Source organism: Brevundimonas mediterranea (assembly GCF_011064825.1).
Lineage (GTDB): Bacteria > Pseudomonadota > Alphaproteobacteria > Caulobacterales > Caulobacteraceae > Brevundimonas > Brevundimonas mediterranea_A.
Genome location: NZ_CP048751.1, coordinates 1,404,299 through 1,516,298 on the forward strand (window position 1 = coordinate 1,404,299; position 112,000 = coordinate 1,516,298).

102 protein-coding genes and 1 tRNA gene (2 of these 103 cut by a window edge) are annotated in these 112,000 nt (G+C 67.9%); 43 read left to right on the top strand and 60 right to left on the bottom strand.

All coding sequences use genetic code 11. The features are described 5' to 3' along the window. From infB to trmB, 10 genes are all read right to left on the bottom strand, one after another. A protein-coding gene (infB, locus tag GYM46_RS06850; protein ID WP_164952633.1) for a translation initiation factor IF-2 crosses the window boundary here: on the bottom strand, positions 1 to 2,823 show its 5' portion. Its footprint begins 261 nt before the window's first position; only the first 2,823 of its 3,084 coding nucleotides appear in the window; the start codon lies at positions 2,821 to 2,823; the stop codon falls past the left edge of the window. Positions 2,824 to 2,929: 106 nt separating this feature from the next. Further along, positions 2,930 to 3,604: an RNA-binding protein gene (locus GYM46_RS06855; RefSeq protein ID WP_008264043.1), complete on the bottom strand. Its 675-nt coding sequence runs from the start codon at positions 3,602 to 3,604 to the stop codon at positions 2,930 to 2,932. Positions 3,605 to 3,622: 18 nt separating this feature from the next. Beyond that, positions 3,623 to 5,386, bottom strand: a complete 1,764-nt coding sequence (nusA, locus tag GYM46_RS06860) for a transcription termination factor NusA (protein WP_008259982.1) — start codon at positions 5,384 to 5,386, stop codon at positions 3,623 to 3,625. Next, positions 5,386 to 5,985, bottom strand: a complete 600-nt coding sequence (gene rimP, locus GYM46_RS06865; protein WP_008260793.1) for a ribosome maturation factor RimP — start codon at positions 5,983 to 5,985, stop codon at positions 5,386 to 5,388. The genes nusA and rimP overlap by 1 nt, the downstream gene beginning before the upstream one ends. Before the next feature lie 134 nt (positions 5,986 to 6,119). Then, the gene (locus tag GYM46_RS06870) at positions 6,120 to 6,398 is read right to left on the bottom strand and encodes a BrnA antitoxin family protein (protein ID WP_008261343.1); all 279 of its coding nucleotides are present in this window, start codon (positions 6,396 to 6,398) and stop codon (positions 6,120 to 6,122) included. Next, positions 6,349 to 6,630, bottom strand: coding sequence for a BrnT family toxin (locus GYM46_RS06875; protein ID WP_008259291.1), 282 nt, complete (start codon positions 6,628 to 6,630; stop codon positions 6,349 to 6,351). Before GYM46_RS06875 ends, GYM46_RS06870 begins: the two co-directional genes overlap by 50 nt. 100 nt (positions 6,631 to 6,730) lie before the next feature. Then, a complete protein-coding gene (locus GYM46_RS06880; protein WP_008264161.1) occupies positions 6,731 to 7,234 on the bottom strand; it encodes a DUF1993 domain-containing protein in 504 nt (167 codons plus the stop codon). Between the two features lie 87 nt (positions 7,235 to 7,321). Next, positions 7,322 to 9,298 (bottom strand): methyl-accepting chemotaxis protein, encoded by a 1,977-nt coding sequence (locus GYM46_RS06885; RefSeq protein ID WP_008262972.1) that lies wholly within the window; start codon positions 9,296 to 9,298, stop codon positions 7,322 to 7,324. Positions 9,299 to 9,530: 232 nt separating this feature from the next. After that, complete coding sequence (locus GYM46_RS06890; RefSeq protein ID WP_008260615.1) at positions 9,531 to 11,453, bottom strand: methyl-accepting chemotaxis protein; 1,923 nt, start codon at positions 11,451 to 11,453, stop codon at positions 9,531 to 9,533. Positions 11,454 to 11,549: 96 nt separating this feature from the next. Next, a complete protein-coding gene (gene trmB / locus GYM46_RS06895) occupies positions 11,550 to 12,251 on the bottom strand; it encodes a tRNA (guanosine(46)-N7)-methyltransferase TrmB (RefSeq protein WP_008261127.1) in 702 nt (233 codons plus the stop codon). A gap of 341 nt (positions 12,252 to 12,592) precedes the next feature. Between trmB and GYM46_RS06900 the strand changes: the two genes are divergently transcribed. Both GYM46_RS06900 and GYM46_RS06905 read left to right on the top strand, forming a co-directional pair. Next, the gene (locus GYM46_RS06900; RefSeq protein ID WP_008258681.1) at positions 12,593 to 14,065 is read left to right on the top strand and encodes an amidohydrolase; all 1,473 of its coding nucleotides are present in this window, start codon (positions 12,593 to 12,595) and stop codon (positions 14,063 to 14,065) included. Then, the gene (locus GYM46_RS06905; RefSeq protein ID WP_008260969.1) at positions 14,065 to 15,405 is read left to right on the top strand and encodes an amidohydrolase family protein; all 1,341 of its coding nucleotides are present in this window, start codon (positions 14,065 to 14,067) and stop codon (positions 15,403 to 15,405) included. The genes GYM46_RS06900 and GYM46_RS06905 overlap by 1 nt, the downstream gene beginning before the upstream one ends. Before the next feature lie 62 nt (positions 15,406 to 15,467). On the opposite strand, the gene GYM46_RS06910 is transcribed toward GYM46_RS06905, so the two are convergent. Further along, the gene (locus GYM46_RS06910) at positions 15,468 to 16,961 is read right to left on the bottom strand and encodes a coniferyl aldehyde dehydrogenase (RefSeq protein WP_198004260.1); all 1,494 of its coding nucleotides are present in this window, start codon (positions 16,959 to 16,961) and stop codon (positions 15,468 to 15,470) included. A 353-nt stretch (positions 16,962 to 17,314) separates the two neighbouring features. On the opposite strand from GYM46_RS06910, the gene GYM46_RS06915 reads away from it, so the two are divergent. The 4 genes from GYM46_RS06915 to arfB all read left to right on the top strand — a co-directional run bounded on the left by GYM46_RS06915 (position 17,315) and on the right by arfB (position 19,284). After that, positions 17,315 to 17,803, top strand: coding sequence for a hypothetical protein (locus GYM46_RS06915; RefSeq protein ID WP_156796386.1), 489 nt, complete (start codon positions 17,315 to 17,317; stop codon positions 17,801 to 17,803). A 234-nt stretch (positions 17,804 to 18,037) separates the two neighbouring features. Continuing rightward, complete coding sequence (locus GYM46_RS06920; RefSeq protein ID WP_231492563.1) at positions 18,038 to 18,361, top strand: energy transducer TonB; 324 nt, start codon at positions 18,038 to 18,040, stop codon at positions 18,359 to 18,361. A 54-nt stretch (positions 18,362 to 18,415) separates the two neighbouring features. Then, positions 18,416 to 18,886: a YaiI/YqxD family protein gene (locus tag GYM46_RS06925; protein WP_008262614.1), complete on the top strand. Its 471-nt coding sequence runs from the start codon at positions 18,416 to 18,418 to the stop codon at positions 18,884 to 18,886. Then, entirely contained in the window at positions 18,883 to 19,284 is a 402-nt protein-coding gene (gene arfB / locus GYM46_RS06930; protein ID WP_008262497.1) for an alternative ribosome rescue aminoacyl-tRNA hydrolase ArfB, read from the top strand. Before GYM46_RS06925 ends, arfB begins: the two co-directional genes overlap by 4 nt. Positions 19,285 to 19,287: 3 nt before the next feature. Here the strand turns inward: arfB and GYM46_RS06935 are convergent, their stop codons facing one another. Genes GYM46_RS06935 through GYM46_RS06950 form a run of 4 tightly spaced genes read right to left on the bottom strand, consistent with a single transcriptional unit; the run spans position 19,288 to position 22,888 of the window. Continuing rightward, positions 19,288 to 19,755 carry a hypothetical protein gene (locus GYM46_RS06935; protein ID WP_008261199.1) on the bottom strand — a complete coding sequence of 156 codons (468 nt, stop codon included), beginning with the start codon at positions 19,753 to 19,755 and terminating at the stop codon, positions 19,288 to 19,290. A gap of 13 nt (positions 19,756 to 19,768) precedes the next feature. Beyond that, positions 19,769 to 21,346, bottom strand: coding sequence for a 2-polyprenylphenol 6-hydroxylase (gene ubiB / locus GYM46_RS06940; protein ID WP_008260302.1), 1,578 nt, complete (start codon positions 21,344 to 21,346; stop codon positions 19,769 to 19,771). Continuing rightward, positions 21,334 to 22,122, bottom strand: coding sequence for a class I SAM-dependent methyltransferase (locus GYM46_RS06945; RefSeq protein ID WP_008259087.1), 789 nt, complete (start codon positions 22,120 to 22,122; stop codon positions 21,334 to 21,336). Before GYM46_RS06945 ends, ubiB begins: the two co-directional genes overlap by 13 nt. Positions 22,123 to 22,153: 31 nt before the next feature. Continuing rightward, entirely contained in the window at positions 22,154 to 22,888 is a 735-nt protein-coding gene (locus GYM46_RS06950; RefSeq protein ID WP_008260814.1) for a Crp/Fnr family transcriptional regulator, read from the bottom strand. A 150-nt stretch (positions 22,889 to 23,038) separates the two neighbouring features. Here GYM46_RS06950 and GYM46_RS06955 point away from each other — a divergent pair, with 150 nt between their 5' ends. The 3 genes from GYM46_RS06955 to GYM46_RS06965 all read left to right on the top strand — a co-directional run bounded on the left by GYM46_RS06955 (position 23,039) and on the right by GYM46_RS06965 (position 24,471). After that, positions 23,039 to 23,344, top strand: coding sequence for a 4a-hydroxytetrahydrobiopterin dehydratase (locus tag GYM46_RS06955; RefSeq protein ID WP_008261258.1), 306 nt, complete (start codon positions 23,039 to 23,041; stop codon positions 23,342 to 23,344). Then, complete coding sequence (locus tag GYM46_RS06960) at positions 23,341 to 24,144, top strand: SDR family oxidoreductase (RefSeq protein ID WP_008261680.1); 804 nt, start codon at positions 23,341 to 23,343, stop codon at positions 24,142 to 24,144. The genes GYM46_RS06955 and GYM46_RS06960 overlap by 4 nt, the downstream gene beginning before the upstream one ends. A gap of 250 nt (positions 24,145 to 24,394) precedes the next feature. Then, positions 24,395 to 24,471, top strand: a tRNA-Arg gene (locus GYM46_RS06965). 17 nt (positions 24,472 to 24,488) lie between these two features. Here the strand turns inward: GYM46_RS06965 and GYM46_RS06970 are convergent. The 6 genes from GYM46_RS06970 to GYM46_RS06995 form a co-directional block, all read right to left on the bottom strand. Next, positions 24,489 to 25,688 (bottom strand): alkaline phosphatase, encoded by a 1,200-nt coding sequence (locus GYM46_RS06970; protein WP_008260577.1) that lies wholly within the window; start codon positions 25,686 to 25,688, stop codon positions 24,489 to 24,491. Between the two features lie 148 nt (positions 25,689 to 25,836). Further along, complete coding sequence (locus GYM46_RS06975) at positions 25,837 to 26,196, bottom strand: DUF167 domain-containing protein (RefSeq protein WP_164952634.1); 360 nt, start codon at positions 26,194 to 26,196, stop codon at positions 25,837 to 25,839. Further along, entirely contained in the window at positions 26,135 to 26,365 is a 231-nt protein-coding gene (locus GYM46_RS06980) for a DUF4926 domain-containing protein (protein WP_008259680.1), read from the bottom strand. Before GYM46_RS06980 ends, GYM46_RS06975 begins: the two co-directional genes overlap by 62 nt. A 5-nt stretch (positions 26,366 to 26,370) precedes the next feature. Then, on the bottom strand, positions 26,371 to 26,700 hold the full coding sequence (locus GYM46_RS06985; RefSeq protein WP_008260125.1) for a DUF6883 domain-containing protein: 330 nt from the start codon (positions 26,698 to 26,700) through the stop codon (positions 26,371 to 26,373). Between the two features lie 7 nt (positions 26,701 to 26,707). Beyond that, a complete protein-coding gene (locus GYM46_RS06990) occupies positions 26,708 to 27,637 on the bottom strand; it encodes an electron transfer flavoprotein subunit alpha/FixB family protein (RefSeq protein ID WP_008261292.1) in 930 nt (309 codons plus the stop codon). A gap of 1 nt (position 27,638) precedes the next feature. Next, positions 27,639 to 28,403, bottom strand: a complete 765-nt coding sequence (locus tag GYM46_RS06995; protein ID WP_008259580.1) for an electron transfer flavoprotein subunit beta/FixA family protein — start codon at positions 28,401 to 28,403, stop codon at positions 27,639 to 27,641. Positions 28,404 to 28,518: 115 nt separating this feature from the next. Here GYM46_RS06995 and GYM46_RS07000 point away from each other — a divergent pair, with 115 nt between their 5' ends. After that, positions 28,519 to 28,863 (top strand): hypothetical protein, encoded by a 345-nt coding sequence (locus tag GYM46_RS07000; RefSeq protein ID WP_008260333.1) that lies wholly within the window; start codon positions 28,519 to 28,521, stop codon positions 28,861 to 28,863. Between the two features lie 205 nt (positions 28,864 to 29,068). On the opposite strand, the gene GYM46_RS07005 is transcribed toward GYM46_RS07000, so the two are convergent. Together GYM46_RS07005 and GYM46_RS07010 are read right to left on the bottom strand one after the other, a co-directional pair. Then, positions 29,069 to 29,641: a cob(I)yrinic acid a,c-diamide adenosyltransferase gene (locus tag GYM46_RS07005; protein ID WP_008261323.1), complete on the bottom strand. Its 573-nt coding sequence runs from the start codon at positions 29,639 to 29,641 to the stop codon at positions 29,069 to 29,071. A 3-nt stretch (positions 29,642 to 29,644) separates the two neighbouring features. Then, on the bottom strand, positions 29,645 to 29,848 hold the full coding sequence (locus tag GYM46_RS07010; protein ID WP_008261253.1) for a twin transmembrane helix small protein: 204 nt from the start codon (positions 29,846 to 29,848) through the stop codon (positions 29,645 to 29,647). Between the two features lie 147 nt (positions 29,849 to 29,995). On the opposite strand from GYM46_RS07010, the gene GYM46_RS07015 reads away from it, so the two are divergent. Next, positions 29,996 to 31,150 carry a hypothetical protein gene (locus tag GYM46_RS07015; RefSeq protein WP_008264326.1) on the top strand — a complete coding sequence of 385 codons (1,155 nt, stop codon included), beginning with the start codon at positions 29,996 to 29,998 and terminating at the stop codon, positions 31,148 to 31,150. 24 nt (positions 31,151 to 31,174) lie between these two features. Here the strand turns inward: GYM46_RS07015 and GYM46_RS07020 are convergent, their stop codons facing one another. From GYM46_RS07020 to GYM46_RS07055, 8 genes are all read right to left on the bottom strand, one after another. Next, positions 31,175 to 33,259 (bottom strand): terminase large subunit domain-containing protein, encoded by a 2,085-nt coding sequence (locus GYM46_RS07020; RefSeq protein WP_008260656.1) that lies wholly within the window; start codon positions 33,257 to 33,259, stop codon positions 31,175 to 31,177. Between the two features lie 127 nt (positions 33,260 to 33,386). Beyond that, the gene (locus GYM46_RS07025) at positions 33,387 to 34,169 is read right to left on the bottom strand and encodes a hypothetical protein (RefSeq protein WP_008262814.1); all 783 of its coding nucleotides are present in this window, start codon (positions 34,167 to 34,169) and stop codon (positions 33,387 to 33,389) included. A 185-nt stretch (positions 34,170 to 34,354) separates the two neighbouring features. After that, complete coding sequence (locus tag GYM46_RS07030) at positions 34,355 to 35,002, bottom strand: hypothetical protein (protein ID WP_198004259.1); 648 nt, start codon at positions 35,000 to 35,002, stop codon at positions 34,355 to 34,357. Beyond that, on the bottom strand, positions 34,999 to 35,853 hold the full coding sequence (locus GYM46_RS07035; RefSeq protein ID WP_008264072.1) for a hypothetical protein: 855 nt from the start codon (positions 35,851 to 35,853) through the stop codon (positions 34,999 to 35,001). Before GYM46_RS07035 ends, GYM46_RS07030 begins: the two co-directional genes overlap by 4 nt. Positions 35,854 to 36,587: 734 nt before the next feature. Next, positions 36,588 to 39,503, bottom strand: a complete 2,916-nt coding sequence (gene polA, locus GYM46_RS07040) for a DNA polymerase I (protein ID WP_008259128.1) — start codon at positions 39,501 to 39,503, stop codon at positions 36,588 to 36,590. A 38-nt stretch (positions 39,504 to 39,541) separates the two neighbouring features. Further along, positions 39,542 to 40,153, bottom strand: coding sequence for a DUF6655 family protein (locus GYM46_RS07045; RefSeq protein WP_230307713.1), 612 nt, complete (start codon positions 40,151 to 40,153; stop codon positions 39,542 to 39,544). After that, entirely contained in the window at positions 40,153 to 40,593 is a 441-nt protein-coding gene (locus tag GYM46_RS07050) for a VOC family protein (protein WP_008259598.1), read from the bottom strand. Before GYM46_RS07050 ends, GYM46_RS07045 begins: the two co-directional genes overlap by 1 nt. A gap of 99 nt (positions 40,594 to 40,692) precedes the next feature. Then, positions 40,693 to 40,932: a zinc-finger domain-containing protein gene (locus GYM46_RS07055; protein WP_008263386.1), complete on the bottom strand. Its 240-nt coding sequence runs from the start codon at positions 40,930 to 40,932 to the stop codon at positions 40,693 to 40,695. Positions 40,933 to 41,038: 106 nt separating this feature from the next. Between GYM46_RS07055 and GYM46_RS07060 the strand changes: the two genes are divergently transcribed. After that, entirely contained in the window at positions 41,039 to 42,013 is a 975-nt protein-coding gene (locus GYM46_RS07060; RefSeq protein ID WP_008264330.1) for an ABC transporter ATP-binding protein, read from the top strand. Here the strand turns inward: GYM46_RS07060 and GYM46_RS07065 are convergent. Genes GYM46_RS07065 through GYM46_RS07075 form a run of 3 tightly spaced genes read right to left on the bottom strand, consistent with a single transcriptional unit; the run spans position 42,010 to position 44,557 of the window. Beyond that, positions 42,010 to 42,891: an alpha/beta fold hydrolase gene (locus GYM46_RS07065; RefSeq protein ID WP_008264277.1), complete on the bottom strand. Its 882-nt coding sequence runs from the start codon at positions 42,889 to 42,891 to the stop codon at positions 42,010 to 42,012. The genes GYM46_RS07060 and GYM46_RS07065 overlap by 4 nt on opposite strands. Before the next feature lie 59 nt (positions 42,892 to 42,950). Continuing rightward, positions 42,951 to 43,460 carry a D-glycero-alpha-D-manno-heptose-1,7-bisphosphate 7-phosphatase gene (locus GYM46_RS07070; protein WP_008263644.1) on the bottom strand — a complete coding sequence of 170 codons (510 nt, stop codon included), beginning with the start codon at positions 43,458 to 43,460 and terminating at the stop codon, positions 42,951 to 42,953. Then, positions 43,457 to 44,557 (bottom strand): AGE family epimerase/isomerase, encoded by a 1,101-nt coding sequence (locus GYM46_RS07075; RefSeq protein ID WP_008262557.1) that lies wholly within the window; start codon positions 44,555 to 44,557, stop codon positions 43,457 to 43,459. Before GYM46_RS07075 ends, GYM46_RS07070 begins: the two co-directional genes overlap by 4 nt. A 152-nt stretch (positions 44,558 to 44,709) precedes the next feature. Between GYM46_RS07075 and GYM46_RS07080 the strand changes: the two genes are divergently transcribed. The 8 genes from GYM46_RS07080 to pnp all read left to right on the top strand — a co-directional run bounded on the left by GYM46_RS07080 (position 44,710) and on the right by pnp (position 52,479). After that, on the top strand, positions 44,710 to 45,873 hold the full coding sequence (locus GYM46_RS07080; RefSeq protein ID WP_008261952.1) for a DegT/DnrJ/EryC1/StrS family aminotransferase: 1,164 nt from the start codon (positions 44,710 to 44,712) through the stop codon (positions 45,871 to 45,873). Further along, complete coding sequence (locus GYM46_RS07085; RefSeq protein ID WP_008263975.1) at positions 45,873 to 46,805, top strand: Gfo/Idh/MocA family protein; 933 nt, start codon at positions 45,873 to 45,875, stop codon at positions 46,803 to 46,805. The genes GYM46_RS07080 and GYM46_RS07085 overlap by 1 nt, the downstream gene beginning before the upstream one ends. A 30-nt stretch (positions 46,806 to 46,835) precedes the next feature. Beyond that, positions 46,836 to 47,345 carry a hypothetical protein gene (locus tag GYM46_RS07090; RefSeq protein WP_008264340.1) on the top strand — a complete coding sequence of 170 codons (510 nt, stop codon included), beginning with the start codon at positions 46,836 to 46,838 and terminating at the stop codon, positions 47,343 to 47,345. Positions 47,346 to 47,435: 90 nt separating this feature from the next. After that, on the top strand, positions 47,436 to 48,113 hold the full coding sequence (locus tag GYM46_RS07095) for a DUF2459 domain-containing protein (protein ID WP_008260345.1): 678 nt from the start codon (positions 47,436 to 47,438) through the stop codon (positions 48,111 to 48,113). Between the two features lie 65 nt (positions 48,114 to 48,178). Continuing rightward, positions 48,179 to 48,634, top strand: coding sequence for a 30S ribosome-binding factor RbfA (gene rbfA, locus GYM46_RS07100; RefSeq protein WP_008263233.1), 456 nt, complete (start codon positions 48,179 to 48,181; stop codon positions 48,632 to 48,634). A gap of 82 nt (positions 48,635 to 48,716) precedes the next feature. Next, on the top strand, positions 48,717 to 49,646 hold the full coding sequence (gene truB, locus GYM46_RS07105) for a tRNA pseudouridine(55) synthase TruB (protein WP_008260713.1): 930 nt from the start codon (positions 48,717 to 48,719) through the stop codon (positions 49,644 to 49,646). 79 nt (positions 49,647 to 49,725) lie between these two features. Continuing rightward, entirely contained in the window at positions 49,726 to 49,995 is a 270-nt protein-coding gene (gene rpsO, locus GYM46_RS07110) for a 30S ribosomal protein S15 (protein ID WP_008261985.1), read from the top strand. Positions 49,996 to 50,241: 246 nt separating this feature from the next. Further along, entirely contained in the window at positions 50,242 to 52,479 is a 2,238-nt protein-coding gene (gene pnp, locus GYM46_RS07115; protein ID WP_008260258.1) for a polyribonucleotide nucleotidyltransferase, read from the top strand. 69 nt (positions 52,480 to 52,548) lie between these two features. Here pnp and GYM46_RS07120 read toward each other — a convergent pair whose 3' ends face one another. After that, positions 52,549 to 53,013 (bottom strand): hypothetical protein, encoded by a 465-nt coding sequence (locus GYM46_RS07120; protein ID WP_050771582.1) that lies wholly within the window; start codon positions 53,011 to 53,013, stop codon positions 52,549 to 52,551. A gap of 65 nt (positions 53,014 to 53,078) precedes the next feature. Further along, entirely contained in the window at positions 53,079 to 53,804 is a 726-nt protein-coding gene (gene rph, locus GYM46_RS07125; protein WP_008259300.1) for a ribonuclease PH, read from the bottom strand. Positions 53,805 to 53,857: 53 nt separating this feature from the next. Between rph and hrcA the strand changes: the two genes are divergently transcribed. Together hrcA and grpE are read left to right on the top strand one after the other, a co-directional pair. Next, on the top strand, positions 53,858 to 54,952 hold the full coding sequence (hrcA, locus tag GYM46_RS07130; RefSeq protein ID WP_050771681.1) for a heat-inducible transcriptional repressor HrcA: 1,095 nt from the start codon (positions 53,858 to 53,860) through the stop codon (positions 54,950 to 54,952). A 44-nt stretch (positions 54,953 to 54,996) separates the two neighbouring features. Next, positions 54,997 to 55,584, top strand: a complete 588-nt coding sequence (gene grpE / locus GYM46_RS07135) for a nucleotide exchange factor GrpE (RefSeq protein WP_369733886.1) — start codon at positions 54,997 to 54,999, stop codon at positions 55,582 to 55,584. 107 nt (positions 55,585 to 55,691) lie between these two features. Here the strand turns inward: grpE and GYM46_RS07140 are convergent, their stop codons facing one another. The 7 genes from GYM46_RS07140 to rpe form a co-directional block, all read right to left on the bottom strand. Beyond that, entirely contained in the window at positions 55,692 to 57,773 is a 2,082-nt protein-coding gene (locus GYM46_RS07140; protein WP_232216199.1) for a S8 family peptidase, read from the bottom strand. A 237-nt stretch (positions 57,774 to 58,010) separates the two neighbouring features. Continuing rightward, entirely contained in the window at positions 58,011 to 58,910 is a 900-nt protein-coding gene (locus GYM46_RS07145; RefSeq protein ID WP_008264418.1) for a dienelactone hydrolase family protein, read from the bottom strand. 63 nt (positions 58,911 to 58,973) lie between these two features. Next, a complete protein-coding gene (locus GYM46_RS07150; RefSeq protein ID WP_008264417.1) occupies positions 58,974 to 59,438 on the bottom strand; it encodes a GNAT family N-acetyltransferase in 465 nt (154 codons plus the stop codon). A gap of 13 nt (positions 59,439 to 59,451) precedes the next feature. Continuing rightward, complete coding sequence (gene purH, locus GYM46_RS07155) at positions 59,452 to 61,056, bottom strand: bifunctional phosphoribosylaminoimidazolecarboxamide formyltransferase/IMP cyclohydrolase (protein WP_008264416.1); 1,605 nt, start codon at positions 61,054 to 61,056, stop codon at positions 59,452 to 59,454. A gap of 81 nt (positions 61,057 to 61,137) precedes the next feature. Beyond that, complete coding sequence (locus GYM46_RS07160) at positions 61,138 to 61,482, bottom strand: hypothetical protein (protein WP_008264109.1); 345 nt, start codon at positions 61,480 to 61,482, stop codon at positions 61,138 to 61,140. Beyond that, positions 61,479 to 63,326 (bottom strand): heparinase II/III family protein, encoded by a 1,848-nt coding sequence (locus GYM46_RS07165; RefSeq protein WP_008264362.1) that lies wholly within the window; start codon positions 63,324 to 63,326, stop codon positions 61,479 to 61,481. The genes GYM46_RS07160 and GYM46_RS07165 overlap by 4 nt, the downstream gene beginning before the upstream one ends. Continuing rightward, positions 63,323 to 63,988 carry a ribulose-phosphate 3-epimerase gene (rpe, locus tag GYM46_RS07170; RefSeq protein WP_035308238.1) on the bottom strand — a complete coding sequence of 222 codons (666 nt, stop codon included), beginning with the start codon at positions 63,986 to 63,988 and terminating at the stop codon, positions 63,323 to 63,325. The genes GYM46_RS07165 and rpe overlap by 4 nt, the downstream gene beginning before the upstream one ends. Before the next feature lie 102 nt (positions 63,989 to 64,090). On the opposite strand from rpe, the gene rhuM reads away from it, so the two are divergent. Beyond that, a complete protein-coding gene (gene rhuM / locus GYM46_RS07175; protein WP_008260382.1) occupies positions 64,091 to 65,146 on the top strand; it encodes a RhuM family protein in 1,056 nt (351 codons plus the stop codon). Here the strand turns inward: rhuM and GYM46_RS07180 are convergent. Both GYM46_RS07180 and GYM46_RS07185 read right to left on the bottom strand, forming a co-directional pair. After that, the gene (locus GYM46_RS07180; RefSeq protein WP_008263228.1) at positions 65,143 to 66,480 is read right to left on the bottom strand and encodes an RsmB/NOP family class I SAM-dependent RNA methyltransferase; all 1,338 of its coding nucleotides are present in this window, start codon (positions 66,478 to 66,480) and stop codon (positions 65,143 to 65,145) included. The genes rhuM and GYM46_RS07180 overlap by 4 nt on opposite strands. Positions 66,481 to 66,545: 65 nt before the next feature. After that, positions 66,546 to 68,522 (bottom strand): potassium transporter Kup, encoded by a 1,977-nt coding sequence (locus tag GYM46_RS07185; RefSeq protein ID WP_035308235.1) that lies wholly within the window; start codon positions 68,520 to 68,522, stop codon positions 66,546 to 66,548. 168 nt (positions 68,523 to 68,690) lie between these two features. Between GYM46_RS07185 and GYM46_RS07190 the strand changes: the two genes are divergently transcribed. Then, entirely contained in the window at positions 68,691 to 69,161 is a 471-nt protein-coding gene (locus GYM46_RS07190) for an Rrf2 family transcriptional regulator (protein WP_008264287.1), read from the top strand. 31 nt (positions 69,162 to 69,192) lie between these two features. After that, positions 69,193 to 69,990, top strand: coding sequence for an SDR family NAD(P)-dependent oxidoreductase (locus tag GYM46_RS07195; RefSeq protein WP_008262293.1), 798 nt, complete (start codon positions 69,193 to 69,195; stop codon positions 69,988 to 69,990). Between the two features lie 3 nt (positions 69,991 to 69,993). Here the strand turns inward: GYM46_RS07195 and lpdA are convergent, their stop codons facing one another. The 5 genes from lpdA to GYM46_RS07220 all read right to left on the bottom strand — a co-directional run bounded on the left by lpdA (position 69,994) and on the right by GYM46_RS07220 (position 76,423). After that, entirely contained in the window at positions 69,994 to 71,409 is a 1,416-nt protein-coding gene (lpdA, locus tag GYM46_RS07200; RefSeq protein WP_008261242.1) for a dihydrolipoyl dehydrogenase, read from the bottom strand. Continuing rightward, positions 71,406 to 71,915, bottom strand: coding sequence for a hypothetical protein (locus GYM46_RS07205; protein WP_156796384.1), 510 nt, complete (start codon positions 71,913 to 71,915; stop codon positions 71,406 to 71,408). Before GYM46_RS07205 ends, lpdA begins: the two co-directional genes overlap by 4 nt. Before the next feature lie 437 nt (positions 71,916 to 72,352). Then, positions 72,353 to 74,047: a 2-oxo acid dehydrogenase subunit E2 gene (locus tag GYM46_RS07210; protein ID WP_164952635.1), complete on the bottom strand. Its 1,695-nt coding sequence runs from the start codon at positions 74,045 to 74,047 to the stop codon at positions 72,353 to 72,355. Position 74,048: 1 nt separating this feature from the next. Beyond that, positions 74,049 to 75,173 carry an alpha-ketoacid dehydrogenase subunit beta gene (locus GYM46_RS07215; protein WP_008260629.1) on the bottom strand — a complete coding sequence of 375 codons (1,125 nt, stop codon included), beginning with the start codon at positions 75,171 to 75,173 and terminating at the stop codon, positions 74,049 to 74,051. A 2-nt stretch (positions 75,174 to 75,175) separates the two neighbouring features. Beyond that, complete coding sequence (locus GYM46_RS07220; protein WP_232216198.1) at positions 75,176 to 76,423, bottom strand: thiamine pyrophosphate-dependent enzyme; 1,248 nt, start codon at positions 76,421 to 76,423, stop codon at positions 75,176 to 75,178. Positions 76,424 to 76,572: 149 nt separating this feature from the next. On the opposite strand from GYM46_RS07220, the gene GYM46_RS07225 reads away from it, so the two are divergent. The 6 genes from GYM46_RS07225 to GYM46_RS07250 all read left to right on the top strand — a co-directional run bounded on the left by GYM46_RS07225 (position 76,573) and on the right by GYM46_RS07250 (position 83,960). After that, positions 76,573 to 77,061 (top strand): Lrp/AsnC family transcriptional regulator, encoded by a 489-nt coding sequence (locus GYM46_RS07225; RefSeq protein ID WP_008259105.1) that lies wholly within the window; start codon positions 76,573 to 76,575, stop codon positions 77,059 to 77,061. Positions 77,062 to 77,117: 56 nt separating this feature from the next. After that, on the top strand, positions 77,118 to 78,056 hold the full coding sequence (locus tag GYM46_RS07230) for a pirin family protein (RefSeq protein WP_040349868.1): 939 nt from the start codon (positions 77,118 to 77,120) through the stop codon (positions 78,054 to 78,056). A gap of 196 nt (positions 78,057 to 78,252) precedes the next feature. Continuing rightward, positions 78,253 to 79,218, top strand: coding sequence for a WD40 repeat domain-containing protein (locus GYM46_RS07235; RefSeq protein ID WP_008259279.1), 966 nt, complete (start codon positions 78,253 to 78,255; stop codon positions 79,216 to 79,218). Then, positions 79,218 to 79,913, top strand: a complete 696-nt coding sequence (gene mtgA, locus GYM46_RS07240; protein ID WP_008262473.1) for a monofunctional biosynthetic peptidoglycan transglycosylase — start codon at positions 79,218 to 79,220, stop codon at positions 79,911 to 79,913. The genes GYM46_RS07235 and mtgA overlap by 1 nt, the downstream gene beginning before the upstream one ends. 99 nt (positions 79,914 to 80,012) lie before the next feature. Continuing rightward, positions 80,013 to 81,917, top strand: coding sequence for a M2 family metallopeptidase (locus tag GYM46_RS07245; RefSeq protein WP_008260427.1), 1,905 nt, complete (start codon positions 80,013 to 80,015; stop codon positions 81,915 to 81,917). Positions 81,918 to 82,019: 102 nt separating this feature from the next. After that, entirely contained in the window at positions 82,020 to 83,960 is a 1,941-nt protein-coding gene (locus GYM46_RS07250; protein WP_008264170.1) for a TadE/TadG family type IV pilus assembly protein, read from the top strand. An 11-nt stretch (positions 83,961 to 83,971) separates the two neighbouring features. Here GYM46_RS07250 and GYM46_RS07255 read toward each other — a convergent pair whose 3' ends face one another. Further along, the gene (locus tag GYM46_RS07255) at positions 83,972 to 84,883 is read right to left on the bottom strand and encodes an isopenicillin N synthase family dioxygenase (RefSeq protein WP_040349866.1); all 912 of its coding nucleotides are present in this window, start codon (positions 84,881 to 84,883) and stop codon (positions 83,972 to 83,974) included. A gap of 254 nt (positions 84,884 to 85,137) precedes the next feature. Between GYM46_RS07255 and GYM46_RS07260 the strand changes: the two genes are divergently transcribed. Next, positions 85,138 to 85,812: an OmpA family protein gene (locus GYM46_RS07260; protein ID WP_008261238.1), complete on the top strand. Its 675-nt coding sequence runs from the start codon at positions 85,138 to 85,140 to the stop codon at positions 85,810 to 85,812. A 444-nt stretch (positions 85,813 to 86,256) separates the two neighbouring features. On the opposite strand, the gene GYM46_RS07270 is transcribed toward GYM46_RS07260, so the two are convergent. The 3 genes from GYM46_RS07270 to GYM46_RS07280 form a co-directional block, all read right to left on the bottom strand. Continuing rightward, complete coding sequence (locus GYM46_RS07270) at positions 86,257 to 87,414, bottom strand: outer membrane beta-barrel protein (RefSeq protein WP_008260682.1); 1,158 nt, start codon at positions 87,412 to 87,414, stop codon at positions 86,257 to 86,259. Positions 87,415 to 87,649: 235 nt separating this feature from the next. After that, a complete protein-coding gene (locus GYM46_RS07275) occupies positions 87,650 to 88,117 on the bottom strand; it encodes a MaoC family dehydratase (RefSeq protein ID WP_040349167.1) in 468 nt (155 codons plus the stop codon). Between the two features lie 63 nt (positions 88,118 to 88,180). Next, a complete protein-coding gene (locus GYM46_RS07280; RefSeq protein WP_008261339.1) occupies positions 88,181 to 89,161 on the bottom strand; it encodes a threonine ammonia-lyase in 981 nt (326 codons plus the stop codon). Between the two features lie 45 nt (positions 89,162 to 89,206). On the opposite strand from GYM46_RS07280, the gene glpK reads away from it, so the two are divergent. Together glpK and GYM46_RS07290 are read left to right on the top strand one after the other, a co-directional pair. After that, positions 89,207 to 90,718, top strand: coding sequence for a glycerol kinase GlpK (glpK, locus tag GYM46_RS07285; protein WP_008260358.1), 1,512 nt, complete (start codon positions 89,207 to 89,209; stop codon positions 90,716 to 90,718). Between the two features lie 33 nt (positions 90,719 to 90,751). Next, positions 90,752 to 91,825 carry a phosphotransferase family protein gene (locus GYM46_RS07290; RefSeq protein ID WP_008262234.1) on the top strand — a complete coding sequence of 358 codons (1,074 nt, stop codon included), beginning with the start codon at positions 90,752 to 90,754 and terminating at the stop codon, positions 91,823 to 91,825. Positions 91,826 to 91,957: 132 nt separating this feature from the next. Here GYM46_RS07290 and GYM46_RS07295 read toward each other — a convergent pair whose 3' ends face one another. The 4 genes from GYM46_RS07295 to GYM46_RS07310 form a co-directional block, all read right to left on the bottom strand. Then, entirely contained in the window at positions 91,958 to 92,710 is a 753-nt protein-coding gene (locus GYM46_RS07295) for a DUF1223 domain-containing protein (RefSeq protein WP_008261898.1), read from the bottom strand. Between the two features lie 67 nt (positions 92,711 to 92,777). Continuing rightward, complete coding sequence (locus GYM46_RS07300; protein ID WP_008260098.1) at positions 92,778 to 94,997, bottom strand: prolyl oligopeptidase family serine peptidase; 2,220 nt, start codon at positions 94,995 to 94,997, stop codon at positions 92,778 to 92,780. Positions 94,998 to 95,149: 152 nt separating this feature from the next. Beyond that, entirely contained in the window at positions 95,150 to 97,309 is a 2,160-nt protein-coding gene (locus tag GYM46_RS07305) for a prolyl oligopeptidase family serine peptidase (RefSeq protein ID WP_008258906.1), read from the bottom strand. Positions 97,310 to 97,402: 93 nt separating this feature from the next. Next, positions 97,403 to 98,194 (bottom strand): potassium channel family protein, encoded by a 792-nt coding sequence (locus tag GYM46_RS07310; RefSeq protein ID WP_008261921.1) that lies wholly within the window; start codon positions 98,192 to 98,194, stop codon positions 97,403 to 97,405. Positions 98,195 to 98,234: 40 nt separating this feature from the next. On the opposite strand from GYM46_RS07310, the gene dapF reads away from it, so the two are divergent. The 5 genes from dapF to GYM46_RS07335 all read left to right on the top strand — a co-directional run bounded on the left by dapF (position 98,235) and on the right by GYM46_RS07335 (position 103,685). After that, entirely contained in the window at positions 98,235 to 99,065 is an 831-nt protein-coding gene (dapF, locus tag GYM46_RS07315; RefSeq protein WP_040349865.1) for a diaminopimelate epimerase, read from the top strand. A gap of 143 nt (positions 99,066 to 99,208) precedes the next feature. Beyond that, positions 99,209 to 101,566, top strand: a complete 2,358-nt coding sequence (locus tag GYM46_RS07320) for an NADP-dependent malic enzyme (RefSeq protein WP_008262109.1) — start codon at positions 99,209 to 99,211, stop codon at positions 101,564 to 101,566. Between the two features lie 2 nt (positions 101,567 to 101,568). Beyond that, the gene (gene rsmI / locus GYM46_RS07325) at positions 101,569 to 102,441 is read left to right on the top strand and encodes a 16S rRNA (cytidine(1402)-2'-O)-methyltransferase (RefSeq protein WP_008261545.1); all 873 of its coding nucleotides are present in this window, start codon (positions 101,569 to 101,571) and stop codon (positions 102,439 to 102,441) included. Next, positions 102,438 to 102,860, top strand: a complete 423-nt coding sequence (locus GYM46_RS07330; protein WP_008262070.1) for a YraN family protein — start codon at positions 102,438 to 102,440, stop codon at positions 102,858 to 102,860. Before rsmI ends, GYM46_RS07330 begins: the two co-directional genes overlap by 4 nt. Before the next feature lie 9 nt (positions 102,861 to 102,869). After that, positions 102,870 to 103,685 (top strand): transglutaminase family protein, encoded by an 816-nt coding sequence (locus tag GYM46_RS07335; RefSeq protein WP_008264241.1) that lies wholly within the window; start codon positions 102,870 to 102,872, stop codon positions 103,683 to 103,685. Here the strand turns inward: GYM46_RS07335 and GYM46_RS07340 are convergent. Then, positions 103,682 to 104,935, bottom strand: coding sequence for a UbiH/UbiF/VisC/COQ6 family ubiquinone biosynthesis hydroxylase (locus tag GYM46_RS07340; protein WP_008260365.1), 1,254 nt, complete (start codon positions 104,933 to 104,935; stop codon positions 103,682 to 103,684). The genes GYM46_RS07335 and GYM46_RS07340 overlap by 4 nt on opposite strands. A 127-nt stretch (positions 104,936 to 105,062) precedes the next feature. On the opposite strand from GYM46_RS07340, the gene GYM46_RS07345 reads away from it, so the two are divergent. The 4 genes from GYM46_RS07345 (at position 105,063) to GYM46_RS07360 (ending at position 110,561) form a co-directional block, all read left to right on the top strand. Beyond that, on the top strand, positions 105,063 to 106,154 hold the full coding sequence (locus GYM46_RS07345) for an Acg family FMN-binding oxidoreductase (RefSeq protein WP_008264146.1): 1,092 nt from the start codon (positions 105,063 to 105,065) through the stop codon (positions 106,152 to 106,154). An 89-nt stretch (positions 106,155 to 106,243) separates the two neighbouring features. Continuing rightward, positions 106,244 to 108,658: an FtsK/SpoIIIE family DNA translocase gene (locus GYM46_RS07350; protein ID WP_008261373.1), complete on the top strand. Its 2,415-nt coding sequence runs from the start codon at positions 106,244 to 106,246 to the stop codon at positions 108,656 to 108,658. Between the two features lie 185 nt (positions 108,659 to 108,843). After that, on the top strand, positions 108,844 to 109,527 hold the full coding sequence (locus GYM46_RS07355; RefSeq protein WP_008260462.1) for a LolA family protein: 684 nt from the start codon (positions 108,844 to 108,846) through the stop codon (positions 109,525 to 109,527). A 236-nt stretch (positions 109,528 to 109,763) separates the two neighbouring features. Next, positions 109,764 to 110,561, top strand: coding sequence for an exodeoxyribonuclease III (locus GYM46_RS07360; protein ID WP_008263611.1), 798 nt, complete (start codon positions 109,764 to 109,766; stop codon positions 110,559 to 110,561). A 3-nt stretch (positions 110,562 to 110,564) separates the two neighbouring features. Here GYM46_RS07360 and GYM46_RS07365 read toward each other — a convergent pair whose 3' ends face one another. After that, positions 110,565 to 112,000 carry the 3' portion of a PLP-dependent aminotransferase family protein gene (locus GYM46_RS07365; RefSeq protein ID WP_008263786.1) on the bottom strand. Its footprint extends 22 nt past the window's final position, so the window shows 1,436 of its 1,458 coding nt (coding positions 23–1,458); the start codon falls outside the window, past its right edge; its stop codon occupies positions 110,565 to 110,567.

Here is a 112,000-nt window from a genome sequence, read left to right on the forward strand (position 1 = left end):
GTCGAACACCTGCAGCACGGCGGCGTTGCCCAGGAAGGTTTCCCGTTGCAGCGGCGCCAGCATGCCGGACAGCACGCCTTTGATATCGTCCAGCAGGTCGTAGATGATCGAATAGTAGCGGATCTCGACGCCCTCGCGCTCGGCCAGATCACGCGCCTGTTTCGACGCACGGACGTTGAAGCCGAGGATCGGCGCGCCGGCCGACTTGGCCAGGTTGACGTCGCTCTCGGTGATGCCGCCGGCGCCGGAATAGACGGTGCGGGCGCGCACCTCGTCGGTGCTCATCTTGTCCAGCGAGCTGACGATGGCTTCGGCCGAACCCTGCACGTCCGCCTTGATGACGACCGGCAGTTCCGAGACCTTCTTGGACTGCAGGCGGGACATCATGTCGACCAGCGACACGGAACCGCCCGAGACCTGGGCCTTTTCGCGCTTCACCCGCTGACGGTATTCGGTCAGCTCGCGGGCGCGGGCTTCGGATTCCACCACGGCGAAGACGTCGCCCGGAGACGGGGCCTCGTCCAGGCCGAGGATCTCGACCGGGACGGACGGACCGGCTTCGGTCAGTTGCTCGTTGCGTTCGTTCAGCAGGGCGCGAACCTTGCCCCACGATCCGCCGGCCACGACGATGTCGCCGCGCTTCAGCGTGCCGCGCTTGATCAGGACGGTGCCGACGGGGCCGCGGCCCTTGTCCAGCTTGGCCTCGATGACCACGCCCTCGGCCGAGCGATCGGCGTTGGCGCGCAGATCCATGACCTCGGCCTGGACCAGGATGGCTTCCAGCAGGCCGTCGAGGTTCATCCGCTCCTTGGCCGAGACCTCGATGATCTGGGTCTCGCCGCCCAGGTTTTCGGCGATGACTTCGTGCTGCAGCAGCTCGTTGACGACCTTCTGAGACGTCGCCCCCGGCTTGTCCATCTTGTTGACCGCGACGATCAGCGGGGCGCCGGCCGCCTTGGCGTGCTGGATGGCCTCGATGGTCTGCGGCATGACGCCGTCGTCGGCGGCCACGACCAGCACCACGATGTCGGTCACATTGGCGCCGCGCGCCCGCATGGCCGAGAAGGCGGCGTGGCCCGGGGTGTCCAGGAAGGTGACCTTCTGGCCGTCGTCCAGGCGCACCTGATAGGCGCCGATATGCTGGGTAATGCCGCCGGCTTCGCCGCCCGCGACGTCGGTGGTGCGCAGGGCGTCCAGCAGCGAGGTCTTGCCGTGGTCGACGTGGCCCATGATGGCCACGACGGGGGCGCGGACATCGGCCGCTTCCGCGTCGTCGGCGTCGCCCAGGAAGCCGAATTCGATGTCGGATTCAGAGACGCGCTTGACCGCCATGCCGAACTCTTCGGCCACCAGTTCGGCGGTGTCGGAGTCGATCACGTCGTTGATCTTCATCATCAGGCCCTGTTTCATCAGGAACTTGATGATGTCGACGCCGCGCACGGCCATCCGGTTGGACAGCTCCTGCACGGTGATGATGTCAGGGATGACCACTTCGCGCGGACGGTTGGGCGCATCGGTCGATCCGCCCTTGCGCTTTTCCTTCTCGCGTTCGCGGGCGCGGCGGACCGAGGCCAGCGAGCGCATGCGCTCGGCGGCGTCGCCGTCGCCGACCACGGACTGGATGGTCATGCGGCCTTCGCGGCGCTTCGGCTCGCCGCGGGTGCGGCTGACCGCCTTGCCGGCGTCGGAGAAACGCTTCTCCCGATCATCGTCGCGACCGACCGGACGGCCGAAGCCGGCGCCGGGGGCGCGGCTGGGGCGGGCCACTTCGGCCTGGGCCGGAGGGGCGTTGGGGGTCGGACGACCGCCAGGACCGGTGCGCGAGCCGCCGGGACGAGCGGCGCCGGGGGCGGGACGCGGGTTCAGGGCCGAATAGCGGACCGGCTCTGCCGGCTTGGCGCCTTGCGGACGACCTGCGCCGCCGGGACCCGGGCGGGCGCCCTGGGGACGGTCGGCTTGCGGACGGTCGGTCTGCGGGCGATCCGTATAGGACCGTTCGCCGCCGCCCATCGCCTGTTCACGGGCCGAACGACCGCCGAAGGCGGGACGCTCGGGGGCCGCGCGCTGCGGATTGCCGGGCTTGGGCACGCGCTGGCCGAAGTTGACCACCGGACGAGCCGGAGCCGCCGGACGGGCCGGAGCGGCGGGCGCCGGGGTCGCGGCGGCCGTCGGCGCAGGCGTCGTGGCAGGCGTCGGGGCGACCGGAGCCGGCGTCGGTGCTGCGGCGACGGGCGCAGCGGGTTTGGGCGCGGGCTTGGCCGGCTGGGGCGCGGCGGCCGTCAGCTTGGCGGCCTGGGCGCGGGCGGCTTCGGCGGCGGCCTGAGCGGCGGCGGCCTCGTCGCGCGCCGCCTGGGCGGCGCGTTCCGTGGCGGCGGCGCGTTCGCGTTCGGCGGCTTCACGCGCGGCCTTCTCGGCGACGGCGGCGCGTTCACGCTCGGCGTTGGCCTGGGTCGCGACGGCGATGGCGCGACGACGGGCTTCCTGCTCCTCAGGCGACAGGGCGCCGCCGACGGGTTGCGACGTGCGCTGACCCTGCGGGCGGTTCTGCGACGACGACTGCTGCGGACGCGCCACGTCGAAGCCCTGCGGGCGTTGCGGCCCGCCGGCGCCGGGTCGACGCTTGGTCTCGACCACCACCGTCTTGGACCGCCCGTGGCTGAAGCTCTGCTTGACGGTCCCGGTCGGGACCGATCCCACAACGCGCGGCTTCAGGCTCAGCGGGGCGCGCGGCCCCGTCTGGGACGGCGTGCCGCCCTGATTGCCCTGGCTCGCACCTTGGCCCGAACCCTGGCCTTGGTTGGTCTTGTCGTTTTCGTCGCTCATCCGGTCGCTTTACTAGGGGCGGAAAATCCCGCCGTCGTCTCAATGCACATGAACGACCGTGAGCCCGTCTCCGCCCTTGGAGACAGGCCCTCGGCCGCCAAAATCCTCAGCTCGCCCCACCTTTATCAAGGTCAGTCGGGGTTGCTCCCGCCGATCCGTCCCCGTCCCTGGGAATATCCCAGTGAGCGGGGCGAAGCGGCCGAAATCCAGCCAGTCGTTCGACCTCCATGGTCCAACGCTCGGCCCTTCCGCCCGCAAGCAGGACGGCGTGTATCGCATTTTCCAGCCCAAGGGCCAAACTCAAATCGTCCACAGTGAACGCGCCGCAGACTTTCGCGGTCTGATGGCGGGCCAGGGCGAGGATTTTGCCACGCCCGTCGGCCGAGCCGTCGGCGGCCTCGATCACCCAGGCGACCTTGCCGGCCCGCAGATTGGCGGCGGACTTTTCGAAGCCAGAGATAAGCACGCCTTCGCGCCGGGCAAGACCCAGCTGGTCGAGACAGCGCCGGAACAGCAGCCGTTCGACGATATCGGCCAGGTCGGCCGGGGCGGTCAGCTTCATCTTGGCGGCGCGGGTGAAGCCGTTCTTCTTGACCGCCGTCTCGATCGACGTGCGGCTGGCTTCGACCCACAGGCCGCGGCCGGGCAGTTTCCTGCCCAGGTCGGGAACCACCTGGCCATCGGGCCCGGCGACGAAACGGATCAGGCGAGATTCGTCCATGACCTCGTGAGAGACGAGGTCCCGGCGTTCCCGATCAATCGTTGCGTCGCGCAAGCTCATATGTGGCCAGGTCTCCCATCACGCGTTCGACGGTTCGGAGTCGTCCTCGGCGAGGACCTCCGCATCGTCGGAAGCGTCGTCTGAACCGTCGGCGTCGGCTTCGGTTTCAGCCGGCGCGTCGCCGAACACCTGGTCCGGGTCGTATTCGCCGTCGGCGAAGTCTTCCTCGGCCTCTTCCGGCGCAGGCTGCGGCAGTTCCGAGGCGTCGATCCAGCCGGCGGCCACACGGGCCTGCAGGATCAGCATTTCGGCGTCTTCCTGGGCCAGGTTGAAGCTTTCCAGCACGCCGGGGACCTTGACCCGTTCGCCGTTCTTCACTTCGTAGCCGCCGCGGATCTCGTCGGTGGCCAGGTCGGCCAGGTCCTCGACGGTCTTGACCCCGCCTTCGCCCAGGGCGACGGCCATGGCCAGGGTCACGCCCGGCACCTGCAGCACGCCGTCCTCGACGCCCAGTTCGACGCGCTTGGCGTCCAGCTCGGCGGCCTTGCGGTCCAGGAAGTCGCGGGCGCGGGCCTGCAGCTCCTCGGCGGTCTCCTCGTCGAAGCCTTCGATCTCCGAGACTTCATAGGGGTCGACATAGGCCAGGTCTTCGATCGTGGCGAAGCCTTCGGTGACCAGCAGCTGGGCGATGACTTCGTCCACGTCCAGGGCTTCCTGGAACAGGCCGGTGCGCTCGCTGAACTCGCGCTGGCGACGCTCAGAGTCCTGGGACTCGGTGATGATGTCGATCTGCCAGCCGGTCAGCTGGCTGGCCAGGCGCACGTTCTGGCCGCGACGGCCGATGGCCAGCGACAGCTGTTCGTCGGGCACGACCACTTCCACGCGGCCGGCTTCTTCGTCGAGCACGACCTTGGAGACTTCGGCCGGGGCCAGGGCGTTGACGATGAAGGTCGGCTCATCCGGGTTCCACTGGATGATGTCGATCTTCTCGCCTTGCAGTTCGGCGACGACCGCCTGAACGCGCGAGCCGCGCATCCCGACGCAGGCGCCGACCGGATCGATCGAGCTGTCGTTCGACAGGACGGCCATCTTGGCGCGCGAGCCCGAGTCACGGGCCGCGGCGCGGATCTCGATCACGCCGTCATAGACTTCCGGCACTTCCTGGGCGAACAGCTTGGCCATGAAGCCGGGGTGGGCGCGCGACAGCATGACCTGCGGGCCCTTGGCCTCGGGCCGGACGTCGTAGATGTAGGTGCGGATCCGGTCGCCGATGTTGAACACTTCGCGCGGGATGGACTGGTCGCGGCGCATGACGCCCTCGCCCCGGCCCAGGTCGACGATGGTGTTGCCGTATTCGACGCGCTTGACCGTGCCGTTGACGATCTCGCCGACGCGATCCTTGAACTCTTCGTACTGGTTGGCGCGCTCGGCCTCGCGGACCTTTCCGGTCACGACCTGACGGGCCATCTGGGTCTGGACGCGGCCGAACTCGAACGGCGGCAGGGTCTCGACATATTCCTTGCCGACCACGGCTTCCGGGTCGCGCTTCAGGGCGTCCTTCAGGCGCACCATGGCGCTGTCGTTGAACTCTTCCAGCTCGTCTTCCGGCTGCCAGTCGTCCTCGACGATGGTGACGTGACGGGTCAGGGCCAGCTCGCCGGTCTTGTGGTCGATCTTGGCGCGGATGTCGTGGTGGGCGCCGTAACGCGACTTGGCGCCCTTCTGGATCGCCTCCTCGATCGCCTCGATGACGACTTCGCGTTCGATGTTCTTTTCGCGGGCCACGGCCTCGGCGATCTGCAGCAGTTCGAGGCGGTTGGCGGAAATACCGGTGACGGCCATCAGGCGTTGTCCTCAGAAGGGGTCGTGGTGTCGGTTGTCAAATCGGCGGCCTCACCTTCCGGCAGGCCGTCGTCTTCAGGTTCGCCGCGCGCGGCGCGAATGGCGGCGCCCCGTTTCATCAGGGCGTCGGTCAGGACCAGTTTCGCATCGCTCAACCAGTCGAAGGGGATCAGGGCGGTCTCGTCCTCGCCGTCCAGGTCGATCAGGACATTGCCGTCCTCATAGCCGGCCAGCACGCCCTTGAAGCGCTTGCGGCCCTCGATCATCCGGTCCGTCTCCAGCCGCGCCTCCTCGCCCTCGAACAGGTCGAAGTCGAGCGGACGGGTCAGGGGGCGGTCGATGCCGGGCGATGAGACTTCCAGCATATATTCGCCGGCGATGGGGTCGGCGGCGTCGAACACCTCCGACACGGCGCGGCTCAGCTTGGCGCATTGTTCGACCGAGATGTCGTGGTCGGACGGGCGCTCGGCCATGATCTGCAGGCGCTGGCGCTTGGAGCCGGTCATCAGGCGGACGCGCACGACCTCGAGGCCCAGCGACTCCGCAATGGGGTCGATCAGCTCGAGCAGTTGGCGGTCCTGGGCGGTTCTTGCGCGCAAGCGGCGATTATCCAAAACAAAAGCGGCGGTCCGTCCGGGCCGCCGCTTGGAACGACGCCGTTGGACGCCGGTCTAACGATGTGGAGGGCCATATAGGCGTTTCACATTCGCTTGTCAGCCCTTTTCGCAGGGCCTCATGCATCGACGGCCTTTCGTAGCACCTCATTGATCCGCGCCTGCCAGCCGGGACCCGAGGCGCGCCACCGCTCCAGCACGTCGCGATCCAGCCGCAGGGACACATGCGCCTTGGTCACCTCCGACTTGGGACGCCCCCGCGTCAGCGTGCCCGTCGCCGGGCGCACGACCTTGTCGCCCTTGCTAACTTCAGCCCGCGCAAACACCTCGGGCGACCAGGGCGGCGCCTCATCGGGATCGTCCCAATTCGGCGAGGTAGAAATCTCTTTCCGGGCCATTGCACTTCCTCATGGAGATGATGCGCCGCCCCGCGTCTCGGGGCGTCCACACGACCATCACGACGACGCCGTCGAGCAGGCCCATCGTCTGCAACCGTCGCTCGCCATAGTCGCGACGGTCGTCCTCGACGGTGAGACAGTCTCCCGCGAACATCCGACCGGCGTCGCGGAAGTCCAGCTCCCGCGCCTCAAGGGTCTGGAGCCGCTTGGCTTCGTCATAGCTGATCTTCACGACAGCCGACCCATCTTATCCCGTGTGATCGACCGGCCGCCGCCTTGGTTGATTTAATGTAGCACAAAAAATCAGGGCGTCAATTTTGACGGCGAAGCCCTCAGATCAAGGCCAGCCGCCCCAGATAATCCATCTTGCTCAACGGCACGCCTTCCTTGCGCAGGATGGCGTAGGCGGTCGTGACGTGGAAATGGAAGTTCGGCAGGACGAAGCTGGTCAGATAGCCCAGGCCGTCGAAATTCATCTCGCGGCTGGGCGTCTTCAGCGTCACCGGCCGGGTCTCGGCCCCGGCGAAGGCGGCGGGGTCCACGCCCTCGATGAAGGCGATGGTGCGGGCGATCCGGTCCTTCAGTTCCGCGAAACTCGTCTCCGTGTCGGCCATGGCCGGGTTGTCGACGCCGGCCAGCCGCGCCACGGCGCCCTTGGCCGAGTCCGACGCCAGCTGAACCTGGGCGGGCAGAGGCCGCATGTCCTCGTGAAGCCGGGCCTGGATCAGGACGGCTTCGTCAAACCCCTCCGCCAAGGCCTTGTCCAGAAAACCGGACAGGTTGGTCAGGCCGCGCACGAGGATGGGCGAGGCGACGTCGTAGATCGAGAGGGTCATTCCAGGGATCCGGCCAGGGCTTTGGTGAGGAGGCCATAGCTGGGCGGTTCATCGCCGCGGCGCCAGCCCCCCGCTCCACCTCCGGCCCTAGAATTCTTCCCAGCCCTCCGAAGCAGGTGCGGCCTGGGGTGCGGCCTCGACCTTCAGCGCCGCGCCGCCGCGACCGAGAGTCTTCAGGGCGGCGACCATATGGTTCGAACGGGCGGGAGCCGGGGCGCCGGGCCTCGACGCCGCGCGGGGCGCGGGCGCGGGGGCGAGGGCCGACGCGGTTTCGCCGACCTTGAACTGGGCCACCGAGGCCTGCAGGGTCTCGGCCTCCTGGGCCAGCGAATGGCTGGCGGCGGTCGACTGCTCGACCATGGCGGCGTTCTGCTGGGTGACCTGGTCCATCTGGTTCACCGCCGTATTGACCTGGGCCAGGCCGACGGCCTGTTCCTGGGCCGAGGCGGCGATCTCCGACACCAGGCCGTCGATCTCGGCGACCCGGTCCACGATCCGTTGCAGGGCCTCGCCGGTCTGACCGACCAGTTTCACGCCCGAACCGACCTGATGGGTCGAGGCCGAGATCAGGGTCTTGATCTCCTTCGCCGCCTCGGCCGAACGCTGGGCCAGGGCGCGAACCTCGGACGCCACCACCGCAAAGCCACGCCCGGCCTCGCCCGCCCGCGCCGCCTCGACCCCGGCGTTCAGGGCCAGCAGATTGGTCTGGAAGGCGATTTCGTCGATCACGCCGATGATCTGGTTGATCTGCGCCGAAGACCCCTCGATCGCGTGCATGGCCGAGACGGCGTCGCGGACGATGACGCCCGAGGTTTCGGCGTCGCCCTTGGCCGACTGGACCACGTCCGAGGCCTGACGCGCGCCCGAGGCGGTCTTGTTCACCGTGGCGGTGATCTCGTCCAGGGCGGCCGCCGTTTCCTCCAGGCTGGCCGCCTGTTGTTCGGTGCGGCGCGACAGGTCGTCGGCAGCCTGCGAAATCTCGCCGGCGCCCGAGCGGATGCCGGCCACATTGCCCAGGACCACGCCCATGGCCTGCTGCAGCTGGGCGATGGCGGTGTTGAAATCGGTCTTCAGCTTGGCGTAGTCGCCGGGGAAATCATGAGTGATGCTGTAGGTCAGGTCGCCGCGCGTCAGGTGTTCCAGACCCTCGCCCAGGGCCGCGACCACGGTCGCCTGTTCGCGGGCCAGGGCGTCCGCCGCGCGCTGGTTGCGGGCCCGCTCCTCGTCCGACTGGTTGCGCAGGGCCGCGCCCTCGGCCTCCAGCTGCATCTTCTCGATGGCGGCGTCGCGGAAGGCGATCAGGGCGACGCCCATCTTGCCCAGTTCGTCCTTGCGTTGGGCGTGGGGCACGTCGATCGTGGTGTCGCCGGCCGACAGCCGCCCCATCCGGTCGCCCATGCCCGACAGGGCGCCGACGATGGACCGCGCCACGACAAGGCCGGCGGCCAGGGCGGCGATGGTCGCCACCGCGATGGCGATCAGGGTGGTCAGCGCCGCCGCATCGACCTTTTGCGAGGCCTGCGCCGACTCCTCGGCGGTCAGTTCGACCTTGGCGTTGGTGAAGGCGGTCAATTTCGGGATCAGATCCGCCATTCTGGCGTCCATCTCGGTCAGCACGGGGCGCCCCGCCACCGCGTCATTGGCCAGGCCCAGCTCGACGGACCGCGCGGCCAGGGCGCGGACTTCGTTCAAGGGGCCGCGGAAGCCCTCGATCTCGTCCTTCCAGTGCGGCGCGATGGATTCCGCCTCCGCCAGCAAGGTCTCGATCGTCTCGATTTCCACCTTCGTCTGATCGGCCGCCTGGCGCGCCTCGGCCGAGGCCCCGTCATAGACGAAGACCTTGTAGGTGTCGTAGCCCAGGCCCTGAAGGGTCCGGTTGACCCGGATCATCCTCACCAGGGCGACGTTGTCCACATCGACCAGCCGGCTGTAGTCGGCGTCGATCTTCTTCATCTCCCAGGCGCTGTAGGCGGCGCCCCCCAGCCCCACCAGGGCCAGCAGGACCAGGGGCACGATGATCTTCACGGCGATCTTCGTATCGGACAGGATCTTGTTCAAGGCCATCTCCAGGCGCCAAAGCACGGACAGGATTCAAGGATCTTGAACCCTGGCTTCAGGCGCTCCGCTGGGCTTGCGGTCCCGGAAGAACGGACACTCCAGTCCCCAGAAGCGACACAGGGGTGAAACCTGAAACCTGTGCGACTGTGGCGTCCCGGATCGGGACGAATCGTAAACGCGGCGTTAGGGCAAACTACATATACCGCCGATCCCTCAGCGGCGGCCTGCGCCTACGACGTCAGAACTCTTCCCAACCTTCGGACTCGACCTGAGGCTTGGGCGCCGCGCCGCCACGACCGACGGTCTTCAGCGCCTGAACCAATTGGCGGGCCGGCCCCGCGCGCGCCGGCGTCGGCGAGGCGACCGGCGCGGCGCCGCTCGTCCCGACCTTGAACTGGGCCACCGAGGCTTGCAGAGACTGGGCTTCCTGCGACAACGAATGGCTGGCGGCGGTCGACTGTTCGACCATCGCGGCGTTTTGCTGCGTCACCTGGTCCATCTGGTTCACGGCCGTATTGACCTCGGCCAGGCCGATGGCCTGTTCCTGGGCCGAGGCCGCGATTTCCGACACCAGGCCGTCGATCTCGGCGACCCGGTCCACGATCCGCTGCAGGGCCTCGCCGGTCTGACCGACCAGTTTGACGCCCGAGCCGACCTGGTGGGTCGAGGTCGAGATCAGGGTCTTGATTTCTTTCGCCGCCTCGGCCGAACGCTGGGCCAGGGCCCGGACTTCGGAGGCCACCACCGCAAAGCCGCGACCGGCTTCGCCGGCCCGCGCCGCCTCGACCCCGGCGTTCAGGGCCAGCAGATTGGTCTGGAAGGCGATCTCGTCGATGACGCCGATGATCTGGCTGATCTGCTCGGACGAGCCTTCGATGGCCTGCATGGCCTGGACGGCGTCGCGGACGATGACGCCCGAGGTCTCGGCGTCGCCCTTGGCCGCCTGAACCACGTCGGAAGCCTGGCGGGCGCCCGAGGCGGTCTTGTTGACCGTGGCCGTGATCTCGTCCAGCGCAGCGGCGGTCTCTTCCAGCCCCGCCGCCTGTTGTTCGGTGCGGCGCGACAGGTCGTCGGCGGCCTGCGAAATCTCGCCGGCGCCCGAGCGGATGCCGGCGATATTGGCCACCACCACCGCGACGGCCTGCTGCAGTTGGGCGATGGCGGCGTTGAAGTCGGTCTTCAACTGCGCCGCCTTGGGCGCGAACTCGGCCTCGATCCGATAGGTCAGATCGCCGTCAGCCATGGCCGACAGGCCCTGGCCCAGGGCTGCGATGGTGACGCGGTCGGCTTCGGCCTCGGCGGCCTTCTCGGCCTCGCGCGCGGCCCGTTCCTGTTCGCTCATCGAGCGTTGCGACAGGGTCTCGGCCTCCAGCCGGTCCTTCTCGATGGCGGCGTCGCGGAAGATCGCCAGGGCCGAGGCCATCTTGCCGATCTCGTCGCCGCGCTTGACGCCGGGAATCTCGGAGGTCTTGTCGCCGTCCGCCAGGCCGCGCATGCGCCGCTCCAGCGCCACCACCGGGGCCGACACGGACCGGCCGATGAACCAACCCGTCGCCCCGACCGCCAGCAGCACCAGCAGGGCCATGGAGCCCAGGGCCAGGGCCGCCTTGCCCACGGCCGCCGCGATCTGGTCGGTATAGACGCCCGAGCCGATCACCCAGCCCCAGGGGGCGAAGCCCTTCACATAGGAAATCTTGGGCGAGGCCCCGTCCTGGTTCGGCTTGGCCCACTGATAGTTGACGAAGCCCTCGCCGTCCTTCTGAACCACGGCGACGAATTCCTTGAACATCAGCACGCCGTCGGCGTCCTTGTTCTCGCTCACGTCCTTGCCGTTCAGCGCCGGCTTCATCGGGTGCATCACCATGGTGGGATGCATGTCGTTGATCCAGAAATAGTCGTCGGCGCCGTAACGCATGGCCCCGACGGCGGCCTTGGCGGCGGTCTGGGCCTGATCGCGCGTCAACCGGCCGGCCGCCTCCTCGCCCTGATAATAGGCGACCACGCTGTGGGCGATCTCGACGCCCTTCTTCGTGCGGTCGGCGATCTCGTCGCGCATCACCGCATCCAGCCGCATCAGGGAAAGACCGGTCACGAGCAACAGGCCCGCCATGGTCACAAGAGCGAGGAGATTGATCCGCCCGCCTATCGTCAGCGTCTTCATGGTCCCGTTCCCTAATACTATTTGAGACCATCCCTAACAAAGTTCGTTAAACACCCGTCTATAAGCCGAATAAGTAAGAATGCGTATGCCGTAAGGTCAGGATTTTCTGCGGTATTCCAGGAAAATCGGCGCCGTGTCCCCCAGCCGCTTCTCTTCATAACGGGTGACGACGTGGTCCGCCGGAGGAACGAACCAGTCCTGATCCGCCGCCCCGATCCGCTCCAGCCCGGGCGTCCGCTCCAGCCGCTCCAGCGTCCATTCGGCGTAGTCGCGCCAGTCGGTGACGAACCGCAGCGTGCCGCCCGGCTTCAGGATGCGGGCGAAGGCCTGGGCCGTCTCGTCCTGCAACAGGCGGCGCTTGTTGTGCCGCGCCTTGTGCCAGGGGTCGGGGAACAGGATCAGCACCCGGTCGACCGAGGCGTCCGGCAGGGCGTCGACCAGGTCGCGCGCGTCGTCGGCGTGGATGCGGACATTCTTCAGGCCGCCCTCCTCGACATGGCGCAGGGCCGAGGCCACCCCGTTCAGGAAGGGTTCGCAGCCGATCACCAGGGCGTCGGGCCGCGTCGCCGCCTGGGCCGCCATATGCTCCCCCCCGCCGAACCCGATCTCCAGCCACACCTCGACCGCCTCGGGCATCATCGCCTTCGGGTCCAGCGGACCGGCCTTGGGATCGGGCACGGCGATTTCGGGCAGTAGCGTCTCCATCAGCGCCGCCTGTCGCGGCTTGATCGGCCGCGCCTTGATCCGGCCGAACGACCGCAGCGGCCGGTCGAGATGGGGGTTTTCGTCGTCGTTCATGCGCGTGCCGTTAGCGGTCCCAGGCCGGAGCGTCCAGAGAGTCTCACCTCCCCGTTCGCGAAGGCGAACGGGGAGGACCGGTCGCGCCAGCGACCAGGAGGGGGCGACTCCGTCCTATCCCGCGTCTCGTCGCGCCCGCACCACCGCCAGGACGAAGCCCAGCACACCCTCGTGTTCGTCTTTCACATGGATCGCTCGCACGCGGACAACCTTCACGCCGCGCTCCCCCAGCCGCACAACTCAAAGAACATCGAAATCTTTTGACGCCTCCGCCGGATGACCCTCCTATGACGGTCGCAAGACACGTCGGGCTGGCGTGTCAGTGGGGAAAAGGGGATCTGATGATCGGACATCATCTGCGGGGCGTCAGCCTCGCGGCCATAGGCTTTGCTATGCTCGGCCTGTCAGCCTGCGCCACGACCGGCGCGGAATCGGAAACGGCGGCGCCGTCCAAGGACAAGACCCTGGCCGCCGGCCTGGATCCGGCGACCACGCTGAACCCCTATCCGTCCACCTATCAACCGTTGCCGCGCGAGAATTTCGCCGTGGTCGGCGCGACTGTCCTGACTGGCGCGGACCGCAAGATCGAAAACGGCGTGGTCGTGGTGACCGACGGCAGGATCGCCGCCGTCGGCGACGCCTCCACCCCCGTCCCCGCCGGCTATCGCGTGATCGAGGCGCGCGGCCGCTATGTCACCCCCGGCGTCATCGACGTCCACAGCCACCTGGGCGTCTATCCGTCCCCCGGCGTGCAGGGCATGAGCGACGGCAACGAGGCGACCAGCCCGAACACCGCCCAGGTCTGGGCCGAACATTCGCTGTGGCCTCAGGATCCGGGCTTCAACACCGCCCGCGCCGGCGGCGTCACCACGCTTCACATCCTGCCCGGCTCGGCCAATCTGTTCGGCGGCCGGGGCGTGACCATCCGCAACACGCCCTCGATCACCATGCAGGGCATGAAGTTCCCGGACGCCCCCTATACGATCAAGATGGCCTGCGGCGAGAACCCCTCGCGGGTCTATGGCTCGCGCAACCAGAGCCCGGCGACCGGCATGGGCAATATGGCCGGCTACCGCGCCGCCTTCATCGCCGCGCGCGACTACAAGGCCAAGTGGGACAAGTGGCGCGAGACCGGCGAGGGCGCGGCCCCGACCCGCAATCTGCAGAACGAGACCCTGGTCGGGGTGCTGGACGGGTCGATCCTGATCCAGAACCACTGCTACCGCGCCGACGAGATGGCCATGATGATCGATATGGCCAAGGAGTTCGGCTACCGGATCACCACCTTTCACCACGCCACCGAGGCCTACAAGCTGGCCCCGCAACTGGCCGCCAACGGCATCTGCGCGGCCATGTGGACCGGCTGGTGGGGCTTCAAGATGGAGGCCCTGGACGCCATTGAGGAGAACGCCGCCCTGGTGGATGCGCAACAGGGCTCGTGCGCCGTCATCCACTCCGACGACGCCGAACTGACTCAACGGTTGAATCAGGAGGCCGCCGCCGCCCTGTCGGCCGGTCGCCGCGCCGGACTGAACATCTCGGAAGAACACGCCATCGGCTGGATCACCTCCAACGCCGCCAAGGCCATCGGCATCGCCGACCAGACCGGCTCGCTGGAGGCCGGCAAACGCGCCGATGTGGTGATCTGGAGCGCCGATCCCTTCTCGATCTACGCCCGCGCCGATCAGGTCTTCATCGACGGCGCCCTGACCTTCGACCGGACCAACCCCGCCTATCAGCCGACCAGCGACTTCGAGCTGGGCCAGCCGGGCTATGGCCTGACCGCCGCCAACGTCGCCGAAGGAGCCCGCTGATGCGTCTGTCCCACATCCTCGCGGGCGCCGTCGCGGCCCTGTCTCTCGCCGCCCCGGCTCTCGCCCAGGACACCGTGGCCATCGTCGGCGGCCGTATCCTGACCGGAACCTCGGTCATCGAAAACGGAACCGTCGTCATCCGTGACGGCAAGATCGTCTCGGTCGGCGCCGGCGCAGTCCCGTCCGGCGCCCGCGTCATCGATGCGACCGGCAAGGTGGTCGCCCCCGGCTTCGTCGCCGTCGATTCCGGTCTCGCCGGGACCGAGGTCGGCGCCGTCGGCGGCACCAACGAACTGCGCAACAGCGCCAACACCCTCAGCGCCGCCTTCGACATCTCCTACGGCCTGGACCCCTGGTCCTTCACCCTGCCGGTGGCGCGTCTGGGCGGCATCACCCGCGCCGTGGTCGTGCCCCAGCACCCCGGCTCGTCCGGCGGCCATGTGCATGAGGACGAGACGGCCGGCGCCGGCGACGGCGGCTATCAGACGCCCGGCCTGTTCGCGGGCCAGGCGGCCATCATCGACCTGGGTCAGGACGCCGACATCCTGGTCAAGCCGCGCGTGGCCATGGTCGCCCCGTTCGGCGAGGCCGGCGCCGACATCGCCGGCGGCGCCCGCGGCGCCCAGTTCGTCCTGTTCAAGGAGACCATGGCCGAGGTCCGCCTCTACGCCCGCAACAAGTCGGCCTATGAGCGGGCGGGCCTGCGCGACCTCAGCCTGTCGCGCGCGGACCTGGAGGCCCTGATCCCGGTCGCTGACGGCTCCATGCCCCTGATCGTCAGCGTCCACCGGGCGTCCGACATCCAGCAGGTGCTGCGTCTGGCGCGCGAGGAAGGGATCAAGCTGATCCTGGACGGCGCCGAAGAGGGCTGGCTGGTCGCCGGCGAGATCGCGGCGGCGGGCGTGCCCGTGTTGCTGAACCCCATCTCCAACCTGCCCAGCGATTTCGAGATGCGGGCGGCGCGGATGGAGAATGCGGCGGCCCTGAACGCGGCCGGGGTGGTCATCGCCATCAAGGGCAACGAGGGTTCGACCCACCGCGCCCGCGAAGCCCGCTACAACGCCGGCAACGCCGTCTCGCACGGCCTGCCTTACGGCGCCGCCATCGCCGCCCTGACGGTCAATCCGGCCAGGATCTTCGGCATGGCCGGACAGTTCGGCCAGATCGCGCCGGGCGCCGCCGCCGACGTCGTGGTCTGGTCCGGCGATCCGCTGGAGCCGCTCAGCCAGCCCTCGGCCGTCTTCATCGACGGGGTCGAGCAACCGTTGACCAGCCGCGCCCTGCTGCTGCGCGACCGTTATCGCCAACAGACGCCGATGCCGCCGGCCTATCGCAACTGACGGCCTTTCAGGTCTGAACGGAAAGGGCGGGACCGCAGGGTCCCGCCCTTTTTCGTCTCCGCCTACCGGGCCAGAAACCGCAGGGCCGTGCGCGCCAGCCGGCCCGCCGCCCCGTCCCACGGCGGCCCCAGCCGCTCAAAGGCGTTCACCGGCCCGACGTCATAGACCGCCCGCGCATGGCTGAAGCGTTTGAAGCCCTCAGGCCCATGATAGGCGCCCAGGCCGCTGGGCCCGACCCCGCCGAACGGCAGGTCGTTCTGGGCGATATGGAGCATGGTCCCGTTCAGGGTCACGCCGCCCGACAGGCCGGACCCCAGGATCCGGTCCCGCGTCCGCGCCTGGTTGGTGAAGCCGTACAGGGCCAGCGGCCGGGGCCGGGCGGCCACGAAGGCCAGGGCTTGATCCAGGCTGTCATATCCGACCACCGGCAGGACCGGGCCGAAGATCTCCTCCTGCATCAACAGGCCGTCGGTCGGCGGGTTCAGCACCAGGGTCGGGGCGATCTTGCCGTTGTCCCCCTCGCCCGCATCGGGGTGTTCCAGCACCACCGCCCCCGCCGCCTTCGCCGCCGCCACCGCCTCGCGCAGCCGGACCCGATGGCGTTCGCTGATCACCCCGCTGTAGTCGGGATTGTCCTGAAGCCTCGGATAGGCCCGCCGCGCCTGATCCAGCACGGCCTCGGCGAAGGCCCGGACCTGCCCGGCCGGGACCAGGGCGTAGTCGGGGGCGATACAGGTCTGGCCCGCGTTCAGGAACTTGCCGAAGGCGATCGACCGCGCCGCCGTGTCCAGCGGATAGTCGGGCGCCACCACGGCCGGCGACTTGCCGCCCAGCTCCAGCGTCACCGGGGTCAGATTGTCCGCCGCCGCCCGCATCACCTCGCGCCCTACCCGCGTCGATCCGGTGAAGACCAGATGGTCGAAGGCCAGACGCGAAAAGGCCTGGGCCACGTCCACCCCGCCGTTGACCACGGTCAGCACCGCCGGATCGAACCGCTCGGCCACGGCGGCCTCCAGCAGGGCGCCGAAGGCGGGCGTCAGTTCGGACGGCTTGATCATCACCCGATTGCCGGCCGCCAGGGCGTCCACCGTCGGCCCGAGCGCCAGCAGCAGCGGATAGTTCCACGGCGCGATCACCCCCACCACGCCCAGCGGCTCATGCCGGATCCAGGCCCGCGACGGCTGGAACATCAGGTCCACCGGCCGCCGCTCGTCCCGCATCCACCGCCCCAGACGACCCCGCGCATGGTCCAGGCTGCGGATCAGCGGCGTGATCTCCAGCAGCCCCGTCTCCATCGCCGACCGCGCCCCGAAATCCGCATCTATGGCCCGCGCAAAGGCCTCGCGCCGCTCCAGCACCAGGGCCTTCAGCGCCGCCAGCCGCCCGCGCCGCACCTGGGCCGACGCAGCCCCCTCCGCCCGCGAGGCCGCGTGCTGAAGCCCGAACCGGTCCGAGAGCCCGTCGTGTGTCATCGCATCCAGACCCTTCGCCGCGCCGGCCGCAATCGCCCGACCGCCCCACTTCTCAAACCCGCCCCGGCCGGGGTCAAGCCCCATCCCCAAACCTGTCTCCTCCCCCTCTGGGGGAGGTGGATCGGCGCATAGCGCCGAGACGGCGGGGGCGCGTCCGCACGACCGGCGCCTCTTGCGGACCGCTGCGATCCGGGTCCAAATGGTGCGCTGACGACTGCGGGAGGGCAGACGATGTCGAAACTGAGCCTTGCCTTGTGGGCGGCCCTCGCCACCTTCCTAATAGGGACTTTCCGGACCAGTTTTCCGGCTGAATGGGGCGGACGCCCCGGCCTGTTCGCCCTGGTCGTCGTGGCCGTTTCGACGCTCGCCTGGACCATCGAATACATACGTCGGTGGCAGCGCCTAGGCGACAGACGCTAGATTCAAACCGGCCACGCATGCCGATATTCCGAAACCCCTGGCTACAGGCCGTACTCCTGGGCGCAGGCCTGTTCGCCCTATCCCTGCTCATCCGAGCGGCGGCCAATATGGTCGTCGGCAGTTTCACCGCCGGCCCCGGCGCGCCGGACGCCATGGTCGCAGCCCAGGATACGGTCTCGCGGTTCGCCTATGGGTTTCTCCTGGCCGTGTTTCTGCCTGCGGTGATCGAGACGCCGCTGGTCGTCTGGGCGGTCCGGCGCGCCCGCGACGACGCCCCCAGCCTCGGGCTGGCCTTCATCATCGCGATCATTGCGGCGCTCGCCTGGCTGTTGCACGGCATGAGCCCCGGCTCGCTCGGCCAGGCGACCGCCTTCGCCGTGATGGCCTACGCCGCCTGGGGTTGGTCGCGACGGCTGGGACGGCTTCGCGCCTACGCCCTGCCGACCCTGTCGCACGCCGTCTGGAACAGCATCGGCCTGGCCCTCTTCATGGCCAACCCAAGCTGAGCCCAGCCCCCGACCTGCCGCCCGCCCACACCCGTCTCCCCCCCCTCTGGGGGACGCAGCGCGGCGCGTGTTCCGCGCCGTGACGGAGGGGGTGCGTCCGCAAGACCGGCGCCGTCTTTGACTGGAACGTGGCGGAAGTGGAACTTGGGCCGATAGTCTAGAGACCGATAGAGATCCATCGTAAGGGCTGGTGGCCTTGTCGATGGATATCCGGCCCGATCCGAGGAGAATTTGGTGCTCACTGCAATCATGATGGCCGCAGCGGTGCAGGCGGTTGCGACGGATGAATTTCCGAAACAGGCCTATGTGATGGTGCAATGTGTCGCCGGGCCGAACGAGACGGTCAGCGATTGTCGGGTGCTGGAAGTCAGCCACCCCGGCCAAGGCCTCGAAGACGCCGCCATAGCCATGGTCCGCCGCGGGCGAATAGGGCAGAGCAACGGCGTGGCCGTGGGTCAGACGTTTCGGATCAGGATTGCTTTCCGTTTAGCTGACGAGGACGATGAGACGCCCCCGCCAAAATCGATTGGCGGCGAGGCGACCCCCAGCTCAAACTGACGGGTTTGGCGCAGGGAGTCGACGACCCGCCCCCGTCCGCGCTAGGTCAGGCCCATGCCGACCGCCCTCTACATCGACGCCGACGCCTGCCCGGTGAAGGAGGAGGTCTATCGCGTCGCACGACGCTATGGGCTGAAGACCTATGTGGTCTCCAACGGCTGGATGCAGGTCCCGCGCGAGGCCCTGATCGAACAGGTGGTGGTGGACGCCGGGCCGGACGTGGCCGACGACTGGATCGCCGAGCGGGCGGGCCTGGGCGATGTGGTGATCACCGCCGACATTCCCCTGGCCGACCGCTGTCTGAAGGCCGGCGCCCAGGCGCTGAAGTCGAACGGCCAGGCCTTCACCCTGGACTCGATCGGCTCGGCCCTGGCCGGGCGGATGGTGGGCGAGCATCTGCGGTCGATGGGGGTGGCCACCTCGGGTCCGCCGCCGTTTTCGGCCGCCGACCGCTCGCGCTTCCTCCAGGCCCTGGACCAGGCCGTGGTCAAGGCGCGCCGGGTCGCGCCCCCGAGCCAGCCATGACGACGATTCCCGAGGACGAGCTGGAGTTCCACTTCTATCGCGCCGGCGGACCGGGCGGCCAGAACGTCAACAAGGTCTCGACCGCCGTCCAGATGCGGTTCGACGTGAAGAACTCCCCCAGCCTGACCGAGCCGGTCAAGGCGCGGCTGATGAAACTGGCCGGCAGCCGGCTGACGCTGGAGGGAGTGATCCTGATCACCGCCGTGCGCCACCGCACCCAGGAGCGCAACCGCGCCGACGCGATGGAACGGCTTCAGGCCCTGGTGGACGAGGCCTCGATCAGGCCCGTCTTCCGCGTCCCCACCCGCCCGACCAAGGCCTCGAAGGAGCGCCGGCTGAAGGCCAAGACCAGCCGCGCCTCAATCAAGTCGGGACGCGGCCGGCCGACGCTGGACTAGGACTCAGCTCTCGACCGGACGGAACAGCAGGGCGGCGATCTTGTCGTCGGCGTCGAAGCCGATCACCCATTCGGTGACCTGGTTGTCGAAGGTCACCTTGAACAGATGGGCCTCGCCTTCCGGCCGTTCGAAGGCGACGGTCTTGACCGCGCCGAAGCCCTTGACCAGCGGCGCGACCTGATCCGCCTGCTGGCGGATCTGGGCCGCCAGGCTGTCGGTGAAGACCGAATAGTCGAAGCCCGGACCCTGGGCCGCCGCGATCACGGCGCGCAGCGCCTCTTCAGACCGGGCGATGTCGGGTGCGGTCGCCGCAACGGCGGGAGCGGTCGGCGCCGGCTGGGCCGGTTGAGATTGCGCCTGGGCCGGCCGGTCGAAACTGTTCGGCACGGAGCCGGCTGCGGCGCCGCCGGATTGGGCGATTGCGGAGGCCGGGGCCAGAAGCAGGGCTACGGCGATCAGGGTCGTCTTCATGCGAAGGCTCCGGTCAGGACAGATAGGGCCAGAGCGAAAGGCCCAAGGCCGTCAGGGCCGCGATGACCGCGACCGTGACTGAAGCCGTGACCCAAGCGGGAGTTCCCGACTTTTCGATGACCACCGCCGCGGGACGCGGCGGCTCCTGCACCAGGCGCGAGATGGCGCGCGCCGCCGCGATCATCTCGTTCAGGGCGTCGCGCGCCTGGGCCTGGGGCCCCAGTTCGCGGCGGATCCAGCGTTCGACCACCGGCTGGGCGGCCTTCCACAGGTCGTGGTCCGGCTGAAGCCGACGCGCCACCCCCTCGACCGAGACCATGGTCTTTTGCAGCAGGATCAGTTCGGGCCTCAGCCGCATGTCGAACAGGGCGGTGATCTCGAACAACTGACCCAGCAGCCGGCCCATCGACACCTGGCTGGCGGCGCGTCCGATCACCGGCTCGCCCACGGCGCGCAGGGCCTGGGCGAAGGTCTCGACGGAGTGATGCGGCGGGACATAGCCGGCCTCGAAATGGACCCGGGCGATCCGGTCGTAGTCGCGGCTGATGAAGCCCCACAGGATCTCGGCCAGATAGCGCCGCTCGGCCGGCCCAAGCCGCCCCACGATGCCGAAGTCGATGGCGGTCAGATGGGCCGGGGCGCTGGCGAACAGATTGCCCTCGTGCAGATCGGCGTGGAACACCCCGTGATCCAGGGCCTGAACCAGGAAGGCCCGCACCACATTGTCGGCCAGCAGATCGACATCCAGGCCCGGCAGGTCGGTCAGGGCCGGATCGGTCATGGGCAGCCCTTGCGCCCATTCCAGCGTCAGCACCCGCTTGCCCACCCCGTCCCACACCACGGCGGGGGCGGACATATAGCCGTCCTTGGCCATGACATCGGCCATCTCGCTGGCGGCGGCCGCCTCCAGCCGCATGTCCAGCTCCAGATCCATGGAATTGGCGATGGTCTCGACGAAGGCCTGGGGCTCGAGCCGGCGCGACAGGGGAACCAGCCGGTACACCAGGGCGGCGCCCAGCCGCATGGCGTCCAGGCCGTCGGCGACGCGGCGCTCGACCCCCGGCCGCAGCACCTTGACCGCCACCGCACGCCCATCCGCCAGGGTCGCCCGGTGCGCCTGGGCCAGGGAGGCGGCGGCGACCGGCGGGCTCAGGTCGGTGAACAGGCTCTCGACCGGCCGACCCAGCGATTTCTCGATCTCGCGCCGCGCCTCTTCCAGCGGGAAGGGCGGCAGGGCGTCCTTCAACCGGCCCAGGTCGCGTGCGAACTGCAGGCCGAAGATGTCGGCGCGGGTGGCCAGGACCTGGCCCAGCTTGATCGCCACCGGCCCCAGATGCTCAAACGCCTTGCCCAGCCTCTGGCCCGGCCGGCCCTGACGTCCGTCGCGGCCGGACAGCATCTGCACCGCGCGGGCGAAGGGTCGGGCCCAGACGGGCAGCAGGGGATTGGCCTCGCGCGGGATCAGGGCGTCATGACGCGCCAGAACCCACAGCCAGCCCAGCAGGCGCAGAAAGGCCGCCACAGGATTCTGCACCGCCACGGCGGCGGGCGGCGGCGGGGCCGTGCGATAGACCCGGGTCAGATCGCCCACCCGTGGTGGATGGCGGCGATCCCGCCCGACAGATTGGTCACCGACACGCGCTTGAAGCCGGCGTCCTCGATCAGGGCCTTGAAGGCCGCCTGGTCCGGGAAGCGGCGGATGCTCTCGACCAGATACTGATAGCTGTCGCGATCCTTGGCCACCCAGCCGCCGATGCGCGGAATGGCGTGGAAGGACCAGGCGTCATAGGCCGCGCGGATCGGCCCGGTCGTCGGGCGCGAGAACTCCAGGCACAGGAACCGGCCGCCCGGCTTCAGCACGCGCCGCGCCTCGGCCAGGGCCTTGTCGATATGGGCCACGTTGCGGATGCCGAAACTGATCGAATAGGCGTCGACCGAGGCGTCCGGCAGCGGCAGGGCCATGGCGTCGCCGACCGACCAGCTCATCTCCGGCTCGCCGCCCTTGTGCACCCCGGCCAGGATCATTTCGGCGTTGTAGTCCAGCACGATCACCGAGGCGTCCTCGCCGCCGCGCCGCTCCTGGGCCGCGCGCGCCATCTTGGAATAGCGCCGGGCCATGTCGCCGGTGCCGCCGGCCACGTCCAGTATGGTCTCGCCGGGCCGAGGGTTCAGCTTGGCCGCCGCCGCGTCCTTCCAGAGGCGGTGGACGCCCACGCTCATCAGGTCGTTCATGACGTCATAGCTGGAAGCGACGGAATCGAAGACCCCGCGCACCATCTTGACCTTCTCGCGCGCATCGACGTCGCGGAAGCCGAAAGAGGAACGGTCGCCCGACGAATGCGGGCCGTGGGAGGAGGCGTCGGTCATGCGCGCGGTCTAGCGCGTCGCGGGCCGCCCGTCACGCGTCACTAGAGCCTGATCGCATCGCTTCCGACCCGGCTTGGGGCTGGGGCAGTTCGAGATCCTTCATCACCTCGCGCATCAGGCCGTAACAGCCGCACGACGCTTCCTCCAGCCCGTCGCGGTCCAGCACCCGGACCCAGCCCCGGCCCCGCTGGATCAGGTCCTTGCCTTCCAGCACGGTCCCGACCTCGGAGACCGTGGCGCGGCGCACGCCCAGCATGCCGGCGATATCGGCCTGGGTCAGGTCGATCCGATCGTCCTCGGCCCGGTCGTGCAGGGTCAGCAGCCAGCGCGCCAACCGCTCGTCCAGCCGGTGCTGGGCGTTGCAGGCGGCGGCCTGCTGCACCTGGGCCATCAGGCCTTCGGTGAAACGCGACAGGGCCTGGCGCAGGCCTTCGCTCTCATCCAGCGCCTCGCCGAACACCTCGGCCGAACAGCAGACGGCCACGCCGTCGCGCTGGGAGATGGCGCGGCTGGCGGCGCGGGCGTTGAACGGGCCGCAGGTCACCCCCACCAGGCCCTCGCGCCCGATGGCGGCGGTCTCCACCATCTTGTCGTCCGGCAGGACGGTCATCAGCGACACCACGCCCTTCAGCGGGAACCAGACCTGATCGACCGCCTCGCCGGCGTCGTACAGCATCTGGCCGCGCGCGATCTGGTGCTCGCTCAGATGAGGTTCGATCCGCTTCCGGTCGGCCGCGTCCAGAGCGGCGAGCCACAGATTGTCCATATCCACTTCCTCCGCGCCAGAAACGGCGACGCTTTCGCGACGTCCGATAACGCCAGAGCTTGCTCATGCGTTCCGCGACCGTCGGAGACGCTTGCGCACGCTTGCCGCGATCCGTCGGGCGCCTTACGCCGGAAGAAAAGAGGAAAGCCCATGACCGACACTCGCCTTGACGTTGCGGAAACCCTGAAGACCCTGCCCGCCTGGCGCCCCCATGACGACGACCGGGCGGCCATTTCGCGCAGTCTCAAGTTCGCTGATTTCAACGCCGCCTTCGGCTTCATGACCCGCGTCGCCCTGATGGCCGACAAGATGGATCACCATCCGGAATGGTCGAACGTCTATGACCGGGTCGAGGTGTTGCTGACCACCCATGACGCCGACGGCGTGACCGACAAGGACGTGACCCTGGCCCGGTTCATCGACCGCGCCGCCGCCGACATGGGAGCGATCTCGTGAGCGCCGCTTCCTCCGCCCGCCCCGGCCGCGTCGCCGGCAAGACCGTCCTGATCACCGGCGCCGCCGGCGGCCTGGGCGAGGCCATGGCCGCCATGATGGCCCGCGAGGGCGCCCGCCTGGCCCTGACCGACATCGACGGCGGCCGCGTCGCCGCCCTGGCCGAGCGGATCAACGCCGAAATCCCCGGCGCCGCCTTCGCCTACGCCCACGACGTGGCCAGCGAAGCCGACTGGGAACGGGTCATCGCCGCCGCCGTGGCCGATCTGGGCGGCCTGTCGGTCCTGGTCAACAACGCCGGCGTCGGCGGCCCTCTGGCCTTCGTCGAACAGGACACGGTCGACAACTGGCAGCGTCAGTACGAGATCAATCTGCGTTCGATCATGCTGGGCGCCAAACACGCCATGCCGCACCTGCGCGCCGCCGCCCCGGCCTCGATCGTCAATATCTCGTCCATCGCCGGCCTGGTCGCCGCCCCCGGCATGGGCGCCTATAACGCCACCAAGGCCGCCGTCTGGATGTACACCAAGACCCTGGCGCTCGAGGCCGCCAAGGCCGACTGGAACGTCCGCTGCAACTCGGTCCACCCGGTCTTCATCAAGACCCCGATCCTCGACCCCTTCATCGCCCTGGCCGGCGGCGACGAGGCCAAGGCCCACGAACGCCTGACCCGCGGCATTCCCCTGAAACGGATCGGCGAACCCGACGACGTGGCCTACTGCGTCCTCTATCTCGCCTCCGACGAGTCCAAGTTCGTCACGGGGTCCGAGTTCAAGATCGACGGGGGCATGACCGCGCAATAGGGCGCGCGCGCCCTTTCTTTTGGGCCTACCGCGCTTCACGCTGCTTGAGGCCGGGCTTAGGGGGCCTATCGCGCTTCGCGCTGCTTGAGGCCGGGGAGTCTTTTGGGCCTACCGCGCTTCGCGCTGCTTGAGGCCAGGGGCGCGCGGCGACGGCGGTTGGAAGACAGTCATCCGACCGTCATCCGCTTATTCGGGATTGAGGCCGCCCGCAGCTTGCTGTAAGCGGCCCTTTCGGCGTCACGCCGCATGCGCACCCGTAGCTCAGCTGGATAGAGTACTGCCCTCCGAAGGCAGGGGTCACAGGTTCGAATCCTGTCGGGTGCGCCACTTCCTCACATGAAGTCTCAGTCGCCGGACGAGGGCGTCCAGCCGAAGGCCTTCATCATCACCTCGAACAGATGGGTGTTGGGGAAATAGCCCCGCACCCGTTCGGCGCCGACGCCGATGGCCAGGGCCGGGACCTCCTCGGCCGTATGGGTGCGGTTGACCATGACATTCTCCAGCCGCACCACGCGGTCGTCGCCGTCCCGCGCCTTCCAGGCCTCATAGCCTTCCAGCAGGGGCTGGCCGCGACGCCCGCCGTCGACCTGCAGGCCGAAAGAGTGGTCGGCGGTGAAGATCATCAGGGTGTCGTCCAGATCGACGCGCGACTGCACCTCGGCGATCAGCCGGTCCAGGTCGGCGATGTTCTGCAGGCCTTCGCGCGGATCGTCGGTGTGGGCGTCCCATTCCACCACCAGCAGATAGCCCTTGTCCCCGGCCTGCAGCAGGTCCAGCGCCCTCAGGGTCGCCGCCCGCACGTCGATCTCTTCGGCCACGACCACGGGCCGCCGGTTCCCCGCCGGCGCCGCCTCCAGCGTCGCATAGATCGGCCGGTCGTGCGCCTGGGCCAGGCTGTCGTAGCTGACGCCGTTCGCCGCCATCTGTTCGGCGATCTCCGTCCGGCCCGAGCCGATCAGCACATCCACCCCGTCGCCGAAGCGCGGCGAAAAGGCCTGGGGGAAGATCTCGCCCCATTTGCCGCGGTCGTTCGAATGGGCGTAGGTCGCGGCCGGGGTCGCGTCGGTGATCGGACGGTCGGTCACCACCCCGGTCAGCAGGCCGTGTTGCTCGGCGTATTCCAGCACCGTCTGGGTCGGGGTCCCGTCGCGCCGGCCGCGTTCGCCGTCCGGCCCCTGGCTGATCACCCCATTGTGGGTCTTCACCCCGGTCACGATGGCGCTCATGCCGTTGGCCGAGTCCGACACGAAGGCGTCGACCGGCGATGTCTCGCTCAGCCCCAGGTTCGGCCACTGCTGGATATGGAGCCTCAGCGGCTCGCCATAGGCCATCACGCTGGCCGCATGGACCGAGGCCACGCCCCCGGCGTCCGCCAGAAACAGGATCACATTCTTCGCCCGGCCCTGGCTCTGGCTCTGTTCGACCGGCGGACGGGCCGCCGTCTGGGCCGAGGCTCCAGAGGCGCCCCCCGAGGCGCCCCCCGAGGCGCAAAGACCGATCGCAAGCGCGAGGGCGGAAACCAGGCGGAGGGAGACAGGGGTCATGGGCGTCGGTCCAGCAAATCAGACAAGGCCGCCCGCGTCCCCCGATCCGCCCCCGCCTGTCTACCGCGAACCTGTGACAGTCGCCCTCCCCCGACCCGGCGGCGATCCGGTTCTGGGCGGTTCGGGGCGGTCTGGGCGGCTCCGGGGTTCAGCCCGCCTCGCCTGTGGCCGCGTCGATCCGCGCCTTCAGCCCGGCCTCGTCCAGCCCCTCGACGGAGACCATTTTCAGCCGCGACTGCCCGCCCCGCTCCAGCACGACCGAGGACCGCGACACCCCGAGCGCCTTGGCCAGGAATTTCACCAGGGCGGCGTTGGCCTCGCCGTCCACGGGCCGGGCGCGCACCCGCACCTTCAGCACGGGCCGGCCTTCGGGATCTGTGTCCCAGCCGTCGATCCGGTCGCTGGACGCGCCGGGCTGTAGCTTGATCGGAAGTCGGGACAGGGGATCAACCGGCGGCGCGTCGATCCGGGGCGCGATGATCGGCGGCGCGCCAGACCACTTCGACATCTTCGGCGCTCAGGGTCGGGGTCGCCCGTTCCACGCCTCTCTCGTCGGCGAACTCCGCCAGGAAGCGGGCCGGGTCGAGCATCATCACGACCGTGCCGCGCTCGCCCTTCTTCAGGCCCAGATCCGGAAGATCGGCCAGAAGGGCCACGACGTCGAGTTCCTCAATCATGGTCGTCACTCCACCATCGCGGTCGTCAGACGGGGAACCCCGTCCGATCCTACGATCCAGCCGCTGCGGATCAGCGCCGTGCGACCGCGGAACTCTAGCATGAAGCGGACCCGGTACAGAGTCCCGAACGGCGTCGTCCCGAACGGCTCGGCCTCGGCCTCCCTGGCCGCTTCCAGAAGCCGGCGTTTCAGATAGGGAGCGTCCGCCCGGGTCAGACCCAGGGCGGACGCGAAGACCCGGGCCTTGTGTCGGCCTTCCGGGTGGTCCGCCGACAGGCAGTAGGCTTCGATCTTTCCCTCCGGAACGACCGCCTGCCCACCGCCTGGCAGCCTCATTCGAGCCTCAGCCCAGGGCGGCCATCAGTTCCGGCACGACGGTCTTGTAGTCGCCGACCAGGCCATAATCCGCGACCTGGAAGATCGGGGCGTCCGGGTCCTTGTTGATGGCGACGATGGTCTTGGAGTCCTTCATCCCGGCCAGGTGCTGGATGGCGCCCGAGATGCCGATGGCGATGTACAGGGCCGGGGCCACCACCTTGCCGGTCTGGCCGACCTGATAGTCGTTCGGCGCATAGCCCGCATCCACCGCCGCGCGCGAGGCGCCGATGGCGGCGCCCAGCTTGTCGGCCAGGGGTTCCAGAACCGCGTGGAACTCGTCCGCCGAGCCCAGGGCGCGACCGCCCGAGACCACGATCTTGGCGGCGCCCAGGTCCGGGCGGTCCGACTTGACCATTTCCTCGGAAACGAAGGCGGTCTTGGCGGCATCGGCGCCCGTGACGCTCTCGATGGCGGCCGAACCGCCTTCAGCGGCGGCGGCGAAGGCCGTCGGACGCACGGTGATCACCTTCTTGGCGTCGGCCGACTGGACCGTCTCCAGGGCGTTGCCGGCGTAGATGGGCCGCACGAAGGTGTCGGCCGACACCACCTCGATGATGTCCGAGATCGGGGCGACGTCCAGCTTGGCGGCGATCCGGGGGGCGAAATTCTTCCCGTCCGTGGTCGCGGGCGTCAGGATGGCGTCGTAGCCGGCGGCCAGGGGCAGGACGGTGTCCGTCACCGCCTCGGCCAGGCCGTGGCCCAGGCCGGCGCTCTCGGCCAGCAGCACCTTGCGGACGCCGGCGATCTTCGAAGCGGCGTCGGCGGCCGCCTGCACGCCCTGCCCGACGACCAGAACATCCACATCGGACGACAGGGCGAGGGCGGCGGTCACGGTCTTGTTTGTGGTGTCGCGAACGGTCGAACCGTCGTGATCGGCGATGACGAGGACAGCCATATTACAGCGCTCCCACGGACTTGAGCTTGGAAACCAGTTCGGCCGCATCGGCCACCTTGACGCCGGCCGAGCGTTTCGGCGGCTCGGTGACCTTCAGGACCTTCAGACGGTCGGCGACATCGACGCCGTAGTCGGCGACCGCCTTCATGGCGATCTCCTTCTTCTTGGCCTTCATGATGTTCGGCAGCGACGCATAGCGCGGCGTGTTCAGCCGCAGGTCCACCGTCACCACGGCCGGCAGGTCCGCCGAGAGCGTCTGCAGGCCGCCGTCGACCTCGCGCGTCACCGTCGCCTTGCCGCCTTCGATGACCAGTTTCCCGGCGAAGGTCGCCTGGGGCCAGTCCAGCAGGGCGGCCAGCATCTGGCCCACGGCGTTGTTGTCGCCGTCGATCGACTGTTTGCCCATCAGAACCAGATCGGGCTTTTCTTCCTCGACCACCGCCTTCAGCAGCTTGGCGACCGCCAGCGGCTCCAGGTCCGCATCCGACTGGATCAGGATGCCCCGATCCGCGCCCATGGCCAGGGCGGTGCGGATGGTTTCCTGGGCCTGGGTCACGCCGATGGAGACCACGACGATCTCGGTCGCCGTGCCGGCGGCGTGGTGTTCCTTGCCTTCCTTCAGACGAACCGCCTCTTCGACGGCGATTTCGTCGAAGGGGTTCATGCTCATCTTGACGTTGGCCAGATCGACGCCGGACTGGTCAGCCTTGACGCGGGCCTTGACGTTATAGTCGATCACCCGTTTGACGGGGACGAGAACCTTCATGGGTCTATCCGTGAATTCGCCTGAATGTAGGGGCAGGACATGGAGCGGTCGCGAAGGCCTGTCAACGTAACGCGGGGTCAAGCTCCCGTGCAAAACCCGCCTAACGGATCCTGAGATGAAGCGTTTCCTGACCTTTCCCCGCCTGGCCATGATCTTCTTCGCCCTGTTCGGCGTCGCCGTGGCGGGGGTTTTCGCGGTCCAGGCCTATTGGGTCGCGCCGGGCGAACGCTGCGAGGCGGCGGGCAAATGGTACGACATGGACAACCGCATCTGCGCCCAGCCCATCTCCATCGCCGAGATCACCGGCCGCCCCAACGGCGTCTCGCGCGCCCAGGCCTCGGATGAAAAGAACCGCGAACTGATCCGCATCGAAGACCAACTCGCCGCCCAGGACCGCGCCCGCGCCGCCGAAATCACCCGCCAGAAAGCGGCCCTGGCGGCGGCCCGACCGGCGACCTGACCACCCTTCACCTCCCCGTCGGACAGGCGAGAGCGTCAGCGAACGCCAGGAGGGGGCGACTCGGCGCCAGACGCTCTTGGGGGCCACCCCACCGCCGGAGGCGCCCCCGCCTGGTCGCAAGCGCGACCTGTCCTCCCCACGCGCCTTCGCGCGCGGAGAGGTGACGCCGCCCTCTCTTCTTTCGTCCTGTATGGGCGGTGCAGCCCTACCGCGTCGCCCCCGGCTTCCACTTCACATCATTGGCCCCGTTCGCATTCGCCCGCCGCCCCGCCACGAACAGATGGTCCGACAGCCGGTTCAGATACCGCACCGCCGCGCCATTGACTGCTTCCCCCGCTTCAACCAGCCGCACCGCCTCGCGTTCGGCCCGGCGGCACACGGTCCGGGCCACGTGCAGATGGGTCGACAGGGGCGAGCCGCCGGGCAGGATGAAACTGTCCAGCGGCTTCAGGCTCTCGTTCATCCAGTCGATTTCCTGCTCCAGCCGCTCAACCTGGCTGTCGAGGATGCGCAGCGCTTCCCAGGCCGGCGGCGGGTCCAGCGGCGTCGCCAGGTCGGCGCCCAGGTCGAACAGCTCGTTCTGGATCCGGGCCAGCATGGCGTCGATCCGGTCGTTCTGGCCGCTGTTCAGCCGGGCCACGCCCAGGACGGCGTTCAGCTCGTCCACCGCGCCGTAGGCCTCGACCCGGGGATCAGCCTTGGACACCGGCGCGCCCGAGGCCAGGCGGGTCTGCCCGTCGTCGCCGGTGCGGGTGTAGATCTTGTTCAGCGTCACCATGGATCAGGCCCCCTGCGTCGCCTTCCACACCATGCCGACGACCAGGATCAGCACGGCGACGGCCTGAAGCCCGACCCGCCAGCGCATCAGCCTGTTGGAATGGCTCCGGGCGTAGTCCCCGCCCCGGAACAGCGAATAGAGGCCCAGACCCAGCGTCACCGTGACGGCGAGGATGGCGGCGACGACCAGGATGTCGAACATCTGCATGCCCCTGTTCTAGTCCCCGCGCGCGTCGGACGCCAGCGACCGAGCCCGTGCTGATCCCGCCGGAGCCGGGGATGGATTCGCCGACCCCCGGTTTTTCTGCGCGACAGCTAAGCCATTAGTCACGATTGGCGTTGCAATCTGCGCGTCATGACTGATCGCGCCGTCCGCAACCTCGAACACCTCCGGGGCTCCGCCTCAACCGCCCGGGTGCTGAACCTTCTGCGGGTGTGGGAGGAAAACGGCGACAGCCGATCGGACGGCGCCGTGCGTAATCCCGACTGGGCCGCGCGGCCGGTGTTTCGCACCCACGCCCTGAACCGGTCCCTGATCATCAAGCACCGGCTGCGGCGCAACGAGACCGATCTCTTCACCGGCCGCCGCCAGGTCGCCACCAAGGTGGTCATCCCGATCGACGACGAGGATCTGAAGACCGGGGGGCGCTATGTCTTCGTCAATCAGATCGGCTTCGAGCGGATGATGATCGAGGCCTTCGGCGTGGCCCCTACCCACCCGGATATCGAGACCCTGCGCCTGATCGACAAGCTGCCGTCCCTGGACCCCTTCCTGCTGCGCGAGCAGCTGCGGCGCGGCGGACTGGATCCGGCCCCCTGCTATTTCTCCATCAGCGACGGCGACCTGCAGCGGATGGTGGCCTTCGTCCATAGCGAGGTCGAGCCCCTGGTCACCCTCAGCCTGGGGGCCGACACGTTTGCGGTGGCCTCGGACTCGGCGGCGCGGATGGCGGCCAAGATCCTGTCCAACACGCCCGGCGACCAGCTGGAGGCCCTGCGTCTGACCCTGCGTCTGGCGCCGGAACAGTATCAGGAGGGGGTCTTCTGCTGGAAGGGCTTCCTCTATTACAAATGGACCCTGTCCACCCTGCTGGGCGAGGTCGCCGCCGTGGCCGAGGCCGTGCGCACCATCAAGCCGAGCGGCAGGATCGACCGCCCCGCCCGCGAATATCTGGACCGCAGCCGCGCGGTCCTGCGCGGCCGCATCATCCGCACCTGCGACGAGGTCAGCCGCACCCTCAGCATCTATGACGACGCCTACGCCCGCCTGACCCAGGAGGGCCGCCCCACCGCCTTCCGCGACTTCCTGCTGGACGCCCCCTCCATGTTCGCCAAGCTGGGCGACCAGCTGGGCGCGGTCCAGCATATCGTCAGCTACTGGCGTTTCCGCTTCGGCCCGGCGGCCCATCCGGCCAATGTCGAGGAGCTGATGGACATCTTCATGGACTTCGAGACCGGGCTTCTGGGCCGCGGCGAAAGCCCCGACGACATCGGCGTCATGGCCGCCTAATGGGGGCGGCCTAACGGGGGCCGCCTAGAGCGCCCGCACCCGCGGCCCCGCGCCCCGGCCGTCCAGCATCAGGTCGGTGACGGCCCAGACCAGGGCGTCGGCCCGGTCCCAATGCCCCTCCCCCGATCCGGCAGCCTGCCCTTCTTCCTCGGCGCCCAGCTCCATCAGCTCCTCCTCCAGCGCCGCAAAGACCCCCGCATGCCGCACCCGCCCCTGTTCATACAGGGCCGCCACCGGCTCGGCCCGCGCCGCCTTGCCGCGCGAGGCTCGCACCGCCGTAAAGCCGATGTTCTCCCCATCCGCCCCGCACCCGGCCGCCTTCAGCACCGCCTCGACCATGTCCCCGCCCTGGTTGACCTCGCCGACAATGCATCGGGCGCCGAACAGCCGCGCCGTCTCCATCGCCCGCTCGGCCCATTTCTGCGGCGACAACCCCCGCATCGAGCGATCGGCCAGCACCCAGGCCGTCTCCCCGCGCCGCCCCACCGCCACGATGCCGCAGGCGTCCCCGCCGCGCGAACAGGTGGGGTCCAGCCCCACCACCACCCGCTCATAGACCGGCCGCGCCTCGACAGAGACCGGCGCCTCCCCCCGCGCCGCCGCCATCATCTCGGCGGTGAACAGCCCGCCCTCGGGCTCGACCACCTGGCCCTCCAGCTCCTGCGCCGCCCGCCGCGTCCCGCCGTACAGCCGCTCCAGCCCCTCCAGAAACCCCGGCGCCAGATGATCCCCATTGTCCCGCGTCGTCGCATGGGTGAGCGCACATGACGCCTCGGCGCGGAGCGCCTTGAGCGCCCTCGTCGGGCGCGGCGTGGTCGTAACAACGAGCCGGGGGCTATCGCTCGGCTCGCGGAGCCTCGCTACTTTAGCCCCCACTCCCCCGTTTTGCGCCGCGTCTGCATCGACGGCTGGGGAGTCCGGGTTGGGCAACCTCAACCTCAGCCCCATCCGCAGCAGGGCCAGCGTCTCCCCGCCGTTGCGCCAGGCGCAGAATTCGTCGGCCCAGGCGGCGGCGAACTGGGGGCCGCGCAGGCTGTCGGGGTCTTCGGCCGAGAAGACAAAGGCCTCGGCCCCGTTCGGAAACACCAGCCGCCGCCGCGACGGCTGATACTCCGGCCCCCGCCACTCCACCGCCCCATCCCCTCCGACGCCCGTCCAGCGCGGCAGGCTCATCACCCCCGACGGCCCGGCGATCATCACCTCGCGCACATCGTGCAAAGTCGGCCCGATCAGCGCCAGCCGCCCGCCCGCCCCCAGCCGCTCGGCCATGTCCGCGATCCACGACGCCCCCGCCAGAGTCTTGCCCGCCCCCCGCCCGCCCAGAAACAACCAGGTCGACCACGCCCCCTCGGGCGGCTTCTGCGCCGGACGAAGGACCAAGCCCCCGCCGCCCTGACCGCCCCCGTCGCCGCCTTGGAGCAAACCGGGGGTCTGGGGGCTCAAGTAGCCCGAAGGGCGATAGCCCCCAGGAGAAGTAGCGTGCTTTTTCCAGAGCGCCCGCAGGTCCGCCGCCCCCACGCCCGCCATGACCCGCGTCCGCTGGGACCAGCGCCACAGCCGCGCGGCCTCCGGCTCGTCCCCGTCGCTCAACCGCTTCAGCACATCCGCGTGCAGTTCGCGCACCGTCCCCACCGGATCGCTCCAGTCGATCTCGATGGTCAGGGCCGGCTCCCCCCGCCCATAATTATAGGCCCCCGCCGCCGGTCCGCGCGGCTGATACACCGCCCCCGGCGTGTCCATCTTCCGCAGCCCATAGCGTTTCGCCGCCCAGGCGATGGCCCCCGTCGTCACCCCGTACTCGGCCTCCAGGACCGCACTGGTCTCGCCCGCATTCCGCCGCGCCAACAGCTCGCGCCAGCGCGCGGGCGTCATGCCCGACCGGCTCTGGGGAAAGACATGATCCGCCGGCCAGCCCTCCGCCGGCCGCCGGCGATGATCCACCGCATCCGGCGCCTGCCCCTTCATCCGCCCGCGCTTCTTCGCCTGCCAGCAGAGGGTCGAGACCGACACCCCATGCTCCCGCGCCAGATCCGACCGCCGCTCGCCCCGCGCATCGCGGTCGAACAAGGCCTCCCATTCCTCATCACTCAGCTTGCTCGGCTTTCCCATGCGGAGAAGCCTAAGCCAGGCCGCACCTCAGGCGCGTCGATTGGGAAATTCGGAGTTCAACCGCCTGATTTCAAAGGCGTTCGCTTTCAGAATTGCGGGCGTTCAACCCGTCCAGCGCCCGTAATTCCTACCGACCGCCCGCCTCGTCCGTCTTCACCTCGCTGGCGTCGCAGCTGTACCGTTCGCAGTATCGGCGTCTCAGTTCTGCGACCGCCGCCTTGGCGGCCTTGGATTCCGGATAGGCCGATTCAAACCTGTCCATATCCGGCGGCGATACATAGTCGCCGGCCAGCAGGCGACGAAGGTCGCTCTCGCTCGCCAGCCGCGCCAGTTGCAACACCAGGGCCTCGCGCCGCTCGGCGCGCACCTCGACGAACAGTTCATCGACCCAGGCCTGGACGACCGCCCGCCTGTCGTAATCCAGCCCGTCGAGGAAATTGTCCTCTTCCGGCTCCCCGTCCTCATAGGCGCGATCGACGATCTGGCGCGCAAGCTTCAGCTGGATTTCGGACGGCTCCGGCCCGCTCCACCCGCCTTCTTCCGCCTCATCCTCCACGCGGAAACGCACTCTGGCCCGCACCTCGCCCGGCATCGGTATACCGGCGACCCGCCCCAGCCTCAGTTCCCCGCTGGCGACCACCACGCGCGCCGCAGACCCGAACCCCAAGCCCTGCGGCCGTTCTTCGACGACCCTGCAGTTGTAGGGATGGCCGTCCGTCTCCTGATAACAGCGAACAATGGCCCAGCCCTGCAGGTCCAACTGCGCCGCGAACCCCGGCATCAGGTCAGAGGTCACTTCGGGATCGGGCGTCCGCGCCCAGTTGGTGGCGGGCGCCTCCTGCTCCCACAATTTGGGCGTCCCCGGATCCGGAACCAGAACAGCGAGTGCCAGCAGCGGCGCTATGAACATGATGGCGCCTCATCCCCCAAACTCCGCCGCACTCACCACAAGGCGAAGATGTTGTCGATCCACCCCCCGGCTTCGTCATCCTAGGGCTTGTCCCTAGGATCCATACGCCCGGTGTCCGACGCGAGGCGCTGCGGACACACCGGGAGTTCGGTCCTGCACTTCCGTTAGATGGCCGTGCTGTGGACCTAGAGCTCTCGCGGCTCATATAAGTCATCGGGATAGGGCAGGCGTGAAGCCGTGTCTCGCAGGAATCTTAGGTAGGCCCGCATCGCTGAATGCAGCTCGGCAGGGGTTCCGATATCCCTGTCCTTGAAGGCGTGGATAGCGTTGCGCCTCTGCTGCACGAGCTTGAAGAGGGCAAGGTCGTCGCCCTGAAAGAGCTTCGCTGTCTCCACATAATGCACGAGGACTTCGAGGCGCAGACCGTCTGGCTCGAGGACTTTCTCCTGCTTCGAGTGCCACGCCTGCGTCTTTTTCACATTCTCGAAGTCGGCTTTGAAATCTTCGTAATAGACCGCGAGGAAGAGCTTAATAGTACCTTCGATCAGGCTACCAAGATTGGTCCAGCCGAGTATGAGGTCGCCGTCTTCAAGCTCTTCATCGGCTGTTATCCAATGCAGCAGTGAGCGTGAGAGGGAGGCCTGACGGTCGAGCCGAGATTTCCCCATCAACTCCGCCGCATCGGCTGGAGCCCAGCCATGACTTGATGACCAAAAGCTTCTCAGGCCCTCGTTTAGTTTGACGATGCGTTGGACGACCTCGATGAGAGGAAGTTGCTCGTCGAGCGCCTTGTCCGCATCCGCCATGGCCTTCAGTTTCGCGAGCAAGCTCATCGGGAGTAGCTCATCGCTTCGCGTTCCATATACTCGTAGTACTGCGCTTGGCGCATATCCTCGACCTTTGATTTGAAGGTTTCGATGCAACCCTGACAGGCGGTCATTTCCATCCCGTAGTCCTCCATGAGGACCATTCTGCCTTCGTCATAGTCCCAATCGAGATAGTTGGACGTGTCGATCACGTTCGACTCAAGTGTTTCCTGACCGCAAGACGCGCATTCGATCACCGCCTCTTTGTGGTGGCAGAAACAGCACTCGCCGTTCTGAGCGACGAAAGTGGACTCGTCGCAGGACGGGCAAATCCAAACGTCGATAAAGTTTTCGGCCTTGATGTAGCTTCGGGCGCGCGTTCGAAGCTCTGCTCGCGCTTTAACCAGCCCGATAATGCGCTGGTGTTCGTCGTAGTCGATGAACTCTTCCGTTTCGAGGCCGAGATGCTCTCGATAGAAGAAAATCATGAAGCTGAAAATGTCGGCAAATTTCGCCTCCATATGCTCGTGCTCATGCTCGCATTCGAAATGCGTCAACTCGTTTCTGAGCTTCACGGCGGTTTCGATCTTGCGGGGATCTTTTTCAGCGATGACCAGTCCGCCGATACCGGGATCGACCAACCGATTCAGAGCTTTCTTAAGCGAGACGGTGTCGGTGCGCTCGTCCACTGATGAGTAAATTAGAGCCGGATGAATGCGGCGCAGCTTTTCCTTGAAGGCCAGCTCCATCGCCTGCACGACATTGATGATCGCAAACTTCCAGCGTGTCTCGTCCAGCTCATCGCGCTGCGCATAGGCAACGGCTTCCCGGAAGTAGGAGATGCTGTTCTTAATGAGGTCGAGTTTTAGCTTGGACATGCCACAGCTTAACCGAGAGTAGGCTGCTCCTGCCAGAGAACCGTTTTAAATGAAGTCCAGGACCTGATGATCCCGCCACGTCGCCGGCAACACGTAGCCTAGAGGCTATAGAGAGAGCGTGGATATGGTAACCTTCACGGTGGCGATGGACTAGATTGAGAATAGGTGAGAACAAAAATGGGGAGCCGGAGGCTCCCCATTCTCTCATTTGAGGGCTTGTAGGATGACGGCAACTGCCAAGAGGCAATGTGCAATGTCGATCTTCCAAACCACTCGACGCACCTTCTGAGATTTAGCCATGGGCCTGATCCTCAGGGGAGCGACGCGCCGCAACCCCGTGGGGGGAAAACGGTTGGCCAGGGAGTTTCGAAACTTACCGACGTCATCCCCGATCACGGTTGGCCATGGGCGTTCTAGAAACGCTGGAAGCCGCGCCTAAGTGGACCTGACTGCCGATCCGGTTTGCTCCAGTGAGGCACAGCAACCCCAGAGTCCTTATCGGTGCCAGCAAAGGCTACGCTGGTGCTTGTCCCCATCCAGGGGGCTTGAGGGTATCCGGTGTCCATTCCGGGCCTCCCCGCGCGCTGGTAAAATGGGGTCGCTCGTGCCGCGTGTAAAGGCTATTCGCCGATCACCGATAGGTGGGTCCGCCGGGGGCCTCGGGTCAAATCCCCCGCGGCGGGTTCGCCGCTCGGCTCAAGCAGGGCCCGACCGCGTCGGGGCCGGTAGCCGCCTCAATGCGCGGCGTCCCAGTTGGGGGCGGCGCGGGCGTCGACGACCAGGGGGACGGTCAGGGCGACGGCGGGGTCTGAGGCGGTTTCCATGACGCGTTTGATGACGGTGATGGCGCGGTCGGCCTCGGCCTCGGGGGTTTCGAAGACCAGTTCGTCGTGAACCTGCAGCAGCATGCGGGTGGTCAGCCCGGCCTCGGCCAGGGCTGTGGGCATGCGGATCATGGCGCGGCGGATGATGTCGGCGGCGGCGCCCTGGATCGGGGCGTTGATGGCGGCGCGCTCGCCGAACTGGCGTTCGGCGCCCGATTTGGAGTGGATGGCGGGGATGTGGATGCGGCGGCCGAAGACGGTGGAGACGAAGCCGGCCTGGCGGACCTCGGCCCTGGTCTTGTCCATATAGGTTCGGATGCCGGGGAAGCGGTCGAAATAGGTCTTGATATAGGCGCCGGCCTCGCCCTGATCGATGCCCAGCTGGGCGGCCAGGCCGAAGGCGCTGATGCCGTAGACGATGCCGAAATTGATGGCCTTGGCGCGGCGGCGGGTCTCGGACGGCATGCCCTCGACGGGGACGCCGAACATTTCGCTGGCGGTGGCGGCGTGGATGTCGAGCCCGGCCTTGAAGGCGCGTTTCAGCTCGGGGATGTCGCCGATATGGGCCAGCAGGCGCAGTTCGATCTGGCTGTAGTCGGCGCTGATCAGCAGATGGCCGGGGGCGGCGATGAAGGCCTGGCGGATTTCGCGGCCGGTCTCGGTGCGGATGGGGATGTTCTGAAGGTTGGGGTCCGAGCTGGCCAGGCGGCCGGTGGTGGCGGCGGCCAGCTGATAGCTGGTGTGGACGCGGTCGGTGGCGGGGTCGGCGGCGGCGGTCAGGGCGTCGGTGTAGGTGCCCTTCAGCTTGGACAGCTGGCGCCAGTCCAGCAGGACGCGGGGCAGGGCGTGGGTGGCGGCCAAGTCTTCCAGCACGCTGGCGTCGGTGCCCCATTGGCCGGAGGCGGTCTTCTTGCCGCCGGGCAGGTTCAGCTCGCCGAACAGGATTTCGCCGATCTGGCGGGGGGAGCCGATGTTGAAGGGGCGGCCGGCGATCTCGTGGGCCTGGGCCTCCAGCTCGGCCATGCGCAGGCCGAACTCGCTGGACAGGCGTTTCAGGCGGTCGGGGTCGATGCGGACGCCGGCGGTCTCCATCTCGGCCAGGACGGCGGGCAGGGGGCGCTCCAGGGTCTCATAGACGGTGGACAGGCCCTCGCGCGCCAGCCGGGGCTTGAGGAGGCGCCACAGGCGCAGGGTCACGTCGGCGTCCTCGGCGGCGTACTGGGTGGCGGGTTTCAGGGCGACGTGTCTGAACGACTTCTGGCTCTTGCCCGTTCCCGCCACGCTCTTGAACGGCACGGGGTCATGCCCCAGATGCAGCCGCGCCAGCTCGTCCATCCCATGCCCGTGCAGCCCGCCCTCCAGCACATAGGAGATCAGCATGGTGTCGTCATAGGGAGCCACGCGGATCCCCCGCCGCGCCATGACCGCCAGATCGTATTTGGCGTTCTGCAGCACCTTCAGAACCGACGGATTTTCTAATAAAACCTTGAGCTTCGCCAAGGCCTTGGCCTTGTCGAGCTGCTGGATCGGCTCCCGCGCCTCCCCCGGCACCCCGAACAGCCCTCCCTCGCCCGCCTGCGGCTCATGCTCATGCGTCAGCGGGATGTAACAGGCCTCATTGGGCCCCACCGCCAGCGACACCCCGCACAGCCCCGCATGCGTCGCCGACAGCGACGACGTCTCCGTGTCAAAGCCGACACTCCCCGCCTCGACCGCCCTAGCGATCCAGCGATCCAGCGCCTCTTCGGTCTGGACGCACTCGTAAGCCTCAAGGTCGAAGATCTGGGCCTCGGCGGGACCTTCCACCACCTGCCCGTAGCGGGGCGTGGCGACGGGGGCGCTCAGGTTCGGGGCGCGCTTGGGGGCGAAGGCGGAAGTCTCGCTGGGGCCGGCCCTGCCGTCGCCGACACGACGTTGCAGCGACCGGAACTCCATCTTGTCCAGAAAGGCCGACAGGGTCTCGGGATCCGGATCGCGCACGGCGAAATCCTCGATCGGCTCGGGCGCCGGGGCGTCGCAGGTCAGGCGGACCAGCTCGCGCGACAGGCGGATCTGATCTGCGAAATTGATCAGGGTCTCGCGGCGCTTGGGCTGTTTGATCTCGCCCGCGCGGGCCAGCAGGGCGTCCAGGTCGCCGTATTCATCAAGCAGCTGGGCGGCCGTCTTGGGTCCGATGCCCGGGGCGCCGGGAACATTGTCGACGCTGTCACCGATCAGGGCCTGAAGATCGATCATCTTCTCCGGGCCGACGCCAAACTTCTCGAACACCTCGGGCTCGGCCAGCCGCCGGTCCTTCATCGGATCCCACATGACGACGCCGCCGCCGATCAATTGCATCAGATCCTTGTCGGAGGACACGATCACCGCCTCGCCGCCGGCGTCCCGGGCCTTGCAGGCATAGGTGGCGATCAGGTCGTCGGCCTCGTAGCCGGGCAGTTCGACGCAATGGACGCCAAAGGCCGCCGTCGCCTCGCGCACCAGGGGAAACTGCGGGACCAGGTCCTCGGGGGCCGGCGGGCGGTGGGCCTTGTACTGGTCATACAGGGTGTTGCGGAACGTCTTGTCCGAGTGGTCGAAAATGGCGACCAGATGGGTCGGGCCGTCGGCGCCCTTCATGTCCTTCAGCAGCTTCCACAACATGTTGCAGTAGCCCTGGACCGCCCCGACCGGCAGGCCGTCGGACTTGCGCGTCAGCGGCGGCAAGGCGTGATAGGCGCGGAAGATATAGGCCGAGGCGTCGATCATCCACAGCCGCAGGGCGGGGCCGTCCTGGGTGAGGGGGCGATCCTGTTCGGGGGCGGTCTGGGGAGCGGAGGCGTCGGTCATGGCCGGAACATAGGCGGCCGGAGCCGCCGCGTCAGCCGTCAGAATTCGGTCCAGCTGGATCCAGGGTCGCGCCGTCCCGGCTGGGCCTGTTGCTGACCCCAGCTGACGATCATCAGCAGCTTGTGACTGCGGATCCTGTACTCGCCGATCATGGGCAGGACCGCGCCCAGGGGAGCCCCGGTCTTGGCCTCGTACAGGAAGCCGGAAAACTCGGCGACGCCCACCCGGTCGCGATTGCTGTAGACCGAAAGTTCCGGCAGCGAGACGACGTTCAGGGTCTCGTTGATGGGAATCCGCATTTCCGGAAGACCGAAGACGCGGCGCATCTGTTCCAGCGACAGGGCGCCCGGCCGGATCTCGAACACAGCGTCGGATTCGTCCTTGTTGCGCGCCAGGCGGTATCCGGCGTCAGACAGGGCGGCGCGAATGGCGCTGATGGCGTAGCGCGAGCCCTCGCCCTGGAAATAGGACTCATCGACGAAGATCGACGCCGCCGTCGGCAGGGGCAGGGACAAACCCTCCACCGCCTTGTCCGACGCCCGCGCCATCAGCAGCTGTTCGGTCGCGGTGCGGCCGATATAGGTCTCGGTGGTCGAGGCGCAGGCCGACAACGCCAGGGCCGCCGTCGATACCAGTGCGAGGTGACGCATCACCATGTTCCGGTATTGTCCATGGAGGCCCAGGGCTCGGCAGGGGCCAGGGGCTCGCCTTCCTGCAGCAGTTCGATCGAAATACCGTCCGGCGACCGGACAAAGGCCATATTGCCGTCGCGCGGCGGACGATTGATCACCACTCCGCCATCCATCAGCCTTTGGCAGGCGGCGTAGATGTCATCGACCTTGTAGGCCAGATGGCCGAAGTTGCGGCCGCCCTGATAGGTTTCCGGATCCCAGTTGAAGGTCAGTTCGACCTCGGGGGCGCATTCCGCCGCCGACTGTTCCAGATTCTTGGGCGCCGCCAGGAAGACCAGGGTGAAACGGCCCTTCTCGTTCTCGGTGCGTCGCACCTCCTGCAGGCCCAACAGATCGCAATAGAAATGCAACGAGGCGTCGAGGTCCTGTACGCGGACCATGGTGTGCAGATAACGCAAGCGTGTGTCTCCGTCCGGGAGGCGCGGTTGACGCCCTCTATAGCCGCCAGATGGCGAAACCACGATTCAACTGAGGTGACAGGCTCAGCGGGCCTGTATTCAATGGGCCTCGGGCGCGCGGGCGGCGGGGCTCAGATATTCGCTCTCGTCGTGCGGATCGGCCGACAGGACGAAGCGGCGGTCGCAATAGCCGCACTCGATGAAGTCGTCCTCGCCCATGTCCATATAGACCAGCGGATGGCCGAGGGCGCCGCCGCCGCCGTCGCAGGCGACGCGCTTGGTCGAAACCACGACTTCTTCGGGCGGAGGGATGATCGCGTCGGGATGGCGGGGCGGCATTATTCGGCTCGTATCTTGGCGAGGAGGCGTCGGGCGCATACCTATGCGGCCCGTCCGGCGGCGTCAAACCGCCGCGCGACCCGATTTCTCGATCAAAGCGCCCCGAATGACCGATGCGACGACCCTGCCCGACAACGCCATCGAGGTGCGCGGGCTGAAGAAGACCTACGCCGGCTCCAAGAAGTCGGCGCCCAAGACGGCCCTGCGCGGGGTCGATCTGATCATTCCCCGCGGTTCGGTGTTCGGACTTCTGGGGCCCAACGGCGCCGGAAAATCGACCCTGATCAACATCCTGGCCGGAGTGGTCAAGAAGTCGGAAGGCACGGTGACCATCTGGGGCCGCGATATCGACAAGGAGCCGCGCGACGCCGCCGCGGCCCTGGGCGTTGTCCCGCAGGAAATCGTCGCCGACGTCTTCTTCACCCCACGCGAGTCGCTGGAGGTCCAGGCCGGCTTCTACGGCGTGCCGAAGAATGAACGCCGCTCGGACGAACTGCTGGCGGCGCTGGGCCTGTCGGACAAGGCCAACGCCTACGTCCGCGCCCTGTCGGGCGGAATGAAGCGCCGCCTGATGGTGGCCAAGGCCCTGGTTCACAATCCGCCTATCCTGATCCTGGACGAGCCGACAGCGGGGGTGGATGTCGAACTGCGCCGCCAGCTGTGGGCCTATGTGCGCCAGATCAACGCCGAGGGTGTGACCATCGTCCTGACCACCCACTATCTGGAAGAGGCGCAGGAGCTCTGCGACACAATCGCCATCGTCAACCGGGGCCAGGTGGTGGCCTGCGAGCCGACGCCGCAACTGCTGCGCCGTCTGGACAGCCGCAATGTGGTCGTCACGCCCGAGACGCCCCAGGCGACGCCCCCGGTTCTGGACGGCTTCCAGGTCACGCCCCGTCCCGGCGGCGCCTTCGCCGTGACCTACAAGAAGGGGCAATCGTCGGTGGAACAGGTCATCAACGCCGTCCGCGCCGCCGGCGTGACCATCGCCGACATCACCACCGAGGACCCGGACCTGGAAGACGTCTTCCTGGCCCTGACCTATGGGGACGCCAGCCAGGTCGATCCGACGAAGGACTAATCCACGTCCGCCAGGAATTCGAAGATCGCCGCCTTGGCCTCGGCTTCGTCCAGCATCGGGGCGTGGCCGACGCCGGGGACCTCGACATAGGCCATGGCCGGCGCGGCCTTCTTCATCTTCTCGGCGATGGCGGGGCTGAGAAGGTCGGACTCCCCGCCCCGCACCAGCAGGGTCGGCTTGGTCTTCGCCAGACGCCGGAACATGGGCCACAGGTTGGGAACCAGGGCCTTGGCCCCCGCCGCCCGGATCGGAACCGAGATGTCCGGATCATAGTCCAGTTCGATCTCCCCGTCCGGCTGCTGGCGGAAGATGCGCCGCGCGAACCCGTCCCAGTCGGCGTCGGAATAGTGGGGAAAGGCGACCCCGTTGATTCGTTTCGCATAGGCCGCCGCATCGGCCCATGAGCCGATCTCGACGGGCTGGCCGCTGTAGGACGCGATGCGCGCCAGACCTTCGGGCGCCACCTCGGGACCGATGTCGTTCAATATGGCGGCGACCACCGCCCGGGGCTTCAGGGCCGTCAGGGCCATGGTGATCAGCCCGCCCATCGAGGTGCCGACGAAGACGGCGCGGTCGATCGCCGCCTGATCCATCAGGGCCAGCATATCCTTCGCATAGACATCGGGCCGGTAGGTCATCGGGTCGGACGCACGATCCGACAGGCCGCGCCCGCGAACATCGACGGCCAGGACGCGCCGTCCGCTCTGGGCCAGAAAAGGCGCGAGAGCGCCGAAGTCGGCGCTGTTACGGGTCAGGCCGTGAATGGCGATGATCGGCGGACGCGCGACGCCGGGCCCCGGCGCATAATCGCGCGCGAACAGGTCCAGACCGTCCGGGGATTTCCAGCGACGTTCGACATAGGCGGCGACGAGGGTCACGGGGCGCTCCTTCAACCAAGAAGGAGGAAACTAATTCACCGCACGAAGAATTGCGATGGTCAGGCGCCGATCAGTTCACGCACGAAGACGTCCAGGTCGCCGCCCTGGAACAGGAAGCCCGACACGCCCGCCCGCTGCGCCGCCTCGATGTCGCGCGGCTGGTCGCCGATCATGAAGGACTTCGCCGGATCGATGTCGTGATCGGCCATGGCCCGCAGCAGCATGCCGGGATTGGGTTTGCGGTCGGGATGGTCGGGATGGCGATAGCGTTCGTCTCGCGCCTCCGGATGGAAGGGGCAGGCGTAGACCGCCCCGATCACCGCCCCGTCCTGGGCCATGCGTTTGACCAGCAGGGCGTTGAACCCGTTCATCTGGGCCTCGTCGAACATACCGCGCGCCACGCCCGACTGGTTGGTGACGATCACCGCCAGATAGCCCAGCCGGTTCAACCGCCGCACCGCCGCCGTCGCGCCCGGGATCAGTTTCAGATGTTCGGGCAGATGGGGATAGCCGGAGTCCTCGATCAGGACTCCGTCGCGATCCAGAAAGACGGCGGGCAGACCGGTCATGCGTCGTGTCTCAGCAGTTCGGAAAAGGCGGTCATCAGGTGATACAGGCTGGAGGCGGGCGCGGCCTTGTCCGACGACGTCCCGTCCGCCTCATAGCTGTCGACCCACAGGCCGGGAACGGCCGTCGCCAGATGGGTGGCGAAGGTCGCCTCGATCAGGTCTGCGGCGGCGGCGTCCCCGAAGGTCAGGGCGGTGCGGACAGCCTCCGTCTGAGCCCACAGACGGCGTCCGGCGTGGATCGGCGCACCGTCGGCGTCCATCTCGCGGATCATGAAGCCGGCCTTGAGCCCCTGGGCGACGGCGCGGCGATGCAGGGCCTCCGCCGCCTGGTCCAGGCCTGGGCCGGCGTCGAGACCGGCGATTTCAGCCTGACGCAACAGCCAGGCCCATTCCTCGAAATGGCCGGGTTCGACGATATGCCCGACGGCCGGATCCGGTCGCCAATCCTCGGTGAAATACTCGCGGATCGCGCCGTCGATCAGGAAACGGTCGCGGCATAGGTCCAGCACCATGCGCGCAGCCGTCTCGAAGGCCGGGTGGGGCGCCGCCGCCTGCCAGGCCAGCATGGCCTCCAGCAGGTGCATGTGCGGGTTCTGGCGACGCGGCAGACTCGGCGGCAGGGCCTCATGCCAGCCGCCGTGCGGGGCCGCCATCAACCGATTGATCGCCCCCAGGGTCTCCAGCGCCAGGGGCCGGGCCCGGTCGTCGCCCAGCACCCGATGCGCGGCCGCCAGGGCGAAGAGCACGAAGGCCAGATCATAAAGGTCCGGCGTCTCGTCCACGACCGCGCCTGCGTCATCGGTCGCCGCGACCCACAGGCCGTCGTCGCGGCGACAGGCGGCGATCATCCGGTCCAGACCGGCCTGAGCCACCGCGCGCCCCGGCGCCCATCCCAGGGCGGCGGCTTCGCAGAAGACATAGATCTGACGCGCCTGAACCCGGGTGCGTCGGCGCAGTCCGGTCCGCGCCCGACCTTCGAAATCCAGCTGTTCGAAGAACCGCCCCTGGCCGTCCACACCACGGTCGGCCCACAGCGGCAGGGCCTGGTGAAACAACCAGTTGGAGACCTTGGTCTTGGCGGCGGCGAGAGCGGACATGGCGTCGGCTTAGAACATCATCGTTGCAATGGGCAACGCGAAGTGACGCCGCCCGGTTTGGTCTCCGCGTTCGATCTTGCTAGGACGGCGGCCACCCTCGCGGCCCGACCCGTCGGTCCGCCGCCCCCGATTCCCGTGGAGAGCGCGTTTTCATGATCCCCTTCATCGACCTTCAGGCCCAGCGCCTGCGTCTCGCCGGCAAGATCGAGGCCGCGGTTCAGGAGGCCGTCGTCGGCGGCGCCTGGGTCATGGGTCCGCAGGTCCGTCAGTTCGAAGCCGACCTCGCCGCCTTCGGCCGGGCCAAGCACGCCCTGGGCTGCGCCAACGGCACCGACGCCCTGGCCCTGCCGCTGATGGCCTGGGGAATCGGACGCGGCGACGCGGTCTTCGTGCCCAGCTTCACCTTCGCCGCCACCGCCGAGGTCGTGCCCTGGTTCGACGCCGAGCCGGTCTTCGTCGATGTGGACGCCGACACCTACAATATGGACCCGGTCGCGCTGGAGCGCGCCATCGAGGGGATCAAGGCCGAGGGCCGTCTGACCCCGCGCGTGGTCATCGCCGTGGACCTGTTCGGCCAGCCCGCCGACTACCCGGCCATCAAGGCGATCTGCGACAAGCACGGGCTGAAGCTGATCGCGGATTCGGCCCAGGGTTTCGGCTGCACCATCGGCGGGGAGCATCCGCTGAAATGGGCCGACATCACCACCACCAGCTTCTTCCCGGCCAAGCCCCTGGGCTGCTACGGCGACGGCGGGGCGGTGCTGACCAATGACGACGAACTGGCCCAGCTGATCGATTCCGTCCGCGTCCACGGCAAGGCGGTGGCGGTGGACCTGAAGGACCGCACCTTCGACCACGATCCCAAATATCTGAACATGCGCATCGGCCTGAACAGCCGCCTGGACACGATCCAGGCCGCCGTCCTGATCGAAAAGCTGAAGGTGTTCGGTGAAGAGATCACGTGGCGCAACCGGATCGCCGCCCGCTACAATGAGGGTCTGCGCCCACACGTCGCCAAGGTTCCCGACGTTCCGGCGGGCAATATCTCCAACTGGGCGCAATATACGGTCGAACACCCCGACCGCGACGGCCTGATCGCCCATCTGAAGGCCCATGACGTGCCGACCGCCGTCTATTATCCGATCCCGCTGCACCTGCAGCCGGCCTATGCGCATTTCCCGCGAGGGGCCGGCGGCCTGCCGGTGACCGAACGTCTGAAGGACGTGGTCTTCAGCCTGCCGATGCACGCCGATCTGGACGAGGCGACCCAGGACAAGGTCATCGCCGCCGTCGCCAGCTACAAGGGCCAAGCCTGATGCCGACCACCCCCGTCCTCAAGTTCGGCGTCGCCGGCGTCGGCGTCATGGGCCGCAACCATGCGCGCGTCGCCTCCGAGATGCGCGAGTTCGACCTGACCACGGTCTTCGACCCAGATGCGGTCGTCGCCGATGGGGTCGCCGCCGCCTATGAGGCGGCGCCGGTCACGACCGCCCAGGCCTTTATCGACGCGGGCCTGGACGCAGCCGTCGTGGCCACGCCCAACCGATTCCATGCCGAAATCGGCGTCGCCCTGCTGGAAAAGGGCGTCCACGTCCTGGTCGAGAAGCCGATCGCCGCCACCGTGGCCGACGCCCAGCGGATGATAGACGCCGCCAAGGCCAACGACCGCGTCCTGATGGTGGGCCAGGTCGAACGCTTCAACCCGGCCGTGGACACGGTCAAGCGCGCCGTCGCCGACGACGAGATCATCTCCATCCAGATCACCCGCGTCGGCCCCTTCCCGCCGCGCATGGGCGAGGTCGGCGTGGTCATCGATCTGGCGGTGCATGACATCGACATCATCCGCCACCTGACCGGATCCGAGATCGTCGAGGTCCAGCCGCAGCTGGCCCGCACCCGCGCCGAGCGCGAGGACACGGCCCTGCTGCAGTTCCGGCTGGACAACGGCGTGATCGCCCACATCACGACCAACTGGGTCACGCCCTACAAGACCCGCACCCTGCAGGTCGCCACCAAGACCAAATTCATCGTCGCCGACCTGATCACCCGCCAGGTGACGGAGTATTTTGGGCAGCAGCCCGACGGCTCCTATTCGACCCGGATGCTGAACAGCTGGCCGGCCGAACCGCTGAGGAAGGAGCTGGAGGCCTTCGCCCGCGCCATCCACACCGGCGAGACCCCGGCGGTGACGGGGGAAGACGGCCTGCGTAATCTGGAAGTCGCCCTGCGCTGCCTGGGCGAGGCGTAAAGTCGCCGCAATGGCCGGGGAGGAAGAGGCATGCGCTCCATTCTCGTTCCCGTCGCCGCCGCTGTTGTCGCCGTGTCCGCCGCCGCCCCGGCCCACGCCGACACCCGCTATCTGTCCTACAACGCCTCGGACCGCATCACCCAGGCCCTGACCAAGGGGATCACCCTCCAGGTCCGGCGCGGCCTGTTCGGGGCGATCAGCGTGGAACGGCTGTTCTCGACCACCGCGCGCGGTTCGGCCGACTTCACCCGGGGCGGGCCGAACGAGGCGCGGCGCGTCCTGCCCGAGGGGGCGAACGAGAGCGACCTCTATGCCATCGAACAGAGCGGCGACGGACGGGGTCTGGCCCGCGCCCTGTGTCCCGGCGCGAACGACGTCTGGCTGGTGATGAGCCGCATCCGCGCGCCCCGCCCGCTGACGATACAGGCGGTCGGCCGCTGGGCCGACGGGACCTACCGCCATTGCGTGACGCTGAGTTACGACTGGCGCGGCGAATGGCAGACGGCGCCGGTCTCGCCGTTTGCGGACACGGACTCCTAGATCCAGCCCGTTCCGCCGACGGCGCGCCCTTTCGCCCGCCACGCCTGGTCGTCTATCTTCATGGCTGGAGAGGCGTTCGGAGAGACAGCGATGCGATGGGCCCTGCCCCTGGCGGTTCTGATCGGCGTGGTCGCCGCCCTGCTGACCTGGACCCGGCCGGGCGCGTCCATCCCGTCGATCACCGACGCGCCGGTCACGGTCTATCTGCTCGACAACGGCTTCCACACCGATCTGGCCGTGCCCCGCGCGGCGCTGGAACGACGCGGCGGGCCGCTTGGACAGGCCGTCGCGGACCTGGCGCCCGGCGACTGGATTCTGATCGGCTGGGGCGACGCCGCCTTCTATGTCGATCAAAGTCCGATCTCGGACCGATTGCCTGACGGCGCGCGCGCCTTCTTCCGGCCCGGCAATCCCTCCGTCGTCATGCTGGACCCGGAGAGTCTGGACCCCCGCGACCGCCACGCCGCCGATCGACGCGCGGCCCTGCGCCTCCCGCCCGGCGCCTTCGATCGAATGGCGGGACGGATCGAGTCCTCGCTCGACCTCGCAGACGGGGGGCCGCGTGTCGCGACCGCTCGCGCCGGCGACGACGCCCGCTTCTTCGTCAGCCGGGAGAGCTTTTCGATCCTGCACCTGTGCAACCACTGGACGGCCGGTGCGCTGAACGCCGGCGGGGTGGCGATCCGCCCGGCGCGCTCGGCGTTTTCGGGCGAGGTGATGCGGTCCGTCAGAGCGGCGGAACTGGACAGGGCGGCTCCACACGCCTAGACCGCCCGACTTTCGCTTATCCGGCCGGGTCCGAGCCCCGGCGGGCGAACAAGAAGGAGCGGCCGATGGCCCACAAACAGCATACCCGCAATTCCTCCGGCCCGGCCGGTCCGAGCCAACGCCAGCTGCGCGCCGGCGAACTGATCCGTCACGCCCTGGTCGACATCCTGCGTGAGGAGGACATCCACGACGAGGCCCTGGCCGACGTGTCCGTCACCGTGACCGAGGTCCGCCTGTCGCCGGACCTGAAACACGCCACCTGTTTCGTCGAACCCCTGGGCGCCGGCGTCGAGGCCGCCGCGACCACGGGCCACGAGAGCGAGATCATCAAGGCGCTGAACGTCCACGCCAAATTCCTGCGCGGCCAGTTGGGCCGGCGTCTGGACATGAAGTTCACGCCGGACCTGCGCTTCCGCCACGACGAAAGCTTCGACGCCGCCAGCCATCTCGACCGTCTGTTCGAAGACCCCCGCGTCCGCGCCGACCTGGAACGCCGCGACGAGGAAGAGGGCGACTCCTGATGTCGCGGCCTCAAGTAGCGCGAAGCGCGGTAGGCCAAGCATCGTGGCCTCAAGTAGCGCGAAGCGCGATAGGCCCGGCATAATGGCCCGTAAGAAGAAGGGCGACGTCGTCGACGGCTGGGTGTGCCTGGACAAGCCGTTCGAGATGGGATCGACCGAGGCGGTCAGCCGCATCCGCCGCCTGTTCAACGCCCAGAAGGCCGGTCACGCCGGGACGCTGGATCCGCTGGCCAGCGGCATCCTGCCCATAGCGCTTGGCGAGGCGACCAAGACCGTGCCGATGATGATGGAGGCGCAGAAGGTCTATCGTTTCACCATCAACTGGGGCGTATCGACCGACAGCGTGGACCGCGAAGGCGAGATCATCGGCCGGTCCGACGTCCGCCCCTCGGTCGAGGCGGTGAAGGCCGCCCTGCCCGCCTTCGTCGGCGAGATCGACCAGACCCCGCCCCGTTTCTCAGCCATCAAGGTGGACGGCGCCCGCGCCTATGACCTGGCCCGCGACGGTGTCGAGTTCGAGCTTCAGTCCCGCCGCGTCACCATCCATTCGGCCGAGGTCACCGACGCCCCGGACGCCGACCATGTCGAACTGACCATCCGCACCGGCAAGGGCGTTTACGTGCGCTCGCTGGCGCGCGACCTGGCGCTCGCCCTGGGCGCCGAGGGTCACGTAAGCGCCCTGCGCCGCGAGCGGGTCGGCCCGTTCAGCACGGAAAACGCCGTCACTCTGGATTCTCTGGAAGAAATGGTGCATAGGGGCGCCGCCTCGGAAGGCTTGCTTCCCGTTGCGACCGCCCTGGACGGCATCCCGGAGCTGGCCGTGACGGATCAGGACGCCTTCTCGCTTCGGCAGGGACGCCCGATCGTTCTGCTCCCCCGTCAGGTGGAAACCCTCAAGGATCGCCTTTCCGGCGGTTCGCGAACGGTTTCAGCCTTTCAGGGCCAGACCCTCGTCGCACTCTGCCAGTTGCGGGCCGGCCGGTTAGAACCCGACCGCGTTTTCAACCTCTAGGCCCGCGCCATCCGGCAAGGGCCGAGACCCCACGGCCTCAAGTAGCGCGAAGCGCGATAGGCCAAGAAAGGACTCTTCGATGTCGGTTACTGCTGAACGCAAGCACGAGATCATCGCCGATAACGCCCGCACCGCTGGCGACACCGGCTCGGCCGAGGTTCAGGTCGCGATCCTGTCGGAACGCATCTCCAACCTGACCGAACACTTCAAGACCCACAAGAAGGACAACCACTCGCGTCGTGGCCTTCTGAAGATGGTGTCGCAACGTCGCCGCCTGCTCGACCACCTGAACAAGGTCGACGCCGGTCGCTACCAGGCGCTCATCGCCAAGCTGGGCCTGCGCCGCTAAGGCGTCGGATCAGTGTAGAATACGCTTTCGAGGCGCGGGCGGTCACGTCCGCGCCTCGTTGTGCGACTAGAGACGACCTGTGCGCCGCAGGACTTACGGCGCAGTTGCGAGGGCCATGCCGGTCCTCTCCCGGTCGACCGCGATGGCGCGGCGACCTCTGGATCGAAGGACTGAACGCCCGACGCATCCGCCCCCAATGATGGGACCCCGCACGGAATACGCCGTCCGGGATACGAAAGACGAAATATGTTCGATATCAAACGCAAGACGATCGAGTGGGCCGGACGCCCGCTGACCCTGGAAACGGGCCGCATCGCCCGCCAGGCCGACGGCGCCGTGCTGGCGACCTACGGCGAGACCGTGGTTCTGGCCACCGTCGTCTATGGCCGTTCGCCCAAGCCGGGTCTGGATTTCTTCCCCCTGACCGTCAACTACCAGGAAAAGACCTTCGCCGCCGGCAAGATCCCGGGCGGCTATTTCAAGCGTGAAGGCCGTCCCAGCGAAAAGGAAACCCTGGTTTCCCGCCTGATCGACCGTCCGATCCGCCCCCTGTTCGTCAAGGGCTTCAAGAACGAGACTCAGGTCGTCATCACCGTGCTGCAGCACGACATGGAAAACGATCCGGACGTGCTGGGCATGGTCGCCGCCTCGGCCGCCCTGACCATCTCGGGCGTGCCCTTCATGGGCCCCATCGGCGCCGCGCGCGTCGGCCTGATCGACGGCGAGCTGGTTCTGAACCCGACGGTCGACCAGATCCCGGGCTCTGACCTGGACCTGGTGGTCGCCGGCACGCAAGACGCCCTGATGATGGTCGAATCCGAAGCCAAGGAGCTGTCGGAAGAGAAGATGCTCGAGGCGCTGATGTTCGCCCACGCCGGCATGCAGCCGGTGATCGACGCCATCATCGATCTGGCCGAACACGCCGCCAAGGAGCCCTTCGACTTCCAGGCCGAAGACCACTCCGACGTCGTCACCTCGATCAAGAAGCTGGTCGGCGAGGACATCAAGGCCGCCTACACCCACCCCGGCAAGTACGACCGTCGCTCGGGCGTCGATGCGGCCAAGAAGACCGCCGCCGCCGCCCTGGTGAAGACCGACGAAAACCCCGAAGGCGTCGACAGCTCCAAGTTCGCGGCCGCCTTCAAGGAATGCGAAGCCGACGTCCTGCGTCGCGACATCATCGAGAACGCCCACCGCGTCGACGGCCGCGCCCTCGACAAGGTCCGCGCCATCGTGTCGGAAGTCGGCGTTCTGCCGCGCACCCACGGTTCGGCCCTGTTCACGCGTGGGGAAACCCAGGCCCTGGTCGTCGCCACCCTCGGCACCGGCGAGGACGAGCAGTACATCGACAGCCTGCAGGGCACCTACAAGGAAAGCTTCCTGCTGCACTACAACTTCCCCCCCTATTCGGTGGGTGAAGCGGGCCGCATGGGTTCGCCCGGCCGTCGCGAAATCGGTCACGGCAAGCTGGCCTGGCGCGCGATCCGTCCGATGCTGCCGTCGAAGGAAGACTTCCCCTACACCATCCGCCTGGTCTCCGAGATCACCGAGTCGAACGGCTCGTCCTCGATGGCCACGGTCTGCGGTTCGTCGCTGGCCCTGATGGACGCCGGCGTGCCGCTGATCCGTCCGGTCTCGGGCATCGCCATGGGCCTGATCCTGGAGCCGTCGGGCGAATTCGCCATCCTGTCGGACATCCTGGGTGACGAAGATCACCTGGGCGACATGGACTTCAAGGTCGCCGGCACCTCGGAAGGCATCACCAGCCTTCAGATGGACATCAAGGTCGCCGGGATCACCAAGGAGATCATGAAACAGGCCCTGACCCAGGCCTCGGCCGGTCGCCTCCACATCCTGGACGAGATGTCCAAGGCCATGGATGCGCCGCGCGCCGAACTGGGCGAGCATGCGCCGAAGATCGAAACCATCAAGATCGCGGTCGACAAGATCCGTGAAGTGATCGGTTCGGGCGGCAAGGTGATCCGCGAGATCGTCGAGAAGACCGGCGCCAAGATCGACATCGGCGACGACGGCACCATCAAGGTCGCCGCCAACGACCAGGAAAAGATCGACGCCGCCAAGGCCTGGATCCAGTCCATCGCCTCGGAACCGGAAGTCGGAACCATCTACTCCGGCAAGGTCGTCAAGGTCGTCGATTTCGGCGCCTTCGTGAACTTCTTCGGCGCCAAGGACGGCCTGGTCCACGTGTCCCAGATCGCCCTGGAACGCGTCGCCAACCCGGCCGACGTCCTGTCGGAAGGCCAGGAGGTCAAGGTCAAGTTCCTGGGCTTCGACGATCGCGGCAAGACCAAGCTGTCGATGAAGGTCGTCGATCAGACCACGGGTGAAGACCTAACCGACAAGATCAACGCCGAACGCGCCGAGCGCGGCGAAGAGCCCCTGTCGGACGACACCGGCGGCCGTCCCAAGCGCGAAGGCGGCGGTGATCGCGGCGGCGACCGCGGTCGTCGTCGTCGCGACTAGGACTGAGCCACACGGCTGAATGAGAAGGCCCCGCCGGCGACGGCGGGGCCTTTTTCATGGCGGCCTGTCCTAAGACCGGCACGCCGCCGGAGGATCGCCGTCGCGCGCCCACAATTTGCAGGACCGGTCGATCTCGCCCTGGATCAGGTCGCAAGGGTTGGCGGCGTTGCAGGGCGGGTGGGTCGCGGGGCTGACCTGGATGCAGCGTTCGACCAGGCGCGCGGACGCCGCCTCGCCGATCTGCTCACGACAGGGGATTTCACTGGCGGGAATCCGCTCGGGCCTCATGTCCGGTCCTTCCGGAATCCGAGCCTGAGCGTCTTCCGACGGCGCCGGCGTCGGCGCCGCGGGGTTCCCGGCCGGGGCGGGGCCAGGAGCGGCGGGGCTGGGGACCGCCGACGAAACGGTCCCAGAGGAAGAGGCGTCAGAGGAAGAGGCGTTGGGGGCGTCGCTTCCGGGCTGACAGGCCGCGACCGTCAGGGCGAAGGCCAGAACGGCGGCTGAGGCGGAACTGATGAACAGGGGGCGGCGCATCGGCATCTCCGGGCAGGGGCGGGATCACCCAGACGATGAACCGTCCCCTTAACGCGCGAAAGCCCCTATCGGCGCACCGCCTCCAGCGCAGCCTTTTGCAGGGCGAACAGTTCGGTGCAGCCGATCTCGGCCAGGGAGAAGAGGCGGTCGAACTCGGCGCGGGAGAAGCCGCGCTTCTCGCCGGTGGCCTGGACCTCGACGATCTGGCCCGCGCCGGTCAGGACGAAGTTGGAATCGGCTTCGGCCTCGGAATCCTCTTCATAGTCCAGGTCCAGCACCGGCACGCCGTCGCAGACGCCGCACGAGACGGCCGCCACCTGGTCCAGGATCGGGTCGGACTTCAGCACCCCTTCGTCGCGCAGATAGTTGAGGGCCGAGGCCATGGCGACCCAGGCGCCGGTGATGGAGGCGGTGCGGGTGCCGCCGTCGGCCTGGATGACGTCGCAGTCCAGCACCACCTGACGCTCGCCCAGGGCCTTCAGATCGACGACGGCGCGGAGCGAGCGGCCGATCAGGCGCTGGATCTCCTGGGTGCGGCCCGTCTGTTTGCCGGCGGCGGCCTCGCGGCGGCCGCGGGTGTGGGTGGCGCGGGGCAGCATGCCGTATTCGGCCGTGACCCAGCCTTGGCCCTTGCCGCGCATCCAGCCGGGGATGGTCTCCTCGACCGAGGCCGTCACCAGGACCTTGGTATGGCCGAAGGTGATCAGGCACGAGCCCTCGGCGTAGCGGTTGACGCCGGTCTCGATGGTCACGGGACGCAGTTGATCGTCGGTGCGTTGCGAATGGCGCATTGAGATGAGTCCTTGGAAGCGGGGGCTGCGGTGCTTATCCTGAAACCGTGAGCCTGTATGCCCCCAAAACTCCGCCCTTCGACGGCGCCCAGTCCTTTGCGGGGCTGGCGGGTCTGGATGCGCGCGCACGCGACATCTTCCGGCGCATCGTCGAATCCTATCTGGAGACGGGCGAGCCGGTGGGATCGCGCACCCTGTCGCTGGGCGGGATCGCCCTGTCGCCGGCCTCGATCCGCAATACGATGCAGGACCTGACCCTGGCCGGGCTGCTGGCTGCGCCCCATACATCGGCGGGGCGGATCCCCACCCATGCGGGCCTGCGCCTGTTCGTCGACGGCCTGCTGGAGGTCGGCGACCTGACGAAGGAGGAGCGGCGCGAGATCGACGGCCGGCTGGCCGGGCGCAGCCGCAACTTCGAATCCGCCCTGGACGAGGCGTCGAACCTGTTGTCGGGCCTGGCGGGCGGCGCGGGCGTGGTGTCCAGCCCGGTGCGCGAGTCCGGCGTCAAACATGTGGAGTTCGTCGCCCTGGGCGGGGATCAGGCCCTGGCGGTCATCGTCGCCGACGACGGCACGGTCGAGAACCGGATCATGACCCTGGCGGCCGGGGTCACGCCCTCCACCCTGGTGGAGGCCTCCAACTTCCTCAACGCCCGCCTGCGCGGCCGGCCCTTCGCCGACGCCAAGCGCGAGATGACCCAGGAACTGGAGATCGCGCGGCGCGAACTGGACCAGACCGCCGCCCGCCTGGTCGAGGACGGATTCGCCGCCTGGTCCGGCGGCCCGGACCGCGAGCGCGCCCTGATCGTGCGGGGCCGCGCCAATCTGTTGCAGGACGGCGAGGGCCTGGCGGATCTGGAGCGGGTGCGGGTCCTGTTCGACGACCTGGAGCAGAAGGAACAGCTGATCGGCCTGCTGGACGGGGTGGATGCGGCGCAGGGGGTGCGAATTTTCATCGGCGCCGAAACGCGGTTGTTTTCACTTTCGGGTTCCGCCGTGATCGCGGCGCCCTATATGAGCGGCCGACAGCGGGTCCTGGGCGCCATCGGCGTCATAGGCCCCGCAAGATTGAACTACGCCCGTGTCATCCCGTTGGTGGACTATACCGCCCGGGTGCTGGGCCGGATGCTGGACGGGAACGACAAGTGAGCGACAAGCCCCTTAACGACGACTTCAACGAACTGGACGCCGATATGGCGGAAACCAACGCCGAACACGGCCTGGACGCCGATCCCTCGGACAATCTCGCGCCGCTGGACGCCGTCATCGCCGAACGCGACGAGTGGAAGGACCGCGCCCTGCGCGTCGCCGCCGAGATGGAGAACCTGAAGCGCCGCGCCGAGACGCAGCAGAACGACGCCCGCGCCTTCGCCATCCAGCGCTTCGCCAAGGATCTGCTGGGCGTGGCCGACAATCTGGAGCGCGCCCTGATGGCTGCGCCCAAGGACACGGACGGCCCGACCGTGGCCCTGGTGACCGGTCTGGAAATGACCCAGAAGGCCCTGCTGCAGGCGTTCGAGACCAATGGGCTGAAGCGCGTCGCGCCCGAGGCCGGCGAGGCCTTCAACCCCCATCTGCACCAGGCCATGATCGAACAGCCGTCGGACACGGTTCCCGGCGGCGCCGTGCTCCAGACCATGCAGTCCGGTTTCGAACTGTTCGGCCGCACCATCCGCCCGGCCATGGTCGTGGTCGCGGCCAAGGGCTCGGGCGCGCAGGGCGCCAACCCCTATGGCGCAGCCCCCGCGCCCGAAGGCCAGGCCTTCGACGGCAAGGCCTGATGTCAGGACGTGAGTGGTGATGGGTGAGGGGTGAGTAGTGAGCTGCGGTGTCTCCGCAAGCCGCTCACCTCTTGCCCACGACTCACCATTCACCAGTCACTCCCCCCTCAGAACCTTCGCCGCCATCCGCCGATCAAGGCGAATTCCGGCGCGGCGTCCGCAACATGGCGCGGCTGACGGCTGGCCACGGCCTGGATCGTCAGGTTTGAGCCGTCCCACAGACTCCGCTCGCCGCCCAGGATGAAATCGATCTGGCGACCGCTCGGCGTGGCCGAGAAGCTGCGGCGCGAATAGGTCAGGGGGTCGAAATACTCGACCGGCACATCCGCCAGCCAGGCCGAGAAGGCGCCGCTTTCGATCCGCAGCGGCTGCGACAGGGTGAAGCTGATCCGGTCGCAGAGCACCGAACACCCTGTCAGCAGGCCCAGACGCCAGTTCGAACTGATCGCGGCCTGGTCCATCGACAGGAACCGGCCCTCGCTCCGGGTCGAGCCGACGCCGGCCTCGCCGATCAGGGCCAGGCCGGGCCTCAGGGTCCAGTCGCCGCCCACCGCATAGAAGCGGGTGCGCGACGGCAGGGCGAAGTCCGATCCGCCGGGCAGAAAGGCCCCCAAGGGCCCCAGACGCTCGTCCAGGCCGCCGATGCTGACGGACAGGCCGCCTTCTGCGCCGCGCCAGGCCAGGGTGGCGCGGCTGTAGCTTGAAGCCTCCGCCTCGACCCGCCTCAGCGGCATACGCCGGTCCCCGCCCCCGCTCTCGGCCGCAAGGGTCAGCGACCCGAACCGCAGGGCGCCGCGCGCCGCATGATCCGCCTGGGCCAGGGCGGCGAAACCGTCGCCGGCCGCGTCGAAGGGCGACCGCGCCCCGCCTCGACCCTGCCATGTGGCGAAGCTCAGCCGGCCCATCTCCAGGTCCAGCATGGCCTCCTGACGGGGTTCGTCGCCCAGCCAGGGCGCGTCGGTCAGGTCATAACGCGCAGCGATGGGCTCGGGCGTCTCGGCCGGCTGGGACGCCGTCAGGTTCAGGCGGCCGCCGTTCGGCAGGGCCAGCCGGGTCGTCGCCGTCCGGCTCGGCGCGAACGGCGCGGCCTGATACGAGCGGCTGGGCGCGGTCGGATAGGCCCCGCCCAGCTGGACCGCGAACATCCGGTCATAACCGTCGAACAGGACGGTCCCCAGGGCGGTCTGGCGCGAGAAGGCGTCGCCGAAGGCGGGGCCGACGAAACTGCCCGGCTCGGTCTCGGCGACGATGGAGCCTCCGTCGGCCATCGGGGTCGAGCTCGTTCCCACCGGCCGGAAGGCGTTGGCCAAGTCCAGCAAGCCCCGGCCGTAGACGATGTCGGTCCCTGCGTCCCCGGCGTCGCGCGCCGTGTCGAGAAGGATGGCCAGGGCCTGACGCGCCGAAAGATTGGGGAAGGCGTCCATCAGCAGGGCCAGGGCGCCCGAGACATGGGGCGCCGAGAAGGAGGTGCCGTTGATCCGCCAGCAGCGGGTCCCGTCGCAGCCGGTGATGACGTCCTCGCCCGGCGCGGAAATATAGGCGGCGGCCGTGGCCCCCGCGCGGTTCGAAAAGCTGGACATGACATTGGTCTCGCCGTGCGAACCGACGGCGATGACAGAGCCGGAGAACCGGGGATCCACCGCATATTGCGCAGGCCAGCCGGGATTGGCCTCGCCGTCATTGCCCGACGAGGCGACGATGACCGCCCCGGAATCGACCGCGCGCAACAGGGCCGCCTCGAAGGCGGAGCCCAGCCGACCGTCGCCGCCCAGGGACATGTTGATGATCTTAACCCCGTTGGCCACGGCGAAGTCCAAGGCCCGGACCAGGTCTGAACTGCTGAAACAGACGTCGTCGTCCTCATCTTTACAGTCGGAGATGTCGGTGCGGATCGACAGTATGGTCGATTCATAGGCCACGCCGACCGAACCCAGTCCGTTGAAGTTCGAGGCGATCACCCCCGACACCAGGGTTCCGTGGCTGTCGTTCGCGACATAGGGGGTGTTGCGGCCCGGAACCACGTCGGTCGAGGCGGTGGAAATCCGCCCGACCAGATCGGCCTGGCTGTTGCTGACGCCGGAATCGACCACAGCGACCGTGACGCCGTTTCCGGTGGCGCCGGTCTGCCACCCGACCTCGGCCTTCATATTGGCCAGGCCGTAGTTCCGCAGATACTCGGTGGAGGACACCGAAGGGGGCGGCGGCGGCGGAGGGGGCGGAGGAGGCGGCGGCGGAGGAGGAGGCGGCGGTGGTGGCGGCACGACGGGCGTTACGACGCCCCCGCCGCCGCCTCCCCCGCCCCCACAGGCCGCAAGGGGAAGAAACAACAGGCCTACACCCAGCAGAACCGCCCGGCTTAACCGCAAACCGCCCATGTCACCCTCCCTGACGCAGAGCCCTCAGCAATGCGTCACATCAGTAGCAATTCAACTCCTTAACGCTTTGTCGAGGTGGGCCAGAAGTTTCGCCCATGCGTCCCGGGCGTCCGCCTCGGCGTAGCTGGCGCGGTAGTCGGCGTGGAAGCCGTGCGGCGCGTCCGGATAGACGATGATCCGGCTGTCGGTCTGGCCCGCTCGCGCCAGGGCCTCGCGCATCCGCTCGACGCTGGCCAGGGGGATGCCCTGGTCCTGGCCGCCGTACAGACCCAGGACGGGCGCCTTCAGGTCATCGGCCAGATCGACCGGCCACGGCTGGCCGGATGAAATTTGCACCGGCGTCGCGTCGGGGGCCGGCGCCAGACGGCCGTACCAGGCCACGCCGGCGCCGATGACGGCGAAGCGCGCCGCCGCCTGCCACACCACCTTGCCGCCCCAGCAGAAGCCGGTGATCCCGACCTTGCCGTCCCGCGCCCACAGCTGCTGACTGGCCCAGTCCAGGGTCGCCGACAGATCGCCCATCACCTGCTCATAGTCGGCCGCCCCGACGATCTGCATGATCCGGCCCATGTCGGACAGGGGCGCCGGATCCTCGACCCGGTTGAAGAAGGCCGGGGCGATGGCGGCGTAGCCCTGCTTGGCCAGGCGACGGCAGATGTCATTGATATAGTCGTGGACGCCGAAGATCTCGGACACCACCACCACGACTGGAAAAGGCCCCTCGCCCGCCGGCCGCGCCACATAGGCCGGCAGTTCGATCCCGTCCGGCGCCGGATAGGTCACCTCGGCGGTCTCGAGCCCGGCGGCGTCGGTGGTGATGGGTCGGGCCTCCTTGGCCAGGGCCGCGACCGCATAGCCCGAAAAGAGCAGCCCCCCCAGGGCGCCCACCGCCCTGCGGCTCAGCTTCAGATCATCGGGGGTCTGGCCTTCGGGACGGATCAGGGTGGTCATGGGACGGCTCCAGAAACGGGGGAGCCGCAGACCATCACGGCGCGCCGGGAGCGTCCAGTCAACTTAGGCGGAAGTCGATCCGATTGGTTTGGCGAAACAGACGGCCTCCGGTCGGCCGACATAGAGGCCATAGGGCGGAATTTCGCGATAGCCGGCGCGGAGATAGAAGCGCACGGCCAAAGTGTTGACGCGACGCGTTTCCAGCCGGATTTCGCCGTAGCCGAGGCTTTTCGCCTTCGCCTCCAATGCCGCGAGCACGGCGGAACCCACGCCCCGTCCGGCGACCCCCGCATACATGCGCTTGATTTCGGCGACGCCCGGCTGGAGCGGACGCAGGGCGCCGCAGCCTATGGCCCGCCCCTGCTCGTCCCGCGCCAGTAGGAAGGCGGCGCCCGCCCCCCGAACATCGTCCTCGTCGAACGAGGCCTGGCCGCTGGAGCCCGTGATCGCCGCCAGTCGCTGGGACAGGGCGGCGATCAGGACTTTGGCGTCGGCATGGTCGGGGTCGGCGTCCTCGATAAGGATCATCCGGGGTCGATCCTCAGTGCCGGAAGACCCGCACCCCGGTGAAGGCCATGGCGATGCCCTGCTCGTCGGCGGCGGCGATGACCTCGGCGTCGCGCATCGAGCCGCCGGGCTGGATCACCGCGGTGGCGCCGGCCGCGACGGCTTCCAGCAGGCCGTCGGCGAAGGGGAAGAAGGCTTCCGAGGCGCAGGCCGAACCCTGGGCCAGGGAATGGGCCAGTCCCTTGGCCTCGCCGGCCTCCTTGGCGCGGATCGCGGCGATGCGGGCGCTGTCGCGACGGTTCATCTGGCCGGCGCCAATGCCGGCGGTCTGGCCGTCCTTGGCGTAGACGATGGCGTTGGACTTGACGTGTTTGGCCACGGTGAAGGCGAACAGCATGTCATGGATCTCGGTCGGCGTCGGCTGGCGGCGCGTGACGATCTTCAGGTCTTCGGGCTTGATCAGCGACCGGTCGCGGCTCTGGACCAGGAAGCCGCCGGCGACCGAGCGGAACACCTCGCCCGGCCCGTGCGGATCGGGCAGGCCGTCGGTGATCAGCAGGCGCAGGTTCTTCTTCGAAGCAAAGACTTCCTTGGCCTCGTCGTCAGCGCCGGGGGCGATGACGACCTCGGTGAAGATGCCGGTGATGGCGCGGGCGTCGTCGCCGTTCAGCGGGCGGTTGACCGCGATCACGCCGCCGAAGGCCGAGACGGCGTCGCATTCCAGCGCACGGGCATAGGCTTCCGACAGATCCTTGCCGACCGCGACGCCGCAGGGGTTGGCGTGTTTGACGATGACCACGGCCGGGGCCTCGAACTCCGCGACCAGTTCATAGGCGGCGTCGGCGTCGGCGATATTGTTGTAGCCCAGCTCCTTCCCCTGGACCTGGGTCGCATGGGCCACGCCGGGACGGGCCTCGCCTGTGCGGTAGAAGGCGCCGGTCTGGTGCGGGTTCTCACCATAGCGCAGGGTCTGGGCCAGAGAACCGGCGATGGACTTCCGGGCCGGGGCCGCGTCCTCGACCTGGCTTGCGAACCAGCCGGAGACGGCGGCGTCATAGGCGGCGGTGCGGGCGAAGGCGCGGGCGGCCAGCCGCTTGCGCAGAGCCAGATCGGTCGAACCCTCCGCCTTCAACGCCTCGAGGATCAGGCCGATGGACTCGCCGTCGACGGCGACGGCGACATAGCCGTGGTTCTTGGAGCCCGAACGGATCATGGCCGGGCCGCCGATGTCGATATTCTCGACCGCCGCCTCGAACGAGCCGCCCGCAGCAACAGTGGACTCGAACGGATAGAGGTCGATCCAGACGATATCGATGGCGCCGATGCCGTGGTCGATCATTGACTGGGCGTGGTCTGCCGCGTCGCGCACGCCCAGAAGGCCGCCATGAACGACGGGGTGCAGGGTCTTGACCCGACCGTCCATCATCTCGGGGAAGCCGGTCAGGTCGGCCACGTCCTTGACCGGCAGGCCCAGTTTGGCGATCGCCGCGCGGGTGCCGCCGGTCGAGACCAGTTCGACGCCCAGGTCGTGCAGGGTGCGGGCGGCGTCTTCCAGCCCGGCCTTGTCGGACAGGGAGATCAGGGCGCGTTGCGGCTTGACCCGGTCGGGGGCGGGCGGGAAGTCGGGAGCGGCGGGCATGGCGGCGTCCGTAAAGGCTGGGGGAGGATGGCGCGGCGTCTAGCACCGGGGCGCCCGTGCGTCACCCCGTATGCGGACGGATCAGAGCAGGCCGAACCAGCGAAGCGCGTTGAGGATCAGCCCAAGCGCGATCAACGGACCGAAGACCCGAAAGGTGTGACGCGTGCATCGCTCGGGAAAGAAGGTGTCATAGGCGCCGTCCGGGCGGGCGCCGTAGCGGACGGCGACGGCCGTCAGAGGGCACTTCAGGCCGAAGCCGACGAAGACCACGACCTCAATGGCCACCAGGGTCAGGGCGACGTAAAGCCACGGCCCGCTTCGCCCCGAAATCCCAGCGTAGAGGACGGCGAAACAGGCCACGGACATGACGATATAGATGGCCGTATGCAGACCGCGCACGATCCGCAGGCGGCCGGCGTCGGTCACGTCGGATCACCGCTCGCGCCCGCCGGGCTCAGCTTCCAGCGGATCCGGCTCTCGCTGTCGGTGCGGGCCGAGCCGCGCACCACGATCTGCAGCGAGCGGCGGGTCAGGCCGGCGTCGATATGGACGCTGGGTTCGATGGCCACGTCGGGGCCGTCGGTGCGGAACCACCAGCCCCGGCCCGAGGCGCCGCGCAGCAGGATCGAGCGACGGTCCCGCGCCAGCGAGGCCTGGACCCCCGGCTCCAGATGGAAGCGGATGGCGTAGGGGGCCGCGATCTGGCGGATCATCTCCTTGCGGCCCGGCGTCGGGAACAGCTTCTCCTCAGCGCGCAGTTCGTCCATCCGCTGGTCCAGATAGAGGCGGCGCTGGTGGTTCAGGCCGAAGGCCTCGTTCCAGCCGTCATGCTCCATGTCCAGCCAGACGGCGCCGTCGCCGTCGCGCTGATCGGTGGTGACATGGATCGGCGGCCCGACCAGGCGCGGGCCCAGCAGTTCGCCCTTCCAGCCGCCCAGCGGTTCGTTCAGCGACCGCTCGCCCAGGGTCAGGGTCGAATGGCCGGGCGTCAGCCGCAGGGCCTGACGATCCGTCGCCCGCGGGGTCCAGCCGGAGCCGGTCACCAGCCGATCCTTGCCGCAGGCGATCTCCAGCGCCATCGGCTGGGCGCAGGCGGACGCCCCCCAGGCGCCACCGGCCGGCGAGGCGGCGTCGGCGACGATGGCCAGCAAGGGGCTGGCGATCCGCGCCAGGCCGGCGACGGTTCCGGTCGGCGGATGAGCGGGATCGCCCTTGGTCGTGGCGGTCTCGTCATGGGCGCGGGCGGCGGCGACACGGGCGACGGTGGACGGTCCCCCGCCCTGGAAACTGGCCAGGCGACCGTCGGGCAGGGTCAGAAGCCGCAGGCCCTGCGTCAGGCGGGCGATGGCGCCCGATACGGCGTCCGGCGTCGGCTCGGACAGCTGGGCCAGGGCGTCGTCCAGGGTCAGCAGGTCGAGCAACAGCTCCAACCCGGCCTCGGGACTGCGTGACGCATGGCCGCCGTCGTCCAGGACCGTGGTCTTCAAGGCGCTCGTCAGGCCGCCCAGCGCGCGCCGCCGCAAGGCCTGACCCGGCGCCCCGGCCAGGACGCAGCCGCCGACAGCCGCCGCCGTCAACCGTTCGGCCCGGGTCGCCAGGCCGCCGGGCGGGCGCAGCAGCTGTCGGGTCTGGCGCGCTAGGCTGTCGGCCAGTTTCAGCCGCTCGGCCTCGGTCGCCACCGCGCCCATCTTGCGGGCGGCGCAGGCCAGGTTGATCACCCGGCGCGGCAGAATTTCGGGACCCCAGGCGAAGGGCGACCAACGCGCGAAGGTGTCCGCCCAGGCGAGCGTCAGACGCAAGGCCTCGCGCGCGCCCCGCTCCCCCTGGGCCATCAAGGCCGGCAGCCAGTTGAAGGCATGGAGTTCCACGGCGAAGGGACGCGACGGGCTGGGGCGGTTCCACGGATCCGCCGGCGCCTCGACCTCCATCGAGGCGCCGGCCAGAACGAAACGACCGACCAGCAGATTCTTGCCCGGCGCCGGATCGTGCGGCCGGAAATCGCGCGGCGTGGCCGCGAAGGCCGTGACCTTGCCCCCGCCCAGGAACGGGCTCAGCGTCAGGCTGTAACCCGGCAGGCCGTACAGCTCGATCCACAGTTGACGGGTGACTAGGCGTCCGGCGATGGCCGGCCACAGGCCCGGTCCAGTCGCCGTCTCGCCCGACCGCACCGGGGTTCGCACCGGCGCGCCGGCCAAGCCGGGGATCTGACCCGAGGCCACGTCGGGCGTGGCTTCGGCGCCGCGCGGGGCGAAGGGACTGATCGGGCTCACGCGGCGGCCGGGACGGCCTTCAGGGCGGCGATATTGGTCGCATAGTCGCCCTTGAACACGAAGGAGCCGGCGACCAGGGCGTCGGCCCCGGCCGCGACGCAGGCCGCCGCATTGGCCGAGGTCACGCCCCCGTCCACCTGTAGATGGGCCGTCGATCCGGCGCGGTCCAGAATGGCGCGGGCGCCGGCGATCTTGCGCAGCGAACTGTCGATGAATTTCTGTCCGCCGAAGCCGGGATTGACCGACATGATCAGCACCAGGTCCACCAGATCGACCACCTCTTCGAGGATCGACAGGGGGGTGGCCGGATTGAACACCACCCCGGCCTTGGCCCCCAGCTGGCGGATGCGGGCCAGGGTGCGGTGCAGGTGCGGCCCGCTTTCGGGATGGACGGTCAGCAGGTCGGCCCCGGCGTCACGGTAGGCTTCCAGCCAGGGATCGACCGGCGCCACCATCAGGTGCACGTCGAACGGCAGGCTGGTGTGCGGACGGATCGCCTTCACGATGTCCGGACCCAGGGTGATGTTCGGCACGAAATGACCGTCCATCACATCGACATGGATCCAGTCGGCGCCCGCGGCTTCCAGCGCGCGGACCTCTTCTCCCAGCCGCGCGAAATCGCTGGCGAGGATGGACGGGCAGATCAGGGGGGTGAGGGCCATGGCCACGGGATAAGGCGGCGAGGCGGGTCGAGCAACCGGCTTGGCGAAGACGATCCGCCGTGTTCTACTCTTGTTCACGCCAAATCCACCCTGGAAGCCCCGATGTCGATGGAAGACCTGTCCGCCGCGGAACCGGTCCGAGTGTTCGAGGACGGGTCCGGCGACCGCTTCCTGATCTATGGCGCCCATGACGGGGCGCGGGTCGAGATCCGCTTCGACGGCGACGCCCTGTGGATGAGCCAGGCCCAGATCGCGGGCCTATTCGGCCGCGACGTCTCCGTGATTTCGCGCCACATCGCCGCCATTCTGGAAGAGGGCGAATTGGGCGAGGCCGCCGATTTGCATTTTATGCAAATTAAGGGGCCGGCAGATCGCATGGTCAGGGCCTACAGCCTCGATATGGTGATCTCGGTCGGCTACCGGGTCAGTTCGGCGCAGGCGACCCTGTTTCGTCGCTGGGCGACGGCGGTGTTGATCCGCTTCGCCACGCGCGGCTTCGTCGTCGACGCCGAGCGGATGAAGGCTGGTGGCGAGCAGGATCGCATCCGCGAACTGCGCGACATCATCCGCGACATTCGCAGCGAGGAAGCGAATCTCTATGCGGAAATCCGACGCATCTGCAGCCTGTGCCAGGATTATGACCCCAAGTCGGACGCTTGGCGAACCTTCTATCGCAATACCCAGGCCAAGCTCTGCTTCGCCGTGACAAGCCAGACGCCCGCCGAGGTGCTGGTGGCGCGCGCAGACCCGGCGGCGGCCGACATGGGCTTGCAGACCTGGAAGGGCGAACGGATCGGCGCGGCCGATGCGACCGTGGCCAAGAACTTCCTGGCGCCGGGCGAGGTGCGGGAGTTGAACCGGCTGACCGACCTGTTGCTGACCATCTTCGAGGATCAGCTGGAGACCAGCCGTCTGACGACCATGGCCGAGGCGGCGGCCCTGCTGGATGCGCAGTTGAAAGGGCTGGGCCGCGTCGTACTTACCGACGGCGGGCGCGTGTCCCGAGACGACGCCGACCGCTACGCCAAGGCGGCCTACAAGGCCTTCGACGCCGAGCGGAAGGCGCAGGAAAAAGCGAGGATCGAGCGGGATTACGCCGAACTGCGCAAATCCGCCGACACCCTGTCCGCGTCGAACCGCGCGTCTCGAAAACCCTAGGCGATCCGTTCCAGCTTGGCGGCGAAGAAGCCGTCCAGACCGCCGTGTTCGGCCCACATGGACGGCAGGATGCGCAGCCAGCCTTCGGGCGTCAGGGCCTCGGGCGGGGCGCCCAGGGCCGCAGGGTCCGCCGCGACGGTGCGGAAACCGGGGTTGCGGCGCAGGAAGGCGATCACCTGGGTCTCGCCCTCCTCGCGCTCCAGGGAACAGGTGCAATAGACCAGACGGCCGCCCGGCTTGACCCGTTCGGCGGCGGCGTCGAGCAGCCGGTGCTGGACGTCGGCCAGTTTGGCGACCTCGGCCGGCTTGGTGGCGCGCAGGACTTCGGGGTTGCGGCGGAAGGTGCCTGTGGCGGTGCAGGGGGCGTCCAGAAGCACGGCGTCGAAGCTGCGGTCATCCTCCCAGTCCTCGGCCGGGACGGCGATCACTTCGGCGGTCAGGCCGGTGCGCTCGAGATTCTGGCTGAGGCGCTTCAGGCGCGGGGCCGAGCGGTCCAGGGCGACAACCGAGGCGCCGGCGGCGGCCAGTTGCAGGGTCTTGCCGCCAGGAGCGGCGCACATGTCCAGGGCGGTCTCGCCGGGCTTGACGCCCAGCAGACGGCCCGGAACGGCGGCGGCGGCGTCCTGGACCCACCAGTCGCCGTCGTCGAATCCGGGCCAGGTCGCGACGTCGCCGCGACGGCCGGTGCGGACGGTGCCGCCCTCAAGCGCCTCGCCCTCGACGGCGGCGGCCACGGCGGCAGGATCGACGCCGGGCTTGAGGCTGAGATCCGTCGCCGGCTCCTCACGGGCGGCCAGGGCCAGGCCGGTGAGGGCGGCCTCGCCATAGGTCGCCTTCCAGCGAGCGGCGATCCAGTCGGGCAGATTGCTCTCAGCCGTGGTCAGGCCGGGGCCGTCGCGGCCGACGCCGCGCAGCACGGCGTTGACCAGATTCTTGTAGGGCCGGGTCTTGGGATCGCGCTCGGCCAGCTTCACGGCCGTGGACACGGCGGCGAAGGCGGGGGTCTCCAGCACCAGGGTCTGGGCCAGGGCGATGCGCATCAGGGTGCGGACCGCCTCGGGCGGCGACTTCTGCAGACGGCGGTTCAGGATCTGGTCGATCTCGCCCAGACGACGCAGGGCGGCCATGGCCACGGCGCGGGCGAAGGCGCGGTCGACGGGCTCCAGCGCGCGGGCGGCGGGCTGGGACAGGGCCTCGTCCAGGCCGTTGCGCTTCTCAAGCGCGGCGTTCAGCAGGATGCCCGCCACCACCCGGGCCTCGACGCCGATGTCGTCCTGCGACGGAGCTTGCGCCACCTCGACCGGCGCCGGGCGCGGCCGGCCCTTGGTCGCCATGCGGCGACCGCGCGCCTGTGAGCTGTGACCGCCGCCCCGTCCTTCAGAACCGCGTCCTTCGGAACTCATACGGCCACCTGCGCGCCCAGCTCGACCACACGGCCGGGCGGGATATGGAAGAAGTCGGTCGGATTGGCGGCGTTGCGCATCAGGAAGATGAACAGCCGGTCCTGCCACAGGGGCATGCCCTGGCGCGCCGACGGGATCAGCGAGCGGCGGCCCAGGAAGAAGCTGGTCGACATGATGTCGAACTTCAGCCCCTGTTTGCGGCACAGGCCCAGGGCGCGGGGCACGTTCGGCGTCTCCATGAAGCCATAGGTGATGGTCAGCTTCTTGAAGTCGTCGTTGATCGGCTCCATCCGCACCCGGTCGGCTTCCTTGACGCGCGGCCGTTCGGAGGTGCGCACGGTCAGGATGACGTTCTTCTCGTGCAACACCTTGTTGTGCTTGAGATTGTGCATTAGGGCGACCGGCGCCACGTCGGGATCGCTGGTCAGGAAGATCGCGGTGCCAGGCGCGCGGTGCGGCGGTCGGGCCTGAAGCATCTCGATCAGGTCGTTCAGCGGCAGGCTGTCCTTGCGGGTCTTGGCCGTCAGGATCTGGGTGCCGCGCACCCAGGTCCACATGATCAGGACTAGGCAGGCGCCCAGGACCAACGGCATCCAGGCGCCGTCCGGGATCTTCAGCAGGTTGGAGGTCAGGAAGACGCTGTCGATGAAGGCGAACGGAACCAGGGTCCCGGCCACCGCCCACATCGGCCATTTCCAGCCCTTGCGGATCACCGAATAGGCCATCAGCGTATTGACCAGCATGGTCCCCGTGACGGCCACGCCATAGGCGGCGGTCAGATTGTGCGAGCTCTGGAACACGACCAGCAAGACCAGCACCCCGATCATCAGGAAGCTGTTGACCGCCGGCACGAAGATCTGGCCGGCCTGGGTTTCGGAGGTGTTGCGGATGTCGATGCGCGGCAGAAGGCCCAACTGGACAGCCTGTTGGGTGACCGAGAAGGCGCCGGTGATCACGGCCTGAGAGGCGATGACGGTGGCGGCCGTGGCCAGGATCAGCATGGGCCAGTAGGCGAACTCGGGCACCATGTTCCAGAACGGGTTTTCGGCCGAGCCGGGATTGTCGAGGATCAGGGCGCCCTGGCCCAGATAGTTCAGCGTCAGGCAGGGCAGGACGAAGGCCAGCCAGCCCATGCGGATCGGCGCCTTTCCGAAATGGCCCATGTCCGCATACAGGGCCTCCGCGCCGGTCACGGCCAGGAAGACGCTGCCCAGGATGATGAAGCCCAGGAAACCGTCCTTCAACAGCAGCATGACGCCATAGTGGGGCGACAGGGCGCGCAGCACGCTGACGTCGTCGAAGATGTGGTACAGGCCCAGCCCGCCCAGGCACAGGAACCAGACGGCGGTGATCGGGCCGAAATATTTGGCCAGGCTGGCGGTGCCGCGCGACTGGGCCATGAACAGGGCGATCAGGATTCCGGCCGAGATCGGCACGATGAACGGATCGAGCTTGCCCGACAGGCCCGGCGCGTCCTGCAGGCCCTCGACGGCCGACAGAACCGAAATGGCGGGCGTGATGATGCCGTCGCCATAGAAGAGGGCCGCGCCGCAGACGCCCAGGATGAAGATCCAGGCGCTGCGCCGGCCGACCGCGAACTGGGCCAGGGCCATCAGCGACAGGGTGCCGCCTTCGCCCTTGTTGTCGGCGCGCATCAGGAAGAAGACGTATTTGAACGTCACCACCACCATCAGGGCCCAGAAGGCCAGGGAGACGACGCCGATCACGGCCAGGTCGCCGCCGACGCCCGACTGGGCGTGGGCGATGGCTTCACGCAGGGCGTAAAGCGGGCTGGTGCCGATGTCGCCGAACACCACGCCGATCGCGCCCAGGGTCAGGGCCCAGAAGCCGCCGTGCTTGGCGATCTGGCCCCCTGGAGCGTGGGACTCGGGTCCCGTGGCGTGGGTGGGTTTGTCCGGCGTGTTCGACGCGGCGGGGAGAGCGCCCGCGTCGTGGGGAGTATCCCCGGCCATGCGTATCCTCCGGGTCTCCGACGACAGGTCGAGCCCTTCAAAGCGGCGAGCCTTTAGGCCCATTCCGCGCCCGCTTCAATCGTGGGCGCGGGGATTCGGTTTCCCCTTGCACCACAAGGATTTGTGATTCGGTCCAGGAGCGCCTATTTTCCTTACAGGAACACAACCATGTCAGACAGCCAGCGCTTCCCCGTCGCCGCCCACGCCTTGGCCTATATGGCCCACAAGGGCGCTTTTTCGCCTGCCCAGGCGGCGCCCAGCGCCTTGCTGGCGGCGTCCGTCCCGACCAATCCTGTCGTGGTACGGCGCGTGACGGCGCTGCTGGCCAAGGCGGGACTGATCGCCACCCGTCCCGGCGCCACCGGCGGATCCTGGCTGCTGCGCCAACCGGAAGACATCCGACTGGACGAGGTGCTGAAGGCGGTGAACGGCTGCGCCCACATCGGTTCGCCCCCCGCTGGGGCCAAGGGCTGCCCGATCAGCGAACATATTCCCCGCCAGGTCGGCAAGGCCCTGACCGCCGCCGACGAGGCCGCGACCGAGGCCCTGTCCAAGATCACCATCGCCGACCTGCTGGACGAGAACCCCGTCTCCCTGGCCGCCTATACGCCCCACGCCTCCTGCCCCGTCGCGGCATGAGCATGGGACCTGGGCGGCGCCGGATCGACGCATGAAGCGGACGGTGCTGATCACGGGCGCCTCCGCCGGCATCGGCGCGGCCCTGGCCCGCGCCTACGCCGCCGAGGGCTGGGACCTGATCCTGACCGCCCGGCGAGAAGGGCCGCTCGTGACCCTGGCCGAGGCCCTGTCCGCCGCCCATGGCGTCGTCGCGACCGTCCTTCCCGAAGACCTGTCGGACCCAGCGGCGCCCGAACGTCTGATCACCGCCGTCACGGCGCGCGGCCTGACCGTCGACGGCCTGGTCAATAACGCGGGTTTCAGCCGCGTGACGGGCTTTCTCGACACCGACCTGGCCGCCCACCGCGCCATGATTCAGGTCATGCTGACGGGGCCGGTCGAGCTGTCGCGCCTGTTGTTGCCCGGCATGGTCGAGCGACGCTTCGGCCGGGTGCTGAACGTCGCCTCCCTGGCCGGCCAGATGCCCGCGACCGGCGGCGACACCCTGTACGGACCCATAAAGAGCTTCCTGATCAAGGCGTCCCAGGGCCTGTATCTGGAAACCTTGGGAACCGGGGTCCACGTCACGGTGCTGAACCCCGGCTACACCTTGACCGAGTTTCACGACGTCAACGGCTCGCGCGATCAGGTGTCCAGCGCCTATCCGGCCTGGATGTGGATGGACGCCGCCCGCGTCGCCCGCATCGGCTACGACGCCTGCGAGGCGAACCGGCCCAGCGTGACCCCCGGCGTCATGAACAATCTGATGGCCGGCCTGGCCCGCTTCCTGCCCGACGGCCTGGCGCTGCGCATGGTGGCGAACCACGCCAGGCGGCTGGACCGGCTTTAGCCGTCAGATGTGGATCGCGTGCCCCAGGGCGCGCAGGGACGCCTCGTGGAAGGCCTCGCCCAGGGTCGGGTGGACGTGGATGGTTCCCGCCACATCCTCCAGCACCGCCCCCATCTCCAGCATCTGGGCGAAGCTGTTGCTGAGTTCCGACACATGCTGGCCGACCGCCTGGACGCCCAGGATGCGGTGATCCGACTTGGAGGCGATGACCCGCACGAAGCCGCCGTCCTCGCCCGCCTCGATGGCCAGGGCGCGGCCGATGGCGGCGAAGGGGAAGACGGACTGGATCACGTCGTCACTGCCCGCGACATCGTTCGGACCCAGACCGGCCGAGACGATCTCGGGCTCGGTGAAACAGACGGCGGCGATGGCGACCGGATCGAACACCCGGTCGTGGCCACCCTTTCCTGAAGAATGGGCGATGATCTCCGCGACCACCTCGCCCTGGGCCGAGCCCTTGTGGGCCAGCATAGGCTCGCCGGTCAGGTCGCCGACGGCCCAGACGTTCTTCATTGAGGTGGCGCAGCGGTTGTCGATCTTCACGAACGGACCGGCCATGGCCACGCCCATGTTCTCCAGACCCCAGCCCTGCGTGCGCGGGCGACGACCCACGGTGACCAGCACCTTGTCGGCGTCCAGTTGCAGCGGTTCGCCGTCCTTGGTCGTGACGTTCAGCCTGCCGTTCCCGAACCCGCCGGCCCGCGCCCCCAGGTGCAACTCCACCCCGTGCGTCTCCAGCCACTTCGCCACCGGATCGGTCAGGGCCTTGTCATAAAGGGGCAGGATTCGCTCGGCCATTTCGACGATGGCCACCTCGGCGCCCAGCTTCCTGAAGGCGATGCCCAGCTCCAGCCCGATATAGCCGCCGCCGACGACGACCAGCTTCTTGGGCACGTCCGACAGGCTCAGCGCCTCGGTCGAGGAGATGACGTCGCCGCCAAACGGCAGGAAGGGCAGTTCGACCGGTTCCGAACCCGTGGCCAGGATCACGTGTTCGGCGGTGATGCGGATGTCGCCGTCGTCGGTTTTCACCACGCAGGTCTTGGCGTCCTCGAAGGCCGCCCAGCCCTTGATGACCTTCACCTTGGCCTTCTTCAGCAGGGCCGTGACCCCGGCGTTCAGCTTACGGACGATCCCGTCCTTCCACTCGACCGTCTGTTTCAGGTCGATGGCCGGCTGGGCCGCCGTGATGCCCAGCGTCCCGCTGCCGGCCGCCTTGGCCACCGTCTCGAACTTGCCCGCCGCATGGATAATGGCCTTGGACGGAATACAGCCGACGTTCAGGCAGGTGCCGCCCAGCCCATCGCCACCGTCTATCAGCACGGTGTCCAGCCCCAGTTGGCCGCAACGGATGCCGGCGACATAGCCGCCGGTCCCGGCGCCGATGATGAGGACTTTGGTTTTCAGGGTCTGGGTCATCTTCTCGACGTTCTCAAACGGTGGGCGGAAGCGCGTAATGCAGGTGCGACCCGAGGATCAAGGGCGACGGAGGGGAGGACGGCATCGACTTCCACCCACTGTCCCCAACGTGACCAGTCTTCAAGAAAACCAATACGATCAGCATAGACGACGGCGACCTCTCCACGAGACCACGCGCGACCGTGACAACCATCGCTATACCAAATGTTGGATAGTCGTTTGGGCGGGGCTGCTCCGCGCACTGGCGCGATGGTTTCAAAAGTATAGCGAACACCATCGTTCTCTACTTGAGCCGTTTCCACGACCCGCGCCAAAAAGATGCTGTCCGCTGCATTCCAAGACGCCACCTGAGCCGCGCGCTCTTCGCGAAGCGCGGCCTGCTCAATCGTTTCGCCGGGCCGTGGCGGGTTCATCATCAACGTGCAGGCCATGCTCGACGATGAGAGCGCCCATACTGCGACGCCGATACCGACCGTCAGGACTGTGATTTTCAGGGCCTGGGTCATCGACGCTCGCAGAGTGGACGAGGATGAGCCATCGCATGATCGTAATCAGCGACTTCATCGCGATCAGGATTTCGATTGCCCAGATAGGTTCGACGATCGACTTGGAAAGTGTCGATTTGACCTGTGGTGAAAAGGTTCGCGCACATGCGCCGCCCAGCAAAATCCGTCTTCGACGCTGTGCAGCCCACACGCACTATGACAGGTCGTGTAACCTGCGCTCCCCGGAGAACTCGGATCGGGCGAACAGTGGCGACGACCTCGTAATAGATGTCCCCAAAGGGAGTCCACCAAACGGGCTGTTCGCGTTTAATCGTCTGGTGTTCTACCCGACCTGTAAAGACGCTCACTTGGCGCATGTCCAAGTCCGTACAACGCAACGGTTCATCGCCCGCGACTAGCGACGTGATCGCGAACAGAACAGCGACGGCTGACATCCGTCACCCCATCCACAAGGTCGCGGGATGTTCCAGCAGCCCCTTGATCCGCTGGATGAAGACCGCCGCGTCGTGGCCGTCGACGATCCGGTGATCGAAGCTGGACGACAGGTTCATCATCTTGCGCACGACCATCTGGCCGTCGCGGACCACGACCCGTTCGGCGATCTTGTTGGGGCCGACGATGGCGACCTCGGGGTGGTTGATGATCGGGGTGTGGACCACCCCGCCCAGGGTTCCCAGCGAGGTGATGGTGATGGTCGAGCCCGACAGTTCCTCGCGCTTGGCCGAACCGTCCTTGGCCGCGCCCGAGACGCGGGCGATCTCCAGCGCCGTATCCCAGGCGTCGCGCGCCTCGGCGTGGCGGACCACCGGCACCATCAGCCCGTTCGGCGTCTGGGCGGCGATGCCCAGATGGACCGGGGCGTGCTGGGTCAGGACGCCCGCCTCGTCGTCATAATGGGCGTTGATCTGCGGCTGGTCGCGCAGGGCGACCACGATGGCGCGGGCGAGGAAGGGCAGCAGGTTCAGCTTGGGCTGATCCTTTTGCTTCGTCGCGTTCAGGTGGGCGCGAAGCTCCTCCAGCGCCGTGACGTCGATCTCCTCCACATAGGTGATGTGGGGAATGCGGCGCACGCTGTCGGCCATCTTCTCCGCGATCTTGCGGCGCAGGCCGATGATGCGGACCTCGGTGGCTCCTTCGGCACGGGCGAAGGTCGAGCTGCCGGCCGAAGGCGCGGACGCAGGAACCTGGCCGCCACGCGCGATGAAGCCGTCCAGGTCCTCGTGCGTGATCCGCCCCGCCGGGCCGGAGCCGGGCACGAAGGTCAGGTCCACGCCCAGATCCCGCGCGCGGTTGCGCACGGCGGGCGAGGCGGACGGGCGTTCGCCGGGCGCGCGGCCGGTCAGGGCGGGGGCGACCGACTTGCCCCCCTCCCCCGCTGCGCGGGTACTCCCCCCAGGAGGGGGAGATTTTGGTGCGGGCGTCAGCGCTGATCCTCCCCCCTTGGGGGAGGTGTCGCCGGAGGCGACGGAGGGGGCGTGAACGGGGCTCTTGGCGACATTTCCGGCGCCCGCCACATCGAACGCCACCAGCGGCCCGCCGACCGGAACCTGCTGCCCTGCCTCGCCGTACAGGGCGACCACGGTTCCGGCGACCGGCGAGGTGATCTCCACCGTCGCCTTGTCGGTCATGATGTCGGCGATGATCTGGTCTTCCTCGACCGCATCCCCGACCTTGACGTGCCAGCCGACCAGCTCGGCCTCGGCCGTGCCTTCACCCACGTCGGGCAGTTTGAAGACGTAGTTGCCGGTGGGTGCGGCGTCAGCCCCCTCCGTCGCCTTCGGCGCCACCTCCCCCAAGGGGGGAGGATTGGATGCTGCGCGATCTCCCCCCCTTGGGGGGAGCACCGGCGAAGCCGGGGAGGAGGGCGTCGCCTCATCCGCATTCCCCGCCCCCTCGACCTCGAACTCCACCAGCGGCCCGCGCACCGGCACCATGGCGCCGGGCTCGCCGTGCAGGGCGATGACCTTGCCCGACACCGGGGCGGTGATCTCGACGGTGGCCTTGTCGGTCATGACGTCGGCGACGATCTGGTCCTCGGCGACCGTGTCGCCGACCTTGACGTGCCAGCCGACCAGTTCGGCCTCGGCGGTGCCTTCGCCCACGTCGGGCAGTTTGAAGACGAAACGACCCATATCAGCGTCCTCCGGTCATGACGCTCTTCAAGGCGTCTGCGACCCGTTGCGGCCCGGGGAAATATTCCCATTCGAAAGCGTGGGGATAGGGCGTGTCCCAGCCGGTGACGCGCGCGATGGGCGCCTCCAGGTGATAGAAACAACGCTCCTGAACCAGGGCCGACAGTTCGCCGCCGAAGCCCGAGGTCCTGGGCGCCTCGTGCACGATGACGCAGCGGCCGGTCTTCTTCACGCTGGCCTCGATGGTCTCGATGTCCAGCGGCACGAGCGAGCGCAGGTCGATGACCTCGGCGTCCACGCCCGCGTGCTCAGCCCCGGCCAGCGCCACCCAGACCATGGTGCCATAGGCCAGGATGGTGACGTCGTTCCCTTCGCGCATGACCCGCGCCTTGCCGATGGGCTCGACATATTTTCCGGTCGGCACCTGGGCCAGGTCCTGCGCCTTCCAAGGCGAGACCGGCTTCTCGTGCCAGCCGTCGAACGGGCCGTTGTAGAGGCGTTTCGGCTCGAAGAAGACGACCGGATCATCGTCCTCAATGGCGGCGATCAATAGGCCCTTGGCGTCATAGGGGTTGGACGGGATGACGACCTTCAGCCCGGCGATATGGGTGAACAGGCTTTCCGGCGACTGGCTGTGGGTCTGGCCGCCGAAGATGCCGCCGCCGTAGGGCGAACGCACCACTATGGGGCTGGTGAACTGGCCGCCCGAGCGATAGCGCATCTTGGCCGCTTCGGAGACGATCTGGTCGTAGGCCGGGTAGATGTAGTCGGCGAACTGGATCTCGACCACCGGGCGCAGGCCGTAGGCGCCCATGCCGATGGCGGCGGCGGCGATGCCGCATTCGCTGATCGGGGCGTCGAAGCTGCGGGTCAGGCCGTGCTTCTGCTGCAGCTTGTCGGTGACGCGGAAGACCCCGCCGAAATAGCCGGCGTCCTCGCCGAACGACAGGACATTGGCGTCCTCGCTCATCTTGACGTCGATGGCCGAGTTCAGGGCCTGGATCATGTTCATCGGCTGCACGCCGGATCCCGTCGCCTCTGAGGCGGGGGCGGCGTTCTGGTCGACCATGTCCGGCTCGACGCGGTCGTTGCGATCGGCGTCGGTGAAGGTGGTTTGCGCGCTCATGGTCAGACCCCCACCTCGCGGCGCTGTTCGATCAGCCGCCAGTCTTCGGTCGCATAGACCTCTTCGAACATCGTCTTCACGCTGGGGCGCGACTGGCCCAGGGTGCCGATGGCCTCCGATTCCTTGCCGGCGGCGCGGACCTGTTCGACCGCCTCGCGCAGGGCGACGGCGTGGCGCTCGTCATCCCACTCGCCGATGACGGTCAGGTGCTGGCGCAGCCGCTCCAGCGGATCGCCCAGCGGCCATTTCTCGTGCTCGTCGCCGGGGCGGTAGCGGCTGGGGTCGTCGGAGGTCGAGTGCGGGGCGCCGCGATAGGTGAACAGTTCGATCACCGTCGCCCCCTGGTTGGACCGGGCGCGCTCCTCGGCCCACTGGGTCGCCGCCCAGACCGCCAGGAAGTCGTTGCCGTCCACCCGCAGGGCCGGCAGGCCATAGCCGATGGCCTTGGAGGCGAAGGTGGTCTCCAGCCCGCCGGCGATGCCCTGGAAGGAGCTGATGGCCCACTGGTTGTTGACGATGTTCAGAATGACCGGCGCGCGATAGACGGAGGCGAAGGTCAGGGCGTTGTGAAAATCGCCCTCGGCCGTGGCGCCGTCGCCGATCCAGCTGATGGCGATCTTGTCGTCGCCCTTGTAGGCGCTGGCCATGGCCCAGCCCACGGCCTGGGGCACCTGGGTGCCCAGATTGCCGCTGATGGTGAAGAAGCCGTAGTCCTTGGCCGAATACATGATCGGCAGCTGACGCCCTTTGATCGGGTCCGCAGCATTGGAATAGATCTGGTTCATCATCTCGACCAGCGGATAGCCGCGGGCGATCAGCAGCCCCTGCTGGCGGTAGGTCGGAAAACCCATGTCCTCGCGGCTCAGCAGCATGCCTTGCGCGACCGCGATGGCCTCCTCGCCGGTGCATTTCATGTAGAAGCTGGTCTTGCCCTGGCGGTGGGCGCGGTGCATCCGGTCGTCGAAGGCGCGGGTCAGGATCATGGCCTTCAGGCCGCGACGCAGGGTGTCCGGATCCAGACGCGGATTCCACGGACCGACGGCCTGGCCTTCGTCGTCCAGCACCCGGATCAACCGGAACGCAAGGTCGCGCATCTCGTAAGGCGTCGTGCCCACCTCGGGCCGTTCGACGGCGCCGGGGGCGTCCATCAACAGATGACTGAAGTCAGGCGCGTCGCCCGGCCGGCCCGAAGGCTCGGGCACGCGCAGCGACAGCGGGCGGCTGTTCTTTTGGCTCAATTTGTCGTTCATGCGGGCGTCCATGTCCGTTCGGGGGTCCGTCCGTGTTTCCTCTGGACGTTTGATAACACGGCGCCTAAGCAGGTGCTCGCTCAATTTGACCTTGCGAAATCCCGATTTAGGGTATTTTATTTCGCCATAACGATAATCGGAGAAACGCATTGGCGGACGAACTCGATCCCATTGACGCTCGGATCCTGGATATCCTGCAACAAGACGCCGGTCTGTCGGTCGCGGAAGTCGCGGATCGCGTCGGTCTGTCGGCCTCGCCCTGCTGGCGCCGGATCAAGCGGCTGGAGGATTCCGGCCTGATCACCAAGCGGGTCACCCTGCTGAACGCCAAGCTTCTGGGTCTCGACTTCGAGGTCTACGCCATCGTCAAACTGATGCTGCCGTCGGCCGAGAATCTCGACATCTTCGAAGGCGCCGTCGCCAAATGGCCGGAAGTGGTCCAGTGCGCCACCATCACGGGGCGCGAGGACTATGTGCTGCGCATCATCACGTCCGACATGCACGCCTTCGACAAGTTCCTGCGCGAAAAGCTGCTGGCCCTGGGCATCGTCTCCGACTGCGAGAGCCATATCGTCACGCGCGGCGTGAAGAATGTGACCGCCCTGCCTCTTGGCATAGTGACCCCTCACGTCGGATAAGGCCGTTCGGCGGACCTTTCCACTGAGGGCCCTGGTCCGCCGAGGGGATGCCGAACATGATCGAACTGGTGATCGACGCGCGCCGCAAGGACCTGGGCGGGTTCGAGGTCGGCCGCGTCCTGCCCTTCCATTCGCGCCGGATGGTCGGGCCCTTCATCTTCCTGGACCAGATGGGGCCGGCCGAGTTCGCGCCGGGCTCGGACGCCATCGATGTGCGACCGCACCCGCACATCGGCCTGTCGACCCTCACCTATCTGTTCGAGGGTGAGATCATGCACCATGACAACCTCGGCTATAATCAGGTCATCCGCCCCGGCGAGGTGAACTGGATGACCGCCGGCAAGGGCATCGTCCATTCCGAGCGCACCGATCCGCTGAAGAAGAGCCGCGGCGGGCCGATGCACGGGATGCAGGCCTGGGTCGCCCTGCCCGACGAGGCCGAGGAGATCGATCCCGCCTTCCACCACCTGGATGAGGACGCCCAGCCCGCCTACGAAAACGGCGGACTGTTCGCGCGCCTGGTGGCGGGCGAAGCCTATGGCGCCAAGGCGGCCGTCCCGGTGTCCTCACCCCTCTTCTATGTGCACTGGGAGCTTCAGCCCGGCGTCCGCACCGCGCCGCCTCCCGGCAAGGGCGCGGGCGGCATGAGCGAGCGCGCCCTCTATGTGGCCAAGGGCTCCATCGAGGTCGGCGACCGCACCTTCCACGAAGGCCAGATGATCGTGCTGGAACCGACGGCCGAACCGACCGTCAAGGCCCTGGTCCAATCCACCGTCATGGTCCTGGGCGGCGAGCCGGTCGGCGAACGCCTGATTTGGTGGAATTTCGTCGCCTCCAGCCAGGCCCGCATCGACCAGGCCAAGGCCGACTGGAAAGCCGGCCGCATGGCCCTGCCCAGCGAGGACGACCTGGAATTCATTCCCCTGCCGGACGAACCCGCCAAGGCCCAGGCCGCGCCGGCGCCGGTCGAGCCCAAGCCCACAGATCCGGTATAATCTTCTCCCTTCCCTTTATGGGAAGGGGCGGCGAACCCCGGACTTGATCCGAGGGTAGCCGGGGTGGGGCGATACGGAGATCGCTCACGTTCTTACGGCCCCACCCGGATCGCTGCGCGATCGTCCCTCCCCATAAAGGGGAAGGAGAAGAAGCCCCCATTTGCCCCCGCTGCCGCAACCCGCTAACGCGTCCCGCATGAACTTCGATTTCGACGCCCAGGTCACCGCCGCCCTGTTCGACAGCACCGGCGCCGTCTTCGCCCTCGGCGACGGCTCGGTCCGGTTCGAGGATGGAACGACGGTCCAGGCTCACGACGGCGCCGTGCTCTGCGCCGCCGTCCACCCGACCGGCGACGGGATCGTCACCGGCGGCGACGACGGCCAGGTGGTGTGGAGCCGCCGCGGCGAGGACGCCATGGTCCTGGCCACCGCAAAGAACCAGTGGATCGATTCCATCGACGCCTCGGCCGCCTCCGGCCTGGTCGCCTTCTCCTCGGGCCGCACCCTTTCGGTGATCGATCCGAAGGACGCCGGCTTCCGCCGCGACTTTCAGCACGAACGCACCGTCTCCGGCGTCGCCTTCGATCCCAAGGGCCGGCGCATCGCCGCCTCGACCTACGGCGGCGCCGCCCTCTGGTACGCCCGGATCGAGAAGCAGCAGCCGGTCAAACTGGCCTGGGCCGGATCCCACACCGCCGTGGCCTTTTCACCCGACGGGGCCTTTGTCGTTACCACCATGCAGGACAGCCAACTTCACGGCTGGCGGCTGAAGGACGCCAAGAACCTGCGCATGGGCGGCTATCCGTCCAAGGTCCGCTCGCTGGCCTTCTTCGCCAACGGCCAGCTGCTGGCCACCTCGGGCGCCCAGGGCGCGGTCCTGTGGCCCTTCATCGGCTCGAACGGGCCCATGGGACGCGAGGCGACCGAGATCGGCTATGACGACACCACCCTGGTCAATCTGGTCTCGGCCCGGACCGAGCACGGCCTGCTGGCCGCCGGCCTGACCGACGGCCGGGTCTGGGTCGCCCATCCGGCCTCTCATGGTCTGAACTTCGTCAAGGCCGAGAAAGGTCCCTCCATCGTCGCCCTGTCTCTCAGCCCCGCCGCCGACAAGGTCGCCTGGGCCGACGAGGACGGCGCCGCAGGGGTCCTGATCCTCTAATGGCGCGCGGGCGGAAAAAGGGTTGGTTGCGGGCGGCCCTGATCGCCCTGGCGGTCCTGGCCCTGCTGCCGATCGGCGGGGTTCTGATCGTCGCCGTCCTGCCGCCCGCCCCGACCATATTGATGCTGCGCCAGGCCGTGCGCGGCGAGGGCCTGGACTATCAATGGCGCGGTCTGAACGACATCTCGCCCAATCTGGTGAACGCCGCTATCGCCGCCGAGGACGCCCGTTTCTGCAGCCACCACGGCTTCGACATCGAGGCGATCCAGAAGGCGCTGGATCACAACGCCGAGGGCGGCCGCATCCGCGGCGGCTCGACCATCAGCCAGCAGACCGCCAAGAATGTCTTCCTCTGGCCGGGCCGCGACTGGATCCGCAAGGGGCTGGAGGCCGGCTACACCGTCCTGATCGAAACCGTCTGGTCCAAGCGCCGGATCATGGAAGTCTATCTGAACGTGGTCGAATGGGCGCCCGGCGTCTATGGCGCCCAGGCCGCCGCTCAGCACTGGTTCGGCAAGGACGCCGCCGACCTGACCCCGCGCGAGGCGGCGCGTCTCGCCGCCATCCTGCCCGCGCCGCGCCGCTACAAGGCCGCCTCGCCCGGCCCCTATGTCCGCCGGCGCGCCGCGCGCATCCAGGCCGCCATGGGCACGGTCCGCAACGAGGGTCTGAACGCCTGCGTCCGGCTCAAGTAGGCCCAAGGCCGGTAGCCCCAAAAGAACGCCCTGAAAGGCGCAGCTTGACGGCGGATCAGGCCTGACCTCTCCTGCGCCCGCTGTTCAGGAGATCCCATCATGAAGCGTCAGATGATGACCGCCGTCGCGGTCTGCGCCCTCGCCTTCACCGCCGGCTGCGCCGCCACCACGACCTCGGGCGAGGCCCGGCCGCTTCAGGCCGACGGCGGCGCCCAGACCTTCACCCCCGCCCCCGTCACAGCCACCGGCCTGCGCGCCGACTATCCGACGACCGTCGAGGGCGCGACCCAGTTCGTCGCCTACGCCGAGGCCAAGATGCTGACCTTCGGCGAATACGCCGCCCGGGTGCAGTGGGCGCGCGCCACCAACATCACCTTCGACACCATGTGGCTGGAGTCCAAGGTCAACGCCGAGGCGACCGAGCTTCAGGTCCAGTTCGCCAACCAGGCGGCCAGGTTCAATGATGTCGCGGTGGACCCCGTCGTTCGCCGCAAGCTGAACCTGCTGCGGCTCGGCATCGTCCTGCCCGCCCCCAACCGCCCCGGCGCGGCCGAGGAACTGTCGCAGATCACCACCCGGCTGGACTCGACCTATTCGACCGGCAAGTTCGACTTCAAGGGGCAGCCGATCACCCTGGACGAGGCCTCGCTGATCCTGGCCGACAGCCGCGACCCGAACGAGACCAAAGCCCTGTACGAAGGCTGGCGCACCATCTCGCCGGTGATGAAGAACGACTACGCCCGCATGGTCGAGATCGCCAACGAAGGCGCGCGCGAACTGGGCTTTTCCGACACCGGCGCCCTGTGGCGCTCCGGCTACGACATGCCCGCCGACGATTTCGCCGAGGAAACCGACCGCCTCTGGGCTCAGGTCAAACCCTTCTACGAGAACCTGCACTGCTATGTCCGCGCCCGGCTGAACGCCAAATACGGCGACGCCGTCCAGCCCGACCACGGCCCGATCCGCGCCGATCTTCTGGGAAACATGTGGTCGCAGCAGTGGGGCAATATCTATGACGTCGTGGCCCCGACCAGCGGCGGCGCCTCCAGCTACGACCTGACCGAACTGCTGAAGTCCGCCGACTACGACCCGGTGAAAATGGTCAAGACGGGCGAGGGCTTCTACGTCTCCCTGGGTCTCGATCCCCTGCCCCAGACCTTCTGGGAACGCAGCCAGATCGTGCGCCCGCGCGACCGCGAGGTCGTCTGCCACGCCTCGGCCTGGGACCTGGACAACGCCGACGACATCCGCATCAAGATGTGCACCAACGTCAACGGCGACGACTTCTACACCGTCCACCACGAGCTGGGTCACAACTACTACCAGCGCGCCTACAAGAACCAGCCGATGCTGTTCCGCAACGGGGCCAACGACGGCTTCCACGAGGCCATCGGCGACTTCGTCGGCCTGTCGGCCCTGACCCCCACCTATCTGAACCAGATCGGCCTGCTGAAGACGACCCCGGGCGCCCAGGAGGACATTCCCTTCCTGCTGAAGATGGCCTTGGACAAGATCGCCTTCCTGCCGTTCGGCCTGATGGTTGATCGCTGGCGCTGGGGCGTCTTCTCCGGCGAGACCTCGCCGGACCAGTACAACGCCGCCTGGACCGCCGACATGCTGAAATACCAGGGTCTGGTCCCGCCGGGGCCGCGTCCGACCAACGCCTTCGACCCGGGCGCAAAATATCACGTGCCGGGCAACACCCCCTACACCCGCTACTTCCTGGCCCACATCTACCAGTTCCAGTTCCAGCGCGCGGCCTGCAAACAGGCCGGCTGGACCGGCCCGCTGCACCGCTGCTCGGTCTATGGAAACGAGGCGGTCGGAGCCCGTTTCAACGCCATGCTGGAGATGGGCCAGTCCAAGCCCTGGCCCGAGGCCATGCAGGCCTTCACCGGCGAGACCGCCAACGACGCCTCCGCCGTCGCCGACTATTTCGCGCCTCTGAACCAATGGCTGACCGTCCAGAATCGTGGCCACGACTGCGGCTGGTCAGAGGCTTGAGCCTTATGCGTCGTTAACCCTGACGCTTCAGCCTTCCCTTAACCGCATGACGGCATTCTGTCGTCATGCGGGCGGGGTGCGCCCGGCAGGGAAGCGACGAACTTGGCCTCTCAAACGATCCATCGGGCGGTCGGCCGCCTTCGCAAACTCGTCTCGCGCCTGCGCGACGACCGGCGCGGCAATGTGGCGATGATCTTCGGCCTCAGCCTGCCGGTCATCGTCATGCTGGCGCTCGGCGGCGTTGATCTTCACAGGATCACGACCGCGAGATCGCAGTTTCAGGACGCACTGGACGCCGCGACCCTGGCCGCCGCGCGCTCCTCCGAAACGACTCCAGCGGGTCTGAAGAGCGTCGCCCTGGCGACCCTGCACGGCAACATTCAGGGCACGGAGGTCGAGCCGATCAATGACGCCGACGTCGAGGTCGCCATGAACGACAAGAGCGTCGTCATCGCTACGGCCCAGGGGCGGGTGAAGACCCTGGTCGCAAACATCGTCCTGCCGCCCTATGGCCAGCTCCTAGACGATACTCTGCCCATCTCGGCGCGCTCGGAAGTCAATCGCTCCTCGCGCGACGTGGAGGTGGCCCTGGTCCTCGACATCACCGGCTCGATGAACGATTGCGCCGACAGCTGCTCAAGCGGCCGAAAGATCGACAATCTGAAGTCAGCGGCCAAGGAGTTGATCGACATCGTCGTTCAGACGAACCAGTCGCCCTTCTATTCCAAGGTGGCCCTGGCGCCCTACTCCATGGGCGTCAATGTGGGCGACACCTATGCTAGCCGGGCGCGGGGATCGCTCGACTCCAACACCCAGTCCATTACCGCAGCGACCTGGCTGACGGGCTCGGTCAAGACGATCACGAGCATATCCCGCGCCTATACGGCCGTCGTCACCGCGTCGAAACACGGCTTCAAGACCGGCGACATCGTGACGATCTGGAGCGCGGAAACCATGGCCCCCCTGAACGGCGTCGCGCTAACGGTGGGCAGTGTGACAACCAACACCTTCAGCCTCGTCGGCGAGGACAGCCGCTATTACTCCGCCTTCTCGGGCCAGGCCTATGTCGCCAAATGCGCACGAACGGACTGCAACATCGTGATCACCCTGGCTCGCCACGGTCTGTCGTCCGAAGGCGACGCCGCCGTTCTCGGCAATATGGGCGGCCTCAGTCAGTTGAACAATATCGGTTTCCGGGTCGCCAGCGTCACCCCAACCACGGCGACCTTGGCGCTTGACGCCTCTCAGGCTAATTTGGCGACCACGGCCAAGGGGGGGGCCGCCTATACGTCCGGCGGACAGCTGATCTGCGGCGTCGATGGCTGTTCGAACCGGGATTTCGTCAACGCGATCGGGGCCTGGACGCGCTTTCCCGGCACGCCCTGCGTTTCGGAACGAGCCGGCTCGCAGGCCTACACCGATGCGGCCCCTTCCGCCTCCTCCTGGGTCGGACGAAGTTACGCTTCTGGCGGCAACGCCTGCCCCGCATCCCAGATCGTTCCTCTCACCAACGTCAAAAAGACACTCACCGACGCGGTCGACGGAATGACTGCGGTGGGCTCCACGGCGGGCCATATCGGTCTGGCTTGGGGCTGGTATCTGGTTTCGCCGAACTTCGGCCTGTGGTCAGGCCTCGGCGCACCGGCCGCCTACGATTCGAGCAAGACCTTGAAGGCTGTGGTTTTGATGACCGACGGGGAGTTCAACACCCCCTATTTCCGAGGCGTCATCGCCTCCGACGCGGGCAACGGCAGCGGCGGGGCCGACACTCACATCAACCAGCCCGCCACGAACGGCTCGTCTTTCGAGCAAGCCTATCGGCTCTGCGAAAACATGAAGGCCGCCGACGTCATCGTCTACACGGTCGGATTCGACATCGGCGCGGCCCGGAACATGACCGGTCCAATCGATTCCGCCGGCGAGCTGATGGCGCGATGCGCCACCAATCCTGACCGCGCCTTCCAAGCGTCGAGTTCCACCGACCTGTCCGACGCCTTCCGGGATATCGGTCGCGACATCACCCGCCTGCGCATCTCCCGCTAGGCCCATGGGCCTCACAGCAGGCGGATTTCGCGCAGACGCTCGGTCAGATAGTCCTCGGCCAGGATGGTCTTGCCCGCATAGCGATCGGGATTATCCGGCGTGATGGTGCTGGGCAGGGTCTCGATCGGGAAGTCCGGATTGAAGTGCAGGAAGAAGGGCGTCGAATAGCGGGCGAAGCCACGCCGCTCCGGCGCTGGATTGACCACCCGGTGCGTGGTCGACGGCAGGACGTGGTTGGTCAGCCGTTGCAGCATGTCGCCGATATTGATCACCAGGGCCCCCGGCGGCGGCGCGATGTCCAGCCAGCTGCCGTCCTTCTCCTTCAGCTGCAGCCCCGCCTCCTCGGCCCCCAGCAGCAGGGTGATGACATTGATGTCCTCATGCGCGCCGGCGCGCACCCCCGGCGCATCAGCCGGCACGGGCGGATAGTGCAGCAGGCGGAGCACGCTGTTGCCCATCTCGACCTTGTCCTCGAAATAGGCGTCCCCGAGGTCCAGGTAACGGGCGATAGCCTTCAGGATCTTGCGCCCCAGGGCGTCAAGCTCCTCGTACAGGCCATAGACATTCGCCTTGAATCCGGGCGTCTCCACCGGCCAGACATTATCGCGCATGAAACGACGATAGGGGTGGCCCTCCGGCAACTCGCGCCCGACATGCCAGAACTCCTTCAGATCGACGGACGCGGCTCCTTTGGCCGCTTCCACGCCGAACGGGGTCAGGCCGCGCGCGCCGCCTGTTCCCGGTTGATGATACTGGCGCTTCACCGCCTCGGGCAGGGCGAAGAAGGTTTTGGCGTCAGCAAGAGCTGCTGCGATCCGGGCGTCATCCAGTGCATGGTCCGCCACCACCGCGAACCCATACTCCACGAACGAGGCGCCCAGAGCGTCGCTGAACCCCTGGAAGTCAGCGTCATATCGCTTCATCGACACGGGCGTGACGGCGCGCACGGGGACGGCAGGGGCGGTTTCGTTGGGGCTCGAACTCACGGGGGCGTCGTCCTCGGTCTAAAGAATGTGCGGCGGTTCCCTTACGCCTATTCTGCGGCCGTGTCAGTTCGTGGGCGATCCCTCCCTCTGCCCGTGGAGCGCAAAATGCGCTCGTTCACTTGTGGTACAGCTTGGAACCTTGACAGTAGGCGCGCGTTTTACGCCAGACAGAAATTCGGAAGGATTATTCCATGCGCGCCAAGATCATTGTCGCCAGCGTTTCCATTGCAGCCCTGCTGGGAACGGCGGCCTGCACCACGACCGACCCCTACAGCTCGACACCGACCCGCAACAACACCGGCACCGGCGCCATTGCAGGCGCATTGGGCGGCGCTCTGCTGGGGTATCTGACAAACACTTCAAACGGCGAACAAGGCCGCAAGAATGCTCTCATCGGAGCCGGTGTCGGCGCCCTGGGCGGCGCAGCCGTGGGCCAGTACATGGACCGCCAGCAGCGCGCCATGGAGGCTGAACTGTCCGGCAGCGGCGTCGGCGTCGCACGCCAGGGCGACAACCTGGTCCTGCGCATGCCGTCGGATGTGACCTTCGCCACCAACCAATCCTCGATCGATCCGCGCTTCCTGCCGGTGCTCGACGACGTGGCGCGGGTGCTTCAGGAATATGACCGCTCAACCATCGACGTGATCGGCCACACCGACTCGACCGGCGGAGACGCCATCAATCAGCCCCTGTCCGAGCGTCGCGCCGCCAGTGTGGCTTCGGAACTGGTTCGTCGCGGCGTGATCGCCGAGCGGCTCTACGTTGCAGGCAACAGCTCGCGTAATCCGGTGGCCTCCAACGCCACGCCGGAGGGCAAGGCTCAGAACCGTCGCGTCGAGATCCTTATCCGGCCGTTCACGGGCTGATCAGGTTCGAGAATGATGAAGCTCGAGGGGGCGGCGCCGCAGGGCGCCGCCCCTTTTCGCAGGATGGACACTGTTCCGTGACTTGCGCCGACGCGCCCCCTCATGTTTGAGCGAGGTGTCGAGGTGGAGAGTCCAGTGACGCCGGAAGGTCGTGAGTTCACGCAAACGCTCAAGCTTGCGGCTGTCGCCGTGGTGTGTGCGGTCCTGACGGCGACATTGGTGATCGGCGCCGGCGAGGCGTTGTTGCGTCAATCTCGATCGGCTGGATCCACACAGCCATTGCTGACTCAAGCGGCCAACTGAACCGAAACTTGAAGACGGGCCGTCGCGGCGCATTCAGGCCAAGAAAAACGCCGTCTCCAGGCGGAGACGGCGTTCAGTCTTTCAACCCTTCTTGTCTGTCTTTGGTCGGCCTGAAAGACCAGGCCGACCGTCGGGACAGGCTTAGAAGTTGATGTTGATCGTCGCGCGACGGTTGAGCGGCTCACGCACGCCGTCAGCGGTCGGCTTGGCCAGGGCGGTTTCGCCCTTGCCGTCCAGGGCGATGACGCCGCCGTTGACGCCTTGGGCGACCAGGGCGTCCGCGACGGTGCGCGAACGACGGTTCGACAGGCCGAGGTTATAGGCGGCCGAGCCCGAGGTGTCGGTGTAGCCGACGATCAGGACGCGCGTCGCGGCGCCCGACTTGGCGTAGGTCGCGGCTTGCGTCACGACCGAGCGGGCTTCCGCCGTCAGGTCCGAACGATCCCAGTCGAAATAGACCACGAACTCACGCGCGGCCGGCTTGACCGGAGCCGGCGGCGGCGGCGGCGGGGGCGGAGGAGGCGGGGGCGGCGGCGGGGGCGGCGGGGGCGGGGGCGGTGCAGCTTCTTCAGCGCCGAAGCTGTAACGCAGACCCAGGGTCACGGTGTGCGACTGATCGTAGTCGCCATCCCATTCGCCGAACGAGGTCGCGCCGACGCCGGTGCCGACCGTGGTCGAGGCGAACGAGGCGTCGCCCGTCAGATAGCGGTAGGTCAGGTCGATATTGGTGCGGTCGCCCACAGCCCAGGCCAGACCGGCGATCGCCTGAGCGGCGAACTCGGTCGAGTCGTCATCGGCGGTGAAGGTGGCGCCGCGGTTGGCGCGCAGGTTGCCGTTGGTGTCGGTGGTGACGCGGTTCACGCCGGCGCCGAGACCGACGAAGGGACGGATGCCCCAGGCTTCATAGCCGAAATCATAGATGACATTGGCCATCAGGGTGGCCGACTCGATGTCGCCTTCCGGAGAGAAGCAGCCGCCGGTCGCCGGGGTCAGGTTGCACAGGCCCTGGGTGCCGGAGACGGCGCGCACGGTGCCGATGTCGCCCGAGCGGTAGCCGCCTTCGAGTTCAACGCGCCAGTTGGGGTTGAAGCGATAGCCGAGACGGGCGAAAGCCGCCCAGCCGTCGTTCACTTCATAGTTCCAGTTGGCGCCCGTCGTCGACGATTCGGCGTTGATGTCGTCGATCATGTGGTAACCGGCGTCGATCGCGCCGTACCAGCCGTTAGGTTCTGCCGAAGCCGCGCCAGCTGACAGGGCCAGGGCGGCCGCTGCGCTGGAGGCCAGCACGATAGTCTTCATACGCATGGGGATTAGCCCTCCGCCTGTTTGTATTCGGGCGGGTCTACCGCCTTCGCGGGTCTTACCAGCGTTGCCGTGGAAGGTCGAGGCGAAAACGAGGCGGACAAGCGCGCTGAATTGATCACCGTGCTATTGATGCTACAGGTAAAATTGTCTCTGAGCCATTGCTTGGACGCACTTTGGACCCCGCGAGAACACAACGCCGGGGCGCTGGCACGTACCCCCGAACGAGAATTTAGCCGGCCATCACCTGCATTCCCAACCATTCCGTGATCAGGGCGGGCTTGTCGTCGCCTTCAATCTCGACCGTGATTTCATGCTTTAACAGCCAGCGCCCTGCGCCCCTGTCTTCCGCCGACAGCAGCCGGAACCGCCCCCGAACCCTCGACCCCGCCCGCACCGGAGCCAGGAATCTGAGCCGGTCAAATCCGTAATTGATTCCCATCACCGCACCCTCAAGCGGCGCAACAGCGTCATAGCTCATCGCCGACGCCAGGCTGAGGGTCAGGAAACCGTGGGCGATGGCGCCGCCGAACGGCGTCGCCTGGGCGGCCTCGGGATCCACATGGATGAACTGCCGATCCTCGGTGCAATCGGCGAAGGCGTCGATCCTGGCTTGGCTGACCTCGAACCACCTCGAGATTCCCACCTGCTGGCCGACCAAACTCTGGAGCTCGCTCGTCGTCATCACTGTCTTCGCCATGAGATTCCTTCCCGACTTTCCTGTTTGAGCGACGGTGGCCGAGACAATGCCGGAAGGAAAGACCTACCCCTCGAAACGGCCTTCCAAGATCTCGCCATAAAGCACTGCGTCAACATTGCCCCCGGACAGGACGATGCCTGTGGTTCGTCCTTTCGTCTCGGACTTGCCGGAGAGCAGGGCGGCCAGGGAGACCGCTCCGCCGGGCTCGACGACCAGCTTCAGGTGACGGAAGGCGAACCGCACCGCCTCGGCCACCTCCGCATCCGACACCGTGAGCGCACCCGCCAGCCGCCGATTGATCGGCCAGGTCAGTACGCCCGGCATCGGGGACATCAGGGCGTCGCAAATGGACGGCGGGCCCTGCGGATGACCAACCCGCTCCCCCGCCGCCAGAGACCGCGCGGTGTCGTCATAGGCCTCGGGCTCCACCACGATCACCTTCGTCTGCGGACTGCGTTCAGCCATGACCAGATTGATCCCGGCCATCAGCCCGCCGCCGGAGGCGCCGCACAAAAGCTGGTCCATCGGCGCATCCGCCTGGTCCAACATCTCCAGCGCCACCGTGCCCTGGCCCTCGATAATGAAGGGATCGTCGAACGGCGGGACCAGAACAGACCCCCGCTCGGCTGCTATCGCGGCGCCGATGGCCTCTCGGCTCTCGGTCCAGCGATCATAGAGCCGCACCTCTCCGCCGAATCCGATCACCCCCTCGACCTTCACCCGGGGCGAGTCGGACGGCATGACGATGATCGCCGACGTCCCGACCAAGGCGGCGGCGGCGGCCACGCCCTGGGCGTGATTGCCGGAAGAAAAGGCGACGACGCCGCGCGCCTTCTGCTCGGCGTTCAGTCGGCTGATGCGGTTGTAGGCCCCGCGAAACTTGAACGCCCCTGCCCGCTGCAGGTTCTCGGCCTTCATCAGCACCCGCCCGCCGACCACGGCGTTCAGGGCGAGACTTTCGATCAACGGCGTGCGGACAGCGACGCCGTCGATCTGGCGGGCGGCGTCAAGGACGCCTTCAAAGCTGGGCAGGTGCGTCGTCATATGCTCCCCTTAGCCCAGGGTACGAGCGCCGCGTAAGGCGCCGATATGGAGAGAAACCGCTTGAGCCTGATCCTCGCCATCGACCAGGGCACGACCTCGACCCGCGCCATCGCCTTCGAAGTCCGCGACGGGGGCCTGCGCCCCGTGGCTGTCAGCCAGATCGAACTGGCCCAGCATTTCCCACAGTCCGGATGGGTCGAGCATGATGCGTCCGAGATCTGGTCCGCCGTGCTCCAGACCTGTCGCGAAGTGGTGCAGAAGGCGGGCGGCGTCGATCGATTCGCCGCCGTGGGCCTCACCAACCAGCGCGAGACGGCCGTGATGTGGGACGCAGGGACCGGCGCGCCCCTGCACCGCGCCATCGTCTGGCAGGACCGGCGCACCGCCCCCGTCACTGCGCGACTGACCGCAGAAGGCCACGAGCCCGCCGTCCAGGCTGCGACCGGCCTGATCCTGGATCCCTATTTCTCGGCGACGAAGTTCGCCTGGCTGCTGGACGCCGTGCCGGGGGCGCGCGACCGGGCGATCCGGGGCGAGGTCAAGCTGGGCACGATCGACGCCTGGTTGATCTGGAAACTGACGGGCGGCCGGATCCACGCCACCGACGCCTCCAACGCCGCCCGCACCGCCCTGATGGACCTGAAGACGGTCGAATGGCGCGACGATCTGTGCGCCCTGTTCGCCGTGCCCCGCGCCGCCCTGCCCCCAATTGTTCCTTGCGCAGGGGTGATTGGTGAGACGGAGCCCGGCCTGTTCGGCCGCGCTCTGCCCCTGGCCGGATCCGCAGGAGACCAGCAGGCGGCCCTGGTCGGGCACGGAGCCCTGCACCCCGGCGACGCCAAGATCACCTATGGCACTGGGGCCTTCCTGGTCGCCAATGTCGGGCCGGAACCCGTCGCCTCGACCCGTCGTCTGCTGGGCACGCTGGGCTATCAGGCCGCAGGCCAGACCGCCTATGCGCTGGAGGGTTCGATCTTTTCGGCCGGCTCGGCGATCCAGTGGCTGCGCGACGGGGTGAAGCTGATCTCGGAATCCCGCCAATCCGAGGCCATGGCGCAGGGCCTGGCCGATAACGGCGGCGTCTATATGGTGCCCGGTTTCACCGGCCTGGGCGCGCCCTGGTGGGAGCCCGAGGCGCGCGGCGCCGTGGTAGGGCTGACGCGGGATTCCGGCCCGGCCCATTTCGTCCGCGCGGCGCTGGAGGCCCTGGCCTATCAGACACGCGACCTGCTGGACGCCCTGGCCCAGGACGGCGCCCCGCCGCTGAAGACGCTGAAGGTCGACGGCGGCGTCACCGCCAACAGTTTCGCCATGCAGTTCGTCGCCGACATCTGCGAAGTCGAGGTCGAACGACCGGCCTTCCAGGAAATGACCGCCCTGGGCGCCGCCCGCCTCGCCGCCCTCGGCGTCGGACTTCTGCCCGATCTGAAGGCCCGCACGACCGAGGCCCCGGCCCGCTGGACGCCCCGCATGAAACCGGCGGAGCGCGACCGCCTGCTTTCCGGCTGGCGCCGCGCCGTAAAGGCCGCCATCATCGCCGCGCCGGACCGCGCATAAGACGGGGCCGGTGCAGGAAACAACAGGCCGCCCATGACCGACGCTACAATCGACGCCCAGACGGCTTTTTCCGGCACACGTGAGGTCGATCCCCGCTATCGGCTTGACGAGGAGGCTCTGGACGCCTGGATGGCCGTCCATGTCGCTGGCTACTTCGGTCCGCTGACGATGCGCCAGTTCAAGGGCGGCCAGTCGAACCCGACCTATGAGCTGACCACGCCCGGCGCCGCCTATGTGTTGCGCCGCAAGCCGCCCGGCGTCCTGCTGCCCAGCGCCCATGCGGTGGACCGCGAATTCCAGGTCATCTCAGCCCTCGCCGCCCAGGGATTTCCAGTCGCCCGGCCGCACGCCCTGTGCATGGACGAGACCGTCATCGGCTCGATCTTCTATGTGATGGACAAGGTCGAGGGGCGGATATTCTGGGACCTGAAGCTGCCCGGCCTGACGCCGGCGGAACGTCGCGCCGTCTATGAGGCCCAGACGGACGCCCTGGCCCGGCTGCACGCTTTCGATCCCGACGCCATCGGCCTGTCGGACTATGGCAAGGCCGGCAACTATTTCGCCCGCCAGGTCGGCCGCTGGACCAAACAGTATCGCGCTTCCGAGATCGAGCCGATCCCGTCCATGGATCGGCTGATCGCCTTCCTGCCGGACAGTCTGCCGCCCGAGGGGCCCAGCCGCATCGTCCACGGCGACTTCAGGCTGGACAATCTGATCCTGGCGCCGGATGCGGCCGAGGTTCGGGCCGTGCTGGACTGGGAGCTGTCGACCCTGGGCGATCCAATGGCCGACTTCTCCTATCTGCTGATCGCCTGGGCCATTCCGGCGTCCCTGCGCAATGGCCTGGCCGGCGCCGACCTGGAGGCTCTGGGGATTCCCTCCGTCGAGGAAACAGTCGAACGCTATGCGGTGGCGACCGGGATGCGGCCCGCCAATCTGGACTGGCTGTACGCCTATAATCTGTTCCGGCTGGCGGCCATCTGCCAGGGCATCGCCGGTCGCGTCCGCGACGGCACAGCGGCCAGCGCCCACGCCCGCACCATGGCCGCCCAGGTCGGGCCGCTCAGTGACGCGGCCTGGGGCTTTGCGAAGAAGGCGGGTGCCTAGAACCCCCCGGCCGGCCCCTGCCGGCCCCTGCAGCTCTATCCGCCCCTGAGCCTCACGCGCCGAACGACCGGTTGCCGGCGACAGGCCCAAACCCCGTCAGCGCGTCCTGCCCGACGTCCCAGTAGGCGCGGTTCAATTTCTGACGGCGGCGCCCAGGATGCGGCGATCCGTCTTGCCCTGGATCATCACCACCACGGCGTCTCCGCCATGCGTCTGGGGCAGATCAAACAGGATGGGGCGGCCGCGCCAATCGCCGAGATTCACGATATCCCGCACCACATTGACGTGACGTACGGTCTGCCCCCGGTTCTCGCCACGGCTGACCTCGACCATTTGGGGGCCGGGCGTATAGGTGACGGCCAGCACCTCCGCGCCGCCCGACGGCGGGCGGCCCGAACCGATCCCGACCTGATCGCCGGTCTCGCGGAACTCGATCTCGGGCGGCCAGATACGGCGGCTCGCCTCCTCCACGATGGCGTGTTCCAGCTCCAGTCCACGCGCGCCGGAAACCTGGCGGCGGCCGTCGATCACCACCTGGGGCGTGGACACGCCGCGTTGGCGCAAAGCGGCGCGATAGGCGCGCTGGCGCTGCACGAACTCGGGCCGGGCGAAGGTGTCGGTCCAACCCAGATAGTCCCAGTAGTCGACGCCATAGGTCAGGGCGATGACCCCCGGCTCGCCCGCCGCCCGCTCGACCACCGCATTCGCCTCGACACAGCCGCCGCAGCCCTGGGCGGTGAACAGTTCGACCACCACCGGCGAGCCGGCCGTGGCGGCCGCGCGCACGGGCTTGCCCCGCGCCCCGACAGGCTGGGCGACTGACCCGACGGACAACAGAACGCCCGTCATGACCGTCGCTGCGATGATCCAGACCCTGTTTCTCATGGCGACGTTCTTTAGCCCGCGCAGATGCGGCCGGGAGTCATAAGTGCGTGACCCGCAGCCCCAGGCCTCAATCCATCAGTTGTTGCGACAGATAGACATAGTGACGGGCCCAGCGACGGGCGTTGGCCACCGGATCGGCGTCGTTGGAGTGACCACCGGCCGTATCCTCGTAATAGAGATGGTCATGGCCCTGGTCGCCCAGACGGGCGGCGAACTTGCGCGCGTGGCCCGGGTGGACCCGGTCGTCGCGGGTGTTGGTGGTCAGATAGACGCGGGGATAGGTCACGTCCGGCCGCAGCTGCTGATAGGCGGAATATCGGGCGATCCACTCGGCTTCTTCGGGGATGCGCGGATCGCCGTATTCGCCGATCCACGAGGCGCCGGCCGGCAGCTCGTGATAACGCAGCATATCGACCAGCGGGCTCTCAATCACAGCCGCATTGAACAGTTCGGGATGCTGGGTGATCGACACGCTGGTCAGGACCCCGCCGTTCGAGCGGCCGTAGATGCCCAGACGGCGCGGGCTGGTGACGCCCCGCTGTTCCAGATCACGCGCCACGGCGGCGAAGTCGTCGAAGGCGCGCTGGCGGTTTCCGTCCAGGGCCGCCTGGTGCCAGTCGGGACCGAACTCGCCGCCGCCACGGATATTAGCCTGGACGAAGACCCCGCCCCGCTCCAGCCACAGCTTGCCCATCTCGGGCTTGTAGGCCGGGTTCAGACTGACCTGGAACCCGCCGTAGCCCAGCATGATGGTCGGGTTCGACCCGTCCAGCTTCATGTCGCGCGGCCGGGTGATGAAATAGGGGATCCTGGTCCCGTCGGTCGAGGTGGCCTCGTACTGTTCGGTCACATGGGTCGAGGCGTCGAACTTGGCCGGAGCGGACTTCAGCGGGGTCAGGGTCGCCGCATCCGCATCAGCAAGGCTGAGGGTCGGCGGAACGAGGAAGCCCTGGGTCGAGACGAAAACCTCGCCCCGCGACTTGGACGAGTCGCCTAATCCAACGGCCAGGTTTTCGGGCACGGCGACGGACCGCTCGTGCCAGGGGAACTCGCCTTGAGGCGTGAATATCGAGAGGCGACCGCTGACATTGTCGTTTATGGCGACGACGATCCGATCAGAAAGCACCCTGACATCGGCGATGGCTTGCCGTGGGGTTGGAACGAAGACCTGTGCCGCCTGATGACTCGGTCCCGCCCAAGAACCGTCAGGCCGGTCATGTAAGCTGTCCAATGGCATCGCCATCAGGGCTCCGGCAGGCCCGCCGCCATATCCGAGAAGATCCCGGCCAAAGACCTCTTCGGGCGTGAAGACCAACATGCCGTCGAGCATGCCGTAGATGCTTACCCGTTCGGGAATTCGGAGCTTGTAGGTTCGCTCCCCCACCAACTGCCACGTCTCCGACCGGAAGGTGTCCAGCGGGCGGGTGATTATGACGGCTGTGACCTTGCCGTCCTTGTCGCGATAGACGGCGGGGCTGACGCCATAGCCGCCGTCGCCCTGTTCGCCGCGATAGACCTCGACCGCCTGGGCCAGGGTCTGGCCGCGCTTCAACGTCTTGACGATGAAGGGATAGCCGGACTCGGTCATTGTTCCGGAGCCAAAGTCGGTGGCGACCAGGAGCGTGTCGCGGTCCAGCCATTCGATGCGGTGCTTGCCCTCTGACAGGTTGAAACCACCGTCCACGAACTGTTTCGTCGTCAGGTCGAACTCGCGCACCACCACCGCGTCCTTGCCGCCGTCGGACAGGTTGATCAGGCAACGGGTCTCGTCGGGCGCCAGACAGTCGGCGCCCTTGAACACCCAGTCCTTGCCCTCGGCCTTGGACAGGGCGTCGATGTCCAGCAGTGTCTCCCACTGCGGGGTGGCGGTGCGGTAGCTGTCCAGCGTCGTGCGCCGCCAGACGCCCTTGGGATTGGCCGCGTCCTGCCAGAAATTGCCGATCCCGTCGCCGAGGAAGGACGGGCCGGGGATGCGGTCGGTGGCGGTCAGGATGGCCTGGGCCTCGGCGCGGAAGGTCTCGTAGCGGGGATCGCCGGTCAGGACGGCCAGCGACTTGCGGTTCTCCTCGGCGACGAAGGCCATGGCCTCGGCCCCGTCCACCTGCTCCAGCGCCAGATGGTCGTCGGCGGCCGCCACACCGGCCGGGGTCAGGTCGCGGGGGAAGTGGGGCGGGGAAGTCTCCGAAGCGACGGTCATGGGGGAGAAATACTCTTCCATGTTCCGATTGCTCGCGCAGGCGCCGAGCAGAAGCGCCGGAATGGCGGCGGACAGGATCAGGTGACGCATGGCTCAAACTCTCCGCTCATCCCCGCGAAAGCCGGGACCCAGACCTTTGGGCGTTCGGCGTCGCCCGTTCGTGCTGAACTCGATCCCAGCCGCCGAACCTTGCGAAAGGACTGGGTCCCGGCTTTCGCGGGGATGAGCGGAAAGAAAAGCCCTTACTCCTGCGCCGGCGTGTCCATCAGTCGGCGCGACAGATAGGTGTATTCCAACGCCAACCGCCGCGCCGTCTCTTGCAGGTTCGCCCCTGCCGCATGGCCGCCGTCGGTGTTCTCATAGAACAGCACCGGATAGCCCAGCTCTTCCAGACGCGCCGCCGCCTTGCGGGCGTGGCCTGGATGGACCCGGTCGTCCTTGGTCGAGGTGTGGATGAAGACTTCGGGATAGGGCTGGCCGGCCCGCAGGTTCTGATAGGGCGAATAGGCCTGGATCCAGGCGCGTTGTTCCGGAATGTCCGGATCGCCGTACTCGCCCTTCCACGAGTCGCCGGCCAGCAGCTTGTGGAAGCGCAGCATGTCGAACAGGGGCACCTGGATGACCGCCGCGTTGATCAGATCCGGCCGCTGGGTCAGCATCGCCCCCATGAACAGGCCGCCTTGAGAGCCCCCCATGATCCCTAGCTTCGGCTGGCTGGTGATATCGCGGGCGATCAGGTCGAGCGCCACGGCCTGGAAGTCCTCGTGCGCCCGTTGGCGGTTCTGCTGCAAAGCCGCCTCGTGCCAGCGCGGACCGAACTCGCCGCCGCCGCGCGTATTGGCGATGACATAGACCCCGCCCCGCTCCAGCCACAGCTTGCCGACCGTCGCCGAATAGCCGGGCAACAGCGAGCTTTCGAACCCGCCGTAGCCGTACAGCAGCGTCGGATTGGAGCCGTCCAGCGGCATGTCCGCCTTATGGACCACGAAATAGGGGATCATGGTCCCGTCGGCCGAGCGGGCCTCATGCTGGTCCACCGTCATGCCGGTCGCGTCGAACTTGGCCGGCATCGACTTGACCTGATCGACCGCGCCGGTCGCCGCATCGGCCAGCCACAGGCTGGACGGGTTCAGATAGCCGGTGACGCTGACGAAGACCTTGTCGTCGGTCTCCGACGCCGAGCCGACGCCGACCGAGACGTTCTGCGGCAGGTCCAGGGTCGTATGGGTCCATTCCGTCTCGCCGGGCCGGTAGATCCGCACCGAACCGCGAACATTGTCATACAGGGCGACGACCAGGGTGTTGCGCGTGGCGTTGACCCCCTCGACCGCCTGACGCTCGGTCGGGCGCAGCACCAGGACGGCGGGCGTGGCCTGGTCTTCCAGCCAGGCGTCCAGCGGCCAGGCGATCAGGTTGCCGCTCTTGAAGTCCTGACCCGATGGCGCGGTCCAGTCTTGTTTCAGCGACACCACCAGCTGACCGGCGACCAGTCCGGTGATGTCCGACTTGGCCGGCAGGGCCAGTTTCACCACCGCCCCGTCGTCGGTGACGCGATAGGTCTCGGACGAATAGAAGTCGATCGAACGGTTGATCAGGGTCGCCTTCAGCACCCCGTCGGCGTCCCGCAGCGTATAGCCGGACACCGAGACGTCGGTCGGCTCGCCCATGAACAGGACGTCGGCCTGATCCAGCGACTGACCGCGCATCATCCGCTTCACTATCATCGGATAGCCGGAGTTGGTCAGGGTGCCGACGCCGAAATCGCGCGAGATCAGCAGGGTGTCCTTGTTCAGCCAGGTCGCGCCGCCCTTGGATTCCGGCAGGACGAAGCCCCCCTCGACGAAGCTGCGCGTCACGCTGTCGAACTCGCGCAGGGTCACGGCGTCCTTGCCGCCGTTCGACAGGCTGATCAGGCAGTAGCGCTCTTCGGGCGCCAGGCAGGTCGAACCCTTGTAGACCCAGTTGGCGCTCTCGGCCTCGGCCAGGGCGTCGATGTCCAGCACCGTCTCCCACTGGGGCTCGGCGGTCTTGTAGGAGTCCAGCGTCGTGCGTCGCCAGACGCCGCGCACATGCTGGGCGTCCTGCCAGAAATTGTCGATATGACCGTCATGGGTGAAGCCCGGAGCCGGGATCCGGTCGCGCGCCTGTACGATGGCTAGCGCCTGCTGGTGCAAGGGCTCATAGCGGGGGTCGCCTTGCAGCACGCCCAGCGAATGGGTGTTGTGGTCCTTGACCCAGGCCATGGCCCGCGCGCCCTCGACGTCCTCGAGCCAGACATAGGGGTCGCTCGCCTCGCTGGTTGCGAAGGCGGGAGCGGAGGAAGCGGTCTGGGCCATGGATACCGACGTCAGGCTGGTGGAGGCGAGAAGGGCCGCGAGCACGGCGGCGGATGAGCGGATCATGGACAGTCCCCGGAATTGAAGACGGGCACCTTAACGGCGGTCCGCCGCGCGGCAAGGCGACGAATCCGCCCTTACGGTTTTGTCATCTTTGTCTCAGCCCTCGTCCGGGATGCAGATCAGATTTCCGCAGGCCTTGCAGTGGACGGCGTCCGGGTCATGGGTCTGAAGGCCGCATCGGTCGCAAGGGAAACGAACCTTGTGCGGCTTGATCAGGGCCTGGGCCAGACGCAGGAACAGGGTGATCCCCACCAGCATGATGGCGATGGACAGAAGCTTGCCCAGCGGCCCCGGCAGGGTGACGTCGCCGAACCCGGTCGTCGTCAGGGTCGCCACGGTGAAATAGAGGGCGTCGATATAGCCGCTGATCCCGTCATGCCCCCGGAAGGTCGCATAGACGAAGCCGGTCACGACGAAGACGAAGGTCACCAGGCCCGAAAGCGCGCGCACGATCCCCTCGACCCGGGTGTCGTCGAACCGCGCGCCGACCGTCCGCCAGAAGAAGTCGGAGTTCAGCAGGGTCCACAGCCGCAGCATACGCAGGAAGCCGAGGTTGAACAGCCAGGCCGGGAACAGCAGGGTCGCCAGAATAAACAGGTCCAGCCAGACGATCGGCCGTTTCAGCCAGTCCTTGATGTCGGAATAGGCGTAGGCCCGCGCCGCCAGATCGACCGCCAGCAGGGCGGCGATCAGATAGTCGAGCACATAGAAGGCCCAGCCCATGTTCTTCAGGATCGGCGCCGCCAGGAAGAAGGCGATGATGGCGAAGTCGATGACAATGACCGTCAACCGGAACTTCACCGCCGCCGGCTGGCCGCCGTGATACAGGTATCGCAGCCGCGCGCGCAGCCTCAGGCCGTCCTTGGGGTCGGTTTCGCTCTGGGACACAGTGGTTTCCGGACGACGGGGATAGGCCTATATGGCCTGCATGACCCGTCCTTTCATCAAGATGAACGGCGCCGGCAATGACTTCATCGTCATCGACGCGCTGGAAACGCCGTTTCGTCCGACCGAGGACCAGATCCGCGCCCTGGCCGACCGCGCCTCGGGCGAGGGGTTCGACCAGCTGATCGCCATCGAGCCGTCCGAGACCGCCGACGCCTTCATGCGGGTGTGGAACGCCGACGGCTCCATGGTGGAGACCTGCGGCAACGCCCTGCGCTGCGTCGGCTGGCTGCTGATGGAGGCCGGCGGCGGCGACAGGGTCACGATCGACACCGCAGCCGGCCCCACCACCGCCACACGTGCGGGCGACCGCCGGGTCACGGTGGACATGGGCCGCCCGCGCCTCGACTGGACCCAGGTGCCCTTGGCCGAGGAGATGGACACCCGCGGCATCGAGCTTCAGGTCGGCCCCATCGACGCCCCCCTGCTGCACACGCCCGGCGCCGTTTCGATGGGCAATCCGCACGTCGTCTTCTTCACCGACCGCCAGGACGACGGCTTCGTCACCGGCTCCGGCTCCCTGGTCGAACATCATCCCCTGTTTCCCGAGGGCGTGAACGTCGGTTTCGCTCATGTGCTGGACCGCGACCACATCCGTCTGCGCGTCTGGGAGCGGGGCGCCGGCCTGACCAAGGCCTGCGGCACCGGCGCCTGCGCGGCCCAGGTCGCGGCGGCCCGGCGAGGCCTGACGGATCGCAAGGCCACCGTCGTCGTCGACGGCGGCGAACTGGTGATCGACTGGGACCCGGCGACCGACCATGTCCTGATGACCGGCCCTGTCGAGATCGAACGCACGGGCGCGCTGTCCTTCTAGGCGGCGTGGCCGGTTGACGTTGACGCCAACGGAAGCTTCGGAACAGGTCTGTACGCCTTCCGGGGGGTCAAGGCTTGGCGCAGCCCTTCCCACGCTCTAGGACACGAACGGTTACAGCCCCGCTGACGCCCTGGACGCCCCCGATGCCCGATCAAACCGAAAAACAGACCTTCTCCGACCAGGAGGCGCTGGACTTCCACCTCTTCCCGACCCCGGGCAAGATCTCGATGGCCCCGACCAAGCCGATGGCGACCCAGCGCGACCTGTCGCTGGCCTATTCGCCGGGCGTGGCCGTGCCGGTCCTTGCCATCGCCGCCGATGCGGACAAGGCCTACGAATATACGTCCAAGGGCAATCTGGTCGCCGTCATCTCCAACGGCACCGCCATCCTGGGCCTGGGCAATCTGGGCCACATGGCCTCCAAGCCGGTGATGGAGGGCAAGTCGGTCCTGTTCAAGCGCTTCGCCGACGTCGACAGCTTCGACGTCGAGGTCAAGACCACCGATCCGGACGAATTCATCACCGTCGTCAAGAACATCGGCGACACCTGGGGCGGCATCAATCTGGAGGACATCAAGTCCCCCGAGTGCTTCGTCATCGAGAGCGAGCTTCAGGACCTGCTGGACATCCCCGTCTTCCATGACGACCAGCACGGCACGGCCATCATCTCGACCGCCGGCCTGATCAACGCCTGCCACGTCGCCGGAAAACGGCTGGACGAGGTCAAGGTGGTTCTGTCGGGCGCGGGCGCGGCCGGCCTGTCCTCGATCGCCCTGATGAAGGCCGCCGGGGTCAAGGCCGAGAACACCGTCATCTGCGATCGGGACGGCGTCGTCTATCAGGGCCGCGAACACGGCATGGACCAATGGAAGGCCGCCCACGCCACCGACACCCCCCTGCGCACCATGGCCGAGGCCATGGTCGGGGCCGATGTCGTCCTGGGCCTGTCGGCCAAGGGCGCGATCACCAAGGAGATGGTGGCCTCCATGGCCCCTAATCCGATCATCTTCGCCATGGCCAACCCCGATCCCGAGATCACGCCGGAAGACGTCAAGTCAGTCCGGTCCGACGCCATCATCGCCACCGGCCGCTCGGACTATGTGAACCAGGTCAACAACGTCCTGGCCTTCCCCTATCTGTTCCGAGGCGCCCTGGATGTGCGCGCCCGTCGGGTGAACCACGAGATGAAGGTCGCCTGCGCCCAGGCCCTGGCGGCCCTGGCCCGCGAGGATGTGCCCGACGAGGTGGCCGCCGCCTATCGTGGCCGCAAGCTGAAGTTCGGCCCCGACTATATCATCCCCACCCCGTTCGACCCGCGCCTGATCTGGTACATCCCGCCCTTCATCGCCCAGGCGGCGATGGATACCGGCGTGGCCCGCGTCCAGATCGAGGATATGGACGTCTATCGCAACGCCCTGCGCTCGCGCGTCGATCCGTCCGCCGCCCTGATGCAGAAGATCAACTCGGCGGTGCGCGGCGGACCGAACAAGCGCGTTGTTTTCGCCGAGGGCGAAGAACTGGCGGTCATCCGCGCCGCCTGGGGCTTCAAACAGGCCGATCTGGGCACGCCCATCCTGGTCGGCCGCGAGGATCTGATCCGTCAGAACGCCGCCGAGGCCGGTCTGAATTTCGATGACCTGGGCATTGAGATCACGAACGCCCGCGTCTCCGAACACAATGTCGAGGACACCGACTGGCTGTACGAGAAGCTGCAGCGCCGGGGCTATCTGCGCCGCGACGTCGCGCGGATGATCAACCAGGACCGCAACTATTTCGCCGCCACCCTGGTGGCCAAGGGTCGGGCCGACGCCATGGTCGCGGGCGTGACCCGCAACTTCAACATGGCCCTGAAGGAGGTCCAGCGCGTGCTGGACGTCGAGGACACCCTGATCGGCCTGTCGATCCTGCTGGCCAAGGGCCGCACCCTGTTCGTGGCCGACACCACCATCCACGAACTGCCGGACGCCGCCGAACTGGCCGACATCGCCGTCAAGGCGGCCGAGACCGTGCGCAGGCTGGGCCGCAATCCGCGCGTCGCCTTCCTCAGCTATTCGACCTTCGGCAATCCGCCCGGCGACCGGGCCGAAAAGGTGCGCGAGGCCATCCGCATCCTGGACAAGAAGGGCGTCGATTTCGAATACGAGGGCGAAATGCCGCCGGAGGTGGCGCTGGATCCCAAGGGCCACCCGGCCTACGCCTTCAACCGCCTGACCAAGCCGGCCAACGTCCTGGTCATGCCCGCCATTCATTCAGCCGCCATCTCGACCAAACTGGTCCAGGCCCTGGGCGGCGCCACGGTGATCGGCCCCCTGCTGGTCGGGCTGGAGAAGCCGGTGCAGATCGTCTCCCTGGGCGCCTCGGTCAGCGAGATCATCACCGCCGCCACCTTCGCCGCCTATGACGCCGGTCCCGCCTTCCAGGGGTCGGGCCTGACCTCGGCGCCGCGGCCGCCCGCAGCGGCGGTCGAGAAGACCACCACTGCGGTGCCCCCCACCGTCTGATCATGAGCGAACCCGGCCCCTTCCCGCCCACCGCCCCCCCGCCCCGGCGGGTGGAGCCGGGTCTCTATCTGGTGGCGACGCCGATCGGGAATCTGCGCGACATGACGCTGAGGGCGCTGGACGTCCTGGCCGCCGCCGACCTGGTCCTGGCCGAGGACACCCGCGTCACCGCCAAACTGCTGACCGCATACGGGCTGAAGGCGAAGCTTGAACGCTGCGACGATCACGCTTCGACCCGCGCGGCTGAACTGGCCATCGAACGGCTCAGGAACGGCGAGGTGGTGGCCCTGGTTTCGGACGCGGGCACGCCGCTGGTGTCGGACCCCGGTTTCGTCGTCGCCCGGGCCGTGATCGCCGAGGGGCTGCCGGTCCATCCGATCCCCGGTCCGTCCAGCCTGCTGGCCGCCCTGTGCATCGCCGGCCTGCCCGCCGACCGGGTCCTGTTCGCCGGCTTCCTGCCGCCCAAGACCGCCGGCCGCAAGTCGATGCTGGAAGACCTGAAAAGCCAGCGCCAGACCCTGGTCTTCTTCGAGAGCGGGCCGCGTCTGCGCGACAGTCTGACGGACATGGCCGCCGTCCTGGGACCGCGCCCCGCCGCCGTGGCGCGCGAATTGACGAAACTGTTCGAGGAATGCGTGCGCGGCCCGCTGGACGAACTGGCGGTCCACCCCAAACTCGACGGTCCCAAGGGCGAGATCGTCGTGGTGGTCGGCCCCGGCGAAGCAGAGGTCGCCTCGGCTGCAGATGCCGATGCGGCCCTGGCCGAGGCCCTGACCCGTCTGGCGCCCGGCGAAGCGGCGTCAGAGGTGTCGCGCGCCCTGGACCTGCCCCGCAAGCCTCTTTACCGCCGGGCTCTGGAGCTCCAGGGCAAGTGAACGCCCGCCTGCCCCGCCCGGCGCCGAAGCGACGCCCCAAGGCGGCGTGGCGTCAGGCCAAGGGCGGCGCCGCCTTCAAGGCCGGCCATGCGGCCGAATGGGTCGCCGCCCTGTGGCTGATGTTCAAGGGCTATCAGGTGCTGGGCTTCCGCCTGAAGACCCGGTCCGGTGAAATCGACCTGCTGGCGCGACGCGGCCGGATTCTGGCCGTGGTCGAGGTCAAACGTCGCACCACCCTGAACGCCGCGCTCCTGGCTCTGAAGCCGGCCCAGCATGATCGACTGATCGCGGCGGGCGAGGCCGTCCGACGCAATCGGCCGGCCCTGCAACCTCTTGATTTGAGAATTGATATGGTGGCGCTGGCTCCTGGCCGGTTTCCGCGTCATCTTCGCGGCGTCCAGAGACATGGCGGGGGCTGAAAGGATCGCATGACGCGGGAGAAGGCCGAGGCCATCCTGACGTCGGCCGGAGCGGCTGGCGACGACGGCTTCCCGCTGCTGGAGGCCGCGATCGCCTGCGCCATTCACGACAATCCGTTGCGCGACGCCGAGCCCGTCCGCACCCTGGCCCACGGCGCCTGCGAACGGCTGAAGGAACGGATCGGCGCAGAAGGCCCCGACGACGCCCTGTCCGAGACCATGGCGGCCGACCTGCGGCTGAACGGCGACCTGCTGCACTACGACCATCCCGACAACACCGACATCATCGCGGTCGCCGAGCGTCGGCGCGGTCTGTCGGCGGCGCTTGCGGTCTTCTATCTGCACGCGGCCCGAGCGGCGGGACTCAAGGCGGCGGGTGTGGATTTCCCGGGCCATTTTCTGGTCCGTGTCGAGACGGCCGAGGGACCGGTGGCCCTGGACCCCTTCAGTCAGGGGCGGCTGGTCATGCCCAGCGAACTGACGCGCCGCGCCTTACGCGCCGGGTTGACGCCGCATGTCGCCGACCGTCTGGACATACTGATGGCGCCGGTGACCGACCGCCAGACCTTGATCCGGCTGCAGAACATGTTGTTCAGCCGCGCCATCCACAGCCGCGACTATGACTCCGCCGAACGCTCGGCCCTGCGCCGCGCCCTGCTGGACCCCGACGATCATCGGCCCTGGCTGGACGTCGCCGCCGCGCGCGAGAAACAGGGCGCCCTGACCGGCTCGCTCCAGGCCCTGTCCCGGGCTCACGGCCTGGACGGCGTCGAGGAGGCGCGGCGCAGTTCGACCTTCGAACGCGTGCGGCTGCGGCTGAACTAGACCGCCTCGCCGCGCAGCAGCTTCGGCAAATCCCCAGTCGCCCCGCCGGCTTCCTGCATGAAGGCCCGACGCAAAGGCCCGATGCGATTGACCGCCGCCATGCCCAGATCGCGCGCGATCCGCACCGGGGCGATGTCGTTGGAGAACAGCCGCACGAAGGCGTCGAACCCCGCCGCCAGGGCCGCCGTGTCGAACCGGCGCCAGCGGGCGTAACGTTCCAACACCGTCTCGGCCCCGATATCTTCGCCCAGACGCGCGGCCTCGGCCAGGACCTCCGCCAGGGCCGCCGCGTCCTTCAAGCCCATGTTCAAGCCCTGGCCGGCCACCGGGTGCACGCCGTGGGCCGCGTCGCCGATCAGGGCGATGCGCGGCGCGACGATCTTCTCGGCCAGGCTGAGCGACAGCGGATAGACGAAACGCGGCCCCTCGACCGTGACACCCTCCAGAAAATCGCCGAACCGCCGCATCAGATGGGACTGGAAGGCTGCGTCGGAGGCGTCGCGCAGGGCCTCGGCCCGGCGTGTGGTCTCGGTCCAGACCAGGCTCGCGCGTTGATCCGTCAGCGGCAGGATGGCGAAGGGGCCGCTGGGCAGGAAATATTCGTGGGCGACATTGCCATGATCGCGGCCCAGCCGCACCGTGGCCACCACCCCGCTCTGGCCGTAGGCCCAGCCGACGGTGTCTATGCCGGCGGCCCGTCGAACCGTCGAACCCCGCCCTTCCGCCCCCACCACCAGAGACGCAATCAGGGTCGCGCCGTCCGCCAGGGTCACGGTCGCCTTGCCGACGTCGGTTTGGACACTGGCGACGGAGGACGGCGCCCGAACCTCAATCCCCGCCGCCGTCACCGCCTCGGCGAGGGCGACGCGGATGCGGCGGTTCTCGACCATATAGCCCAGCGGCTCGCCGCCCGTGCGGCCGCCTATCTCGTCGGCGTCGAACCGCAGGAAGGCCGGCGAGGCCGACCGGCTGGCCGCGCCCGGCCGACGGCCGTCGGTCACCAGGATATGGTCCATCCGGCAGGCGTGGGGCCGCAGGGACTGGCCCAGGCCCAGGGCGTCCAACATGCGGAAGGTCGAAAAGGCCACGGCCGTCGAACGGCCGTCGAACGTCGGCGCAAGTTGTGCGCTGAACGGCTGCGGATCGACCAGGACCACCTTCAACCCGGCCTGGGCCGCCGCCAGGGCGAACGCCGCCCCGCTCAACCCCGCACCGGCGATGATGATGTCGTAGCGTTCGGTGTCTGCCATGGCAGGCTTGTCGCGCCCGAAGACCGAAACGTCCAGACGGGAAATCGTCGCAACGCCGACAGGCCTTGACCTCGGTCAAGGCTTTCGCCCGACGACTGCCCCACGGATAGCGCGGCAGGAGGCCAGGATGAACAGACGACGGATTCTGATCGGCGCCGGCGCAACGCTCGCCCTGGGCGCGGCGGGCGGCTTCGCTTGGCGGACATCCACAGGATCAAGCGGCGACTACGACCGTCTCACGGCCCGGTTTCGCGCCCCCTTGACGGACGCTCCCCCCGTGACTGAACTGGTCCGGTACGCCGCCCTGGCGGCCAGCGGTCACAACACCCAACCCTGGCGCTTTCGCCTCTCCGACGGCGCCGTCGACATCCTGCCCGACCTGACCCGCCGGACGCCGGCGGTCGATCCCGATGACCACCATCTGTTCGTCAGCCTGGGCTGTGCGGCCGAGAATTTGCGCATCGCCGCCGCCGCGACCGGCCGCCCCGGCGAACTGGCTTTGGGCGCTGACGGACGCAGCCTGCGCTACAGCTTCACCTCCGGAGCCGCCCAACCGGATCCCCTGTTCGCCGCCATTCCAGCTCGACGCTCCAGCCGCACCATCTATGACGGCCATCCCATACCGCCGAGCGCGCTGGCCCGACTGCGTCAGGCGACCACGGCGCCCGGCGTCGCCTTTCATCTTCTGACCGACCGGCCCAGCCTGGATCGCGTCCGCGAACTGGTGGTCGCCGGCAACACCGCCCAGATGGCCGATCCCGCCTTCATGGCCGAGTTGAAACATTGGCTGCGCTTCAATCCCCGCGCCGCCCTGCGCCAGGGCGACGGCCTGTTTTCGGCGTCCAGCGGCAGTCCCGTCCTGCCCGATGGCCTGGGCCGGCTCGCTTTCGACCGGTTCTTTACAGCCGCGAGCGAAAACACCCGCTATGAGGCCCAGATCGCCTCGTCCGCCGCCGTGGCCGTCTTCGTGGCGGAACGATCCGATCCCGCCCACTGGATCGCCGTCGGCCGGGCCTGCCAGAGACTGATGCTGGCTGCGACGGGCCTGGGGCTTCGCCACGCCTTCGTCAATCAGCCGGTCGAGGTCGCAGCCCTGCGCCCGGAACTGGCCGCCCTGGTCGGCGAAGGCGACAAACGTCCGAACCTGGTGCTGCGGCTCGGCTTCGGTCCGACCCTGCCTCTGTCCCCGCGTCGCTCCGTCGAGGCGGTGATCCTCTGACGGCTGGGGACGGCTGGTAAACAACCTCTTAACCCTGAAGGTGCGACAAGGGCGGTCGAACGTCAGCCGCCCTGAAGGTCACGCCTTTCATGTCCACCGCCCTCGCCGTCGGCCGTCAGGCCTGGATCAGCACCCGCATCCTGTGGGGCGCGCCCTTCGTGGTGCGCTTCCGGGGCATGCTTCAGGCCCTGCTGGCGACCCTGCTTCTGGTCGCCCTGATCTCGTGGAACCCTGCGGACGCCAGCCTGAACGCGGCTTCCAGCCTGCCGACCACCAACTGGCTGGGCGCCAATGGCGCTTTGTTCGCCGATCTGTTCATGCAGTCGCTGGGTCTGGCCGCCTGGCCCGCCGCCCTGCTGCTGGTCGCCTTTGGTCTGGCCCGTGCGGTCGGCGACGCCATCCAGCAGCGGTTGAAGCCGACACCGTTGAAGGCTCTGGCCGCGACGGGCGGGGTGCTGCTGCTGTCCGGCGCCCTCGCCGCCCTGGCCGCGCCCGCCGCCTGGCCCCTGGCCGCCGGACTGGGCGGTCTGTGGGGCGACGGCTTCACCGGCCTGACGGCCCAGGGCATAGGCGCCCTGCGCATTCCCGGCGGACGGATCATCGCCGGTCTGGTCTTCCTGATCGGCGGCCTGTGGCTGACCGGTTTCGCAATCGGCCTGCGAGCCATGGATTTCGTGGACGCCCTGCACTGGGGCCGGTCGCTGCGTCGTCCGCCCGCCCCCCCCGCCCCTGCGGTCAAGACGCCCCGCCCCCGCGCCGCGGCCAAGCCCAAAGCCGAACCTCGCGCAGCCGCAAGCCTCGACGATGTCGCGACGGACTCCGGTTCGGCCGACACCCCTCAGACCGCCTATGACGACCTGCCCCCGTGGGAAGACGAACCGGCTCAGGCGGCGCCCCGCCCCTCGGCCGCCCGGCCGATCGAGCCCCGCGTCGCTGCGCCCAAGGCGCCCAAGGCCCGCAAGGACGACACAGACCAGCAGGCCTTCGACTTCGTTCGGCCAGAAGGCGCCTTCGATCTGCCGCCCCTGGGCATACTGACCAAACCGGCCCAGCGCGTCGCCTCGGTGGACGAGCACTCGCTGAAGCAGAACGCCAAGATGCTGGAAGGCGTGCTGCAGGAGTTCGGCGTGCGCGGCGTGATCGACCAGATTCGCCCCGGCCCTGTCGTCACACTCTACGAATTGGTGCCTGCTCCCGGCGTGAAACACGGCCGCGTCGTGGCCCTGGCCGACGACATCGCCCGCTCCATGTCCGCGCGCGCCTGCCGCATCTCGGTGGTCCAGGGCCGCAACGCGATCGGCATCGAACTGCCCAACGCCAAGCGCGAGACCGTCTATCTGCGCGATCTGCTGTCCAGCGCCGAATACGACAAGAAGGGCCACCTGCTGCCCCTGGCCCTGGGCGAGACCATCGGCGGCGAACCCTATGTCGCCGACCTGGCGCGGATGCCCCACCTGCTGATCGCGGGCACCACCGGCTCGGGCAAGTCGGTGGGGGTCAACGCCATGATCCTGTCGATCCTGTATCGCCACAGCCCGGCCGAGTGCCGCTTCATCATGATCGACCCCAAGATGCTGGAGCTGTCGGTCTATGACGGCATCCCGCACCTGCTGGCCCCGGTCGTCACCGACCCGAAGAAGGCCGTCGTCGCCCTGAAATGGACGGTGCGCGAGATGGAGGACCGGTATCGCCGCATGTCCAAACTGGGCGTGCGCAACATCGCCTCCTACAACGAGCGCGCCCGCGAAGCCCAGGCGAAGGGCGAGCATTTCGAGCGCACGGTCCAGACCGGCTTCGACGATCAGGGCCGCCCGGTCTATGAATCCGAGAAGATCCGGCCCGAGCCCCTGCCCTTCCTCGTCGTGGTCATGGACGAGATGGCCGACCTGATGCTGGTCGCCGGCAAGGACGTCGAGGGCGCCGTCCAGCGCCTGGCCCAGATGGCCCGCGCCGCCGGCATCCACCTGATCATGGCGACGCAGCGCCCGTCGGTCGACGTCATCACCGGCACCATCAAGGCCAACTTCCCGACCCGGATCAGCTTCCAGGTCACCTCCAAGATCGACAGCCGCACCATCCTGGGCGAACAGGGCGGCGAACAGCTGCTGGGCCAGGGCGACATGCTCTACATGGCCGGCGGCGGGCGGATCACCCGCCTGCACGGCCCCTTCGTGGACGACAAGGAAGTCGAGGACGTCTGCAAACACCTGAAGGCCCAGGCCGAGCCCGACTATCTGGACCTGATCACCGACGAACCGGACGGCGATGCCGACGGGGCGATGGATGAAGGGGGCGGCGGCTCCGGCGATGACCTGTATGACCGCGCCGTGGCCGTGGTGACGCGGGACCGCAAGGCCTCGACCAGCTACGTCCAGCGCCGGCTGCAGATCGGCTACAACCGCGCCGCCTCGCTGATCGAGCGGATGGAGCAGGAAGGCGTGGTCAGCCCGGCCAACCACGCGGGCAAGCGCGATGTCCTGGCCGGTCCGCCGCCGATGGCGTGACGCCGCATCGGAACAGGCGGCGTCCAAGCCCGTTACCCCTCCCGCTGCCGTCGCAAGCTTCAGCATTTCGATGAACAGGACTTCATCGGAGCGCCGGAATATGGTCAGGCTCGCGTCATTCCGACGCCAAGCCGACCGGGCAAGACGGCAGGATCGACAACCGTCCCGAACGGGAGACTGACTTCATGACCGCCCACGCCAAGACCCTCGCCCTCGCCCCCGCCGATTTCCAGCGCCGTCGGCTGCTGCTGGGCGCAGGCCTCCTGACCGGCTTCGCGGCGCTTGGCGTCTTCGATACGGCCCAGGCCCAGTCCAACCTGTCCGCCGAAGACCGCGCCGTGGTGCAGCAGGCTCAAGCCTATCTGCAGACCCTGACCTCGGCCCAGGGGACCTTCGTCGAGACGGGTCCGGGCGGTCAACGTCGTGAAGGCCGTTTCTATCTGCAGCGTCCGGGCAAGATGAGGTTCGAATACACCAGTCCGGCCGGACTTCTGGTGGTGTCGGACGGCTACAACGTCAAACGCTATGACCCGCGCCTCAACAATTTCCAGCAGGTGCCTCTGGGCCGCACGCCCCTGTCCACCTTCCTGGCGCGCAATGTCCGTCTGGACCAGGGCGTCCGCATCGACCGTGTCACGCGGATGAGCTCCGGCGCCTTCGCGATCACCGCGCGCGATTCCGGTCGTCCCAACGACGGTGCGGTCGTTCTGGCCTTCGCCGGCGATCCGATGCGGCTGCATGAATGGACCATTACGGACGCACAGGGCGCCCGCACCCGCACCCAGCTGACAGCGCTTCAGCCAGCCTCGAACCTGGCTTCCAGCCTGTTTCAGCTCCGGGATCCGACCCGTCGCCCCGGCCGCAACTGAGTCTGGCTTCAAGGATCAACACTATCCGTCCGTTGCCGGATAATCACAGCCAAACATCAAATATGACAATTTGACCTTTTCTTTTTGCCGTGACATTAGAAGCACAGAGCGGCGGCGGCCGTTCTACCGCCTCGGATGCATCCCCCTCCCGGCGGCGAGAGAGACGATCACCTTTTATAAGCCCGGCCCGTAGCGGCCGGGCCTTTTTTATGCGCCGAGGCCTGCTATGGCGGGGCATGACCCTTCGCCTCGCCACCTGGAACATCAACTCCGTCCGCCTGCGCATCGACCAGGTCGCCCGATTCGTCGCCGAACGCGCGCCCGACGTCCTGCTGTTGCAGGAGATCAAGTGCACGACCGATCAATTTCCGCGCGCCGCCTTTGAGGACATGGGAATGCCCCACCTGCGCGTGGCTGGCCAGAAGGGCTGGCACGGGGTGGCCATCGCCTCGCGCCTGCCGCTGGAGGACAGCGACACCTTCCAGGTCTGCAAACTGGGCCATGCGCGCTGCGTCTCCGCCCAGGTCGCCGGGATCGATGTTCAGAACTTCTATATACCCGCCGGCGGGGACGTCCCTGATCGGACCCTGAACCCCAAGTTCGATCACAAGATGGACTTTTACGAACAGCTGACCGCCATCGTCGCCAGACAGGACAAGTCGCGCCCCCTGGTCATGGCCGGCGACTTCAACATCGCCCCGGGCGAGGGCGACGTCTTCAACCATCGCTACATGTCCAAGATCGTCAGCCACACGCCGATCGAGGTCGAGACCCTGAACCGGCTCCAGGCCACAGGCGGCTTCGCCGACGTGCTGCGGGACCGATTCCCGGAGCCGCAAAAGCTGGCCAGCTGGTGGAGCTATCGCGCCGCCGACTTCCGCAAGTCCAATCGCGGCCTCCGCCTGGACCACATCTGGACCTCGCCGGGCCTCACTCCAGCCGTGGCCAAAGACACCGCCCGAATCCACGATGACGTCCGCGAATGGGACCGCCCGTCGGATCACGCCCCGGTCACGGTCGATCTGGACGTCTGACCCTCAATAGACGGGAAGCAGGCGTCCGCGGATCGCGGTGGCGGGCTTGGGGCGTCGGCCCAGAGCCTTGGCCGCCTTGGCCAGTCGGTCCACCGCCTGATCCAAGACCGGTTCGGGCAGGGTGTAGGGCAGGCGCAGGCGGCGTTCGAAGGCGCCGTCGACGCCGAAGCGAGGCCCCGCCGCCAGCCGCAGCCCCTCGGCCTCGGCTCGCACCACCAAGGCGGAGCTGATCGGCGCGGGCAGGCGGACCCAAAGCGACAGGCCGCCGGCGGGACGGGGGCAGGTCCAGTCGGGCAGGCGCTGGGCGAGCTGCGCACGCAAATGGTCTCGCCGCACTCGTAGAAGGGGGCGACGCACCGCCAGGGCCGCTCCACCGTCATTCAGCAGTTCAACCGCCGCCAACTGCTCCAGGATCGGCACGCCTAGGTCGAAACTGGCGCGGCTTTGGGCTAGGCGCTGGATCACCGCCCGGTCGGCGCGGATCCAGCCGATGCGCAACCCGCCCCAAACGCTCTTGGACATGGAGCCCAGCCGCACGACGCGCGGCGCATCGACGGCCGAGGCGCTGAGCGCGGGCGGTCCGCTGAGCGTCAGATCGACCAGGGTCTCGTCGAGGACCAGCAGGGTCTCGCTCCCCTTCAACCCGGCCAACAAACGCGACCGGTCGGGCGCACGCATCATCCGGCCGGTCGGATTATTATGATCGAGGACCAGATAGGCCATGGGCGCCCCGCTGCGCCGACAGGCCGAGACCAGACCCTCTACATCCCAACCATCCTCTCCCGCGTCGTCCGGCAGGGCCACGGGCGTGGCGCGTCCTCCGGCGGCCAGGATGGCGTCAATGGCCTGGGGATAGGTCGGATGGTCGATCACCACCGGATCGCCGGGCCGAACCGTCAGGCGCAACAGATGGACCAAGCCGTTGTGCGCCCCATGAGTGATCAGGATTTGGCCAGGCGACGTCGGCAGGCCTCGGCGGCGATAGCCGGCCGCGACCGTTTCGCGCAGCTCCTCCAGCCCGGCGGTTTCATAGCCGTGGCCGGGCAGGTTTGCGGGCAATCGCTCCAGCGCGCGAACATAGGCGGTGTGAACATTGGGGTCGGCGGGCAGGACTGCGGCCGTCAGGTCGATCAGGCCGGGTTTGGTTTCGTCGACGCCGGGGGCATGACGCGGACCAGGCCCCGCGGGAAGACTTGTCCGGGCCGCCGCCCCCTGTCCGCCGGTCAGAAAGCCGTCATCCCGAAGTCGGCCATAGGCAGCGGATACAGTCGTACGGCTCAAACCCAACGCCTGCGCCATTTCTCGCTCGCCCGGCAACCGAGTCGCCAACGGCAGTCGTCCGTCCAGGATCAGAAGTCTTACTGCGCCGGCCAGTTGGCGATAGGCCGCCCCCGCGCCCGGCGTGCGCCAGGAGCCGAGATGGCGTGTCAGGGAGACAG

What these genes read in the sequence shown, in the direction of transcription:
- GYM46_RS07300 (WP_008260098.1), bottom strand. Translation starts at nt 94,997, where the DNA reads ATGCGTCACCTGATCCTGTCCGCCGCCATTCCGGCGCTTCTGCTCGGC.
- rbfA (WP_008263233.1), top strand. Translation starts at nt 48,179, where the DNA reads ATGGCCCACAAACAGCATACCCGCAATTCCTCCGGCCCGGCCGGTCCG.
- GYM46_RS06870 (WP_008261343.1), bottom strand. Translation starts at nt 6,398, where the DNA reads ATGGCCCGGAAAGAGATTTCTACCTCGCCGAATTGGGACGATCCCGAT.
- GYM46_RS07090 (WP_008264340.1), top strand. Translation starts at nt 46,836, where the DNA reads ATGCGCTCCATTCTCGTTCCCGTCGCCGCCGCTGTTGTCGCCGTGTCC.
- nusA (WP_008259982.1), bottom strand. Translation starts at nt 5,386, where the DNA reads ATGGCCGTCACCGGTATTTCCGCCAACCGCCTCGAACTGCTGCAGATC.
- truB (WP_008260713.1), top strand. Translation starts at nt 48,717, where the DNA reads ATGGCCCGTAAGAAGAAGGGCGACGTCGTCGACGGCTGGGTGTGCCTG.
- GYM46_RS06900 (WP_008258681.1), top strand. Translation starts at nt 12,593, where the DNA reads ATGATCGGACATCATCTGCGGGGCGTCAGCCTCGCGGCCATAGGCTTT.
- GYM46_RS07045 (WP_230307713.1), bottom strand. Translation starts at nt 40,153, where the DNA reads ATGCGTCACCTCGCACTGGTATCGACGGCGGCCCTGGCGTTGTCGGCC.
- rsmI (WP_008261545.1), top strand. Translation starts at nt 101,569, where the DNA reads ATGAGCGAACCCGGCCCCTTCCCGCCCACCGCCCCCCCGCCCCGGCGG.
- GYM46_RS07010 (WP_008261253.1), bottom strand. Translation starts at nt 29,848, where the DNA reads ATGCAGATGTTCGACATCCTGGTCGTCGCCGCCATCCTCGCCGTCACG.
- GYM46_RS07345 (WP_008264146.1), top strand. Translation starts at nt 105,063, where the DNA reads ATGAACAGACGACGGATTCTGATCGGCGCCGGCGCAACGCTCGCCCTG.
- GYM46_RS07245 (WP_008260427.1), top strand. Translation starts at nt 80,013, where the DNA reads ATGAAGCGTCAGATGATGACCGCCGTCGCGGTCTGCGCCCTCGCCTTC.
- GYM46_RS07095 (WP_008260345.1), top strand. Translation starts at nt 47,436, where the DNA reads ATGCGATGGGCCCTGCCCCTGGCGGTTCTGATCGGCGTGGTCGCCGCC.
- GYM46_RS07270 (WP_008260682.1), bottom strand. Translation starts at nt 87,414, where the DNA reads ATGAAGACTATCGTGCTGGCCTCCAGCGCAGCGGCCGCCCTGGCCCTG.
- GYM46_RS07255 (WP_040349866.1), bottom strand. Translation starts at nt 84,883, where the DNA reads ATGAAGCGATATGACGCTGACTTCCAGGGGTTCAGCGACGCTCTGGGC.
- GYM46_RS07070 (WP_008263644.1), bottom strand. Translation starts at nt 43,460, where the DNA reads ATGACCGGTCTGCCCGCCGTCTTTCTGGATCGCGACGGAGTCCTGATC.
- GYM46_RS07030 (WP_198004259.1), bottom strand. Translation starts at nt 35,002, where the DNA reads ATGAGCTTGCTCGCGAAACTGAAGGCCATGGCGGATGCGGACAAGGCG.
- GYM46_RS07085 (WP_008263975.1), top strand. Translation starts at nt 45,873, where the DNA reads ATGCCGACCACCCCCGTCCTCAAGTTCGGCGTCGCCGGCGTCGGCGTC.
- GYM46_RS06885 (WP_008262972.1), bottom strand. Translation starts at nt 9,298, where the DNA reads ATGGCCTTGAACAAGATCCTGTCCGATACGAAGATCGCCGTGAAGATC.
- GYM46_RS06995 (WP_008259580.1), bottom strand. Translation starts at nt 28,403, where the DNA reads ATGAAGGTTCTCGTCCCCGTCAAACGGGTGATCGACTATAACGTCAAG.
- GYM46_RS07180 (WP_008263228.1), bottom strand. Translation starts at nt 66,480, where the DNA reads ATGGCGACCAAGGGCCGGCCGCGCCCGGCGCCGGTCGAGGTGGCGCAA.
- rhuM (WP_008260382.1), top strand. Translation starts at nt 64,091, where the DNA reads ATGTCGATGGAAGACCTGTCCGCCGCGGAACCGGTCCGAGTGTTCGAG.
- GYM46_RS07195 (WP_008262293.1), top strand. Translation starts at nt 69,193, where the DNA reads ATGAAGCGGACGGTGCTGATCACGGGCGCCTCCGCCGGCATCGGCGCG.
- GYM46_RS07005 (WP_008261323.1), bottom strand. Translation starts at nt 29,641, where the DNA reads ATGGTGACGCTGAACAAGATCTACACCCGCACCGGCGACGACGGGCAG.
- GYM46_RS07350 (WP_008261373.1), top strand. Translation starts at nt 106,244, where the DNA reads ATGTCCACCGCCCTCGCCGTCGGCCGTCAGGCCTGGATCAGCACCCGC.
- GYM46_RS07340 (WP_008260365.1), bottom strand. Translation starts at nt 104,935, where the DNA reads ATGGCAGACACCGAACGCTACGACATCATCATCGCCGGTGCGGGGTTG.
- GYM46_RS07150 (WP_008264417.1), bottom strand. Translation starts at nt 59,438, where the DNA reads ATGATCCTTATCGAGGACGCCGACCCCGACCATGCCGACGCCAAAGTC.
- lpdA (WP_008261242.1), bottom strand. Translation starts at nt 71,409, where the DNA reads ATGACCCAGACCCTGAAAACCAAAGTCCTCATCATCGGCGCCGGGACC.
- GYM46_RS06955 (WP_008261258.1), top strand. Translation starts at nt 23,039, where the DNA reads ATGACCGACACTCGCCTTGACGTTGCGGAAACCCTGAAGACCCTGCCC.
- GYM46_RS07145 (WP_008264418.1), bottom strand. Translation starts at nt 58,910, where the DNA reads ATGACCACCCTGATCCGTCCCGAAGGCCAGACCCCCGATGATCTGAAG.
- rph (WP_008259300.1), bottom strand. Translation starts at nt 53,804, where the DNA reads ATGCGCCATTCGCAACGCACCGACGATCAACTGCGTCCCGTGACCATC.
- GYM46_RS06945 (WP_008259087.1), bottom strand. Translation starts at nt 22,122, where the DNA reads ATGACCGACGCCTCCTCCCACGGCCCGCATTCGTCGGGCGACCGTTCC.
- GYM46_RS07355 (WP_008260462.1), top strand. Translation starts at nt 108,844, where the DNA reads ATGACCGCCCACGCCAAGACCCTCGCCCTCGCCCCCGCCGATTTCCAG.
- arfB (WP_008262497.1), top strand. Translation starts at nt 18,883, where the DNA reads ATGACGACGATTCCCGAGGACGAGCTGGAGTTCCACTTCTATCGCGCC.
- GYM46_RS07275 (WP_040349167.1), bottom strand. Translation starts at nt 88,117, where the DNA reads ATGGCGAAGACAGTGATGACGACGAGCGAGCTCCAGAGTTTGGTCGGC.
- GYM46_RS07280 (WP_008261339.1), bottom strand. Translation starts at nt 89,161, where the DNA reads ATGACGACGCACCTGCCCAGCTTTGAAGGCGTCCTTGACGCCGCCCGC.
- GYM46_RS06985 (WP_008260125.1), bottom strand. Translation starts at nt 26,700, where the DNA reads ATGAGGCTGCCAGGCGGTGGGCAGGCGGTCGTTCCGGAGGGAAAGATC.
- rpsO (WP_008261985.1), top strand. Translation starts at nt 49,726, where the DNA reads ATGTCGGTTACTGCTGAACGCAAGCACGAGATCATCGCCGATAACGCC.
- GYM46_RS07335 (WP_008264241.1), top strand. Translation starts at nt 102,870, where the DNA reads ATGACGCGGGAGAAGGCCGAGGCCATCCTGACGTCGGCCGGAGCGGCT.
- GYM46_RS06970 (WP_008260577.1), bottom strand. Translation starts at nt 25,688, where the DNA reads ATGACCCCTGTCTCCCTCCGCCTGGTTTCCGCCCTCGCGCTTGCGATC.
- GYM46_RS07035 (WP_008264072.1), bottom strand. Translation starts at nt 35,853, where the DNA reads ATGTCCAAGCTAAAACTCGACCTCATTAAGAACAGCATCTCCTACTTC.
- GYM46_RS07220 (WP_232216198.1), bottom strand. Translation starts at nt 76,423, where the DNA reads ATGAACGACAAATTGAGCCAAAAGAACAGCCGCCCGCTGTCGCTGCGC.
- GYM46_RS07185 (WP_035308235.1), bottom strand. Translation starts at nt 68,522, where the DNA reads ATGGCCGGGGATACTCCCCACGACGCGGGCGCTCTCCCCGCCGCGTCG.
- GYM46_RS06855 (WP_008264043.1), bottom strand. Translation starts at nt 3,604, where the DNA reads ATGAGCTTGCGCGACGCAACGATTGATCGGGAACGCCGGGACCTCGTC.
- GYM46_RS06935 (WP_008261199.1), bottom strand. Translation starts at nt 19,755, where the DNA reads ATGAAGACGACCCTGATCGCCGTAGCCCTGCTTCTGGCCCCGGCCTCC.
- GYM46_RS06905 (WP_008260969.1), top strand. Translation starts at nt 14,065, where the DNA reads ATGCGTCTGTCCCACATCCTCGCGGGCGCCGTCGCGGCCCTGTCTCTC.
- GYM46_RS07020 (WP_008260656.1), bottom strand. Translation starts at nt 33,259, where the DNA reads ATGGGAAAGCCGAGCAAGCTGAGTGATGAGGAATGGGAGGCCTTGTTC.
- GYM46_RS07360 (WP_008263611.1), top strand. Translation starts at nt 109,764, where the DNA reads ATGACCCTTCGCCTCGCCACCTGGAACATCAACTCCGTCCGCCTGCGC.
- GYM46_RS07000 (WP_008260333.1), top strand. Translation starts at nt 28,519, where the DNA reads ATGAAGCGTTTCCTGACCTTTCCCCGCCTGGCCATGATCTTCTTCGCC.
- grpE (WP_369733886.1), top strand. Translation starts at nt 54,997, where the DNA reads ATGGCGGAAACCAACGCCGAACACGGCCTGGACGCCGATCCCTCGGAC.
- GYM46_RS06980 (WP_008259680.1), bottom strand. Translation starts at nt 26,365, where the DNA reads ATGATTGAGGAACTCGACGTCGTGGCCCTTCTGGCCGATCTTCCGGAT.
- GYM46_RS07295 (WP_008261898.1), bottom strand. Translation starts at nt 92,710, where the DNA reads ATGAGAAACAGGGTCTGGATCATCGCAGCGACGGTCATGACGGGCGTT.
- glpK (WP_008260358.1), top strand. Translation starts at nt 89,207, where the DNA reads ATGGAGAGAAACCGCTTGAGCCTGATCCTCGCCATCGACCAGGGCACG.
- GYM46_RS06950 (WP_008260814.1), bottom strand. Translation starts at nt 22,888, where the DNA reads ATGGACAATCTGTGGCTCGCCGCTCTGGACGCGGCCGACCGGAAGCGG.
- GYM46_RS07055 (WP_008263386.1), bottom strand. Translation starts at nt 40,932, where the DNA reads ATGCCGCCCCGCCATCCCGACGCGATCATCCCTCCGCCCGAAGAAGTC.
- GYM46_RS07320 (WP_008262109.1), top strand. Translation starts at nt 99,209, where the DNA reads ATGCCCGATCAAACCGAAAAACAGACCTTCTCCGACCAGGAGGCGCTG.
- GYM46_RS07305 (WP_008258906.1), bottom strand. Translation starts at nt 97,309, where the DNA reads ATGATCCGCTCATCCGCCGCCGTGCTCGCGGCCCTTCTCGCCTCCACC.
- mtgA (WP_008262473.1), top strand. Translation starts at nt 79,218, where the DNA reads ATGGCGCGCGGGCGGAAAAAGGGTTGGTTGCGGGCGGCCCTGATCGCC.
- GYM46_RS06915 (WP_156796386.1), top strand. Translation starts at nt 17,315, where the DNA reads ATGCCGATATTCCGAAACCCCTGGCTACAGGCCGTACTCCTGGGCGCA.
- GYM46_RS07230 (WP_040349868.1), top strand. Translation starts at nt 77,118, where the DNA reads ATGATCGAACTGGTGATCGACGCGCGCCGCAAGGACCTGGGCGGGTTC.
- GYM46_RS07205 (WP_156796384.1), bottom strand. Translation starts at nt 71,915, where the DNA reads ATGACCCAGGCCCTGAAAATCACAGTCCTGACGGTCGGTATCGGCGTC.
- GYM46_RS07215 (WP_008260629.1), bottom strand. Translation starts at nt 75,173, where the DNA reads ATGAGCGCGCAAACCACCTTCACCGACGCCGATCGCAACGACCGCGTC.
- polA (WP_008259128.1), bottom strand. Translation starts at nt 39,503, where the DNA reads ATGACCGACGCCTCCGCTCCCCAGACCGCCCCCGAACAGGATCGCCCC.
- GYM46_RS07290 (WP_008262234.1), top strand. Translation starts at nt 90,752, where the DNA reads ATGACCGACGCTACAATCGACGCCCAGACGGCTTTTTCCGGCACACGT.
- GYM46_RS07235 (WP_008259279.1), top strand. Translation starts at nt 78,253, where the DNA reads ATGAACTTCGATTTCGACGCCCAGGTCACCGCCGCCCTGTTCGACAGC.
- GYM46_RS06890 (WP_008260615.1), bottom strand. Translation starts at nt 11,453, where the DNA reads ATGAAGACGCTGACGATAGGCGGGCGGATCAATCTCCTCGCTCTTGTG.
- GYM46_RS06990 (WP_008261292.1), bottom strand. Translation starts at nt 27,637, where the DNA reads ATGGCTGTCCTCGTCATCGCCGATCACGACGGTTCGACCGTTCGCGAC.
- dapF (WP_040349865.1), top strand. Translation starts at nt 98,235, where the DNA reads ATGACCCGTCCTTTCATCAAGATGAACGGCGCCGGCAATGACTTCATC.
- GYM46_RS07060 (WP_008264330.1), top strand. Translation starts at nt 41,039, where the DNA reads ATGACCGATGCGACGACCCTGCCCGACAACGCCATCGAGGTGCGCGGG.
- trmB (WP_008261127.1), bottom strand. Translation starts at nt 12,251, where the DNA reads ATGAACGACGACGAAAACCCCCATCTCGACCGGCCGCTGCGGTCGTTC.
- GYM46_RS06880 (WP_008264161.1), bottom strand. Translation starts at nt 7,234, where the DNA reads ATGACCCTCTCGATCTACGACGTCGCCTCGCCCATCCTCGTGCGCGGC.
- GYM46_RS06910 (WP_198004260.1), bottom strand. Translation starts at nt 16,961, where the DNA reads ATGGGGCTTGACCCCGGCCGGGGCGGGTTTGAGAAGTGGGGCGGTCGG.
- GYM46_RS07025 (WP_008262814.1), bottom strand. Translation starts at nt 34,169, where the DNA reads ATGTTCATAGCGCCGCTGCTGGCACTCGCTGTTCTGGTTCCGGATCCG.
- GYM46_RS07260 (WP_008261238.1), top strand. Translation starts at nt 85,138, where the DNA reads ATGCGCGCCAAGATCATTGTCGCCAGCGTTTCCATTGCAGCCCTGCTG.
- GYM46_RS07190 (WP_008264287.1), top strand. Translation starts at nt 68,691, where the DNA reads ATGTCAGACAGCCAGCGCTTCCCCGTCGCCGCCCACGCCTTGGCCTAT.
- GYM46_RS07210 (WP_164952635.1), bottom strand. Translation starts at nt 74,047, where the DNA reads ATGGGTCGTTTCGTCTTCAAACTGCCCGACGTGGGCGAAGGCACCGCC.
- GYM46_RS07015 (WP_008264326.1), top strand. Translation starts at nt 29,996, where the DNA reads ATGACTGATCGCGCCGTCCGCAACCTCGAACACCTCCGGGGCTCCGCC.
- rpe (WP_035308238.1), bottom strand. Translation starts at nt 63,988, where the DNA reads ATGGCCCTCACCCCCCTGATCTGCCCGTCCATCCTCGCCAGCGATTTC.
- GYM46_RS06925 (WP_008262614.1), top strand. Translation starts at nt 18,416, where the DNA reads ATGCCGACCGCCCTCTACATCGACGCCGACGCCTGCCCGGTGAAGGAG.
- GYM46_RS07075 (WP_008262557.1), bottom strand. Translation starts at nt 44,557, where the DNA reads ATGTCCGCTCTCGCCGCCGCCAAGACCAAGGTCTCCAACTGGTTGTTT.
- GYM46_RS07120 (WP_050771582.1), bottom strand. Translation starts at nt 53,013, where the DNA reads ATGCGCCGCCCCCTGTTCATCAGTTCCGCCTCAGCCGCCGTTCTGGCC.
- pnp (WP_008260258.1), top strand. Translation starts at nt 50,242, where the DNA reads ATGTTCGATATCAAACGCAAGACGATCGAGTGGGCCGGACGCCCGCTG.
- GYM46_RS06975 (WP_164952634.1), bottom strand. Translation starts at nt 26,196, where the DNA reads ATGTCGAAGTGGTCTGGCGCGCCGCCGATCATCGCGCCCCGGATCGAC.
- purH (WP_008264416.1), bottom strand. Translation starts at nt 61,056, where the DNA reads ATGCCCGCCGCTCCCGACTTCCCGCCCGCCCCCGACCGGGTCAAGCCG.
- GYM46_RS07080 (WP_008261952.1), top strand. Translation starts at nt 44,710, where the DNA reads ATGATCCCCTTCATCGACCTTCAGGCCCAGCGCCTGCGTCTCGCCGGC.